Source organism: Aliirhizobium smilacinae (genome assembly GCF_006335145.1).
GTDB lineage: Bacteria > Pseudomonadota > Alphaproteobacteria > Rhizobiales > Rhizobiaceae > Neorhizobium > Neorhizobium smilacinae.
Map to the genome: position 1 here is coordinate 1 of NZ_VDMN01000001.1, position 115,343 is coordinate 115,343.

The 115,343-nt window shown below is 59.7% G+C and carries 96 protein-coding genes, 2 tRNA genes, 1 pseudogene and 1 riboswitch (1 of these 100 running past the window's edge); of the genes and pseudogenes, 41 read left to right on the forward strand and 58 right to left on the reverse strand.

The window, feature by feature from the left end; genetic code table 11:
• Positions 1 to 217 precede the first annotated feature (217 nt).
• The 7 genes from FHP24_RS00005 to FHP24_RS00035 all read right to left on the reverse strand — a co-directional run bounded on the left by FHP24_RS00005 (position 218) and on the right by FHP24_RS00035 (position 7,787).
• Complete coding sequence (locus tag FHP24_RS00005; protein ID WP_139671106.1) at positions 218 to 1,060, reverse strand: MBL fold metallo-hydrolase; 843 nt, start codon at positions 1,058 to 1,060, stop codon at positions 218 to 220.
• A 2-nt stretch (positions 1,061 to 1,062) separates the two neighbouring features.
• Positions 1,063 to 1,845 (reverse strand): TatD family hydrolase, encoded by a 783-nt coding sequence (locus tag FHP24_RS00010; RefSeq protein WP_139671109.1) that lies wholly within the window; start codon positions 1,843 to 1,845, stop codon positions 1,063 to 1,065.
• Between the two features lie 74 nt (positions 1,846 to 1,919).
• Positions 1,920 to 3,479, reverse strand: coding sequence for a methionine--tRNA ligase (gene metG / locus FHP24_RS00015; RefSeq protein WP_139671112.1), 1,560 nt, complete (start codon positions 3,477 to 3,479; stop codon positions 1,920 to 1,922).
• A gap of 116 nt (positions 3,480 to 3,595) precedes the next feature.
• The gene (locus FHP24_RS00020) at positions 3,596 to 4,627 is read right to left on the reverse strand and encodes a DNA polymerase III subunit delta' (protein WP_139671115.1); all 1,032 of its coding nucleotides are present in this window, start codon (positions 4,625 to 4,627) and stop codon (positions 3,596 to 3,598) included.
• Positions 4,624 to 5,289: a dTMP kinase gene (gene tmk, locus FHP24_RS00025; RefSeq protein WP_139671118.1), complete on the reverse strand. Its 666-nt coding sequence runs from the start codon at positions 5,287 to 5,289 to the stop codon at positions 4,624 to 4,626. Before tmk ends, FHP24_RS00020 begins: the two co-directional genes overlap by 4 nt.
• Positions 5,290 to 5,371: 82 nt before the next feature.
• Positions 5,372 to 6,538, reverse strand: a complete 1,167-nt coding sequence (locus FHP24_RS00030; RefSeq protein ID WP_139676043.1) for a D-alanyl-D-alanine carboxypeptidase family protein — start codon at positions 6,536 to 6,538, stop codon at positions 5,372 to 5,374.
• 166 nt (positions 6,539 to 6,704) lie between these two features.
• On the reverse strand, positions 6,705 to 7,787 hold the full coding sequence (locus FHP24_RS00035; RefSeq protein WP_139671121.1) for a septal ring lytic transglycosylase RlpA family protein: 1,083 nt from the start codon (positions 7,785 to 7,787) through the stop codon (positions 6,705 to 6,707).
• Between the two features lie 460 nt (positions 7,788 to 8,247).
• Here FHP24_RS00035 and FHP24_RS00040 point away from each other — a divergent pair.
• The 4 genes and pseudogenes from FHP24_RS00040 to FHP24_RS00055 all read left to right on the forward strand — a co-directional run bounded on the left by FHP24_RS00040 (position 8,248) and on the right by FHP24_RS00055 (position 11,726).
• Positions 8,248 to 8,337 (forward strand) — tRNA-Ser (locus FHP24_RS00040).
• A gap of 230 nt (positions 8,338 to 8,567) precedes the next feature.
• Entirely contained in the window at positions 8,568 to 9,035 is a 468-nt protein-coding gene (locus tag FHP24_RS00045; protein WP_139671124.1) for a CBS domain-containing protein, read from the forward strand.
• A gap of 594 nt (positions 9,036 to 9,629) precedes the next feature.
• A pseudogene (locus FHP24_RS00050) lies at positions 9,630 to 10,460 on the forward strand (acyltransferase family protein); the annotation flags it as partial.
• A 36-nt stretch (positions 10,461 to 10,496) separates the two neighbouring features.
• Positions 10,497 to 11,726, forward strand: coding sequence for an O-antigen ligase family protein (locus FHP24_RS00055; protein WP_139671130.1), 1,230 nt, complete (start codon positions 10,497 to 10,499; stop codon positions 11,724 to 11,726).
• A gap of 201 nt (positions 11,727 to 11,927) precedes the next feature.
• Here FHP24_RS00055 and sufA read toward each other — a convergent pair whose 3' ends face one another.
• The 8 genes from sufA to FHP24_RS00095 all read right to left on the reverse strand — a co-directional run bounded on the left by sufA (position 11,928) and on the right by FHP24_RS00095 (position 19,334).
• Positions 11,928 to 12,317: a Fe-S cluster assembly scaffold SufA gene (gene sufA / locus FHP24_RS00060; RefSeq protein WP_139671133.1), complete on the reverse strand. Its 390-nt coding sequence runs from the start codon at positions 12,315 to 12,317 to the stop codon at positions 11,928 to 11,930.
• Positions 12,318 to 12,411: 94 nt separating this feature from the next.
• Positions 12,412 to 12,786 (reverse strand): SUF system Fe-S cluster assembly protein, encoded by a 375-nt coding sequence (locus FHP24_RS00065; protein ID WP_139671136.1) that lies wholly within the window; start codon positions 12,784 to 12,786, stop codon positions 12,412 to 12,414.
• Between the two features lie 16 nt (positions 12,787 to 12,802).
• The gene (locus tag FHP24_RS00070) at positions 12,803 to 14,047 is read right to left on the reverse strand and encodes a cysteine desulfurase (RefSeq protein WP_139671139.1); all 1,245 of its coding nucleotides are present in this window, start codon (positions 14,045 to 14,047) and stop codon (positions 12,803 to 12,805) included.
• A 189-nt stretch (positions 14,048 to 14,236) separates the two neighbouring features.
• The gene (sufD, locus tag FHP24_RS00075; RefSeq protein WP_139671142.1) at positions 14,237 to 15,520 is read right to left on the reverse strand and encodes a Fe-S cluster assembly protein SufD; all 1,284 of its coding nucleotides are present in this window, start codon (positions 15,518 to 15,520) and stop codon (positions 14,237 to 14,239) included.
• Positions 15,521 to 15,539: 19 nt separating this feature from the next.
• Positions 15,540 to 16,295, reverse strand: a complete 756-nt coding sequence (gene sufC / locus FHP24_RS00080; protein WP_139671145.1) for a Fe-S cluster assembly ATPase SufC — start codon at positions 16,293 to 16,295, stop codon at positions 15,540 to 15,542.
• On the reverse strand, positions 16,288 to 16,545 hold the full coding sequence (locus FHP24_RS00085; RefSeq protein ID WP_139671148.1) for a hypothetical protein: 258 nt from the start codon (positions 16,543 to 16,545) through the stop codon (positions 16,288 to 16,290). The genes sufC and FHP24_RS00085 overlap by 8 nt, the downstream gene beginning before the upstream one ends.
• 3 nt (positions 16,546 to 16,548) lie before the next feature.
• Positions 16,549 to 18,018, reverse strand: coding sequence for a Fe-S cluster assembly protein SufB (sufB, locus tag FHP24_RS00090; RefSeq protein ID WP_139671152.1), 1,470 nt, complete (start codon positions 18,016 to 18,018; stop codon positions 16,549 to 16,551).
• A 149-nt stretch (positions 18,019 to 18,167) separates the two neighbouring features.
• Entirely contained in the window at positions 18,168 to 19,334 is a 1,167-nt protein-coding gene (locus FHP24_RS00095; protein ID WP_139671154.1) for a cysteine desulfurase family protein, read from the reverse strand.
• A 237-nt stretch (positions 19,335 to 19,571) separates the two neighbouring features.
• On the opposite strand from FHP24_RS00095, the gene FHP24_RS00100 reads away from it, so the two are divergent.
• The 4 genes from FHP24_RS00100 to FHP24_RS00115 all read left to right on the forward strand — a co-directional run bounded on the left by FHP24_RS00100 (position 19,572) and on the right by FHP24_RS00115 (position 24,002).
• Positions 19,572 to 20,249 carry an alpha/beta hydrolase gene (locus FHP24_RS00100; RefSeq protein WP_139671157.1) on the forward strand — a complete coding sequence of 226 codons (678 nt, stop codon included), beginning with the start codon at positions 19,572 to 19,574 and terminating at the stop codon, positions 20,247 to 20,249.
• Between the two features lie 214 nt (positions 20,250 to 20,463).
• Positions 20,464 to 20,868 (forward strand): hypothetical protein, encoded by a 405-nt coding sequence (locus FHP24_RS00105; RefSeq protein WP_139671159.1) that lies wholly within the window; start codon positions 20,464 to 20,466, stop codon positions 20,866 to 20,868.
• 79 nt (positions 20,869 to 20,947) lie between these two features.
• Positions 20,948 to 23,476 (forward strand): protein translocase subunit SecD, encoded by a 2,529-nt coding sequence (gene secD / locus FHP24_RS00110; protein ID WP_139671161.1) that lies wholly within the window; start codon positions 20,948 to 20,950, stop codon positions 23,474 to 23,476.
• An 85-nt stretch (positions 23,477 to 23,561) separates the two neighbouring features.
• Positions 23,562 to 24,002, forward strand: a complete 441-nt coding sequence (locus FHP24_RS00115; protein ID WP_139671164.1) for a YqaA family protein — start codon at positions 23,562 to 23,564, stop codon at positions 24,000 to 24,002.
• Here FHP24_RS00115 and FHP24_RS00120 read toward each other — a convergent pair.
• A complete protein-coding gene (locus FHP24_RS00120; RefSeq protein ID WP_139671167.1) occupies positions 23,983 to 24,627 on the reverse strand; it encodes a class I SAM-dependent methyltransferase in 645 nt (214 codons plus the stop codon). The two genes, FHP24_RS00115 and FHP24_RS00120, sit on opposite strands and share 20 nt — an antisense overlap.
• A 197-nt stretch (positions 24,628 to 24,824) precedes the next feature.
• Here FHP24_RS00120 and FHP24_RS00125 point away from each other — a divergent pair, with 197 nt between their 5' ends.
• Entirely contained in the window at positions 24,825 to 26,195 is a 1,371-nt protein-coding gene (locus tag FHP24_RS00125; RefSeq protein ID WP_139671170.1) for an APC family permease, read from the forward strand.
• A gap of 6 nt (positions 26,196 to 26,201) precedes the next feature.
• Here the strand turns inward: FHP24_RS00125 and FHP24_RS00130 are convergent, their stop codons facing one another.
• Complete coding sequence (locus tag FHP24_RS00130; protein ID WP_139676044.1) at positions 26,202 to 26,816, reverse strand: HAD-IA family hydrolase; 615 nt, start codon at positions 26,814 to 26,816, stop codon at positions 26,202 to 26,204.
• Positions 26,817 to 27,008: 192 nt separating this feature from the next.
• Here FHP24_RS00130 and FHP24_RS00135 point away from each other — a divergent pair, with 192 nt between their 5' ends.
• Positions 27,009 to 27,779: an SDR family NAD(P)-dependent oxidoreductase gene (locus FHP24_RS00135; protein ID WP_139671173.1), complete on the forward strand. Its 771-nt coding sequence runs from the start codon at positions 27,009 to 27,011 to the stop codon at positions 27,777 to 27,779.
• Positions 27,780 to 27,827: 48 nt separating this feature from the next.
• Here the strand turns inward: FHP24_RS00135 and FHP24_RS00140 are convergent, their stop codons facing one another.
• The 3 genes from FHP24_RS00140 to FHP24_RS00150 form a co-directional block, all read right to left on the reverse strand.
• Positions 27,828 to 31,010 carry an efflux RND transporter permease subunit gene (locus tag FHP24_RS00140; protein ID WP_139671176.1) on the reverse strand — a complete coding sequence of 1,061 codons (3,183 nt, stop codon included), beginning with the start codon at positions 31,008 to 31,010 and terminating at the stop codon, positions 27,828 to 27,830.
• A 119-nt stretch (positions 31,011 to 31,129) separates the two neighbouring features.
• Positions 31,130 to 32,314 (reverse strand): efflux RND transporter periplasmic adaptor subunit, encoded by a 1,185-nt coding sequence (locus FHP24_RS00145; RefSeq protein ID WP_139671179.1) that lies wholly within the window; start codon positions 32,312 to 32,314, stop codon positions 31,130 to 31,132.
• An 81-nt stretch (positions 32,315 to 32,395) separates the two neighbouring features.
• Positions 32,396 to 33,190 carry an alpha/beta hydrolase fold domain-containing protein gene (locus tag FHP24_RS00150; RefSeq protein ID WP_139671182.1) on the reverse strand — a complete coding sequence of 265 codons (795 nt, stop codon included), beginning with the start codon at positions 33,188 to 33,190 and terminating at the stop codon, positions 32,396 to 32,398.
• Positions 33,191 to 33,329: 139 nt separating this feature from the next.
• Between FHP24_RS00150 and FHP24_RS00155 the strand changes: the two genes are divergently transcribed.
• From FHP24_RS00155 to FHP24_RS00215, 13 genes are all read left to right on the forward strand, one after another.
• On the forward strand, positions 33,330 to 34,265 hold the full coding sequence (locus tag FHP24_RS00155; protein WP_139671185.1) for a LysR family transcriptional regulator: 936 nt from the start codon (positions 33,330 to 33,332) through the stop codon (positions 34,263 to 34,265).
• Positions 34,266 to 34,464: 199 nt separating this feature from the next.
• A complete protein-coding gene (locus FHP24_RS00160; RefSeq protein WP_180355839.1) occupies positions 34,465 to 35,685 on the forward strand; it encodes an alpha/beta hydrolase in 1,221 nt (406 codons plus the stop codon).
• 199 nt (positions 35,686 to 35,884) lie between these two features.
• The gene (locus FHP24_RS00165) at positions 35,885 to 37,525 is read left to right on the forward strand and encodes an arylsulfatase (protein ID WP_139671188.1); all 1,641 of its coding nucleotides are present in this window, start codon (positions 35,885 to 35,887) and stop codon (positions 37,523 to 37,525) included.
• A gap of 67 nt (positions 37,526 to 37,592) precedes the next feature.
• Entirely contained in the window at positions 37,593 to 38,570 is a 978-nt protein-coding gene (locus tag FHP24_RS00170; protein ID WP_139671191.1) for an AAA family ATPase, read from the forward strand.
• Between the two features lie 8 nt (positions 38,571 to 38,578).
• On the forward strand, positions 38,579 to 39,529 hold the full coding sequence (locus FHP24_RS00175; RefSeq protein WP_139671194.1) for a DUF58 domain-containing protein: 951 nt from the start codon (positions 38,579 to 38,581) through the stop codon (positions 39,527 to 39,529).
• Positions 39,529 to 40,047: a DUF4381 domain-containing protein gene (locus FHP24_RS00180; protein WP_139671197.1), complete on the forward strand. Its 519-nt coding sequence runs from the start codon at positions 39,529 to 39,531 to the stop codon at positions 40,045 to 40,047. Before FHP24_RS00175 ends, FHP24_RS00180 begins: the two co-directional genes overlap by 1 nt.
• Positions 40,040 to 41,026: a vWA domain-containing protein gene (locus tag FHP24_RS00185; protein WP_139671200.1), complete on the forward strand. Its 987-nt coding sequence runs from the start codon at positions 40,040 to 40,042 to the stop codon at positions 41,024 to 41,026. Before FHP24_RS00180 ends, FHP24_RS00185 begins: the two co-directional genes overlap by 8 nt.
• A complete protein-coding gene (locus tag FHP24_RS00190; RefSeq protein ID WP_139671203.1) occupies positions 41,023 to 42,498 on the forward strand; it encodes a VWA domain-containing protein in 1,476 nt (491 codons plus the stop codon). Before FHP24_RS00185 ends, FHP24_RS00190 begins: the two co-directional genes overlap by 4 nt.
• A complete protein-coding gene (locus FHP24_RS00195; protein WP_139671206.1) occupies positions 42,495 to 43,754 on the forward strand; it encodes a BatD family protein in 1,260 nt (419 codons plus the stop codon). The genes FHP24_RS00190 and FHP24_RS00195 overlap by 4 nt, the downstream gene beginning before the upstream one ends.
• Before the next feature lie 99 nt (positions 43,755 to 43,853).
• The gene (locus FHP24_RS00200; protein WP_246091547.1) at positions 43,854 to 44,810 is read left to right on the forward strand and encodes a formylglycine-generating enzyme family protein; all 957 of its coding nucleotides are present in this window, start codon (positions 43,854 to 43,856) and stop codon (positions 44,808 to 44,810) included.
• Between the two features lie 57 nt (positions 44,811 to 44,867).
• Positions 44,868 to 45,821: an HAD family hydrolase gene (locus FHP24_RS00205; protein ID WP_394344605.1), complete on the forward strand. Its 954-nt coding sequence runs from the start codon at positions 44,868 to 44,870 to the stop codon at positions 45,819 to 45,821.
• Between the two features lie 25 nt (positions 45,822 to 45,846).
• Positions 45,847 to 47,292, forward strand: coding sequence for a DUF1254 domain-containing protein (locus FHP24_RS00210; RefSeq protein WP_394344579.1), 1,446 nt, complete (start codon positions 45,847 to 45,849; stop codon positions 47,290 to 47,292).
• Positions 47,289 to 48,749 carry a DUF1254 domain-containing protein gene (locus FHP24_RS00215; protein ID WP_139671212.1) on the forward strand — a complete coding sequence of 487 codons (1,461 nt, stop codon included), beginning with the start codon at positions 47,289 to 47,291 and terminating at the stop codon, positions 48,747 to 48,749. Before FHP24_RS00210 ends, FHP24_RS00215 begins: the two co-directional genes overlap by 4 nt.
• A gap of 71 nt (positions 48,750 to 48,820) precedes the next feature.
• Here the strand turns inward: FHP24_RS00215 and FHP24_RS00220 are convergent, their stop codons facing one another.
• From FHP24_RS00220 to FHP24_RS00230, 3 genes are all read right to left on the reverse strand, one after another.
• On the reverse strand, positions 48,821 to 49,810 hold the full coding sequence (locus tag FHP24_RS00220; RefSeq protein WP_139671215.1) for a SphA family protein: 990 nt from the start codon (positions 49,808 to 49,810) through the stop codon (positions 48,821 to 48,823).
• Between the two features lie 113 nt (positions 49,811 to 49,923).
• On the reverse strand, positions 49,924 to 51,600 hold the full coding sequence (locus FHP24_RS00225) for a hypothetical protein (protein WP_246091549.1): 1,677 nt from the start codon (positions 51,598 to 51,600) through the stop codon (positions 49,924 to 49,926).
• A gap of 149 nt (positions 51,601 to 51,749) precedes the next feature.
• Positions 51,750 to 52,265: a hypothetical protein gene (locus FHP24_RS00230; RefSeq protein WP_139671221.1), complete on the reverse strand. Its 516-nt coding sequence runs from the start codon at positions 52,263 to 52,265 to the stop codon at positions 51,750 to 51,752.
• Here FHP24_RS00230 and FHP24_RS00235 point away from each other — a divergent pair.
• From FHP24_RS00235 to FHP24_RS00250, 4 genes are all read left to right on the forward strand, one after another.
• Entirely contained in the window at positions 52,219 to 53,019 is an 801-nt protein-coding gene (locus FHP24_RS00235) for a hypothetical protein (RefSeq protein ID WP_139671224.1), read from the forward strand. The genes FHP24_RS00230 and FHP24_RS00235 overlap by 47 nt on opposite strands.
• Positions 53,016 to 54,932 carry a mechanosensitive ion channel family protein gene (locus tag FHP24_RS00240; protein WP_139671227.1) on the forward strand — a complete coding sequence of 639 codons (1,917 nt, stop codon included), beginning with the start codon at positions 53,016 to 53,018 and terminating at the stop codon, positions 54,930 to 54,932. The genes FHP24_RS00235 and FHP24_RS00240 overlap by 4 nt, the downstream gene beginning before the upstream one ends.
• A gap of 285 nt (positions 54,933 to 55,217) precedes the next feature.
• The gene (locus FHP24_RS00245) at positions 55,218 to 55,985 is read left to right on the forward strand and encodes a DUF2092 domain-containing protein (RefSeq protein WP_246091550.1); all 768 of its coding nucleotides are present in this window, start codon (positions 55,218 to 55,220) and stop codon (positions 55,983 to 55,985) included.
• Positions 55,982 to 56,557, forward strand: coding sequence for a hypothetical protein (locus FHP24_RS00250; RefSeq protein ID WP_139671229.1), 576 nt, complete (start codon positions 55,982 to 55,984; stop codon positions 56,555 to 56,557). The genes FHP24_RS00245 and FHP24_RS00250 overlap by 4 nt, the downstream gene beginning before the upstream one ends.
• A 311-nt stretch (positions 56,558 to 56,868) precedes the next feature.
• Here the strand turns inward: FHP24_RS00250 and FHP24_RS00255 are convergent.
• The 8 genes from FHP24_RS00255 to FHP24_RS00290 form a co-directional block, all read right to left on the reverse strand.
• A tRNA-Lys gene (locus FHP24_RS00255) sits at positions 56,869 to 56,944 on the reverse strand.
• A 167-nt stretch (positions 56,945 to 57,111) separates the two neighbouring features.
• Positions 57,112 to 58,029, reverse strand: a complete 918-nt coding sequence (locus tag FHP24_RS00260) for a PhzF family phenazine biosynthesis protein (RefSeq protein ID WP_139671232.1) — start codon at positions 58,027 to 58,029, stop codon at positions 57,112 to 57,114.
• 66 nt (positions 58,030 to 58,095) lie between these two features.
• Positions 58,096 to 58,842 carry an NUDIX hydrolase gene (locus FHP24_RS00265; RefSeq protein WP_246091551.1) on the reverse strand — a complete coding sequence of 249 codons (747 nt, stop codon included), beginning with the start codon at positions 58,840 to 58,842 and terminating at the stop codon, positions 58,096 to 58,098.
• Positions 58,839 to 59,948 (reverse strand): endonuclease/exonuclease/phosphatase family protein, encoded by a 1,110-nt coding sequence (locus FHP24_RS00270; protein WP_139671237.1) that lies wholly within the window; start codon positions 59,946 to 59,948, stop codon positions 58,839 to 58,841. The genes FHP24_RS00265 and FHP24_RS00270 overlap by 4 nt, the downstream gene beginning before the upstream one ends.
• Before the next feature lie 58 nt (positions 59,949 to 60,006).
• Positions 60,007 to 61,035 (reverse strand): ABC transporter ATP-binding protein, encoded by a 1,029-nt coding sequence (locus FHP24_RS00275; RefSeq protein ID WP_139671240.1) that lies wholly within the window; start codon positions 61,033 to 61,035, stop codon positions 60,007 to 60,009.
• Positions 61,023 to 62,717 (reverse strand): ABC transporter permease, encoded by a 1,695-nt coding sequence (locus FHP24_RS00280; RefSeq protein WP_139671243.1) that lies wholly within the window; start codon positions 62,715 to 62,717, stop codon positions 61,023 to 61,025. Before FHP24_RS00280 ends, FHP24_RS00275 begins: the two co-directional genes overlap by 13 nt.
• Before the next feature lie 11 nt (positions 62,718 to 62,728).
• Entirely contained in the window at positions 62,729 to 63,709 is a 981-nt protein-coding gene (locus FHP24_RS00285) for an ABC transporter substrate-binding protein (RefSeq protein ID WP_139671246.1), read from the reverse strand.
• A 136-nt stretch (positions 63,710 to 63,845) separates the two neighbouring features.
• A complete protein-coding gene (locus FHP24_RS00290) occupies positions 63,846 to 65,090 on the reverse strand; it encodes an aminotransferase-like domain-containing protein (protein ID WP_139671248.1) in 1,245 nt (414 codons plus the stop codon).
• A 185-nt stretch (positions 65,091 to 65,275) separates the two neighbouring features.
• On the opposite strand from FHP24_RS00290, the gene FHP24_RS00295 reads away from it, so the two are divergent.
• On the forward strand, positions 65,276 to 65,728 hold the full coding sequence (locus FHP24_RS00295; RefSeq protein WP_139671251.1) for an RbsD/FucU family protein: 453 nt from the start codon (positions 65,276 to 65,278) through the stop codon (positions 65,726 to 65,728).
• Between the two features lie 84 nt (positions 65,729 to 65,812).
• Here FHP24_RS00295 and ilvC read toward each other — a convergent pair whose 3' ends face one another.
• The 3 genes from ilvC to FHP24_RS00310 all read right to left on the reverse strand — a co-directional run bounded on the left by ilvC (position 65,813) and on the right by FHP24_RS00310 (position 68,550).
• Positions 65,813 to 66,832 (reverse strand): ketol-acid reductoisomerase, encoded by a 1,020-nt coding sequence (gene ilvC / locus FHP24_RS00300; RefSeq protein ID WP_139671254.1) that lies wholly within the window; start codon positions 66,830 to 66,832, stop codon positions 65,813 to 65,815.
• A gap of 40 nt (positions 66,833 to 66,872) precedes the next feature.
• On the reverse strand, positions 66,873 to 67,532 hold the full coding sequence (locus FHP24_RS00305) for a TetR/AcrR family transcriptional regulator C-terminal domain-containing protein (RefSeq protein ID WP_139671259.1): 660 nt from the start codon (positions 67,530 to 67,532) through the stop codon (positions 66,873 to 66,875).
• Positions 67,533 to 67,644: 112 nt separating this feature from the next.
• Complete coding sequence (locus FHP24_RS00310; protein WP_139671263.1) at positions 67,645 to 68,550, reverse strand: AraC family transcriptional regulator; 906 nt, start codon at positions 68,548 to 68,550, stop codon at positions 67,645 to 67,647.
• 191 nt (positions 68,551 to 68,741) lie between these two features.
• Here FHP24_RS00310 and FHP24_RS00315 point away from each other — a divergent pair, with 191 nt between their 5' ends.
• Positions 68,742 to 69,791, forward strand: a complete 1,050-nt coding sequence (locus FHP24_RS00315; RefSeq protein ID WP_139671266.1) for an NAD(P)-dependent alcohol dehydrogenase — start codon at positions 68,742 to 68,744, stop codon at positions 69,789 to 69,791.
• Between the two features lie 51 nt (positions 69,792 to 69,842).
• On the opposite strand, the gene FHP24_RS00320 is transcribed toward FHP24_RS00315, so the two are convergent.
• From FHP24_RS00320 to cckA, 5 genes are all read right to left on the reverse strand, one after another.
• A complete protein-coding gene (locus tag FHP24_RS00320) occupies positions 69,843 to 70,667 on the reverse strand; it encodes an inositol monophosphatase family protein (RefSeq protein WP_139671270.1) in 825 nt (274 codons plus the stop codon).
• Positions 70,668 to 70,692: 25 nt separating this feature from the next.
• Entirely contained in the window at positions 70,693 to 71,559 is an 867-nt protein-coding gene (gene ttcA, locus FHP24_RS00325) for a tRNA 2-thiocytidine(32) synthetase TtcA (RefSeq protein WP_139671272.1), read from the reverse strand.
• A 53-nt stretch (positions 71,560 to 71,612) separates the two neighbouring features.
• Complete coding sequence (gene alaS, locus FHP24_RS00330) at positions 71,613 to 74,267, reverse strand: alanine--tRNA ligase (RefSeq protein ID WP_139671275.1); 2,655 nt, start codon at positions 74,265 to 74,267, stop codon at positions 71,613 to 71,615.
• 190 nt (positions 74,268 to 74,457) lie between these two features.
• Entirely contained in the window at positions 74,458 to 75,546 is a 1,089-nt protein-coding gene (gene recA / locus FHP24_RS00335; RefSeq protein ID WP_139671278.1) for a recombinase RecA, read from the reverse strand.
• A 236-nt stretch (positions 75,547 to 75,782) separates the two neighbouring features.
• A complete protein-coding gene (cckA, locus tag FHP24_RS00340; protein WP_139671281.1) occupies positions 75,783 to 78,392 on the reverse strand; it encodes a cell cycle histidine kinase CckA in 2,610 nt (869 codons plus the stop codon).
• 253 nt (positions 78,393 to 78,645) lie between these two features.
• Between cckA and FHP24_RS00345 the strand changes: the two genes are divergently transcribed.
• Complete coding sequence (locus tag FHP24_RS00345) at positions 78,646 to 79,641, forward strand: flagellar biosynthetic protein FliO (RefSeq protein ID WP_139671284.1); 996 nt, start codon at positions 78,646 to 78,648, stop codon at positions 79,639 to 79,641.
• Positions 79,642 to 79,725: 84 nt separating this feature from the next.
• Here the strand turns inward: FHP24_RS00345 and dksA are convergent, their stop codons facing one another.
• The gene (dksA, locus tag FHP24_RS00350) at positions 79,726 to 80,145 is read right to left on the reverse strand and encodes an RNA polymerase-binding protein DksA (RefSeq protein WP_139671287.1); all 420 of its coding nucleotides are present in this window, start codon (positions 80,143 to 80,145) and stop codon (positions 79,726 to 79,728) included.
• Positions 80,146 to 80,401: 256 nt separating this feature from the next.
• On the opposite strand from dksA, the gene FHP24_RS00355 reads away from it, so the two are divergent.
• The 4 genes from FHP24_RS00355 to FHP24_RS00370 all read left to right on the forward strand — a co-directional run bounded on the left by FHP24_RS00355 (position 80,402) and on the right by FHP24_RS00370 (position 84,179).
• On the forward strand, positions 80,402 to 80,899 hold the full coding sequence (locus FHP24_RS00355) for a SixA phosphatase family protein (protein WP_139671290.1): 498 nt from the start codon (positions 80,402 to 80,404) through the stop codon (positions 80,897 to 80,899).
• Between the two features lie 67 nt (positions 80,900 to 80,966).
• Positions 80,967 to 82,436 carry a YcjX family GTP-binding protein gene (locus FHP24_RS00360; protein WP_139671293.1) on the forward strand — a complete coding sequence of 490 codons (1,470 nt, stop codon included), beginning with the start codon at positions 80,967 to 80,969 and terminating at the stop codon, positions 82,434 to 82,436.
• The gene (locus FHP24_RS00365; RefSeq protein ID WP_139671296.1) at positions 82,433 to 83,506 is read left to right on the forward strand and encodes a YcjF family protein; all 1,074 of its coding nucleotides are present in this window, start codon (positions 82,433 to 82,435) and stop codon (positions 83,504 to 83,506) included. The genes FHP24_RS00360 and FHP24_RS00365 overlap by 4 nt, the downstream gene beginning before the upstream one ends.
• A gap of 115 nt (positions 83,507 to 83,621) precedes the next feature.
• Complete coding sequence (locus tag FHP24_RS00370) at positions 83,622 to 84,179, forward strand: hypothetical protein (protein ID WP_139671299.1); 558 nt, start codon at positions 83,622 to 83,624, stop codon at positions 84,177 to 84,179.
• Positions 84,180 to 84,285: 106 nt separating this feature from the next.
• Here the strand turns inward: FHP24_RS00370 and folK are convergent, their stop codons facing one another.
• Genes folK through folP form a run of 3 tightly spaced genes read right to left on the reverse strand, consistent with a single transcriptional unit; the run spans position 84,286 to position 86,049 of the window.
• On the reverse strand, positions 84,286 to 84,810 hold the full coding sequence (folK, locus tag FHP24_RS00375; protein ID WP_139676050.1) for a 2-amino-4-hydroxy-6-hydroxymethyldihydropteridine diphosphokinase: 525 nt from the start codon (positions 84,808 to 84,810) through the stop codon (positions 84,286 to 84,288).
• A gap of 1 nt (position 84,811) precedes the next feature.
• Positions 84,812 to 85,177 carry a dihydroneopterin aldolase gene (gene folB / locus FHP24_RS00380; protein WP_139671302.1) on the reverse strand — a complete coding sequence of 122 codons (366 nt, stop codon included), beginning with the start codon at positions 85,175 to 85,177 and terminating at the stop codon, positions 84,812 to 84,814.
• Positions 85,177 to 86,049, reverse strand: a complete 873-nt coding sequence (gene folP, locus FHP24_RS00385) for a dihydropteroate synthase (protein WP_246091552.1) — start codon at positions 86,047 to 86,049, stop codon at positions 85,177 to 85,179. Before folP ends, folB begins: the two co-directional genes overlap by 1 nt.
• Positions 86,050 to 86,164: 115 nt before the next feature.
• Here folP and FHP24_RS00390 point away from each other — a divergent pair, with 115 nt between their 5' ends.
• Positions 86,165 to 86,776, forward strand: a complete 612-nt coding sequence (locus tag FHP24_RS00390) for a DUF922 domain-containing Zn-dependent protease (protein ID WP_180355840.1) — start codon at positions 86,165 to 86,167, stop codon at positions 86,774 to 86,776.
• Between the two features lie 370 nt (positions 86,777 to 87,146).
• Here the strand turns inward: FHP24_RS00390 and FHP24_RS00395 are convergent, their stop codons facing one another.
• Together FHP24_RS00395 and FHP24_RS00400 are read right to left on the reverse strand one after the other, a co-directional pair.
• The gene (locus FHP24_RS00395) at positions 87,147 to 87,467 is read right to left on the reverse strand and encodes a 2Fe-2S iron-sulfur cluster-binding protein (protein WP_139671308.1); all 321 of its coding nucleotides are present in this window, start codon (positions 87,465 to 87,467) and stop codon (positions 87,147 to 87,149) included.
• A 139-nt stretch (positions 87,468 to 87,606) separates the two neighbouring features.
• Positions 87,607 to 87,978: an Hpt domain-containing protein gene (locus tag FHP24_RS00400; RefSeq protein WP_394344580.1), complete on the reverse strand. Its 372-nt coding sequence runs from the start codon at positions 87,976 to 87,978 to the stop codon at positions 87,607 to 87,609.
• A 464-nt stretch (positions 87,979 to 88,442) separates the two neighbouring features.
• Between FHP24_RS00400 and FHP24_RS00405 the strand changes: the two genes are divergently transcribed.
• Positions 88,443 to 94,613: an apolipoprotein A-IV repeat region-like domain-containing protein gene (locus FHP24_RS00405; protein ID WP_139671311.1), complete on the forward strand. Its 6,171-nt coding sequence runs from the start codon at positions 88,443 to 88,445 to the stop codon at positions 94,611 to 94,613.
• 82 nt (positions 94,614 to 94,695) lie between these two features.
• On the opposite strand, the gene FHP24_RS00410 is transcribed toward FHP24_RS00405, so the two are convergent.
• From FHP24_RS00410 to FHP24_RS00430, 5 genes are read right to left on the reverse strand one after another with little or no spacing between them, the layout of a single operon-like run.
• Positions 94,696 to 95,226, reverse strand: coding sequence for an AAA family ATPase (locus FHP24_RS00410; protein WP_281287382.1), 531 nt, complete (start codon positions 95,224 to 95,226; stop codon positions 94,696 to 94,698).
• A 58-nt stretch (positions 95,227 to 95,284) separates the two neighbouring features.
• The gene (locus FHP24_RS00415; RefSeq protein ID WP_139671317.1) at positions 95,285 to 95,899 is read right to left on the reverse strand and encodes an ABC-type transport auxiliary lipoprotein family protein; all 615 of its coding nucleotides are present in this window, start codon (positions 95,897 to 95,899) and stop codon (positions 95,285 to 95,287) included.
• 26 nt (positions 95,900 to 95,925) lie between these two features.
• Positions 95,926 to 97,296 carry an MlaD family protein gene (locus FHP24_RS00420; RefSeq protein ID WP_139671320.1) on the reverse strand — a complete coding sequence of 457 codons (1,371 nt, stop codon included), beginning with the start codon at positions 97,294 to 97,296 and terminating at the stop codon, positions 95,926 to 95,928.
• Positions 97,297 to 97,299: 3 nt separating this feature from the next.
• A complete protein-coding gene (locus FHP24_RS00425) occupies positions 97,300 to 98,154 on the reverse strand; it encodes an ABC transporter ATP-binding protein (protein ID WP_246091553.1) in 855 nt (284 codons plus the stop codon).
• 10 nt (positions 98,155 to 98,164) lie between these two features.
• Positions 98,165 to 99,349 (reverse strand): ABC transporter permease, encoded by a 1,185-nt coding sequence (locus tag FHP24_RS00430; protein WP_139671323.1) that lies wholly within the window; start codon positions 99,347 to 99,349, stop codon positions 98,165 to 98,167.
• A 69-nt stretch (positions 99,350 to 99,418) separates the two neighbouring features.
• Between FHP24_RS00430 and dgcA the strand changes: the two genes are divergently transcribed.
• Complete coding sequence (gene dgcA / locus FHP24_RS00435) at positions 99,419 to 100,402, forward strand: N-acetyl-D-Glu racemase DgcA (RefSeq protein ID WP_139671326.1); 984 nt, start codon at positions 99,419 to 99,421, stop codon at positions 100,400 to 100,402.
• Here dgcA and FHP24_RS00440 read toward each other — a convergent pair.
• Together FHP24_RS00440 and FHP24_RS00445 are read right to left on the reverse strand one after the other, a co-directional pair.
• Positions 100,372 to 101,562: an MFS transporter gene (locus FHP24_RS00440; protein WP_139671329.1), complete on the reverse strand. Its 1,191-nt coding sequence runs from the start codon at positions 101,560 to 101,562 to the stop codon at positions 100,372 to 100,374. The two genes, dgcA and FHP24_RS00440, sit on opposite strands and share 31 nt — an antisense overlap.
• A 117-nt stretch (positions 101,563 to 101,679) precedes the next feature.
• Positions 101,680 to 102,495, reverse strand: coding sequence for a UDP-2,3-diacylglucosamine diphosphatase (locus tag FHP24_RS00445; RefSeq protein WP_139671332.1), 816 nt, complete (start codon positions 102,493 to 102,495; stop codon positions 101,680 to 101,682).
• Between the two features lie 211 nt (positions 102,496 to 102,706).
• Here FHP24_RS00445 and FHP24_RS00450 point away from each other — a divergent pair, with 211 nt between their 5' ends.
• Positions 102,707 to 105,034: an NADP-dependent malic enzyme gene (locus tag FHP24_RS00450; RefSeq protein ID WP_139671336.1), complete on the forward strand. Its 2,328-nt coding sequence runs from the start codon at positions 102,707 to 102,709 to the stop codon at positions 105,032 to 105,034.
• An 86-nt stretch (positions 105,035 to 105,120) separates the two neighbouring features.
• On the forward strand, positions 105,121 to 105,840 hold the full coding sequence (locus FHP24_RS00455; RefSeq protein WP_139671340.1) for a hypothetical protein: 720 nt from the start codon (positions 105,121 to 105,123) through the stop codon (positions 105,838 to 105,840).
• Here the strand turns inward: FHP24_RS00455 and bluB are convergent, their stop codons facing one another.
• From bluB to FHP24_RS00470, 3 genes are all read right to left on the reverse strand, one after another.
• A complete protein-coding gene (gene bluB / locus FHP24_RS00460; protein WP_139671344.1) occupies positions 105,841 to 106,527 on the reverse strand; it encodes a 5,6-dimethylbenzimidazole synthase in 687 nt (228 codons plus the stop codon).
• 83 nt (positions 106,528 to 106,610) lie between these two features.
• Positions 106,611 to 106,793: riboswitch (cobalamin riboswitch) on the reverse strand.
• A gap of 28 nt (positions 106,794 to 106,821) precedes the next feature.
• Complete coding sequence (locus FHP24_RS00465) at positions 106,822 to 107,652, reverse strand: TolB family protein (RefSeq protein ID WP_139676054.1); 831 nt, start codon at positions 107,650 to 107,652, stop codon at positions 106,822 to 106,824.
• 17 nt (positions 107,653 to 107,669) lie between these two features.
• Entirely contained in the window at positions 107,670 to 109,343 is a 1,674-nt protein-coding gene (locus FHP24_RS00470; protein ID WP_139671348.1) for an NAD+ synthase, read from the reverse strand.
• A 202-nt stretch (positions 109,344 to 109,545) separates the two neighbouring features.
• Here FHP24_RS00470 and FHP24_RS00475 point away from each other — a divergent pair, with 202 nt between their 5' ends.
• Together FHP24_RS00475 and FHP24_RS00480 are read left to right on the forward strand one after the other, a co-directional pair.
• Positions 109,546 to 109,965 carry a TadE family protein gene (locus tag FHP24_RS00475; protein ID WP_139671351.1) on the forward strand — a complete coding sequence of 140 codons (420 nt, stop codon included), beginning with the start codon at positions 109,546 to 109,548 and terminating at the stop codon, positions 109,963 to 109,965.
• A complete protein-coding gene (locus FHP24_RS00480) occupies positions 109,966 to 111,696 on the forward strand; it encodes a pilus assembly protein TadG-related protein (protein ID WP_139671354.1) in 1,731 nt (576 codons plus the stop codon).
• 105 nt (positions 111,697 to 111,801) lie between these two features.
• Here FHP24_RS00480 and FHP24_RS00485 read toward each other — a convergent pair whose 3' ends face one another.
• The 3 genes from FHP24_RS00485 to FHP24_RS00495 all read right to left on the reverse strand — a co-directional run.
• Positions 111,802 to 113,175 (reverse strand): class II 3-deoxy-7-phosphoheptulonate synthase, encoded by a 1,374-nt coding sequence (locus tag FHP24_RS00485; protein WP_139671357.1) that lies wholly within the window; start codon positions 113,173 to 113,175, stop codon positions 111,802 to 111,804.
• Between the two features lie 175 nt (positions 113,176 to 113,350).
• Complete coding sequence (gor, locus tag FHP24_RS00490) at positions 113,351 to 114,739, reverse strand: glutathione-disulfide reductase (RefSeq protein WP_139671360.1); 1,389 nt, start codon at positions 114,737 to 114,739, stop codon at positions 113,351 to 113,353.
• A gap of 110 nt (positions 114,740 to 114,849) precedes the next feature.
• Positions 114,850 to 115,343, reverse strand: partial view of a DUF2059 domain-containing protein gene (locus FHP24_RS00495; RefSeq protein ID WP_139671363.1) — the 3' portion only. It continues 127 nt past the right edge of the window; 494 of the gene's 621 nt are visible here — the last part of the coding sequence; its start codon lies beyond the right edge, outside the window — the gene reads right to left on this strand; the stop codon is at positions 114,850 to 114,852.

Genomic DNA, 115,343 nt, shown 5'->3' on the forward strand with positions numbered 1-115,343 from the left:
TTCTCATACATGCGCGCGATCACGCGACGTTCGTCAAAACTCAACTGCACAAAGGAGCGGGCCATTCCATCCTCCTGAAACCATGGCCATTATTGTCCTCGTTGCATTTGAAAATGGAATCTGCCCCCGCTACACACAATTATCGCATAAGATAGATTATGGAACAAGCTGATATCCCATAGCCGCCCTGAGCTTGCCGAGATCTGCTAAAGTTCGATTATAACTCAGCATGCGGCACATCAATCTCGAAACTCAATCCGTCATATGCCGGCTCCACATGCTCCGGCGTCTCGTTCAGCACCGTCTGATAGTCCAGCGGAATATGCATATGCGTGAGGATTGCGTGCCTGGCGCCGAGACGGGAGATCCAGTCCAGTGCCTGTTCCAGCGACAGATGGCTCGGGTGCCGCGTATATTGCAAAGCGTCGATGATCAGCACATCCAACCCGGAAAGTCGATCGATGCTAGCAGCCGGGAAATTGCTGACGTCGGTGCAGTAAGCGACATTGCCTATTCTGAACCCGAGCGAATGCGTGTCGCCATGCGACTGCATATGGGCCCGCAAGCGTATCTGTCCGCCGGCGCCATCGACCACGATCTCATCGTCCAGATCGTCGATCAGCATCGACGTCACGATCGGCGGATAATTTCCGCCGGGTGGCGTCTCCAGGCAGTAGCTAAAACCCTGACGGATGCGTTCCATCGTCAGCGGATCGGCGTAGATCGGTATGCGGTGTTTTTGCAGCAGAACATAACCGCGCAGGTCGTCGATGCCATGCAGATGGTCGGCATGAGCATGCGTGTAGAGAACCGCGTCGATACGCGGCACCTTGGCCGAAATCATCTGCTCGCGGAAATCCGGACCGGTATCGACAGCTACCACCGTGCGGCCGCCATCCGGCGCAATCTGCTCGATGAGAAAAGCCGCACGCGTGCGCCGGTTCTTGGGATTTTTCGGATCACAATCACCCCAGTCGCCATTCAGCCGCGGCACACCCGGAGACGACGAGCAGCCGAGGATCGTGAAGCGCCGACGGTATCCGGTTGCGACCTCTGGCACGCCTATAACCTCGGCATCTTGGAGAAGCAGCGGAAGGCATTGTCCGTCGTGATCGCCGCAATTTCGTCGTAGCTGACGCCATGAACGTCTGCCAGAACCTCGGCCGTATTCACCACATAGGATGGCTCGTTGCGTTTTCCGCGCCAGCGCTTTGGCGCCAGATACGGTGCATCAGTTTCGACCAACAGACGATCCATCGGTACGGTTTTGGCGATGTCGCGGATATCTTGCGATTTCGGGAAGGTTAGAATGCCTGAGAACGACACGTAGCCGCCGAGTTCGACGCCGACGCGGGCGAGGTCGGGTCCGGCTGAAAAGCAATGCAGGATGAAGGGGAAGGCCCCCTTCCCGCTTTCCGCAGTCAGGATCCCGATCATGTCCTCGTCGGCGCTACGGCTATGAATGACGAGCGGAAGTTTTGTCTCGCGTGCCGCCTCGATGTGGCGCAACAGCCCGGTTTTCTGGTCGGTCGGCGTCTGTGTGTCGTAGAAATAATCGAGACCGGCTTCGCCGATCGCGACTATCTTCTCATGGGAATTTGCAAGCCGGATCAGGTCTTCCGCCATGATGTCCAGCTCTTCGCCGGCATTGTTCGGATGCGTACCGACCGAGCAGAAAACCGAAGGATATTTCTCTGTGATCGCCAGAAGCGTGCCCAGCTTTCTCACGCGCGTCGAGATCGTCACCATCTGTTTCACGCCGGCCTGATGGGCGCGTTCGATGAGCTGGTCGCGCTCCTCCTCAAACTCGGCAAAATCCAGATGGCAATGGCTATCGATCAGCATGGACACGTTATTCAAACCTTGACTTCAATATGTTGAGCGGCCCGGAAGAAAATACCGGGCCGTCTTTGTCTTTTTCAGGCCGTTGTCTCAGGCGCCACATAGCGCGGGAAAACCGGCTTCGGGGCTTCGAGCGGCGTGCCCGGCTTCAGGCGGCCTGCTTCGCCTAGTGCCGAGAAATCGCGCGCGTCCGCTGAAGCTGCAACGAGGTCGAGCAGCTTTCCCGAGGATTGCGGTACGAAGGGCTGCAGCAGGATAGCGATCTGGCGAACGACTTCGGCCGTGACGTAAAGAACGGTGCCCATCCGTTCCGGATCGGTCTTCTTCAACGCCCAGGGCTCCTGGCCGGCGAAATAACGATCCGTTTCGGAGACGACGGCGATGATCGCGGCCAGCGCCTTGTGGATCATCTGTTTGCCCATTTCGTCGCGGCAGATGGCGATCAGCGCATCGGCCGATGCCAGCATCTCGCGGTCCACCTCGTTGAACTCGCCCGGCGTCGGAATCTGGCCGTCGCAGTTCTTGACTATCATCGACAGCGAGCGGCTGGCGAGGTTGCCGATACCATTGGCAAGATCGGCATTGATACGAATGCCGATTGCTTCCTCGCTGCAGAAACCATCCTGGCCGAAGGAGATTTCGCGCATCAGGTAATAGCGGATCGCGTCCAAGCCGAAATGCTCGATCAGTTCGAACGGATCGAGCACGTTGCCGAGCGATTTCGACATTTTTTCACCGCCCTTGGCGAGCACGAAACCATGGGCATAGACTCGCTTCGGAAGCGGCAGCTTTGCCGACATCAGGAAAGCGGGCCAGTAGACGGTGTGAAAGCGGATGATGTCCTTGCCGATGATATGCGCATCCGCCGGCCAGAATTTCGCACGTGGGCCATTCTCATCGGTGAGAAGGCCAGTGGCGGTGACGTAGTTGGTCAGCGCGTCGACCCAGACATACATGACATGCGCCGGATCGTTCGGCACCTTCACACCCCAATCGAATGTCGTGCGCGAGATCGACAGATCCCTCAGGCCCGATTTGACGAAGGAGATGATTTCATTGCGGCGCTCGGCCGGTCCGATGAAATCCGGGTTTTCCTCGTAGAGCTTCAGAAGTCTGTCCTGATAGGCCGACAGCTTGAAGAAGTAGCTCGACTCCTCCACCCATTCGACCGGCGTGCCCTGTGGGCCATAACGGACGCCGTCCGGACGCACTTCCGTTTCATCCTCGGCGTAATAGGCCTCATCGCGCACGGAATACCAGCCGGCATAGCTGTCCTTGTAGATATCGCCATTGTCGGCCATCCGTGTCCAAATCGCCCGGCTCGCCTCGTGATGCCGCGGCTCGGTGGTGCGGATGAAATCGTCGTTGGAGGCGTTGAGCAGCTTGCCCATTTGGCGAAACTCGCTGGAATTGCGCTCTGCCAGTTCTTCCGGCGAAATGCCTTCCTTGCGTGCCGTCTGCTGCATCTTCTGGCCATGCTCGTCTGTGCCGGTCAGAAAGAACACGTCCTTGCCGTCGAGGCGCTGGAAACGCGCCATCGCATCGGTCGCGATCAGTTCGTAGGCATGGCCGATATGCGGCTTGCCGTTCGGATAGGAAATCGCGGTGGTGATGTAGAAAGGCGTCTTGTCGGACATGGAACACTCGGAAACTTGGTTTTCGCGCGCAACGGCGCGGGTCATGCCGCTCTTAGCGCATGTTTGGCTGATGCGAAACCCAAAGTTCCTGATGGAAGGCCGTTTGGAACCGATGATCAGGCCGCCCGGGCCGCCTCCAGGATCGATAGCAGCGTCTGTTTCTTGTCGAGATTGTAAGCGGTCGAAATCGTGATCTTTTCAACGATCTCGCTGACCAGTTTCGCGCGCCGGTCGGCAATCGCCAATTGCCCCTGCATCGCCGCACTGCGTGCCTGTTCTACAATGTGGTCGCTCACATGCTCGAGAAAGAAGGTGAAGATCACTTCGCTGTCCTTGCCTGAAAGCACGTCTGCCAGGCGGTGCATGGCCTTGCGCGCAGAAGGTCCCTGCCCGGTGACGATCTCGTCGAAAGCCGCGATGATATCCAGTCCGCCGTAGTTCATCAGCTTCAAGGCACGCGAAACGCTACCCTTGGCAAGCTCCCTCACCGCTTCTTCCGTCTTGCCGCCATCAAGCGGCTGTCCAAGCGCAGAAAGCGCCTGTGTCAGCTCGTTGTCGTCAAGTGGTGACAACTTGAGCGTCTGGCAACGGGAACGGATCGTCGGCAGCAGCTTTCCGGGCGCATGCGACAGGACGAGGAACATTGCACCGCGTGGCGGCTCCTCGAGGATTTTCAGGATCGCGTTGGCCGCATTACGGTTCAGGTCGTCTGCCGGATCGATAATGACGATGCGGCGATTGCCGGTACCGGATGTCTGAGAAAAGAAGTGCCCTGCCCGCCTTACCTCATCCACGGTAATCGCGCTTTTCACCTTGCCGGTCTTGTCGTCCACCGGACGGCTGAGATGCAGCAGATTGTGGGAGGCGCCTGACAGGATCTGCCGGCTGACCGGCGTCAAGGGATCGGGGTCCGGGATCGAAACAGGTGCCGCGCCTGGATCCGGATGGGAAAGCACGTAATTGGCGAAGCGAAAGGCAAGCGTCGCCTTGCCGATTCCTTCCGGGCCTTCGATCAGGATAGCGTGGTGCGACTTTCCGGTCCGGTAACTGCGCGCCAGAAAGGCCTGCGCATCGACATGGCCGAACAGTGCAGTATTCGCAGCAGGCGATATTGCGCCGTCGAGAACCTGGGCGTTTGTGTCGCTCAAGAGACCTGCTCCACGGCGACACGATCATCGGTTGCGGCTTCGACCAACGCGATAATCTCATCGGCTATGGCGTCTTCGGAGCGACCGGCATCGATGATCCTGCAGCGCAGCGGCTCTGATTCTGCGATATCCAGATAGGCCTGACGCCGCTTTTCGTGCGTCTCGATCTCTTCCTTTTCGAAACGATCCGGTGCCTCGTCACCGCCGCGTCGGCGGGCGCGGGCAAGACCTGCCTCGGCAGGAAGGTCGAGAATGAAAGTGAGATCCGGCATCACACCATTGGTGGCGATACGCTGCAGTTCTTCGATGAAGCCGGCCTCAAGATTGCCGGTCACGCCCTGATAGATGCGCGACGAATCGACGAACCGGTCGCAGAGCACGACGGCGCCGGTTTCCAGTGCCGGGCGGATGACTTCCTCGACATGATCGTTACGGGCCGCGGCAAACAGGATCGCCTCCATGCGAACACCGAATGCTTCCGCTGCACCGCTCAGGAGAACGTGGCGAACGGCCTCAGCCCCCGGAGAACCACCCGGCTCGCGCGTTACAAGCACGTCATGGCCCGCCCGGCGCAGACGATCGGCCAGCCGGCGAATCTGGGTCGATTTGCCGACCCCCTCGCCGCCTTCGAAGGTGATGAATATGCCCGAACGATCTGCCACGCGTGTCTTCGTACCTATTGTCTTGGTCTTGTTGTCCTGGGACTGGCCATATAGTGCATCGGGCGCGCCGGCGAAACAATCGTCAGAGCCAGAAGAACATTAATTCCAGCAGTGCATCGCTTGCCTGCGCCCGCAGACCGCCGACCTCGACTGGTGCGGCTGCCATAAGCGGTACTTCCCGGATGACACGGTCGCCGGCCGAAATCTTCAGGACAGCGACTTCCGCACCCTGCGCCACCGGTGCACGGAGCGGCCAGCGATAGACGATTCGGCCGGAGAGGCGTTCGGGATTGGTCCGCGGGACATAGACTTCGACGGCTTCGCGGGTGACGAGATCGACATGGCTGTCGGTGCCGCCATAGACGCTGGCCTGCCCGATCACGTCATCGGTCTTGAACAAAACTTTGGTCTGGAAGGAGGACAGTCCCCATTCGAGCAGGCGCTTGGCTTCTTCGGAACGTTCCTTGTCCGTGGCGAGCCCACCCATGGCGAGGAAAAGCCGCGTTCCATCACGCGCGACGGAAGCCGCAAGTGCGTAACCCGTTCCCTCGGCAAAACCGGCGCCCAGCCCGTCGACTCCCATATTCAGCGAGAGCAGCGGGTTCTTGTTGCGCTGAAAGATCTTGTTCCACTGGAAGTCCGGCTGCGCATAAAGAGGATAATAGTCGGGATAACTGCCATGGAGATGCCTCGAAAGCTCCACCAGGTCATGGGCCGTGGTCCAGCTTTCCGCATAGGGCAGACCGGTCGCATTGCCGAATGTGGAGCGCGTCAGGCCGATATCCCTCGCCCGTGCCGTCATGCGTGCCGCGAACTCGCCCTCGGAGCGGGCAATGCCTTCTGCAAGAATGATGCAGGCATCGTTGGCGTTCTGGATGACCACGCCACGCATCAGGTCACCGACCGGAACCTGCGATTTCAATGCGGCAAACATCGTCGTGGTGCCGGACGGCGCGCCGCCTGTGCGCCAGGCATATTCGCTGACAGGATAAAGCGCTTCGGGTGAGATTGCGCCGTTCTTCAAGGCATCGAAAACGACTTCCATCGTCATCAGCTTGGCGAGCGAGGCTGCCGGAAAGGACTGATTCTCGTTGACCGCAAGCAGAACGGTTCCGGTCGCCTCTTCGACGAGATAGGCCTGCTTCGCCTTTGTCGCGAATACGGGCTGGGCTTCCTGCGCGATCGTCTCATCTGCAGGCTGGAATGCGATTGCAGCCAGCACGAAACCCAGAAGCAGAAAACCTCGCATCATTCCCCCGCAGTCCCGTCCGATTCATGCTTACAGCGCCAGACGCCATTTATGCTGGATAAAGAATGCAATGGCACCTGAGAAAAACACATCACCCCAAAAACCTTTCCGGTTTTCGAGGTGATGAAAAGTCAGGATGATGCCGACGGAATGACCACCGACGGTATCAGTATTTCTGGCCGGGCTTCGGAGGCTCGAGCAGCATGTTGCCGAACATCACGCGTGTGGCCTTGCCCTGCTGCGGTTCGGCGGCATAGGCGGTTTCGGTGGTCTGAACCTGTGCCGGCTGCTGGGCGCGCGGCTGGATCTGTTGTGCCTGCTGCACGCGCTGTACGGGTTGAACGCGGGCTTGGGCAGGCTGCGCCTTCGGCTGGCTCGGCGCAGGCGAGTAGACGGAAGCGACGACACGCTCCTGCTGCGCCGGCCGTGCAGCACTGGTGTTCTTGCGTTCGACCGGAACCGGTGCGGCGCGCGGAACGGCAGCAACCTGTGCGATCTGGGATTCGAACTGACGAGCGGCAGGACGCTTGGCGGAGGCGCTTGGCGTGCGACCGGAAAATGCGGTCGATGCGGGCAGCGAAGAACCGTAGCTCTGCAGCTGATCGCCAAGCGGCTGGTTCGAAGCGACCATCACGCCACTTGCGATCTGCCCGCCAGGATTGAACGTCGGCAGACGGTCTCCCTTGCGCACGTAGGATGCCATCAGGAACGGCATGTCCTCACCATCCATGCGCGCACGGCCCATATACTGGACGTTGACGCGGCCGGTACCGGTCTGCTTGATATCGATCATCTCGGCAGTTTTATCCGAAACATCGATGATACGGCCGGGGTGATACGGCCCGCGATCGTTGACACGGACGACAACCGAAGACCCGGTATCGAGATTGGTTACGCGGGCATAGCTCGGCAGCGGAAATGTCGGATGGGCCGCAGACAGGTGCGAGCTGTCATAGACTTCGCCATTGGCCGTAAGGCGACCATGGAATGCGGAGCCGTACCAGGAAGCGAGGCCGGACTTGTTGTAGTTGGCATCTTCCTTGGGCACATAGGTCTTGCCCTTGACCTCGTAAGGCTGGCCGACCATGAAGCGACCGCCGCCCTTCGGAACCGGCTTGCCATCACCCACAACCCGCGGGCTGGCTTTCACGCCATATTCCGACTCGGCAAAATATTCCTTGCCGTGACTTTTCTTCTTCGGAGCCTCAGCCATTTTTGTCGAGGCACAGGATGCCATCGTCGCGCACATTACGCTGATCCCAAGCCATTTAGACCAGAGGGAAAGTTTGCCGCCACTCAAACTCAAAACGCGTCCGTCCCTATCTTGTATTGTGCGAATATGATGCGGAGCTCGCAATCCGTACCATTCACAACCACGTCCCTACCCTCGTGTAGTCACTCAGGCTCAATATTGGACAGGTTTTGCTTTGTTCGTGGCGGAATTGCGAACAAAATCTGTGGAATGGTTAAAATTCAATCGGTTATGGTTAATGAACAGTAAATTCGGTTGGCTTCTTGCTGTTCCTGTGCGGAACATTATGGAATCTATACTGCCGCTTAACCTCTTGTGTTTGTGAAACCACTAACGAATCGATTCCGACAGAAAGAATAGTGACAACAGCGGCCGCATGATCTGCGACTTTTGCCCGCTCCTCCTGTCGCGGCTGCCGTTGACGGAGCGGCCAATGGACGATAAAGCGCAACGGACCGGAAGAGTGGCCGAGTGGTTTAAGGCAACGGTCTTGAAAACCGTCGTGCGGGGAACCGTACCGTGGGTTCGAATCCCACCTCTTCCGCCATTTCAACCTACCTGATTTCCATTTTCTCCAATCGCCCCGCTACCGCCCTCACGGTGCTTTCGTCAGGGCGCGCTGAAAATCGACTTCAGCTGCAGAAAACTCCTTTCACCGAGAGCGTTATTGATGCTGGTCATTGCTGGGCGTGAAAACCGCGGCCTATCCTCCGATTGATTGCTCACGGCGCGCTGTCAGCGCCCGAGCAACCGCATGTATTCAGGAAAGAGGAGGAAATGATGGGTTTTCGGGCCAAGGACATCATGACACAGAATGTAATCACGGCGTCGCCGGATACGACCTTGAAGGAAATCGCCGGCCTCCTCTCCAAGCACGCCATTAGCGCCGTCCCGGTCTGCGATTCCACCGGACAAGTGGTCGGGATCGTCAGCGAGCGGGATTTGCTTCGCCCGTTCGGGAAGACCGTCACACAGCGCCGGGACTGGTGGGTCTCCGCGCTCGCTGAAGGCAGCGATCTGGAGCCCGAATTTGCGGGACTTATCGGAGTAGACCAGCATCGTGCCGCCCTGCTCATGACAGCTCCCGTCCAGACGGTCGGTGTGGATACGGAATTGGCGGAACTTGCCGAAATCATGTCGCAGAAGGATATCAAACGCCTTCCGGTTCTTCGTGATGGCCGTCTTGCGGGTATTGTCAGCCGGGCGGATGTGGTCCGAGCCATTGCTGGCGCCCGCTTGGTCTGAGCCCACCTGCGATCGATGTCGTATTCAAGCGTCCTTCTTGATGGAGATTCCAACTTGAAGCACTCTCATAAAAAAACGACCCTAACTAATTCTCGGGGTGAAATTTGACGTCGAGAGTGACAGGCATACGCTCATGCAGATAACTCTGCCAGAAAGCATCGTGAGGCCCATTGTCCTCACGATGGATTTTGTCTGGCGGGAGAAATAGCTTAACGAGGAGGCATCAGTAACGGCAGAAAAACCGCACCTCTCAGGTGATGCCGAGAGTATCCAAAGTGGTGCGATTAATACTATCGCGCAAAAGAAAATGCGTGAAGTTGACAGGAAGCATCCTGCATACAATAAGCTGATAGGCATTCAGCCATAGGTAGCCCGATGAAGTCCGCGACGCATTCGAACAATATCGGTTTCCTGCGTTTGCTTTTTGCGTCGCTCGTAATTGTAGCTCACGCTCCCGCTATAATCGACGGCAACTCATCTCGGGAATTGCTCTCTAATATTATTGGCAGTCGTACACTTGGAAATCTATCCGTGGATGGATTTTTCCTGATCAGCGGATATCTTATTGTCTAAAGCTACGAGCGGTCATCGAGCGCGGTCTCCTATCTTAAAAAACGGATATTCCGAATCTATCCGGGATTTGTTGCCGCCGTGCTGGTCTGCCTGCTGCTCGCGCCATTTACCGGAGTGGCGCTGCAATTTGATAGTGTCCCTCAAGCAATACGCTTCGTCGTCACCGCGCTGGCCCTGCAGCCTGCACCATTCAATGGATTTTCCGGCCTCCCTTACAACAGCCTGAACGGATCGCTGTGGACGATCAGCTACGAGTTTCGCTGCTATATCTTTGCTTTGGTCGCGGGCTCGATGGGACTGGTTGCCAAGCGCCAATTGTTTGCGGCAATGTCGATCGTTCTGGTCGCACTTACCTCCCTGCCGCTCCCCAATACAATGAACGGCGCGGTGGCATTTTTCACCGGATACCCCTTTGACATGGTCAGGTTTCTTGCCGCCTTCTCGGTCGGGGCATGCTTCTATCTTTATCGCGACAGGATACCTCTGAGAGGTGATATCGCCGCATGTTGCGCCGCTATGCTTTTAGCCTTGACGGCAATAGAGACATTCGAAGTCGCGGCGTTCGTCGTCTTCGGGGGATATCTGATCTTTTGGTTTGCGTTCGCCGTAAAATCCCCCGGCATCTCCCGGATCAATGGCGACGATGACGTATCATACGGGGTTTATCTTTACGGTTGGCCTATATCGAGCAGCCTCGTCTATTTCCTCGGCGTGTCGTCGCCAACTCTCTTGATCGTGTTGAGCCTGCCACTGGCTTACATTGCCGGTTATCTTAGCTGGATTTATATCGAACGACGATTTACAAGCTCGAAACCGCTCCGCAAATCTTCGGTGCCAAATCCTATCGGCTAGGTGAAAATGACGTCAGTTGGCCGGATAAAAGACCCCTTGGAGGAACTTGAATTCGCTCTTCACAGAGTGCTGGTTCACGTACTTCTTGTTGGCGACCTTATATTTGCATCCCGTATCTACCGGGTGATTGGCTTGTTCATGCAGCCCCTGATTTTGGGCAGCTGCGCCGCGATCATTGTGTTCTATTGCATTTATACCGCAATACGGGGTCACATACTCATACCGCTCATGGCCGTGGGTTACGTAGCGCTCGTGATGAACCAGTTATCGGTTTTCGCAGACAAGCTCTGGCTGCCGGTAAACACCAACGCCTTCTTTCAATACATATGGGTTATGTCATTCGTACCATTCGCGGGCATCTGTCTGGCCGGTGGACGAACGTATCTTCTGAAATGCGTGGTCGGTTACGGAACCGGTTATTGCTGCTTTTATACTCTTGCCTCGATCATGCAGTTGGCTGGCGTCCTGCCGGGAAAACTCCTTGCAGAGCTCGTATCCGACCTCGATTTCCGCGGAGCACGAATTTTCCTTTATTCAGGACTGGCCGCGTTCACCTATTTTTATTGGCTGGTACAAATCCGGACGCGTGTAACCTGGACCACTCTGTCCTTCTTTTTGATATGTTCATTGGCGTCCATACTGTCTCTATCGCGTGTATATCTGCTGGTTATCTTCTGTCTCAGCTTAGTGTTTATAATTTCTCCCAGGCCGGGTTTGTTGCGGATGTCGGCGGCCGTCGTTCTGGCGCTCGGAACAGCATTCATTCTGTCGGGGGTTGTAGTTCCGTCGTTCAATCCATTCGACTTGTTTGCCAGCGACGTCTCAGGTGCGTATCGCGCATTGGAATACGAAGTGATGCGCGATCGAATTTTTGCGGATCCTCTGTGGGGATTCGGAATGTCGCCGTCAGCAGATGCTTCCAAGCCATTCCTGGGCCCTTATCTGATCTTCCCTGGGGACGTCGGCAGCGTTGGTGTCTGGTTTGAGTTCGGCCTGATCGGGCTGATCTTATATCTCGTCATCTTATGGCGTTGCTCCACCCCGCAGCGATCGCTGCCGATGAAATACGGCTGGCCGCTTTTCCTGACGGGGACGATGCTGACGGCTTATGGATGGATGACGCCACTGGCGATTGCTCCTGGGGGAGCCACGATGACCGGGCTGATCTTCGGAGTCGGGTTGACGGCTCACGCTCATCAGCGGCAATCCAAAGAACGCTCTCAGGCGTTTCCCACTGCGGTGCAGCGAACGATATCTGCGCGATAAGATCAGGCGAGTGTGCCGACGCCCTGAGTTTTCAAGGGGTGTTGTCGGCTAGGACGTTACACGGATGAGGACCGTGAAATTTCGGGCCTTGCAATCGAAAACTTCAATATCGTGTTACGCCGAAATTCGCCTTAAGCGGAAAGGTATCGACAGCTTTTCGCATGTCGATACTTCAAACCTGTCCGTCCGGAGCTGGATTATTTAAACGCGAGCATCCGCCTCACGCTGCTTGGCCAGTTCGGCAAGCTCCGCGGGTTTCAGTTCGACGGACTCGCCGCAGCCGCAGGCCGATGTCTGGTTCGGGTTCACGAAAATGAAGCCTGACCGCATTTTGGTCGTTTCGAAATCCATCTGCGTGCCAAGAAGATAAAGAACCGCCGACGGCTCGATCCACACTCTTGCGCCATCGCGTTCGATCATGTCGTCCTTGGCGCTTGCCTCGGTGACGAGATCGATCGTGTATTCCATGCCGGCGCAACCGCCCTTCTTGATCCCGACGCGGATACCTTTGGCATCCTGACCGGAATTGGAAACGATCTGGTTGACGCGCGTTGCCGCAGCGTCGGTCATGGTCATTACTGAAAAGCCCATCGGCTTAATTCCTCTTCCACAACCGGGTTCAAGGCCCGGCGTTTCAAGATTCCAATTTAGTACCGGCGGCTTAACCGATCAATACCGGAGACGCCTAATACCAGCCGATGGCGACCTGTGCCTCTTCGGACATGCGCTCGGGCGTCCATGGCGGATCGAATGTCATTTCCACCTCGACGCCCGAAACGCCTTCGACGGCGCCCACAGCATTCTCGACCCAACCGGGCATCTCGCCCGCCACAGGGCAACCCGGCGCGGTCAGCGTCATGGCGATCTTCACCATCCGGTCATCCTCGATATCGATCTTGTAGATAAGACCAAGTTCGAAAATGTCGGCCGGAATTTCCGGGTCGTAGACGGTCTTCAGCGCCGAGACGATATCGTCCGACAGGCGCGTAAGCTCTTCCGCGGGAATGGCGGATTCGATGATGCCTTCGCGGGCATCCCATTTGGGTATGTCTTGATCCATGGCCGTCCAAATATCCTCAGGCGAAGAAATTGCGCGCGTAATCCAAAGCGTCCGCCAGCGCGTCAACTTCGGCACGGGTATTGTACATGCCGAAGGATGCCCGGCATGTGGAGGTGACGCCGAAGCGTTTCAAGAGCGGCATGGCGCAATGGGTGCCGGCTCGCACGGCAACGCCGCGTCGGTCGATCACCATAGATACGTCATGGGCGTGGATACCGGCCAGTTCGAAGGAGAATATCGCTCCCTTCCCCGGCGCATTGCCGATGACCCGAAGCGAATTGATCGCCGACAGCCGCTCGGTCGCATAAGCCGTCAGATCCGCCTCGTGACGGGCGATTGCCGCGCGTCCGACCTTGTCCATGTAATCCAGCGCGTAACCGAGACCTATCGCCTGTACGATCGGCGGCGTACCGGCCTCGAAGCGGTGCGGAGGGTCGTTGTAGGTGACGAAATTCTCGTCCACCTCGACGATCATCTCGCCGCCACCCTGGAACGGACGCATTTCCTTCAGCCGATCCGTCTTGCCATAAAGCACGCCGATGCCGGACGGGCCGTAGAGCTTGTGACCGGTCATCACGAACCAGTCGCAGTCTATATCCTGCACGTCGATCGGCATGTGCACGGCGCTCTGGCTGCCGTCGATGAGGACCGGAATGCCGCGCTCATGGGCGATGCGGCAGATCTCCTTGACGGGCACGACTGTGCCAAGCGCATTCGACATGTGGGTGACGGCGACCATCCTGGTCTTTTCCGTCAGCGACTTTTCGAAATCCTCGATATGAAAGGTACCTTCGTCATCCACCGGCACCCATGTGATCTTGGCGCCCTGCCGTTCGCGAATGAAATGCCATGGCACGATGTTGGAGTGATGCTCCATGATCGTGATGACGATCTCGTCTCCCTCGCCGATATGCGGCATGCCGTAACCATAGGCGACCGTATTGATCGCAGATGTCGAATTGCTGGTGAAAACGATCTCGTCCACCGAGCCGGCATTGAGGAAACGGCGAACCTTTTCGCGCGCGGCCTCATAGGCATCGGTTGCGGCATTCGACAAATAATGAAGGCCGCGATGCACATTGGCATATTCGCTGGAATAGGCATAGCTGATCGCGTCGATCACCTGCTGCGGCTTCTGGGCCGAAGCGCCGTTATCCAGATACACAAGCGGCTTGTTGCCGTGCACCATAGTCGACAGGATCGGGAAATCCCGCCTTATCGCGTCGACGTCATAGGCGGCTAACGGTGTCGTCTGGTCCATCTCAGACCCTTTCGATTGTCGCCTCCGCACGGAAGTCCTGCGGCGGAACCATAGTGGCAGCAATATCTACCGCAATCTCTGCGTCATCCTCGGCCCTGTGCCGAGGATCTACTTACGTTGCAACGAAATCAGCGTTGCAGATGCTCATACTCGGGTTAAGCCCGAGGATGAGCATGACGACGAAGTGCCTCAGGCGTGCTTGTCGAGCCAGACGGAAATGATCTCTTCCAGCGGTTCGACCAGCGCTTCGTCTTCCAGTTCCTCGACGATCTCGGCCACGAAGGCGTTGACCAGCAGGCCGCGTGCCTTGTTCTCCGGAACGCCGCGCGCCATCATATAGAACAGATGGTTGCGGTCGATATCGGCAACTGTCGCACCATGACCACAGATGACGTCGTCGGCGAAGATCTCCAGCTCCGGCTTGACGGAGAAATCGCCGTCGTCGGACATCAGAAGCGTGTTGCAGGCCATCTTGGCATCGGTCTTCTGGGCATCGGGCGCAACCCGGATCATGCCCTGGAATACACCGCTTGCCTTGTCGAACACGACGTTGCGGAAAGTCTCCGTCGAGTTGGTGTGCGGCACATTGTGGCCGAGCACCAGTGTCACGTCCGTATGGGTGTCGCCGCCGAGCAGGTTGACCCCGCGCAGCGTCAGTTCGGCGCCCTCGCCCTGAACTTCGATACGAAGCTCCTGGCGTACCAGCTTGCCGCCGGCATTGACGACATAAAGGCGAAGCTTGGCGTCTGTACCGAGCTTGGCGCGAATCTGCGCCAGATGCGTATCGGCGGCACCCTGTTGCTGCAGAATGATCCAGGTGATCTCGGCGCCATCTTCCAGCGTGATGTCACTGATCGAAGATACGAGTGCAGCGCCATCCGCTGCCGACTGGTGACGCTCGATGATCGTCGCCTTGGAACCCGCACCGAAGGAGACCGGGAACCGGGTGTGGATCTGGCCTTCGCCATGAAGCGCCTGCAGCTCGATCGGCGCATCGATCTCCGCGCCGGCCGCAATAGCGAGTACCAGTCCGTCACGCACGAAACTGCCGTTCAAGCGGCCGATCGCATCGTCCTTGTCGAGAGCCGTAAGGCCGGCCATAGCGGAGCCGTCGGTCAACTGATCGCGGAAAGCCGAAATCGTGACGCCGTTGATCGACGATGTCGCATCGGCCTGGCCCTGCAGGATGGAGAGGACGGTTGCCCCCTTCACCAGCGCTGCGACAGGATCGATAGCGGCACCGGCAACGCGGTCGGGGACGGCGCGCAGCAGGTTCTTCAGGTCGGTATAGTGCCAGGATTCGATCCGGCGTGTCGGAAGACCGGCTTTCTTCAGATCGTCGAGCAATCGGTCGCGAGTGCCGGTGACGGCGCCGTTGCCGGGCAGTTCGCCGATCTGGGCTGCGAAGGCATCGACAAGCGCCGTCTCAGCGGCGGTGAGCCTGCTGGCGGGCTGATTTGTCTGGATGTTCATGCAAAAATCCTTCCCGGGCTCAGGCCGCAGTCCCGATCACGTCGGCATAGCCGTTCGCTTCCAGCTCGTGGGCGAGTTCCTTGTCGCCGGTGCGGATGATCTGGCCCTTGTAGAGGACGTGGACCGTATCCGGTACGATGTAGTCGAGCAGGCGCTGGTAGTGGGTGATGACGATCACGGCGCGATCGGGCGAACGCAGCGCGTTGACGCCATCGGCAACGATCTTGAGAGCATCGATATCGAGGCCTGAATCGGTTTCGTCGAGGATGCAGAGCGTCGGCTCGAGCAGAGCCATCTGCAGGATTTCGGCGCGCTTCTTTTCACCACCGGAGAAACCGACATTGAGCGGACGGCGCAGCATGGCCGGATCGATCTTCAGGCCTTCAGCGGCCTCCTTTACGCGGCGCATGAAGTCCGGCGTCGTCAATTCTGCTTCGCCGCGCGCCTTGCGCTGCTCGTTCATCGCCACCTTGAGGAACTGCATCGTCGCGACGCCCGGAATTTCGACCGGATACTGGAAGGCGAGGAAAATGCCCTTGGAGGCGCGTTCGGCCGGATCGAGTTCGAGAATGCTCTCGCCGTTATAGGTGATGTCACCCTCGGTGACTTCGTAGTCTTCGCGACCCGACAGGATGTAGGAGAGCGTAGACTTGCCGGAGCCGTTCGGCCCCATGATGGCGGCGATCTCGCCCGGCTTCACGGTCAGGTTCAGGCCACGGATGATCTCGGTGCCGTCTTCGGCGATGCGGGCGTGCAGGTTCTTGATCTCAAGCATCTTTTTCATCTCTTGATTTGTTTTTTCTTCCGTAAAGGAAGCGATCCATCAATTTTTCGCCGACAAGCTCGGGCGCAGCCCAAATGATTGTGACGACAACGACAAGTGAAACAGCTCCAATGGATTTGGCCAAAGCCCAATCCGCCATCAGACCTGTCAGTCCGACAAACAGTCCGATGCAGCAGATGAAGATGGTCAAAACCATGACCTTCATACCAACTGTCATATCGGGCCGTTCGTCTTTGTTCATTCGTTACCCCACACTGCCCTCGAGCGAGATACCGATCAGCTTCTGGGCTTCCACCGCAAATTCCATCGGCAACTGCTGGATGACGTCCTTGACGAAGCCGTTGACGATCAGTGCGATCGCCTCTTCTTCCGGAATGCCACGCTGCATTGCGTAGAATTTCTGGTCATCGGAAATCTTCGAGGTGGTCGCCTCGTGCTCGATCTGCGCTGACGCGTTCTTCACCTCGATATAGGGCACGGTATGCGCACCACACTTGTCGCCGATGAGGAGCGAATCGCAGTTGGTGAAGTTGCGGGCATTTTCTGCCCGCCGATTGACCGACACCTGGCCGCGATAGGTATTCTGCGACACGCCTGCGGAAATGCCCTTTGAGATGATGCGGCTCGACGTGTTCTTGCCGAGATGGATCATCTTGGTACCGCTGTCGATCTGCTGGTGACCATTGGACACAGCGATCGAGTAGAACTCACCCTGGCTTTCATCGCCGCGCAGGATGCAGGACGGGTATTTCCAGGTGATTGCCGAACCGGTCTCGACCTGTGTCCAGGAGATCTTGGAGCGATGGCCACGGCAATCGCCACGCTTGGTGACGAAGTTGTAGATGCCGCCCTTGCCTTCCTTGTCGCCCGGATACCAGTTCTGAACCGTCGAATATTTGATTTCGGCGTCATCGAGCGCAACGAGCTCGACAACGGCAGCATGAAGCTGGTTTTCATCGCGCTGCGGCGCGGTGCAGCCTTCGAGATAGGAGACGTAAGCGCCTTCTTCGGCGATGATCAGCGTGCGCTCGAACTGGCCCGTATTCTTCTCGTTGATACGGAAGTAGGTGGACAGTTCCATCGGGCAGCGCACGCCCTTCGGCACGAAGACGAAGGAGCCGTCGGTGAACACGGCGGCGTTCAGCGTCGCGTAATAATTGTCCGTCGTCGGCACCACAGAACCGAGATATTGCTTGATCAGTTCGGGATGTTCGCGGATCGCTTCGGAGATCGACATGAAGATCACGCCGGCCTTCTGGAGTTCCTTTTTGAAGGTGGTGACGACCGAAACCGAATCGAAGACCGCGTCCACGGCAACCTTGGAAGTCTGCACGCCGGCGAGAATTTCCTGCTCACGCAGCGGAATACCGAGCTTTTCATAGGTCCGCAGCAGCTCGGGATCGACCTCGTCCAGAGATACCGGACCGGTCACGTTCTTCGGAGCGGCATAATAGTAGAGATCGTTGAAGTCGATCTTCGGATATTCGACGCGAGCCCATGTCGGCTCTACCATCGTCAGCCAGCGCTTGTAGGCGTCGAGACGCCATTCCAGCATCCATTCCGGCTCCTGCTTCTTGGCCGATATGAAGCGGATGATATCTTCCGAAAGCCCCTTCGGAGCCTTGTCCACTTCGATAATGGTCTCGAAGCCGTATTTGTACTGGTCGATATCGATCCCACGGACCTGATCGATCGTTTCCTGGACAGCAGGCATCTTCAGTCTCCAAATCTTGCCGGTTCAAATTCCGGCAATTCCGTCAGTCTTGCGGGGAAAACAATGCCTCCCCCATGTAAGGGCCAAAAGGCGATTTTCCCACCTTTTGGCAAGCAGAAAATTGCTTTTCCGCCAATTCTGAAAGCCGCTTATGCGGCCTGTCCCGACACCTTGCGGCGACGGGCAATCTTCTCGAAGGCTGCGATCGCCCTCTCCATGTCGATTTCAGTCGTTTCCGGGCCGAGCGAAATACGCAAGCCTCCGACATCCGTATCAAGACCCATCGCCGTCAGGACGTGACTTTGCCCCACCTTGCCGGACGAGCAGGCCGATCCCGCCGAAAGCGCAATGCCTTCGAGATCGAAGGCAATCTGCCCTGTTTCCGCTTTCATCCCCGGCAGGGTGAAGAAGCTGGTATTGGCAACACGAGCCCCGGTCACGCCATGAATGACCATATCAGGAGCCGCCTGGATCATGGCCTGCTCCAGCCTGTCGCGAAACGCGCCGATCAGGGCGTTGCGGCTCTCCAGATCCTCGGACATTACTTGAGCCGCCGCGCCGAAGCCGATGATGGCGTGAAAATTTTCCGTCCCCGACCGGTGACCTTTTTCCTGCCCGCCGCCACGAATGAGCGGTTTCGGCATCAACACCTCTCCGCGGGAGATCAGCGCGCCAACACCTTTCGGGCCACCGATCTTGTGCGAGGAGATGATCAGGAAATCGGCGTCCAGTGTGTTGATATCAAGCGACAAGCGCCCGGCGGCCTGAACCGCATCAACCACCATCAGGCCACGGTATTTGTGAGCAAGCGCTGCGACTTCGGCGACTGGCTGAACGATGCCCGTCTCGTTATTGACGAGCATGACCGCCACCATCGGCAAGCCGGATGCCGGATCGTGTTTTGCCAGAAGCGCCTCGAGAGCCGCAAGGTCCACGATACCGGCCGGTGTCACCGGCACTTCCGTAATCTGCTCTGCGACAAAGCGTCCGCCTTCGCGGATTGCCGGATGTTCGATGGCTGATGCGTAAAGGTGCGAGATCGAGACCGGCGCACGCCCCATCCGGTAGTCCGGTGAAAGAACATGGTTGGAGGCTTCGGTTGCGCCACTGGTGAAGGTCACATGTGCGGGATCTGCACCAACGAGCGTCGCCACCTGACGCCTTGCCTTTTCGACTGCGGCGCGGGCTGCCCTGCCCTCGGCATGAACGGAGGATGCATTTCCGGGCAAAGAGAAGGCCTCGACCATCGCAAGACGTGCGGCTTCCGACAACGGAGCCGTCGCATTCCAGTCGAGATATGTTCGCTGCAACGCCATCGTTTGCCTGCGCTTCCCTGTTCTTTGCCAGTTTTAACTTCACGCAGGGCGTGAAATCCTCATTTTAGTTGAAATCTCAACTGCGCTTGCCTTATGAGACTTCGCAACGGGCATTGCTGTCGCAGGCCCAAGTTTCGAATGGTTCTAAACTGAGTTCTAGAAAAGCTGAGCGCGTTCGTCAAGTCAAACTCGACCGGATGTGTAAGTTCGAACCAAACACGATTGACCGGAGTACCAATGCCCGAAGTGATTTTCAACGGCCCTGCCGGCCGCCTGGAAGGACGTTACCAGCCCTCCAAGGAAAAGAGTGCGCCGATCGCGATCATCCTGCATCCGCACCCCCAGTTCGGTGGCACGATGAACAATCAGATCGTCTACCAGCTCTTCTACATGTTTCAGAAGCGCGGTTTTACGACGCTGCGCTTCAATTTCCGCTCGATCGGCCGCAGCCAGGGCGAATTCGACCATGGCGCCGGCGAATTGTCGGATGCCGCTTCGGCACTCGACTGGGTGCAGAGTCTGCATCCTGATTCGAAAAGCTGTTGGGTCGCCGGCTATTCCTTCGGTGCCTGGATCGGCATGCAGCTTCTGATGCGCCGCCCGGAAATCGAAGGTTTCATGTCGATCGCGCCGCAGCCGAACATTTACGACTTCTCGTTCCTCGCGCCCTGCCCGTCGTCCGGCCTCATCATCAATGGTGATTCTGACAAGGTTGCGCCGGAAAAGGACGTCAACGTCCTCGTCGAGAAGCTGAAGACCCAGAAGGGTATCCTGATCACCCACAAGATCCTTGAGGGAGCCAATCACTTCTTCAACGGTCAGGTCGATACGCTGATGGGCGAGTGCGAGGATTATCTCGACCGTCGCCTGAACGGCGAACTGGTGCCGGAACCGGCAGCCAAGCGTATCCGCTAGCGGCATCGGGCCTCCATGGAAGCCCGATTTGTTGACCGCAAAGGAGTCGTCCTTTAGAAGGCGGCCTCCTTCGGAGAAAATTCCGAATCTCTAAAGCATGCTGCGAAAAACTGTGAAGCAGCTTTTTCGATGACGACATGCTAAAACGAAGATTAGAGCGCAACGAGCGGATTCGAAGGATCGCGTTACGCTTTATTACCCGGAGCAGGTGCGGATGGCGGTTTTTCCGCTGCGAAATCGGAAGAATGGTCAATGCGCCAGGAGTGATCTTGCGCGCCTGCCTGTACTCGCCGCCGCGTTCCTGATTGCCCTCTTCGGTGTTCTCGCCGGCTCTCCGCGCAACACCGACGTCGCGGCATCGGCACGACCGATCGATGATCGCTCGGACCGCTCCCCGGCACTGACCAAACGCGATCCGCTGCGCGCTGTCTCGGTTGTCGATCGCAAGGATAGTACGGGCAGTCATGTCTCTACCGACGATGGCCTTCCTGCGCCGCAGTTTTTCGCTCTGCCTGCAAATGTCTACACTGCCGCTCACGCACAGGGTCATAAGAACGCTCTGTTTGTCGGCAAGGACTGGCCGGGTGCCCTGCCCCGCGCGCCACCGGTCGCGGCCTGATCAAGGTATTCGCCTCACGGCTTTAAAATTGACGGCCATGCCGACCGCTGATCGGTCCGGGCCAAACAGGATCTGAACAATGAGAAATTCTCCGTGGTTGGTGGGAAGTTATATCTTCATCATCATCATCGGCATTCTGGTGGCGCTGCCGAATGTCATCCCGCAGTCCACACTGGACCGTATGCCCTCTTGGCTTCCCCATAGCCGCGTCGCGCTTGGTCTCGACCTTCGTGGCGGATCGCATCTTGTGCTCGAAGTCGATCGCGCCGATCTGATCAACGAGCGCATCCAGAGCCTGACGCTGGATACACGTCGCGTTCTGCGCGACAAGAACATCAACACCTCGGCCATCCGCCGCGCCGGTGATGCGATCCTCGTCACGCTGCGCGATCCCGCCCAGCGCGATCAGGCGGTCACCGAACTGCAGACGTTGTCGAACCCTGTCGGTCTCGGTTCGGTCGGCAGCTCGGATCTTTCGATCACCACCCCGAGCGAGAACTCGATTTCGATCGCCCAGACGGAAGCCGGGATCAACTCCCACATCACCGCGGCCGTCGAGCAGAGCCTTGAAATCATCCGTCAGCGCGTCGACCAGGTTGGCGTTGCCGAACCGACGATCCAGCGCGTCGGCTCCGATCGTGTTCTCGTTCAGCTTCCGGGCGAGCAGGATCCGTCGCGCCTGCGCCAGCTTCTCGGCTCGACCGCCAAGATGAGCTTCCACCTTCTCGGCAACCCGGGCGAACCGGGCGTCACCATGATTGCCGACGAGCGTGGCCAGCAATATCCGGTTCTCGACCGCGTCGAGCTTTCCGGCGATCGCCTGACCGATGCACGCGCCGCCTTCGAGCAGCAGACGCAGCAGCCGATCGTGTCCTTCCGTTTCGACAGCGCCGGTGCGACCCGTTTCGCGCAGATCACCACCGCCAATGTCGGTCGTCCGTTTGCCATCGTACTCGATAACAAGGTTCTGAGTGCACCGGTCATCCAGACGCCGATCACCGGCGGTTCCGGCCAGATTTCCGGCAGTTTCACGCCTCAGGAAACGACGACTCTCGCAGCCCTGCTGCGCGCAGGCTCGCTCCCTGCCAAGCTTACCGTTATCGAAGAACGTACCGTCGGCGCCGATCTTGGTTCCGATGCCATCGAAATGGGCATTTTCACCGGCTTTCTCGGCTTCGTGCTCGTCGTCGGCTTTATGTTCTTCCTCTATGGCTTCTGGGGCATTCTCGCCAACACCGCGCTGCTCATCAACGTCATCCTGACCTTCGCTGGGCTGACGCTAATCGGATCGACGCTGACACTGCCCGGCATCGCCGGTGTCGTGCTCGGTATCGGCCTCGCGGTTGACGCCAACGTTCTGATCAACGAGCGCATCAAGGAAGAAACCCGCAAGGGCAAGAGCGCCTTTGCAGCGATCGATGCGGGCTTTGCCCGCGCCTATTCGACCATCGTCGACTCCAACGTCACCGCCCTTATCGCCACCGTGCTTCTGTTCTGGTTCGGCTCCGGTCCGGTGCGTGGCTTTGCCGTCACCATGGGCCTCGGCATCATGATCTCGATGTTCACCGCCGTTTCGGTCGTGCGCGTCGCCATGATCGCCATCACCGCCCGCCGCAAGCTGAAGAAGATCGAAATCAAGCCGCTTCTGCCGATCAATCTGGTTCCGGACGGAACGAAGATTCGCTTCATGCGTGGCCGCTTCGTCGGCATTGGCGTTTCTGTCGTTCTTTCGATTGCCTCGATCTTCCTGTTCTTCAAGCCTGGCCTGAACTACGGCGTCGATTTCCGTGGCGGCATCCAGATGGAAGTCGTGACCCAGAACGAAGCCGATCTTGCTGCCTTCCGTTCCGGTCTCAGCGAACTTGGATTCGGCGAAGTTGGCTTGCAGGAATTCGGTGCGCATAACCGCGTCCTCGTTCGTGTCGAGCGTCAAGAAGGTGGTGAACAAGCACAGACCGTCGCCGTCGAAAAACTGAAGGCAGAAGTCTCCAAGATCGATCCGACCGCCAAGGTGGAACGGACCGAAGTCGTCGGGCCGAAGGTTTCGGGCGAGCTTGCCGTTGCAGGCTTCCTGTCGCTCTTCCTCGCCTCGATCGCGATGATGATCTACATCTGGGTGCGCTTCGAATGGCCGTTCGCGGTTGGCGCGATCGTCACCCTGGTCCTCGACATCACAAAGACCGTCGGCTTTTTCGCGATTACCGGGCTTGACTTCAACCTCACAGCCATCGCCGCCGTGCTGACGCTTGTCGGTTACTCGGTGAACGACAAGGTCGTGGTCTACGACCGCATGCGCGAAAACATGCGTATCTACAAGAAGATGCCGCTGCGCGAACTGATCGACCTGTCGATCAACGAGACGCTTGCTCGAAGCCTCTACACGTCTGCGACCGCGTTCCTGTGCATGTTGCCGATGGCGATCTGGGGCGGCAGCGCCGTGTCGAGCTTCGCCATCCCGATGGTCTTCGGTATTGCCGTAGCGGCACTTTCGTCGGTCTTCATCGCAGCCCCGATCCTGCTCTTCCTCGGCGACTGGCGCACCCGTCACCGGGCGCAGAAGCCGGCTGAAGAGGTTACGGAAGACACCAAGGGCATCAGCAAGGCCTGATCCGGGCGCATGCAGAATTACCAAGGGGCGGATCGAAATCCGCCCCTTTTTCTTTTTTACTTTCGCTGCAAGGGTGCCTGACTTCATGGCTTTCGACCTGGCCGCCTATGCGGGGCTTTTCTCCGCTGCCCTTATTGCCGCGACGATCCTCCCGCTGCAGTCGGAAGCGATCCTCGTGGGCCTCATCCTGACCGGCGACTATTCCATCGTGGCGCTGCTGCTGACGGCGTCCGTCGGCAATACTCTGGGCGGCGCAGTGAATTGGATTCTGGGTCGTGGCGTGGAGCGGTTCAAGGACCGGCGCTGGTTTCCGGTCAAACCCGCACAGCTTGAAAAGGCGCAGCGCTGGTACAGGCGATACGGAAAATGGTCGCTTCTGTTCAGCTGGCTGCCGATCGGCGGCGATGCGCTGACGGTTGTAGCAGGTGTCTTGCGCGAACCGCTACCCACCTTCCTTGTTCTGGTCTTCATCGGCAAGGCGGCACGTTATTGTGTGCTGGCCTGGGTTACTCTGCACCTGAGCTGAAGTCGAAAGGCCGACGCCTGGAAATTCGATAAACCGCTGCCGGCGGAATATTGCGCACCGTGCCGCCGACACGCACCGCCTTCAGCCCCAACCTGTCGAGAATCCGACGTGGTACGGGGCAGCGCGGGCCATAGGTGAACTGATAAAGCGATGCGCCGGGTCGCAGGTAGGTGAACACGCCCGCCAGGATCGCCGTCTGTTTTCGGGGCGACATCGAAAGCAACGGCAGGCCGCTGACCGCCGCACCGGCGGAAGGCTCATCGAAAAGTCGCGCCTTGCGAAGTCTTGCTGCATCCATCTGCAGCACACGGGCAGTCGGAAAACGTCGCTTCAGCCTAGGCAGAAATTCGTCGCCATATTCGATGAGTGTCAGGTCATTTTCCGCAACACCGCGGGCCAGTAGCGAACGGGTGAAAACACCGGTACCTGGTCCAAGCTCGATGACCGGCCCGGCAGAGGCATCGATTTCCTGCGTCATCAAACGGGCAAGTGTTTCTCCCGATGCGGCTACCGCTCCGACACGCAAGGGATTGCTTATCCAGGAGCGCAGAAAGTGCCAGATATCGGAAAGCTGCGCGTCCGCAAATCCGGCGTCGGCCACGATGACATCCGAACCTTCGGCCATTGTGGCGCTTCGGCAGTGAGAACGTAACCAGCGCATCGACAACATCTCCGTCCAGGGGCTCGCGCGTCACAAGTGGTGAGTCCAGCTTGTGAGCGCAATGACCGTCGCAAATTGTTGCGAAATGATGGCCGATGGAACAATGCGCGGGCTGCAGCCATTAAAGCGTTCGAAATTGACACATGCGGAGGAAGCCGACGATGCAAAGCAAGGTCGAACCGGTTGGCGCGGGAGAAGAACGCGAAGGCGAGCTGAAGCGGGTCATGGGACCCGGCTTGCTGCTTCTCTTCATCGTCGGCGATATTCTGGGTACCGGCATCTATGCGCTGACCGGACAGGTGGCTGCCGAAGTCGGAGGCGTCGTCTGGCTACCGTTTCTCGTTGCCTTCATCGTCGCTCTGCTGACGGCCTGCAGCTATCTCGAACTGGTCACGAAATATCCGAGAGCAGCCGGCGCCGCACTCTACACCCACAAGGCTTTCGGCATCCACTTCGTGACGTTTCTGGTCGCCTTCGCAGTCATGTCCTCGGGCATCACCTCAGCGGCGACAGCGTCACGCGCCTTTGCCGCCAATTTCTCGACCTCTCTCGGGCTGGATCTCGGCGCTTTTGGCGTACCGCTGATCGCCGTCGGCTTTATCGCCCTCGTTGCTGCGATCAATTTCCGGGGCGTCGGCGAGAGCGTCAAGATGAACGTTGTTCTGACCGTCGTCGAACTGACCGGCCTGTTGATGATCATCGGCATTGGTCTTTGGGCGATCGCCGGTGGGCAGGGTGACGTGTCGCGCGCATGGACGTTCTCGGCCCCTGAAGGCGGCGGTTCGTTCTGGCCGGTGGTTGCCGCAACCACCCTCGCCTTTTTCGCCATGGTCGGCTTCGAAGACTCCGTCAACATGGCTGAGGAATGCAAGAAACCGAGCAAGATATTTCCCAAGGTTTTGCTCGGCGGACTTGCGATCACCGGCGTGATCTACATCCTCGTCGCGATCTCCGCCATCACACTGGTCCCGGCCGCTGAACTCGGTGAAGGCGATACGCCGCTCCTGAAGGTCATTCAGGCCGGCGCTCCCGGTTTCCCGATCGGCATTTTCGCTGTCATCACCATGTTCGCAGTAGCAAACTCTGCTCTCATCAACATGATGATGGCAAGCCGCCTGCTCTACGGCATGAGCCGCGAAGGCGTGCTGCCCCTGGCTCTGGGCAAGGTTCACGCCTCACGCCGCACCCCATACGTGGCGATCATCTTCACCTCGCTGCTGGCGGTGGCGCTGATCCTGTTCGCCGGCGGCGTGAAGGAACTCGGCGGCACAACGGCGCTGCTGCTGCTCTGCGTCTTCGCTATCGTCAACGTGGCGGTGCTGGTCCTGCGGAAAGACAAGGTTGACCACAAGCACTTCCGTGCCCCGACAATCCTGCCGATGCTGGGCGCAATCACCTGCGCCTTTCTGGCCGGCCCATGGACCGGACGCGATCCCGTGCAATACGTGATCGCCGGTTGCCTGCTGGTACTGGGCGCGGTGCTTTGGCTTGCCACGGTGCAGTTCATGCGCACCGCCAACCAGTCGGCGTGAGCAGGGTTATCTAAGCTTGATCGAAAGACGGCCGTCGTCCGCAACATGCGGGGCGACGGCTCTGTAATCGGCGATACGATATTGTCCGCCTTCGACCGGGTGGCTGTGGGTGGCAGTGATGACCATGACCTCCGCCCCGGCCGACTCGCCTGCCTGAATGCCCGCCGGTACGTCTTCAAACACCAGGACGTCATTCGGGCTGAAACCGAGGCGTTCGGCACCGAGACGGTAGCCCTGCGGGTTTGGTTTGCCGATGGTGACGTCTTCCGCCGATACGAGATATTTCGGCACCGGAATACCGGCTGCGGCAAGCCTCGCCTTGGCAAGTTCCAGCGGCGACGATGTAACGATCGCCCAGCGCTCGACAGGCAGTTTCTTCAGGAATTCCGCTGCGCCGCCAAGTGGGACGACCCCTTCCACATCATCGATCTCGCCCCGCAGGATTTTTTCCGCTTCGACTGTCGGATCGACACCGGGCAGGTTGAGATCGGTAATGGTATCGATGCCGCGACGGCCATGCATCGTCGGCAGGAATTTCTCCACATCGAGCCCCATTCCTTCCGCCCATTTGCCCCAGACACGCTCTGCGGCGGCTGTCGAGCTCAGGATCGTGCCATCCATATCGAACAGGAAAGCGGCATAGTCACGCGATGGCAGGACGGGATTTTCAGAAGACAATGGAATTCCTATCGAATTGATTGGCGAGCGGTGAGTAAGTCATGACTATCCCGCGGGGATGACAGGCGCAAACCTTCAGGTGATTTTTTCTGCCGGCACGATACATTTGCCGCGGGATCGAAACAGGAGGAAAATTTGACACATCCATCCGTAAGACATCCGGACCTCGAAGGCCGTGGCATCCTTGTCACCGGCGGCGGATCCGGAATCGGTGCAGCACTCGTCGAAGGGTTCGTGAAACAAGGTGCGAAGGTCGCCTTCATCGATATCGCCGAAGAGTCGAGTCGCGCGCTTGTCGCGCAGTTGGCAAAGGGTGCCGTCCACGAGCCTCTATTCATCCGGGCGGATCTCTCCAGCGTTGACAAAACCCAGGCGGCTGTCCGCCAGGCTGCGGAGCAGCTCGGCTCGTTATCCGTACTGGTCAACAATGCCGGATGGGATGACAGGCATGGACTTGAGGATGTAACGGAAGCCTACTGGGACAAAAGCCAGGCAATCAACCTGAAGCAGATGTTCTTCGTTTCCCAGGCAGCCGTTCCCTATCTGAAGCAGGCGGGTGGAGGGTCGATCGTCAATTTCTCGTCGATCTCATATCTGCTCAATATGGGGGATTATCCGAGTTACACCACAGCAAAAGCCGGCATCATCGGCCTGACGAAGGGACTGGCCGGAAAGCTTGGTCCTGACGGCATCCGGGTGAACGCGATCCTGCCGGGAATGATCATCACCGAAAGACAGAAACGCCTGTGGCTGACGGATGAAAGCATCGCCGCGATGATCGGTCGGCAGTGCCTGAAACGCACTCTTTACACCACCGACCTCGTCGGCCCCTGCCTCTTCCTGGCTTCGGATGCGTCCGCTGCGATGACGGCTCAGACGCTGGTCATCGATGGCGGAGCGCTCTGAAATAAAATGCCGCGCGGACGGAGAGAGATGTCCGCGCGGCCGTGCACCTTACTCTGCCGGGGAGACAGCAGGTGCAACCTCGGTATCGTGATGGCGCAGCGGACGGTTACCCGTCAGAAGCCGAGCCAGCACGTAGAAGACGGGCGTCATGAAGATGCCGAAGAAGGTGACGCCGATCATGCCGGAGAAGACGGCAATACCCATGGCGGCGCGCATTTCGGCACCCGCACCGGTGGAGATCACCAGCGGCACGACACCCATGATGAACGCCATCGACGTCATCAGGATCGGACGCAGGCGCAATCGGCTAGCCTCCACGGCCGCTGCGAGCGGCTTGCGTCCGGCAAGTTCGAGTTCACGGGCGAACTCGACGATCAGGATGGCATTTTTCGCCGATAGCCCCACCAACACCACCAGCCCTATCTGGGTGAAGATGTTGTTGTCGCCTCCCGTCAGCCAGACGCCGGTCATTGCCGCCAACACGCCCATAGGTACGATCAGGACGATCGCGATCGGCAGTGTCAGGCTTTCATACTGGGCAGCAAGCACGAGGTAGACGAGCAGCAGCGCCAGCGGGAAGACGATGATGCTTGAATTGCCCGCAAGGATCTGCTGGTAGGTCAGGTCCGTCCACTCGAAGTCGATACCCGAAGGCAGCGTCTCGGCCAGGATCTTGGTGATCGCGGCCTCCGCCTGTCCCGACGAATAGCCCGGTGCCGGAGCGCCGTTGATATCCGCCGAAAGGAAGCCGTTGTAACGGGTCGTCCGTTCAGGTCCTGCCGATGCATCGACCTTCAGGAGCGCCGAAAGAGGGATCATCTCGCCAGACTGCGAACGAACCTTCAGCTGGCCGATATCCTCGGCCTTGGCGCGATATTGCGCATCCGCCTGGACACGGACGCTGTAGGTGCGGCCGAAGGCGTTGAAGTCGTTCACATAGAGCGAACCGAGATAGATCTGCAGCGTCTCGAACACGTCGGTGACCGAAACCCCAAGCTGTTCCGCACGTGCGCGGTCCAGATCGGCATAAAGCTGCGGCACGTTGATCTGGAAGCTGGAGAATACGCCCGTCAGTTCCGGAGCCTGGGCCGCCTTGGCCATTACGGCCTTGGTTGCTTCGTCGAGGGCCTCGTAGCCGTAGCCGGCCCGATCCTCGATCTGCAATTTGAAGCCACCCGTCGTGCCGAGACCGTTGACCGGTGGCGGCGGGAACATGGCGATGAACGCATCCTGGATACCGGCGAACTTCTGGTTCAGCGCCATGGCTATGGCACCGCCCGAAAGTTCCGGCGTCGTACGCTTGTCGAAGTCGTCAAGCACGGCAAACACGATGCCCGAGTTCGAGCCGATGGTGAAACCATTGATCGACAGGCCCGGGAAGGCGATCGCATGTTCGACGCCCGGCTGTTCCATGGCGATGTCGCTCATCCGCTTGATCACGTCTTCCGTCCGGTCGAGTGTCGCGCCGTCGGGAAGCTGTGCAAAGCCGATCAGATACTGCTTGTCCTGCGCCGGGACGAAACCGCCCGGCACCGCATTGAACATGCCGTAGGTGGCGCCGACCAGTGCCAGATAGATTACCATGACGATGCTCTTGCGGGACAGGAGCCCACCGACGCTGCGACCGTAGCCGTTTGCGGCGGCACCAAAGCCACGGTTGAAGCCACGGAAGAACCAGCCGAACGCCTTGTCCATTCCCCGCGTCAGCCAATCCTTCGGCGCATGATGATCCTTCAAGAGAAGGGCCGCCAGAGCCGGCGACAGCGTCAGCGAGTTGATCGCCGAGATAACCGTCGAGATGGCGATGGTCAGTGCGAACTGGCGATAGAACTGGCCGGACAGGCCGGTAATGAAGGCCAGCGGTACGAAGACCGCGACGAGCACGAGCGCAATCGCCACGATAGGACCGGAGACTTCGCGCATCGCCTTGTAGGTGGCATCACGCGGAGAAAGCCCGTTCTCGATGTTTCGCTCGACATTCTCCACCACCACGATCGCATCGTCGACCACGATACCGATCGCCAGCACGAGGCCGAACAAGGTCAGCGCGTTGATCGAGAAGCCGAAGGCGTACATGACCGCAAACGTGCCGATGACCGAGACCGGAACCGCGATCAGCGGAATGATCGAGGCACGCCAGGTCTGCAGGAAGATGATGACGACGAGAACGACCAGCGCAATGGCTTCGAGAAGCGTATCGAGCACCTTCTCGATCGACGAGCGCACGAACTTGGTCGTGTCATAGACGATCTCGTATTTGACGCCTTCCGGCATCGCCTTCTGCAGCTCGTCCATGGTGGAGCGAACCTGGTCGGCAATCTCGATCGCATTCGAACCGGGAGCCTGCAGCACCGGGATCGCCACGGCCGGCTGGCCGTCGAGAAGCGAACGCAGCGTATAGTCGGCAGCGCCGAGTTCGATACGGGCAACGTCGCGCAGGCGGGTGATTTCACCGTTGGCGCCTGTCTTGACGATGATATTGCCGAACTCTTCAGGTGTCGTCAGGCGGCCTTGCGCGTTGACGTTCAATTGCAGGTCGACGCCCTTGAGCGATGGCGATGCGCCGATGATGCCGGCTGCCGCCTGCACGTTCTGGCCGCGGATCGCATCGGTGATATCGCTGGCGGCCAGCGACAGGGCTGCCGCCTTCTGCGGATCGATCCAGATGCGCATCGAATAATCGCCGGCGCCAAAAATCTGCACCTGGCCGACGCCTTCGATACGGGCCAGACGGTCCTTGATGTTGAGCGTCGCATAGTTGCGCAGATAGGTCAGATCATAACGGTCGCTGTCAGAGACAAGATTGACCACCATGATGAAGTCGGGCGAGCTTTTCACCGTCGTGATGCCGAGTGCGCGCACTTCCGTCGGCAGGCGGGGTTCCGCCTGGCTGACACGGTTCTGCACCAGTTGTTGCGCCTTGTCGGGGTCGGTGCCGAGCTTGAACGTCACTGTCAGCGTCATAACGCCGTCGGACGTCGCCTGACTGGACATGTAGAGCATGTCCTCGACGCCGTTGATCTGCTCTTCAAGCGGCGTTGCAACGGTTTCGGCGATGACCTTGGGGTTGGCGCCGGGATAGGTCGCCTTCACCACCACGGATGGCGGCACAACGTTCGGATATTCCGAGATCGGCAGCGCACGCAGCCCCAGCAGGCCGGCAACGACGATGAGGACGGACAGGACCCCGGCAAACACCGGTCGGTCGATAAAGAAGCGGGAAATGTTCATGTGTAGAGCCCTCTCTCCTGGGCGATGTCCAGGGCATAAGCTGCCCCTGCGCCCGCAGCGCAGTGCCGCGGGCGATCGTTTGGTTCAGTATGGGAAAGGCCGAAACTCCGGCCCGGTTGTTACTTCGCGGCGATCTTCGCTTCGTCCTGCGGATCGACCGTTGCGCCGGGGCGCACGCGCTGCAATCCGTTGACGATGATGCGATCGCCGGCGTTGAGGCCCTTTTCGACAATCCTCATGCCGCCGATGGCGTCACCCAGTTCGACCGGGCGGTAGGCGACGGTATTCTTGCCATCGACCACCAGCACGAACTTCTTGTCCTGGTCGTTGCCGAGCGCCCGTTCGCTGACCACAAGGCGATCCACAGGTTCAGGTTCGCCCATGCGGACCCGGACGAACTGGCCGGGGATCAGCCTGCCGCCGGGATTACCGAATACCGCCCTCACCCGGATCGTGCCGGTGCCGGCATTCACCTGGTTGTCGATCAGCTGCAGATGGCCCTTGATCGGCTCGGAACCTGGAGCAAGCGTGGCGATCTCGACAGGCACCTGATTGATGGCAGGCTGACCGTCCGCGAGCGGCAGTTCAGCCAAGGTCCGTGTTACCAGCTGTTCGTCGGCATCGAAGCTTGCGTAGATCGGATCGGCCGAGACCAGGGTTGTCAGCGGAGTCGACAATGACCCGCCGGCGACCAGATTGCCCACCGTAACCTCGATCTTGCCCACACGTCCGGCAATCGGAGCGCGGATCTCCGTGTAACCGAGATTGATTTCCGCGACCCTCAGCGCGGCCTTGGCCGACTGAAGATTGGCCTTGGCTTCGCGTTGGGTGCTCTGCCTCTGGGCAAGATCGCTCTGCGAGATCGTATTGCGCGACAAAAGGGTATTGCCCCGCTCAAGCTCGGTTTCGGCGAAAGAAAGCTTCGCTTCGGCCGAGGCGACCAGACCTTCCGATTCGGCAACGGCCGCCATGAAAGGTTCCGGATCGATCGTCACCAGAAGGTCACCGGCCTTGACCAGGCCGCCTTCACGGAAATGCACCGATTGTACGGCACCGGCGACGCGCGGACGGACATCGACGCGATCGACGGCTTCGAGACGGCCGGAGAACTCCTGCCATGTGCCGATGCGGCGTGGCTGGATGGTTGCCACGGTCACCGGTATGGCCGGCGGAGCCGCAGATTCCGCCGGGGACGCCGCATTGGCGCCCTGAGGCATGTCGAGATAGAATGCTGCGCCTGCGATAAGCACAGATGTAGTGAGGCCGGCGCCCAGCAGGGCCCAGCGGGTCGATTTCGCTGTCATTGTGAACTCCATCAGCCTTGGGGAGGGCTGTTATCGTTTCTCGGAACTTTCGATAAATGCGGGCAGAAATTGCAGGCCTTGCTACGTCACCTGACGAACGAAGGCCGAAAACTCTGTGCAGAGCCCGGCTAACCAGGCTCCACCAACACCGTGATACAGGCCCGTCCAGCCGCTGCCGGCGGGCAAGATGCGTTTGGTGACGCTGACCCCTGCCCCGGAAAGCTTGTCGGCATAACCGAGCGCTTCGTCGCGGAGAGGATCGTCATCAGATGTCATCACCAGAGCCGGTGCGACACCCGATAATCTCGAACACAGACACGGAGCCGCGTAAGGATGCTGCATCGAACAGGCTGAGCCGAGATAATGGCTCCATCCGTCCGACCAGCGCTCACGCATGCCGATTTCGTCGGCGCCACGGATCGAGGCCGATGTCATCATCGGATCGATCATCGGCGAAAGCAGGACCTGGCCGGAAAGCCGGCCCGGCATCTGGTCTCTTGCCTTCAGCGCCGCACCAGCCGCGACATTGCCGCCAGCCTCGTCGCCGGCGATCAACAGGGGTGACTTGCCCTTACCGAAGTCGTTCAGCTTCTTGCTGAGGCCGTAAAGCGCCAGAAAGGCGCATTCCATCGCCTTCGGGAACACATTCCCCGACACGCTGCCGTAATCAGCCTCCACGACGACCGCACCTGCGTCTTCGAGTGCGCGGATCACCGGCCGCTCGCCATTGTCATCGGCGGGCGTCTGAAATGCATCGCCCTTGAGATAAAGAACGATCGGCGGCTTGCCGCCCTGGATATTGCCCTTGTGAATGCGCACGGGAATAGAAGCCTTCCAAGGCCCATCGATTTCCAATGTTTCCCAACGCTGTGACATGGCAATTTCCAGAGTTTCAGCCACGGGTCTTGCGGCGAATTCGTATTCAGATATTATTGTTCGGGATCGCAAGCGCAATACGCTCCGATCGGCAACACTTTTCCAAATTCATGGATAATCGCATTACAAGGAGAATGCCATGGATCAGCTGTCGGCAATGCGCGTCTTCGTCAGGGTCGTCGAGACCGGGAATTTCACCCGCGCAGCCACGACGCTCGACATCCCGAAGACCACCGTGACCAACATGGTGCAGGCGCTCGAAGCGCATCTGCAGACCACATTGCTCAACCGCACGACGCGGCGCGTCATGGTGACGACTGACGGCGCTCTCTATTACGAGCGGGCGACCCAGATATTGGCGGACGTGGCAGAACTGGATGGTAGCCTGTCGAATTCCCAGACCCAGCCCAGCGGCCGGGTCCGTCTGGAAATGGCGGGCGCTTTTGCCGATCTGCTCATCATCCCGCATCTCTGCGAATTCAACGAACGCTATCCGCTGATCAAGCTCGATATCGGTGTCGGCGACAGGCTTGTCGATTACATCGCCGAGAACGTCGATTGCGCGCTGCGCGGCGGCACGCCGACGGACCAGTCGCTGATCGTCCGGAAAGTCGGAGAGATCGGCATGCATGCCTATGCCTCGCCGCTTTATCTGGAGCGAATGGGGAAACCGGAGCACCCGAACGACCTGAATGACGGCCACCGTTGCGTCGGTTACCTGCAGGCACCGTCAGGCCGGATCATGCAGATGAAATTCTGCAGAGGTGACGAAGAGATCGAGATCGATCCGAACTACATCGTTTCGGTCAACGATGCCCGTTCCTATCTCGATGCCGCCATCGCAGGCGCCGGGCTGGCGCAGGTGCCGCGCTTCATGGCCCAAAAGCCCGTGCAGGAGGGCAAGCTCGTACCGATCCTGACGGATTGGACCTGCGAGAGTTTTCCGCTCTACATCGTCTACCCGCAGACCCGCCACCTCAGCAACAAGGTACGCGTCGTGGTGGACTGGCTGGCCAAACGCGTACAGACACTGAAGGTAGAGGAAAACCGGCAGCTGATGCGGGAAGCGAGCTAAGCCCGCGAGGTCTTGACCGTATGGCGACAGGCAAGCTTTGTGCGGTCCACTGTCGAATGGCTGGTCGCTGTTCGCGAATGGCGGGCCGTTCCACGGGAGAATATGTATCCAATTGGGCGAAACGTAAATCAACCGTTGCGTGACTTCCGGTCGTAAGGCCGCATCGTAAGGTGATCACATCGTTCACCTGGAAAACACGATGCGGCACACGTCTACACTTATCTCTACGATGCTCCTCGCGCCGCTCCTATCCGCCTGTGGTCACCCCGTTGGCGTCATGGAACCCGTCTCGATTTCGCCCACCTCGACCCGGCCGACGCAGATTGAGATGCTTGTCGCCACGACACGCCAGCCGTCAGGTGATCCAAAAACACTGTTCAATGGCGAGCGAAGCCCGAAGCCATTTTTGACGGAGGTAGCCGTCTCCATTCCCGCGAAGCGCGACAGCGGAACCGTACAGTGGCCCAAAAAGCTGCCGCCTGATCCGGTGACGGATTTCGCCGTCACGAAAGTCAAACAGGTCGCCACTCTTCAGGAGGGGCGGTCATGGTTCCGCCAGCATCTCGAAGGAGGCCACGCGCTCGTTTTCGTTCACGGCTTCAACAACCGCTATGAGGATAGTGTTTTTCGGCTGGCCCAAATCGTTCATGACTCCGACATGAAAGCGACGCCGATCCTTTTCACATGGCCGTCGCGGGCTAGCCTGTTCGGCTACGAGTACGACAAGGAAAGCACCAACTATTCACGGACGGCCCTGGAACAGTCATTGCGGCTGCTCGCACAGGATTCGAACGTGAAGGACATCACGCTGCTGGCGCACTCCATGGGCACCTGGCTTGCGATGGAATCGCTTCGTCAGATGGGTATCCGCGACGGTCGTGTGGCTTCCAAGATCAAGGACGTAATCCTTGCTTCTCCCGATATAGACATCCAAGTCTTTGCCAAGCAGTACGCTGAAATGGGGCAACCAAAGCCGAAATTCACAATCTTTGTTTCGCAGGACGATCGGGCACTGGCGGCGTCAAGCCTGATTACGGGAAGGGTCGCAAGATTGGGCGGCATCGATCCAACGAAGGAGCCCTACAGATCGCGGCTGGAGGCAGCGGGGATAACCGCAATCGATCTTACGAAGGTGAAGACCGGAGACAGGCTTAATCACGGCAAATTCGCCGAAAGCCCGGAGATCGTGCAACTTATCGGGCAGAGATTGATGACCGGTCAGCCGCTCACGGACTCCAACGTCACGCTTGGCGAAGGTCTGACCGCTGTCGTCGGCGGCACCGTGGAGACGATTGGCACCGTTGCGGCGACCGCTGCTGCCGCGCCTGTGACAATTCTGGAAAACAAACCGAAACCGGAGCCCGGCGATCTCAAGCAGACGCTAGACAGTGGCAGGGACCCGCAGCCCCTCACCCAGTAAACGTGCCGTTCAGGCGCGATGTTACACACGATGTAACCGTTGCGTACTTCTATTTACCCGTCGTCTTCGGAAAAGCTTGCCGTCGGCTTCCGGCAGTCCGCCGAGTGCTTTCACGAACCTGGGAGTTTCCAACTCGGGTATTCCTGCGAAACAAGGAGAACGCGATGACGTACGACCACGACAAGAGCAGGAGGCGTTAATGACCAGCCTTCCGGAAAGAATTCTCAGAAGTGCCGCAGCCGTCGGAATCGCGTTCGCAAGCACCGCATTGGTTCCGCTGCAGGTCCAAGCGCAGACTGCCGCAACAACGGCGGCTCCGGCCGCGGACACAGCTTCCAAACCGAATATTCTGGTGATCTTCGGTGACGACATAGGACAGACCAATATCAGTGCCTATTCATTCGGCGTGGTTGGCTACAAGACCCCGAACATCGACAGCATCGCAAAGGCGGGCCTGATGTTCACCGACTACTATGCCGAGAATTCCTGTACGGCAGGCCGCTCGACATTCATCACTGGTCAGACTTGCCTTCGGACGGGTCTCTGCAAAGTGGGCGCTCCCGGCGCTCCGGTCGGGCTGCAGCCGGGCGACATCACCATCGCTCAGGCACTGAAGCCGCTGGGCTATGCAACCGGACAGTTCGGCAAGAACCATCTGGGCGACCGCGACGAATATCTTCCAACCAACCACGGCTTCGACGAGTTCTTCGGCAACCTCTATCACCTGAATGCGGAGGAAGAACCGGAAGCTCCTTATTGGCCGAAGGACGATCGGGAATTCTTGAAGGCATACAACCCGCGCGGCGTCGTAAAGGCTTCTGCAGACGGCAAGATCGAGGATACAGGCCCGCTGACCAAAAAGCGGATGGAAACGATCGATGATGAGACAACGGCCGCAGCTATCGACTTCATCGGTCGGCAGGCCAAGGCAAAAAAGCCTTTCTTCACCTGGATGAACACGACGCGTATGCATCTGTTCACGCACGTAAGGGAATCGATGCGCGGCCAGAGCGGCATGATTGGAAACGAGTATGCCGACGGCATGATCGAGCATGACGGCGATGTCGGGAAACTGCTGAAAGCACTCGATGACCTCGGCATCGCAGACAACACGATCGTGGTCTACACGACCGACAACGGCCCGAACCAGTTCTCCTGGCCGGACGCGGCAACAACGCCGTTCCGATCCGAGAAGGACACCAATTGGGAGGGCGCCTTCCGCGTGCCCGCGATGGTCAAGTGGCCGGGACATATAGCACCCGGACAAATTTCCAATCAGATGGTCTCAGGTCTCGACTGGTTCCCGACATTGCTTGCGGCGGCTGGAGACACGGACGTCAAGACAAGACTTCTGAACGGATGGCAGCCTTCCGGAAGCGGCACGACGTTCAAGAATCACCTCGATGGCTACAACCAGCTCGATTACATCACCGGTAAGACCGACAAGAGCGCCCGGCCTGATTTTTACTACTTTGACGATGACGGAGATCTCGTCGCAACCCGTTACGACGATTGGAAGGTCGTGTTCAAGGAGCAGCCTGCGCCCGGCGGTTTCGCAGTGTGGCGGACGCCGCTCGTGACCTGGCGCATTCCGAAGCTCTTCAATCTGCGCATGGACCCTTATGAAAGGGCGGATATCGTTTCCGATCAGTACAACGATTTCCTGACCCGCAACGACTACCTTTTGGTCAAGGGGCAGTTGCAAGGCGCGGCGTTCCTCGAGTCGTTCGTCAAGTTCCCCCCCAGTCAGCGGGTCGCCAGCTTCAATATCGAAGGCGTGCGCGCCCAGGTGGACAAGGCGGTCGACCAGTCCTTCAGGGACCGCGGGATCGAGAAGTAGCATGCCTGGAAGGATGCGCACCGTTAAGGCAGCGGTGCGCATCGGCTGCTGATCATATGAGGCATCCATGAAAGCTCGCGACGACATTCTCGATCTCGGCAGGCGCATCGGCCAGTCGATCATCGGCCAGGACACCATGGTCGAGCGACTTCTGCTGGGACTTTTGTCGAACGGCCATCTGCTTGTCGAGGGCCTGCCGGGGCTTGCCAAGACGCGAGCCATCAAGAGCCTGGCGAAGAACCTCGATTCCGAATTGTCACGCGTCCAGTTCACACCCGACCTGCTGCCCGCCGATATTACCGGCTCGGAAATCTACTTTTCCGAGGGCGGAAAGGGCGAGTTCAAGTTTCAGCAGGGACCGATCTTCGCCAACCTGATCCTCGCGGACGAGATCAACCGCGCTCCCGCCAAGGTGCAGTCAGCGCTGCTGGAAGCGATGGAAGAGCGGCAAGTTACAGTCGGCGGCAAGAGCTATCCGCTTCCACCGCTGTTCATGGTCATGGCGACACAGAACCCCATAGAGCAGGAAGGCACCTATCCGCTTCCGGAAGCGCAGCTTGACCGTTTCATGATGCATATCGAGGTCGGCTATCCGGATGAAAAATCCGAAGCGGCGATCATGCGGCTCAACCGGGATGAGGAGAAGGCATCGCATGGCAGTTCCCAATCACCCGACGTTGCAAGGCTTAACCCGCAAGCGGTGTTCGATGCCCGCGAGGGAATCGGCGCTGTCACCGTGTCCGATCCGGTCGAGAAATACATGGTGGCCCTGGTATTCGCTACGCGCTACCCCGACCGTTATGACAAGGACCTGGCCAAGCTGCTGCAGGTCGGCGTCAGTCCGCGCGGGGTGATTGGCCTCGATAAGGTTTCGCGTTCCTATGCGTGGCTCAAGGGTCGCGACTATGTCACGCCGGGCGATGTGAAGGCGATCGTCAACGACGTCTTCCGTCACAGGTTGATCCTTTCCTACGAGGCGCACGCTTCGAACACGCCCCCCGATCAGGTGATCGATCGGATTACCGAACTCGTCGCCGTGTCTTGAGAGGCAATATGTCTGCAACGGAAACAACGGATGGCGTCCATATCTCGACGGAACAGCTCGTTGCTCTGCAGGCATACGCCCGCGATCTTCGTTTCGTCCAGAAGGACCGCAGTCATCAACAGCTTGCCGGGCGCATGAACTCGGCGATGCGCGGGCGCGGACTGACATTCGAGGAACTCCGTAGTTATCTGCCGGGGGACGATATCTGCTCGATCGACTGGCGGGTCACCGCGCGCACGACCAGACCGGTCGTGCGCGTTTATTCCGAAGAAAAGGAGCGTCCGGCGCTGATTGTCGTCGATCAGCGCATCAACATGTTCTTTGGCAGCCGACGGTTCATGAAATCGGTGACGGCAGCGGAGACAGCGATGCTGTGCGCCTGGCGGATACTGGGCTCAGGCGACCGGGTTGGTGGATTCGTCTTCGGTGACGAAGGTTTCTCGGAGGTGAAACCAAACCGGAGCCGGAATGCCGTCATCGCACTGGCGGAGAGAATATCGGAGAGAAACGGCGTTCTGGCGGCCTCGTTTGCGGGGGCGCCATCGAGGAAGGCTCTGGACGACGCTTTGCGGCGCGTTGCTGCGATAGCGCACCATGATCACCTCGTTATCGTCGTCAGCGATTTCGACGGGCACGGCCCAGAAACCAAAGACCTTCTTCTTCGGTTGTCATCTCGCAACGATGTGATCTGCCTGCTGGTATACGATCCCTTCTTGCTCGATCTCCCGACGTCGGGTGACCTCGTCATCAGCGGCGGCGGGCTCCAGGCCGAGATTTCCTTTCGCCAGAGTGGGGTGCGCTCTTCCATCGACGCCTTCGCTCGAAACCGAGGGCGAGAACTGCGTGCATGGCAGCGCGAGCTAGGCCTGCCGATGCTGCCGATCTCCGCGGCAGAGGAGACCGCGCCCCAACTTAGACGGCTTCTCGATCAATCGGCATGGCGGCAAAGGAGACGGTGATGGACGAGACAGCGCCCGCCCTCGACCCAATGGCCCAGACTGCGCTCCGATCGATGAAGGACATCGTCCTGCCGCAGCCGATATCGATGATGCCGCAGACTTGGGGGTGGTTGCTGTTGGCCGGTCTGGTTGTCGTCGCTCTGCTCGCCTGGGTCATCGTTACGCTCCGCCGATATTATCGAAACGCCTATCGGCGCGAGGCTCTGAAGTGCCTTGCAGCTATAGAGCCACGACTTCGCGCGGAGGCCTCCCGGCAGGCTGCCGTTTACGACATCGCCCTTGTCCTCAAGCAAGTTGCAATCGCAGCCTGGGGCCGTCCGGACGTGGGAAAGCTGTCGGGAGAAGACTGGTCATCCTTTCTCGCCACCCACGTTGGCACCCGCGACAGGAGCCATCTGGGCAAGTTGGTCGATGACTTCGAGTACCGCGATGCCGGCGCACTGAGACGGCTACCAGGGAAGCTCGCTGACGAGCTAATCGAAGACGCCCGGCGATGGATCGAGAACCATCATGTATGAGCTCGCCCAACCCTGGCTGCTGCTCGCGCTTGCTGCGCCGCTGCTGGTCTGGAGACTGCTTCCGCCGCACCGGGAGACTTCATCATCCATCAGGATCCCCTTCTTCGATCAGGTCGCGGGCGCTGCCGGGCTCACTCCGACAGCTGGTTCTGTCGTTCCGGGACGCCCCTGGCTGCAGACCACTGTCGAATTGCTTGCGTGGTCTCTGGTCGTTCTGGCACTCGCTCGACCACAATTTGTCGAGCCGCCAATCGAGAAATCTGAGCCCCAGCGCGACATATTGCTGGCACTCGATCTCTCGCAGTCGATGGAAACGCGGGATTTCAAGGCGGCCGATGGCGCTCTTGAGGCCCGCGTCGATGCAGTTCGCAACGTGGTATCGGATTTCGTGGCGCACCGTTCAGGCGACCGCATCGGACTGGTGGCATTCGGCGACGCGCCCTACCCGCTTGCGCCCTTCACCATGGACCATACCCTCGTCCGAACGATGATCGACGGCCTGCTGCCCGGAATGGCCGGGCCACGGACTTCCATGGGCGACACACTCGGCTTGGCGATCAGGATGTTCGACAAGACCACTGTGCCAGAAAAAGTGCTCGTTATCTTGACCGATGGAAACGATACGGCCAGCCGGATGCCGCCACTCAAGGCGGCAGACATCGCGAAGCAGAAGGGCGTGGTCGTCCATACGGTCGGTATCGGCGACCCGCAGGCGTCGGGCGAGGACAAGCTGGATACCTCGACGCTTCAGGCTATCGCCTCGAAGACGGGCGGGCGCTATTTCTTCGGGGGAGACGCCGCGCAGCTCGCAGAGATCTACCGGACCCTCGACGCGATCACACCGGAAGATCAGAAGACCACCTCCTGGCGGCCAAGGATCGAACTCTTTCACTGGCCACTGGCCGCCGCCGTCATTCTTCTGGCATCATGGTACATTGTGGCGGGCGCAGTCTCCGGCTTGCGGCGGAGGTTCGCATGATGGCCGATTTTCATTTCCTCAGGCCGTGGTGGCTCCTTGTCCTCGTGTTGCCCCCGTTGATCGTCTGGATGGCCTCAAGATCGGATGATCTGCGAAGCCGATGGAAGTGCATGATCGCGCCGCATCTTCTCGAAAACCTGCTTGTCGAACCCGACGCCCGCAGGCATGCCTTCCCGTCCTGGCTTGCCGCTGCGGTTCTCGCCATCGCAACCCTGGGAGTCGCCGGTCCGACATGGAAGCGCGAGCCTCCACCTTTCGTCTCGGACACGGCATCGCTTGTGATTGCAGTGGACCTGTCACAATCGATGGACAACAGGGATGTCAGCCCGAGCCGCATCGAACGTGCTAAGCTGAAAATTCGCGACGTCCTGTCAAGTCGCGCAGGCGGACGAACCGGAGTCATTGCCTATGCCGGCACGGCCCATCTGGTCGTTCCGCTGACCGACGACGTCGAACTGATCGCGTCCTATACAGACGCTTTGGCCACCCGCATCATGCCGACGCAGGGCCAGGATACGAAGGCCGCCCTGAAGCTCGCCAACGACCTCCTTCGGGCGGACGGCACGCCGGGGACGGTCCTGTTGCTCACCGATGGCATAGAATCCGATGCCGCCGAAGCTTTGGACCGCGGCGTCGTCATCCTGGGGATCGGCACAGCAGGCGGTGGGCTCGATATCGAGGCGCTTCGTCATGTCGCCGGGCAAGCGGACGCGCCTGTGGCGACGATCACGAATGACGACGCAGACGTGCGCTGGATTGTGCGACAAGTCAGGACAAACTTCGCGGCGGCGGCAGCTGGCGGCGATCGCTGGCACGATGCCGGATGGTACCTCGTCTTCCCGCTAACTCTCCTGTTTGCGCTGTCCTTCAGGCGAGGCTGGGTCGTCAAGGTGGCTTGCTTTTTATTGGCCACACAATTGTTTTCGCCAGAGCCCGTAAAGGCAGCCGGTTTTCTGGACATGTGGCTGACTGCGGACCAGCAAGGACGGTTGGCGTTCGATCGCGGCGATTATGCTACGGCCTCGACGTTGTTTCGCGACCGGATGTGGAAGGGCATCGCGCTTTACCGGGCGGGCAATTTCAAGGCGGCGTCGGAATCCTTCGGAGCGGTAGAGGCGCCTGAAGCTCGCTTCGACCAAGGAAACGCTCTCCTGCGGCTTGGAGATTTCGAGAACGCAGTCGCGGCCTATCGAGTTGCTACCAGTCAGAGGACGGACTGGCCCGAGGCACAAGCCAACCTTGCGATAGCGGAACGGCTTTTGAAGATGCAGCAGGACGATGAAGACCAGCCACAGGAGCCGAACGAAAAACCGGACGAGGTCAAGATCGACGACAAGGGCAAGAAGGGAAAGGCCGGAAAGGTGGAGGTCGCGGATCAGACCACGGAACTCTGGATGAAGAATATCGTCGTCAGTCCGACCGATCTGATGGCCCGAAAATTCGCCATCGAGGAGCAAGGGGATCACCGATGAGATGGCTGGCGCTTTTGTTCCTGCTTGCCGCGGCACCTGCAATGGCGGCACAGCCTTTTGCGCGGGCAAGCGTCGATGCCACTGGCGGCATCGTTCCCGGTCAGAAGGTCAGCGTCTTCGTGGACGTCTTCGCACCTTATTTCTTCACGTTGCCACCCGACTTTCCGCTCTTCGATATCCCCGACGCGCTCGTGACGCTGTCGACCGACCGGGCGCAGAACATGGTCCAGACGATCGACGGCCAGCAATATTCCGGCATCAGGAAGATCTATTCTATCGTGCCTGACAATCCCGGAACGTTTGCCGTGCCTGCGATCGAGATACCGATTGGTTGGTCCGAGAACGGCAAATCCATAACTGGGAAAGTAGCTACCTCGCCTTTCACATTCGATGTCACGAAGGGCACCGACGTCTTCTTCGCTGCAAAGGGTCTCAATATCCAGCAGTCCTTCGACAGGGACCCGTCGTCACTGAAGGTTGGAGACGTGTTGGTTCGAACGATCACGATAACGGCGTTCGAAACCCAAGGGTTGACGATGCCAGCAATCGACTTCGAGGGCGCCGACGGGCTGAAAAAATACACCAAGCCGGCGAAGATCGAAGACGGTGTCCGCGTCGGCAGGGACATGGTATCCCGGAGAACGGAGACGGTCGTCTACACGGCGGAAAAGGAAGGCGACTTCACCGTTCCGGAGATATCTTATCCATGGTTCGACACCGACGTCCACCGTGACGATGCGGCGACCCTTCCGGCGATAACGGTTAAAGTGGCGGTCGCTCCGGCGATACCGGGCATCGCACCACAGCAACAAGCGGAGGGAACGGTCGCATCAAACAAGGCCCGGCGCACAATCATGTTCGGTTGCCTGGCTCTCCTCGGATCGGTCGCCGCCGCTTGGGCGGGGCGGCGTCTTCCGGCCAGATTGCTCGTGATTTTAAGATCGATTGGCCGCGACATCAAACACTCGCGGTGGTACCGACTTCGGCAACTTCGTCGGACAATCCGTACCGCATCAGCCGCGAACGTTTATGCGGCGCTTCACGAATGTAGCCGCACGGAAGGGTATCGAACGCTGGCAGACTGGGTTGCCGTTACTTCGCCGGCTGCCGCCCATGAGATCGAGACGCTCGAAGGCCAACTGTTCGGTAGAGGCGAACGAGAGATCGACAGGGCGATCCTGTCCTCCTCCGTCAGCATGGCACCGGCTCGCCTGAGCCATCAGAGGTCGGCTCTTCCCCCCTTGAACCCCGCATGAAGTCGTTCATCAAAGCGATGTTACACCGTCTGTAACCGTTGCGTACTTCCACCTCCCCTGTCCCTGGGTCAACGTCGCACCCAAAGGCAGGAGATGGCCGTGACCCTTGCATTCGAAGACGCGAACACGAAGGCTGAGATACCCGATCTCGTTTGGATCGAGGGTGGAACCTTTGCGATGGGGTCCAACGACCACTACCCGGAGGAGGCTCCCGCGCATCCGGTCAAGGTCGACGGTTTCTGGATCGAGCGGACTCCTGTGACGAACAGGAAGTTCATGGAGTTCGTCAAAGCAACGGGGCATGTGACCGTTGCGGAAAAGATGCCTGATGCCGCCGACTACCCAGGCGCGAAGACAGAAATGCTGAGGGCGGGCTCTCTTGTCTTCACGATGCCGAAGACTGTCACCGGCACCGACATATCGCAGTGGTGGACCTTCAAGTTCGGCGCAACCTGGCGCCGTCCGCTGGGAGGCCTCAGCGACCTGCGGGGCAAGCTCGACCATCCGGTGGTGCATGTGGCCTTCTCCGACGCCAAGGCATATGCCGCATGGGCGGAACTGGAACTGCCCACCGAAGCAGAGTGGGAGTTTGCAGCCCGGGGTGGCGTCGATGCCGAATATGCCTGGGGCGACGACTTCATGCTGGGCGGCAGGCCAATGGCAAACACCTGGCAGGGCGTCTTCCCGACGACGAGCACGAAACCGAAAGGGCATGAGCGGACGAGCGCTGTCGGAGCCTTTCCGGCCAACGGTTACGGGCTTCACGACATGATCGGTAACGTCTGGGAATGGACCGAGGACTATTGGTCGACGCGGCATCCCGAACCTGCAGCACACTCTTGCTGTATTCCGAGCAATCCCCGCGGCGGTCACGTCGATGCAAGCTACGACGCGCGGCAGCCACTGATCAGGATTCCCCGTCGGGTGCTCAAGGGAGGCTCGCATCTGTGCGCGCCGAATTACTGCAGGCGCTATCGCCCGGCAGCACGTCACGCCGAGCCGGAAGACACATCGACGAGCCATGTCGGATTTCGTTGCATCAAAAGGAGAACATAGATGAACAGTCCTATGATCGCATTTCGGTCGTTGGCTCCGCCACTGCTTGGGATCGCAATGCTGATCGCCGGAGTGCTTCCGGCAACGGCACAGCAAGTCCTCCCGTCCTGGAACGACACGGCTTCGAAGCAGCGCATCGTTGACTTCGTCAAGGCGACAACCACGGAGGGCGGAGAAGGTTTCGTCGCCCCGGAGGCGCGAATAGCCGTCTTCGACAATGACGGCACCCTTTGGTCCGAGCAGCCTTATTACTTTCAACTTGCCTTCATCATCGACCGGGTGAAAGCCCTTGCTCCACAGCATCCGGAGTGGAAGAGCAAGGAACCCTTCAAGAGCATCCTTGCTGGCGATCTCAAGGGCATTGCCAGGGGTGGAGAAAAGGGCCTGGTCGATCTGGGCATGTCGACGCATGCGGGGATGACAACCGATCAGTTCGAGAAAATCGTCACGGATTGGTTCACGGGCGCGAAACACCCCAAGACCGGGAAGCCGTTCGACGAAATGACTTTTCTGCCGATGCGGGAACTTTTGGACTATCTGCGCGAAAATGGCTTCAAGACCTACATCGTTTCCGGCGGCGGCGTGGAGTTCATGCGCCCGATCACCGAAAAGGCCTATGGCATCCCTCCCGAGCAGGTCGTCGGCAGCACCATCACCACACAGTATGCGATCGTCGGCGATATTCCCGTACTGAGGCGGCTTCCGAAGATCGACTTCATCGACGACGGTCCCGGAAAGCCCGCTGGCATCAACAAGTTCATAGGCCGCAAGCCCATATTCGTCGCGGGTAACTCCGATGGCGATTACGAAATGCTGCGGTGGGTCACGGCCGCAAAGGGGCCGGGCTTTGCTATGATCGTGCACCATACCGACGCCGAGCGGGAATATGCCTACGACCGCGAGTCCGCGTTCGGCAAGCTCGACAAGACGCTGAATGAAGCCGAACGCAGAAACTGGCTGGTGGTCGATATGAAGAACGACTGGAGGAAAATCTACGCCTTCGAAAACTAGAACTCGCCCCGAGGAGGACCACGTCGTGAACATCAGCGCCTGGAAATTAAGCCTCTCGATATCAGTCTTGCTGGCATTGCCACCAGCCTTGCCGGCCAAGGATTTCTCATCATCGGAACTCGCCAGCAGAGCCATCGAGCGGCGTGCGGTGGAAGCTGTCATCTGGGGCATTCCGGCTGTCAACTATGACCTAATGCTCCAGGAAATGCTGTCAAAAACGGATGGCAAGGTGAACCAGATCGTATACTGGTCGCGCCCGCTCGACTGGCATAACCAAACGCTCACGCCCAACCCTGATGCGATCTATCTGATGGTCTTCACCAATACGAAGGACGTCGGCCCGATCGTCATTGAGGTGCCTCCCGCGGACGGAGGCTCGATCAACGGCAATATCGTCGATACGTGGCAGGTGCCGCTCGAGGACGTCGGTCCGGCGGGTGCCGATCAGGGCAAGGGCGGCAAATACGTGGTTCTGCCTCCCGGATACGACGGAACGATCCCCAATGGCTTCATTCCCCTGAAGTCAAACACTTTCGGTGGATACGCGCTGCTGCGATCCAACCTTTCAAGCCATAGCGACGCCGATGTCGCGAAGTCGGTGGACTATGCGAAGAAGATCAGGGTTTATCCGCTGTCGCAGGCTGCAGCGCCGCCGGAAACAATCTTTACCGATGCGGAGTCGGTCCTGTTCGATTCCACGATTAGGTACGACCCGAGCTTCTTCACCTCGCTGGACCGCATTATTCAACATGAACCGTGGCTGACCCGCGACAAGGCGATGGTGGATCAGCTCGCGACGCTCGGGATCGTCAAAGGCAAGCCGTTCTCGCCCTCGGCTGGAACACGCCGGCAGCTCAAAGCGGGAATAGACGAGGCCAGGCAATGGCTTCAATGGAAGTACGACCATGAGCTCGTTCCCTTTTATGATAAGGGAAGCTGGAACTATCCGGCAAACCCGGTTTTAGTGAAAGCGGCCGCTGCGTCATTCGACGAGCCAGCCGCCTACCCGGTCGACATTCGGGGCCTCACTTACAGTTACGGTTACATCGGCATCAAGCGCCTGGGTACCGGGCAGTTCTACCTGATCTCGATAAACGACGACGATGGCAGGCCGTTCGAAGGGGCAAGCACCTACAAACTCACAGTGCCTGCCAACGTCCCAATCGAACAGTATTGGTCGCTGACAGCCTATGACAGAAAGACCCACGCGCTCATCAAGAACATGCCGCGGGCAAGCCGCTCGTCGCAGATCCCCGAGCTTGTGAAGAACGTCGATGGGTCGGTCGATCTCTACCTTGGCCCGAAAGCGCCGAAGGGGAAAGACGCGAACTGGATACCCACCGATCCCAACCGCGGCTTCGAGCTGATGTTCAGGCTCTACGCACCCACCAAGGCATTGTTCGACAAGACATGGGTTCTTTCCGATGTCGAACGAGTGCGCGATGTCGTTAGAAAGAGAGGCACGAAATGATCAAAACCATCGTTTTTTCGGCTGGACTGGCGACCGCGCTGACGGCCACGACGGGTTTAGCCAAAGACGTCCTTCAAGGCCGCATCGAAACACATATCGGCAAGATCGAATTGCAGGGTGGCTACCCGAGCAGCAGCTCTGTCAAAAATCTCTATGACGAACTCGATTTCCAGCGCGCCACCCAGGCCTACATATGGGCGACGCCGATCGTCTCGATGGAAGCAATCCGTGCCGCCAACAAACGCGACTGGGGTGTCGACTACAATGCAGTCAGTCTGGTCGACGGGTACACCACACCGGTTGCCGTCGCTCTCACGGGCAACAACACCACGATCTACGCGGCCGTCTTCTCGGATCTCGCTCGCGACGGACCTGTCGTGATCGATTCGCCAGAAGGGGTCTACGGTGTCATCGATGACTTCTGGCAACGACCTGTCGTCGAAGTTGGTCCATTTGGCCCCGATAAGGGAAAGGGCGGCAAGTTTCTCCTTCTCCCTCCCGGCTATGATGGCCCCATTCCGGACGGATATCTCGTCGCACGCTCAAAGACCAACCAGACGATGTTCATCGGTCGGGCATTCGTGAAGGATGGCGACATCAAATCCGCCGTCGAAACTCTGGCGGAAATCAAGGCCTATCCATTGTCGAAGGCGGAAAATCCTCCCGAGACGCGCGTGGTCCACGCAGGAAATCGCGCGCTGAATTCGATACCCCCCAAGGGCTACGAATACTGGGCGCTGCTCGCGGGGGTGCTGGAGCGGGAAACGGTAGAAGAACGCGACCGCTTCTTCCATGCCATGTTGAAGCCTCTTGGCATCGAGAAGGGAAAGACCTTCAATCCCGATGTCCGCCAGAAGAAGATACTCACCGAAGCCGCGCAGGTCGGGTTCCTGATGGCGCAGACACTGAGCATGGCTCCACGCCTCGACAATGCCTCATCCTATCCGGGCACGCATTGGGAATGGGTGCTTACGCTCGATCCCACACAAGAATCCAAGAACTACACCCAGCTCGATGAACGGACCGATTATACTTTCGAGGCGATAACGACCGCCGAGGGGATGGTGAAGAAGATTCCAGGTGCCGGATCTCAATACATGAGCGCTGCCAAGGACAAAAGCGGAGCATGGCTCAACGGCAGCGATGATTACACCCTCCACATCCCGGCGAATGTTCCGGCCAAGGAGTTCTGGGCCGCGACGGTTTACGATGTAATGACACGGTCGATGATCAAGACCGACACGATGAAGGCTGGCGTTTCGAGCCATGACAAGCTTACGCTGAACGCCGATGGATCGATCGACATCCAATTCGGTCCGAAACCTCCGAAGGATGACGTGAACTGGGTCAAGACTATCCCCGGCCGTGGTTGGTTCGCCTACTTTCGTTGGTACGGCCCGACCGAATCATTCTTCGACAAGAGCTGGCGCCTCCCCGACATCGAACGCCGCAGTTGACGATATCCACCCGCAGGCGGAGTGATGGTAAGAATGGTGGGCGTAGCAGAAGTGAACCTCGCCCGCCGTGGTTACTGCGCGGCGATATTCATGGGCTTGGTAATCGACAACGGGATCGACACCGTCAGGAAAACGGAGTCACCCTCCGCACGGTTCCTGGTGCCGAACTCATGGAAATACTTGATGCGCGTCGAGACAGGCATCTCGCCGACCTTGAAGTTCCAGCCAACCGTTGCGCCGATCGCAAAGGCCCTTCCCTTGAAGTCGCCAAGCGTCGCGCCGTCGCCGCTGTCACCGGTCACCTGCTGGTAGGCGTAACCGACTAAGCCCGCGTCGAATTGTTCGTTGAAATGCTGCACCGCCGCCCATTCGAAGTGGAACTCGTTGCCCGTCCGGTAGTCCGTCGCCGGATTCTCCGCGTTAAAGGTCATGCCGACGACACCGGAAAGATCGAGGCCAACCGTTGGGTCGAGCCACGTCGCTCCGGCATAGACGTCTGCACCCCAGTGATGAAAGGCGATGTTGGAGATTTCTCCCTTCTGGTAATCGCCGATGGGCACGTTGATGATCGTGCCGAGCTGCCAGTGGAAATTTCCGGCCTCCCATCCCAGCACGCCGCCGACCAGCGGATCGCCGATCGTGAATACCGTATCCGTCACGTTACCCCCGAGGACGCCGCCACCAGGTCCAGTGAGCGTGAGGTCGGCCGAGGTCTTCATCCAGCCGAAAGGTATGGTCGCCGACAAGCCCACGCTGCCACCGAACAATTCTTCGGGCAGGACCCAAAGGAAAGTCGGCGCTTCGAGAACCGCATCGCCGTCGACGCCTACGGCGACTTGGCCACCACGGGGCAGCGCGCGACCTCCTCCAAGATTACCGGAATAGATCCATATGTCGTTCTGGAAATAGACGCCCGGCGGCGGCGTGATTGCCGCTGCCGGCCCCTTGCTTCCCAGCAGATAAAAGCCGGCGCCGTTTTCGGCGGCTAGCGCCAAGCCAGGCATCGACACGGCCGCCCCGGCAACAAGCGCGGCATGGCGGAAAAGTCTGGTAATACTCATTTTGCTCCCCGTCGCTGCATGGTTCTGCGAAACGCCCTGCGCCTCTTGGAAAAGATGACAGACAAGGTGTCCTGGACAAGTACGCAACGGTTACAACCGCTGTAACATCGACCTCAGTCTCTTGAGGACATGACCCTTTCGCCCGCCCTCCCCGCCTTCGCCAGTCCCCCTTCAAGTTCGGCGATCACCCCGGGCGGATACCGATGGTGCTCCATCGAAGTCCGTACGGAAGTTAGGTAGGCAGGCGTCGCTTCCGTCAGATCGGCAAGGCTTCGGCCCGCTTCCGGAGAATTCATCTCAGCGAGCGCTGCGACCCGAATGGCGCGCACAACAAGGTCGCTACAGTTTATTTGCTCTGCCAGCAGGGATGCATTCTGCCAGTCCCCGCGGCCGTAAGCATCGAGCGCAAGTACGATGGCGGCGTCGCATGGCATCGCGTCGATGTTTTTGGAGGCGTCCTCGGCAAGGGAAACCGCCGCTTGCTCGAAGCCCGCGCTGTAGAGGACACCAGCAAGCTTTGCTAGCACATCCGGATTGTTAGGGTTGATTGCAAGGGCCCTGTTGCCTGCTGCGATGGCAAGTTCGGTCTTGCCTGCATAAAACTGGACCATCATCAGAGCGACGTATGCACGATCCGATCCGGAGTCCACGGAGACGGCCCGGTTGGCAAGCGTTGCCGCGTAAGTAAAGTCCGTGGAGGCCAGATCCCCACCGGTGCTGGCGACCAGGGTACGAGAAAGGATTGCCATGGCGTCGGCATTGTTAGGCTGCCGGACAAGGGTGCGCTCGAGACACGGCTGAGCCGCCGCGATGCCTTTTCGTCCCCCTTCAGCGAGCGCTATTTCCCCTCGAAGGACACAGGCGTTCCCGAGAGATCGACCGCTCGCGTCGCCGTGAGCCTCAAGATTGCTGATGACGCCTCGTGAGGCCGCAAAACGCTTGGCAAGAGCGGAAACCAGCTCATCCCTGACCGAGATGTCACTGCGCCCGTTGGTCTGCACCTGCTCAAGCCCGGATTTCAGAATGTCACTATTTCTCCGGTCAACCACCTGCCACCAAACCGTGCGATTGTCGTCGTCGGCGTAGTATTTCATTTCGATTTCATAGGCGGGATGGGCTGCTCTCGCCGACGCGAATGTGCTTGCGCTGAGGTCCAGAGTGCGGAACTGCGATAAGGCCGCGGAAAGATAACGGCGGGTCTCATCTGCCTCGGTGAGGTGCTGGTCGTCCGCTGAACTCATGGAAAGCGATACCGAAGGGCGGTCAGTAAGGTCCGGTGACCGCACCACATATACCCAGGCAGACCCCATCAACAGCAGTGCCGTAGCCGCCACCCCGTATGGAAGCCAAATTTGCCATGTCCGGTGAACTGGAACAGTGGACGGCTTCGTCTCAAGCTGTAAAGGCTCGCCTGTGACTTCAGTCACACTGTGTTTTCCCTGCGCAGAAACCGCGATGGAACGGGTAAAAACGGCAAGGTATCGCCCGACAGGCAGGCTGACGATCAAGGCCAGTTCGCTGCCGTAGGCCTCATAATAATTGGCAAGCGCATTGCGAAGACGGCTGACTTCAATGCGGACGATAGGATCGGAATTGGTGTCGAAGCGCTCCGGGCGGTTGAGAACGTCAAGCGCGATCGCGTAAGCCTTCACTCCGACGGTCTCTCCCTCGAAGCACTTTTCGGCGACGTAGCGGAAAATGCGTTTGGCACGGTCGGTCGCGTGAAACCGGGGGTCGGCCAGCAGCCTTTCCAATTCCGTTTCAGCTTCCGAAAGGCTGACATCGCCCAATTCAGTCTCTTGTCGGCCGTTACTCATCGCCGCCCCACCGCAATGGATTGTAAAGCTAAAGTAGACCAAAGGCATATATCGCTCGAATGACAAGAAGTTGCAACAGCGATCACTAATAAATCCGAAACAATGTCGGTTTCTGGCACGCGCTATTTAAGGTGGCTGTGCTTGAGGCATTCCGTCATGACGTCGTTTTCGATCTCAGCGCATATTGTTCGGTATTCGAGGATCATGGCTTCGTCGCGTTCCCGTCCGCGCTCCAGGCGGTCCAGCATTGCCGTCGCCTCACCATAGGCTGACAGCAGTTCACTGAATGTCGAACGCTGTCGAACGATCGTTTGAAGTTGTTCGCGAACGCTGGGCAGCTTCATCATGAGCTTCAGAAGTCCCTTCTGTGCCGCGCCTTTAAGGATTGAGCCTCCTTCCTGTGCGTCGCTCATCGCTTCATCCGGCCCTCCGTGTCTAATTTTGATCAACAACCATAAGTTTTCCTCGGGAATGCGGGAAGTACGCAACGGTAACAGAGCTCGGCGGGCCTTTCGTCCGGGCTCTGTTACCGTTGCGTACTCACTCGACCGTGGAATCTGTGCTTGCTTCGGCATGCTGATGGAGATGTTGATGAAACCTTTGACCGCAATCACCGCACTGCTTGCCACGACCGTCATGGCGAGCGCCGCCGCATCGCAGGAACACGAGGATGTAAACGCCGCCAACAATCCCCTCACACCCAAGATCACCATCAACCTGCAGGACTATTTCATTCCGAGCTTCAAGGACACGCCCGGCGATCCGAGTGCCAACCAGTTCCTGATCCGCGGTCTCGTTCCGTCCGACATGTTCGGACTTCCCCAACTCCTGCGCTTCACGCTCCCGATCGCCACTTCGCCTGATGTTCCGAGTGGCTATGTCACAGGCCTCGGCGATCTGACGTTGATGGACATCTTCATTCTGCCGAAGCAGGGAGACATCACGTTGGGAGCCGGTCCGCTCGTGGTGCTTCCGACCGCCACGGACCAGTTCCTGGGCGCAGGTAAATGGCAGGCGGGCGCTGCAGGCATTGTGGTCGCGCCGCAAAGCTGGGGCCTGCTTGCAGGCCTTGCCACATACCAGGCATCCTTCGCGGGGCAGAGCGACCGCGAGGATGTCAGCCTTCTGACGTTTGAGCCGATTGCCAACATCAACTTGAGCAGCGGGTGGTATCTACGCTCGTCGGCGACCTGGAACTTCGACCTCGAGAGTGGCGACGGCTATATCCCGGTCGGATTTGGCGTGGGCAAGGTGTTCCAGCTCGACAAGGGCGTGACGTTGAATGCCTTCGTTGAGCCGCAATACACGGTCTGGAACGAGGGCAGCGCGCCGCGTTGGCAGATATTCGCCGGCATGAACTTCCAGTTTCCGATCCGGAAGCCCTCGCAATGAAATGGTTATCGCTTCTGCTCATCATGCTGGCGTCGCCAGTTCTTGCCCAAAGCGCTTCGCCAGGCGTCGGCCAGCCGAAGGTCGACCAGCTTCTGGAACTGTTGCGCGACCCGGAAATCCAGACCTGGTTGTCTCAACGTCCGAACACGACGACTTTGAGCAAAGATCAGGCGTCGAGCGTTGCGATCTGGGAGACGGCGACACGAGGAAGGATCGATGCCGCGATATCCGCGATCCCTCGTATTCCCGTCGAGGTCGCCGCTTCCTCGCAACGCGTCAGGCAAGATGCCCTTTCGCGCGGCTACGCCCCCGTGCTCCCGATGATGTTCGCCGTCATGCTGGTCGGCATTGCTGCCGAAACCTGGTTTAAAAGGCGACGGACGAATGACGGGCTGTTGGACCAATTCCTGCCAGTCGGAGTCTTTTCAGCGGCGATGGCCATCGTGTTCTTCACGTTCCCATGGCCTCCCCTAGGCCGCGTCGTTATGGCAGCCTATCTGGCAGCGTTCGTCGTCTATCGCATTGCATCGACGGCGGCCGACCTTGTTGGTATGGACAGGCAGCTGCGAGTGCGCGTGCGGCTCTTCGTGGCGGTCGCCACGTTTGCGGTCGCGTCTGCTGCTGCAGGAAAGGGGCTGGGTGTCGATCTGGCCGTTCGCGACGCGATCTCCTACCTGTTTTCGGTCTTTCTACTGGCAATGGCGGTCGAATGCGCCGGGAGGCTTGCAAATAAGCGTCCGGCAGTGCGTGCCGCTATTTGCCTCGCCATCGTAGCGATCTGGCTGCTGTGGTGCGTCGACCTCCCTGGTCTATTCTGGCTGGGCGTCTACGCATTCATTCTTCCCGCCATTTTGCGCTCCGTGGGGGCCGCAACCAACGCAGCGGGACTGGGGGAGGACAGCCCCCTTCGCAAGGTGCTGCTCGTCCGAGGTGCACGCGCTGTTGTCGCATTGATTGCGGTCGGATGGCTGGCCTTCGTCTGGCATGTCGACACGAACTCACTCGCGCACCAGAACCCGGAAGTGGCGGCCTTTTTGTCCGGAGCGCTGAAGAGCGTCGTGGTGCTGCTGCTTGCCGACCTCGTCTGGCATCTGGCGGGGACGGCAATCGAGCAGAGGATCAAGGCTCCCCAAGCTGCAGGCGAGGACGCGCCCGCCCATGCCGCGGCGGCCACACGGCTGCACACTTTGCTGCCAATTTTTCGCAATGTCATCGCAGTCGTCGTGTTTGTCGTCGCCGCGCTGACGGTGCTTGCCGAGCTGGGCGTCGAGATCGGCCCGTTGATCGCCGGAGCCGGAATCTTCGGAGTCGCTCTCGGTTTCGGATCACAGACCTTGGTCAAGGACGTGATCAGCGGCGTCTTCTACATGCTCGACGATGCCTTCCGGGTTGGCGAATACATCCAGGCCAAAAGCTACAAGGGGACAGTAGAGGGATTTAGCCTGCGCTCGGTCCGCCTGCGGCATCATCGGGGACCAGTGTTCACCGTGCCGTTCGGAGAGCTAGGCGCCGTCGAAAACATGAGCAGGGATTGGTCCGTAGACAAATTCAGGATCTCGGTCGCCTACAGCACTGACATCGAGAAGGCGCGCAAGCTGACCAAAAAAATCGGTGCCATCCTGCAGGCCGATCCCGAATTCGGGCCACTGTTCATCGAACCCTTGAAGATGAAAGGTGTCGAGGAGTTCGGAGATTACGGGATAGTACTTTCTTTCGGGATGACGCTAAGGCCGGGACAGACGACCACCATCCGGCGTAAGGCCTACGCACTGATCCGCGAAGCATTCACGGAAAACGACATAGAATTCGCAACGCCGAGTGTGCAGGTCGGCGGAGACGAGAGGCAGGCGGCTGCGGCTGTATCGACTGTCACCCGGCTCCAGCAAGCCAAGGCCGCTGCGACGGAGACTTGAGGGAGAACCCCCAGTCATTACAAGCGGATGCGAATGGATGGGTAGTGGCCCGTTCCCGAAGCTGATGGGCATCTCAGCCTGTGTGACCATGCGCACAGAGCGACCGTTTCCGCGTGCGCTTTCTTCAATCGATGGTTTGCACGACCGAGCGAAGCCGTAACTCGCCAGAGAACTTCCACGACGCCACTAATATTTACATCCGCTTTTACCGTTGCGTACTCACAGCGGCACCCTCGCCCCGCCTAGCGTCGCCTTGCCTGCATTCAGGATGAAAGGGAGACTATCATGCTGTCATCGAGATCGAAGTGCCTCGCCGTGTCCGCAGCAGCAGTGCTGTTGCTGGCTGGTGGCGTTCTGGCGAAGGATCGGCCACCGCCTGAGCCGCGCATCGAACCAGGATCAATCGAGGCATTGAAGACGATGGGTGAACACCTGCAGTCTTTGCAGACCTTCTCGCTGAAAGCGACGACGACAACCGAGGTCGTATTGGACGACGATCAGAAGCTGGAGATCGGCGGCACCGCGACATACGAAGTGAAACGTCCCGACCATTTGAGGATCGACCTCGCCACCGACTCCGTGCACGGCGAGCTGGTCTACGACGGCAAAACCGTCGTCTATGCGTCTCCTGACCAGAACGTCTACGCCCAAGCGCACGCCCCCGTGACCATCAAGGCGATGCTGGAAGAAGCCGCCCAAAAATACGATTTGACGTTCCCGCTGGCCGACCTGTTCTCGTGGGGCACGTCTGATGCCCCGATCGACATCATCAAAGAAGGCTTCTTCGTCGGACACGCCTATGTCGATGGCAAGGAGACCGACCATTGGGCCTATCGCGGGTCGGACCAGGACGCGGAAATCTGGATCGCCACCGAGGGCAGCCCGCTTCCACTGAAGATATCGCTGGTCGATCGGGATGATCTCACCCGTCCAAGAATCACTTCAGTGCTCGACTGGACGGAAACAGCGACGATCGATGACAACGTGTTTCAGTTCAAGCCAGCCGACGGGGCAACGAAAATCCGCTTCCTGGGCGAGGAGGACAAAAAATGACGAGACGCCCAAACCTCTTCCTTTACACGCTTATCGCCGCCGCGATTGTGGCTCCGCAATACGCCGATGCTCGCGGCGGGTTTGGCGGCCGCATGCCGCGCATGAACTTCGGCGGGGGCGGGATGCATGGCGGATCTTTCCACGGCTACAATGCGCCGACACATTTCGCTCCCCGCGCCCATCCTGCGGTCGCCCCACATCCGCCGTATCCAAGGCCTGGCCCTCATCCAACGCCGACGCCTCGGCCAGATCCGGCGGGACATCATCCGCACCCGCCCGGTCCCGGACCAGGCCCAGGCCCGCATCCGCCGGGGCCGCCACCTGGCCCATACCCACCAGGCCCGCCGCATCCACCGCCACCAGGCCCCTACTGGCCGGGCTACTGGGGACCTGCCGCCGTATGGGGCGCGGCGGCTGCGGTTACCGTCGGCACGATCATTGCCACGCTACCTCCGGAATGCACCACGGTCGTGGTTGGTGGGATTTCGTACAGGGACTGCAGCGGAAACTGGTTCGAGCCGCGCTACGATGGCCATGTCGTGGTCTATGTTGCGGTAGCGAATCCGCACTGAATCGACGGCTACCGAACGGCGACAATGTCGTCGTTCGGTGCGCTTCGAATGGTCATCGACAGCAAGATCTTCGCGGAACAGTAATCACCTTTGCCTAATCCAGCCTAGATCGGCCGTACAATGAGAAGATAAAGCTTATTTCGGAGATTTCTGGCCATACTCAAAATGAGGCCGAATCGATAATCCGCAAACAGTGTCTAGCCGGCCAGAAAGTCGTCGACGGGACTGCTCAAGGAACGGACACTGAAAGAACTTTAAAAGCCCGGCAGATCCGCAAAGTGACCTTTAAATTTTAAGCTAAGCAATTGAAATGGTGGGTGATGTAGGGCTCGAACCTACGACCCGCTGATTAAGAGTCAGCTGCTCTACCAACTGAGCTAATCACCCGAAACCGGTTTGGTAAGTGGCCTGCGCCGCCGGTGTGAAGGGGCGTATAAAGAGGTTCTTTTGGCTTGTCTAGCGGTCAGAATGATTTTCTTTGTGCAACTGCTCAAAAAAATCAGCAACTTCGGCAAAAGCCCCTGTTTTCCGGGGTTTAGCAAATTTGCACTCGACTAGATTTCCAAAATGCCTTCCGCCACCTTCACCGCCTGCCCGCCGATGCGCGCCTTAGCGATCTCGCCACCCTTTGAATCGATATGGAGATGAATGAAGGATGTGCGGCCGATTTCGAGCCCCTGCTCGACGACGATCGGATGATGGCCGTCCGGCAAGGCGTCGAATTGCTGGATCGCTCCCGCCAGCGCGGCAACTGCAGCGCCGGTGGCCGGATCTTCCCATATCCGCATATCCGGTGAGAACATCCGCGCATGGAATTTCGCCTGATGGTGTACGCCGCCCCGGCAATAGACATAGGCCGATGCCAGCGCGCCATCGACGAATGGTGCCACGCGTTCCCAAAGCGTCGATTCGAACTCCAGGTTCTGCACCGTCGAAAGATTGCGCAACGGCACAAGCAGAAACGGAACACCGGCTGTCCAGATCGACAGCGTGTGGTTTTCGAATGCCATATCGGTGGTTTTGACGGTGATCGAGTCGGCGATGCCTTCCCGATCGAGCGGGATGTCGATCCTGATCGGGCGTTTTGGAAGTTCGAACTCGGCAAACGTCGCCTCGCCCCTGCGCATCTTTATCGCGCAACGCACTGGCCCGACCTGCTCTTCGAGCACCGACATCACATCGAGCTCGGTCACACCCGGTTGGTGATCTCGCTCGGCAAGCGCAATCGCCGCGCCGACCGTCGGATGTCCGGCAAAAGGCAGCTCTTTCCCCGGAGTGAAAATGCGGATTTTCGCCGAATGGCCATTCGATTCCGCCGGCCAGATAAAGACGGTTTCCGACAGATTCATTTCCCGCGCGATCGCCTGCATGCCCTCATCCGAAAGCCCTTCGGTGTCGAAGATCACCGCGAGTGGATTGCCGGAAAGTCTCCGATCGGTGAAAACGTCGTAGATGGCATAACGTCTTGCCACGTCTCTCCTCCCCTTCAAGAGCATGTCGCACCCTGCCCGACCAAACGCGCGTGCGCAAGGCGGCAGCTAATTGCGTACGGTGTCGAAAAACCAGTCCAGGATCGGCAGCATCAAGGGATTGTAGTTATGAGCTGTGGGGTCTGGGGACCGGATGATGACGACGCCGTCGATCTCCTGCTCCACGTCATGCAGCATATGCGTCTCGATACGAGCCTTGAGGTCCGGCGCGGTCACCGGGAAGTGATAAAGCCTGAAAGCGACGATCCGGTTATCCTTGTGGCTGGCATAAAAATGCGGATCGGCCTTTGCCTCGCCAAGGTCCAGCCCGATTTCCTCGCGCACTTCCCGAGACATATTGCCGGCAAGATCCAGCTTTCCCTCGACGATGTCATTCAGATCGAGCGAACCGGCCGCGCAATAGACCTGCCCCGGATTGGCGGTACGGGTGCTCATCCGAATGGCAATTATGGCTCCGTCTGACGAAACCAGCACAGGGAAGCCAAAAAGGTGCAGCGCCCCTTGAGGATCCGGCTGCTTGCGCCACCAAAGAAGCGTCGAATAGGGAATGACGTGAGCCATGCCGCGAATGACGCCATCGTCGTATGCAAGATGCCGCTGCAGCACCATCTGGCCATTGAACAGATGCGGGTTGGCTTTCGCTTCCGCGACCCAGTTCGCCTCGATTTCCCGTTCATGCGCCGCATGAAGCGGATGGGGGCCATCCACGACGGAAAGGTCGAAGCCATCGATGCGAACGGGATCCGTCGGTGGCGGCCAGATGCCATCGGGCTTGCCAGCAGATGTCGTCGTCATGAAAGATCGAACTCCAGAACTACGGGGCAATGATCGGATGCCTTGGGCCTGTCCCAGCCGATGCGTGGAAAACGTTCGATCTCCTGGCCCGGCGGAAAGATGGTCCGGAACGGCTGGCCGTTGCGGACGATATCGGGCACGGCGGACGGATTGGCCTCTGCCAGCGCTGGCGACAGCCAGATATAGTCGAGCTGGCAGAGATGCTGTTCCTGCGGCCCACGGGCATGATAGAGCGTCCAGCGATCCATCACGTCGCGCCGCGTCATCACGTTCTGCGCAAAACCGTCGTGGCTGAAGACGTCGAGTGCGCTGGCCTCTTCCGTCACGGGTTCGAACTGATAGCCGGTGCGGCGGTTGCCGATCACCTTCACCCGCTCCTGGTAATCGTTCATGTCGCCGCATATGGCGAAATTCATCTGGCCTACGCGATCCGCGCCGAATCGCTTTTCGATAATGTGCCGAACGGCCTTCGCCTCGGCAGTGCGGATGGCCATTGTGCCGACGCGTCCGTCCTTGTTATCGCGCGCATTGCCCATCGATTTGAAATGCACGACATAGAGCGAAAACGGTCTGCCGCCGATCCTCAGGTCCAGTTCGAGGCAATCGCGTTTGAAGATCTTGTCGGCGGGACGGTTGGTGAGCGCCAGTTCGTCGTTGAACAGACCAAGATCCTGATAGGTCAGCATGGCGTGGCTGCGCACGTCGAGCACCTCGATTTTCTGGCCGCTCCGTGTCTCCTCACGCATCAGCAGCGCGACATCGATGCCGCGACCGTCATTGCCCTCGACCAGGAATTTTTGCAGGTATCCGTTGCCGACCATGCGGTAGAGATAACCGTATTCGAAGGCCTGCAGTGCCGGCATGTTGTCGACTTCCTGCAGGCAGAGAATATCGGCATCCGCATCGGCGATGGCGAGCGCCGAAAGCTGGCGGGTGTCGTCCGTCTCGGCGATCAGCCGCGCCTGTTCAAGCTGCTCGTATTCCTGTTTGCTGCCGACTTCGAACAGCTGCAGGACGCGGTCCTGCCGCAGGCGGTTACGCCAGCCGGAGAAATCGAAGCGTGTCATCAGGTTTTCGATATTGAAGGTGCCGAGGCGCAGAGACATGCATCATTTCCCTATTACGTCCGGCACCTTAACCAGCACAAATGTGGCTGGCTACCTGTCAAAGCCTCCAGGCCGAACGGATAACGATCGAAACCGCATCCCCCACCTTGACCGGTAAACGACTGAAGGCGCGCAAGGTCTGCTCGTCGCCAAGCGCGAGTTTCAGCGCATAACGCTCGCCCTCGAACAGCACCGAGGTCACCGTGGCCGGCATGCCGTCCGCAGAAATCTCGATATCCTGCGGTCGCACAAGTATATCCGCGTAGTCGGCAGCATGGGCGTTGTTCAGCAGCTGTTGCAGCGCCTCCCAGTCGAGCAATCGGTCGTCCACGGACGCTGCAGGCCAGCGGAGGATCGCTCCCTGCCCCACCAGTCCGCCGACCAGCCTTCCCTCCGGCCGTGCATAGATTTCCTGCGGGCTTGCCACCTGCAGCAACCGGCCTTCCGACATCACCGCCACATCAGTTGCCAACGCCATGGCTTCCGCCTGATCGTGGGTAACGTAGATCATCGTTGCACCCGAGCGCGTATGAAACTCGCGAAAAGTCTCTTCCATCTCCTGGCGCAGATGCCGGTCGAGATTGGCGAGCGGCTCGTCGAGCAGCACGACATCGGGTTCGGTCACGAGGCAGCGAGCAAGCGCCACCCGCTGGCGTTGACCGCCAGAAAGATCGGCCGGGCGGCGATCCGCATAGGCTTCGAGACGCACGGAGGCGAGTGCCTCCTGAATCTTCTTCCGGCGTCTCTCACCGATGACACCGCGCACTTTCAGCGGATAGCCGACATTGTCGGCAACGCTCATATGCGGCCACAGCGCATAGGACTGGAAGACCATCGCCATGTTGCGGTGCTCCGGCGCCACCATCTCGCCCGCATCGGCAAGCACCCGGTCGCCGAGCAGAATCGAGCCGTCGGTCGGCTGCTCGAAACCGGCAATCATGCGCAGGACGGTGGTCTTGCCGCAGCCGGACGGTCCGAGCAGTGCCAGGAACCCACCGTCGCGCACGGTCAGCGATACGTCGTTGACGGCCGGACGGCCGCCGGTTTCGAATGCCTTGGACAGGCGGTTGAGGATCAGCTTCGCCACGGTACCACACCTTTCGGCAGTCTTTTCGCCATCAGTTCCAGCACCAGCATCATCGCGATCACCATGATGACGACGAGGACGGAAAGTGCTGCAGCAAGGTTGAAGCTGCCGCTGTCATCGAGATTGTAGATCGCCACGCCGAGTGTCTGAGTGCCGGCCGACCATAAAATGGCCGAGACGGTGAGCTCGTTGCAGGCAATGAGGAAAACGAGAATGACGGAAGCGCCCGCCGCCGGCGCCACGAGCGGCACGACGATATCGATCAGGCGTCGTCCGAAGCCGGCACCGGAAAGCCGTGCCGCCTCTTCCAGCGAGGGGTCGAGCTGCCGGAAGGCACTCACCACCGGTTTCAGGCTGACCGCGAAGAAGCTGGAGAAATAGGCAATCAGGATGATCCAGATCGTGCCGTAGATGGAAACGCCGATGATCGGGATCGGTGCGGCAAACACGAGGATCAGCGCGACCGCGAGCACGATGCCCGGCAGCGCATAGGGAATTTCCGCCAGCGCCGATAGCACCGGTGCCAGCCGGCTTTTCGAGCGCACCAGATAATAGCCTGTCAGCACGGTCACCACGAGGAGACCAATAGCAGTCGCCAGCGACAGCGTGACCGAATTGAAGAAGGCCGTGCGGGTGATCGCCTGTTTGAACAGGACCTCGCGATAGGCATCCAGCGTGACCGTCGCAGATGTCAGCGGAACGCCATAGGCCGGCGCCAGCGAGCTTGCGATCAATGCCGTCAGCGGCATGACGAGAGTGATAACGATAGCCAGCCACAGGATCAGCTCGCCGACCAGCCGCCAGTTTCCGAGCCGGAACATCGCCACCTGGCCGGAAAGCCCGATGACGCGATAATCGCGGCCGCGCAGTACGCGCTCCTCGACGGTCAGCCCGATCACGGACAGGATAGCGATGAGACCCGAAAGCAGCGAGACATCGGCGAAGGTGCCGGGGCCGAAGGCTGCGAATTTCGTGTAGATCAGCGTCGGCAGCGTATAGATCGAGGCCGGTATGCCGAGGATCGCAGGAATGCCGAAATTGCCGACGCAGGAGACGAAGGCGATCGCCGCGCCTGCGACGAAACCCGGCAGTGACAAGGGCAGAATGATATCCTTCAGCACCTGCCAGGACGACGCACCCGAAAGCCGTGCCGCCTCGACGCCGTCACGCGGCAGCGCCAGAAGACCGGCGCGCAGCGACAGGAAGACGAGCGGCGCATTCTGCACGCCGTAAAGCAGAGCGATGCCGCCGATCGAATACAGCGGCTGCGGCGAACCCAGTGGCGGCGCCATGCCGATTGCCTTCAGGAGTGCGCTCGAAGGGCCGGTCATGCCGATCCAGGCAAGCGCCGTCACCTGCGGCGGGATCATCGTCGGCAGCATGAAGAGGAAACCGAGGGCCGTCTTGCCGCGTACGTCGAACAGGGTCAGCAACAGCGCGAAACCGCCGCCGAGGATGACCGCTGCGACCATGCCGAGAAGGGACGTGGTAAGTGTGTCATAGACCGCCTGCCAGACGGCCGGATCGGACAGCAATTCACGGGCACCGCCCTGAAAGGCAGATGAAATGCCGGTCATGGCAAGCCTTCCGAGCGGAAGAACGCTCAGGAAGAAGATCACCACGACGACAAAGGAAAACAGCCAGCGTGGCTGGCTGTTTCCTCGATTCTGAGATCGGAACATGAGGCCTTATATCAGCCCTTGGTGCCAAAAATATCGGAGAACGTCTTCACGTCCTTTTCCGAGTTCTTCAGCGCATCGGCAGCGTTGAGCGGCAGAACCTTGATCTCGCTGCGTGCCGGATAGCCGGCCGGCAGGTCGATGCCGTTACGGGCCGGGATATAGCCGAGACCAGCGGCGATCTTCTGGCCGTTTTCCGACAGAAGATAGTCGATGAACTTCTTGGCATTGTCCTGATGCTTGGTCGACGACAGGATTGCGGCCGGTTCGGTGACAGCGGAGACGCCTTCCTTCGGGAAAACGAACTCGACCGGAGCGCCCTTGGCCTTCTCGCGGATAGGCATGTAATCGACGACGACGCCGTAAGCCTTTTCGCCCGAGGCAACCGCCTTCAGCACGCCGCCGTTACCGCCGGCAGCAATCGCGCCATTGTCCTTCAGCTGCTTGTAGTAATCCCAGCCAAGGCCGTCGACAGCGGCAAGCGTCTGCGCATGGATGAGAGCTGCACCCGAAGCAACCGGGCTCGGCATGGTGACGAGGCCCTTGGCTTCCGGCTTGGCAAGATCCGCCCAGCTCGTTGGCTTCATCGCGGCCTGCGTATTGTACATGATGCCGGTGGTGATGAGCTTGGTCGAATAGTAATAACCGTCGGCATCATAAAGAGCGGCATCAAAATTCTTGGCTTCCGGCGACTTGTAGGCGAGCAGCTGGCCGGCCTGCTTCATGCGCTCGAGCGTGACGGTGTCGGCGATCAGCAGAACGTCGGCAACCGGATTACCGGCAGCGATTTCGGCGTTGAGCTTCGCCATGATCTGCGGCGTTCCATCGCGAACCCACTCGACGTCGACGCCCGGATTGGCAACCTTGAACCCGTCGATCGTCGCCTGTGCATCCGCATTCGGCTGGCTGGTATAGATCACGAGATCAGCCGCGTTCACGACGCCAGAGAAACCGAGCGCAACAAGCGCCGTAAAGGTGGACAGAAGCTTTTTCATGAGGGTTATCCTGTTTGAGCTGACGCGCTTAAACACACATTCAACGACACTCATGTGACAAGCTGTGACGTCCACGGAAGTTCCCACGAAAAAAGGGCGGACACAGTGTGTATCCGCCCTTTTTTGTGACTATCGATCAGATGATCGGAAGGCTTTCATGCTCGTTGGCCGAGGCATTCGTGATCAACCGGCCGAGCCGCTTGATACCCTCGTCGATCATCTGGTCGTTGGCGCAGGAGAAGCTGACACGCAGTGTGTTGGCATTACTGCCATCGGCGTAGAATGCCTTGCCCGGCACGAAGGCAACCTTCTCGGTCGCCAGAGACTTGGCAAGCAGTTCGGCACCATCCAGATGCTCGGGGAGCGTGATCCAGACGAACATACCGCCCTCTGGCTTGGTCCAGGTCGTGCCCTTTGGCATATATTTGGCGAGTGCCGCCAGCATCGCATCGCGGCGGCCGCTATAGACGCGCTTGATCTTGGCGACCTGTTCGGCAAATCCGCGCGATGCGACATGCTCGACGGCGATCTGGTTGATCGTCGAGGAATGCAGGTCGGCAGCCTGCTTCATCAGCACGAGCTTGCGGATGACGGGCATGGCGGTGATGACGAAACCGACGCGCAGGCCGGGTGCCAGCGTCTTCGAAAAACTGCCGCTGTAGATGGTCCGCGTATTCTCGATGCCGCCCTTGCGCGCGATGTCGAGTGAGAGGATCGGCGCAACGGGCTCGCCGTCGAAGCGCAGGTTCTGGTAGGCCGCGTCTTCGAGGATGGCGATATCCATCTCGTCGGCAAGTTCCAGAAGCTTTTCGCGACCGGCAAGGTCGATCGTCTCGCCCGTCGGGTTGGAGAAGTCGGCCGAGAGATAGGCGAACTTGACCGAACCACCCAGCCTGGACGCGGTATCGCGATAGGCTTCCGGCGTGCGGTTGCCGTTCAACGACAGCTGGTCGTAGTTCGGCTCATAGGCGTTGAAGGCCGACAGTGCGCCGAGATAGGTCGGCCAGGTGACCAGCGCCGTATCCTTCGGTGACAGGAAAAGCTTGCCGAGGTAATCGAGCGCCTGCTGCGAACCGGACGTGATGAACACGTTGTCGGCGGTACAGTCGATACCGATCTTGGCGACGTCCTCGACGATCCAGTCGCGTAGCGGCTTGTAGCCTTCGCTGACGGAATATTGCAGCGCCGAATTCACCTGCGCGCTGGAGAAGATGTCGGCATAAGCCGTCTTGAACTCTTCCGCCGGAAACAAAGCCGGGTCTGGAATACCGCCGGCAAACGAGATGATGTCCGGCTGTTCAAGCAGTTTCAGCAACTCGCGGATTTCCGAAGCCTTCATGCGGCTGGAGCGCGTGGCGAAGATATGTTCCCAATCAAGCATGGGTATGTTTCCTCTTATTTCAATTTTGTTGCGATCCGTTTACATAAATTTCGACAGGTCAGCAATGCTGACCTATCGACTAAAACGAGTTTTTTGTCTCCATGACATTTCCCAAACGCAGTTGCTTGCACCTATGCTAACGATCGTAGCGGGGGCATATTTGCCCGCCATGGAGGAGGAACTGAATGCTGAAGAACCTGGATCCGGCTCTCAACGCCGATGTCCTTTATGCCTTAAGATCGATGGGCCACGGCGATACGCTGGTGATCGCCGACGGGAATTTTCCGGCCGATTCGACTGCCCGCCAGACAACACTCGGCAGACTGCTGAGAATGGATAACGTTTCGGCGCCCCGCGCCATGCAGGCCATCCTTTCGGTTTTCCCGCTCGACACTCCGTTGCAGCCATCTGTCGGGCGCATGGAGGTCATCGGCGAACCGGATACGATCCCGGCGATCCAGAAGGAAATACAGGCCGAAATCGATGCTGCCGAAGGCCAGTCCGCGCCCATGTACGGGATCGAGCGCTTTGCCTTTTATGAAAAGGCGAAACAGGCCTATTGCGTCATCGCGACAGGCGAACTCCGCTTTTACGGCTGCTTCATTCTGACCAATGGCGTCATTCCGCCCAAGGCCTGATTCGCTATACACCGCGCAAATTCGAATTTGCGCGGTGTATTTTCCAATCGGAAACCGATCAGTTCTGGTTGACGGCCATGCCGATCAGTTGACGGCCTTGTCGACCAGCTTGTTCTTGCCGATCCAGGGCATCATGGCGCGCAGCTTGTTGCCGACTTCCTCGATCTGGTGGCTGTCGTTGTTGCGACGAATGCCCTTGAAGCGGGCGCCGCCGGCGCGGTATTCCTGCATCCAATCCGAGGTGAACTTGCCGGTCTGGATGTCGGTCAGGACGCGCTTCATTTCAGCCTTGGTCTCGGCCGTGATGATGCGCGGACCGGTGACGTATTCGCCCCACTCGGCCGTGTTGGAGATCGAGTAGTTCATGTTGGCGATGCCGCCTTCATAGATCAGGTCGACGATCAGCTTCACTTCGTGCAGGCACTCGAAATAGGCCATTTCCGGCGCATAACCGCCTTCGACCAGCGTTTCGAAACCGGCGCGGATGAGTTCGACCAGACCGCCGCAAAGAACGACCTGTTCGCCGAAGAGGTCGGTTTCGCACTCTTCCTTGAAGGTGGTTTCGATGATGCCCGAACGACCGCCGCCGACGCCACAGGCGTAGGAGAGCGCGAGTTCAAGTGCATTGCCCGAAGCGTTCTGGTGAATTGCCACGAGGCAGGGAACGCCGCCGCCCTTCTGGTATTCGCCGCGAACCGTGTGGCCTGGGCCCTTCGGTGCGATCATGACGACGTCGATCGAAGCCTTCGGCTCGATCAGGCCGAAATGAACGTTGAGGCCGTGTGCAAATGCGATGGTGGCACCGTCACGGATGTTGCCGGCGATTTCGTCGCGGTAGATGTCGGCCTGCAGTTCGTCAGGCGTTGCCATCATCATCAGGTCGGCCCATGCGGCAGCTTCGGCAACCGTCATGACCTTGAAGCCGTCGGCTTCAGCCTTCTTGGCGGTCGCAGAACCTGCCTTGAGAGCGATGGCCATGTTCTGCGCACCGGAATCCTTCAGGTTCAGCGCGTGTGCGCGGCCTTGGCTACCGTAGCCGATGATGGCGACCTTCTTCGACTTGATGAGGTTGAGATCGGCATCACGATCGTAATAAACGCGCATCTTAAATTCCTTCCCTATGCGATTGTTTGTTTCGGTTGTTTCATCGTCCTGCGGAAACGCGAAGGGCGTCCGCGGTTTTCTGCTCTACGCCATGAAGCGCAAGGAAGGCTTCGACCGCCCTCTCCGCCTGGCGCGAGTTGTCCTTCAGCCCCGGCTCGCCGAGCAGCATACGAATATGCAGATCCGAAACGACCAGGCCGTAGAATGTGTGGTAAGCGGCGTCTGCATTCTCGAAGCGCAGCAGGCTTGCGCGCTTACCGGCTTCCATCAACGCCATGGCGCGACGATCGATCTGCCTTCGGCCGTGTTCCACCAGAAGCTTTCCGAGCTTGGAGCCATCGCGGCTCGTCTGGCCGATTGCCAGCCGGTTGAGAGCCAGAGACACGTCACCGGCGAGAACCTCCAGAAGATCACGCCCGAACTGCTCGAGATTCTGCTTCAGAATCTGATCCGTCAGCTTCTCGCCTGCCCGGTCCGCGGTGCGGACCTTGCTCGCCTGATAGGCGATCATCGCGGCCAGAACACCATCGCGGTCGCCGAACCATTTGTAGAGACTTTCCTTGGAGCAGCTCGCGGCACGGGCAAGTCCCGATGTCGTCAGCGCCTTATCGCCACCTTCGACGAGAAGACGAAGCGCCTGCTCCAGAACCTCGTTCTGGCGTGGCGAAAATTGCGGCGTATCGGCGGTGTCGGGTCTCACTTGCGGCTGCTCCTCTCAGGTACCGTACGGTACGGTTCCGTCGTATAAAGCAATTCTGATTTCCGTCAAGCCTCGACTTCGGCGCCATCGAGGAATTTGAAAAAGAGAAAACTCAGCCTGTCGCCGGAACCCTGACCGCATCCATGTCGCGAACCGGTGACAGGCCGTAGAGGCGGCTATACTCGCGACTGAACTGCGATGGGCTCTGATAACCGACCCGATGGCCGGCATTGCCGACATCCAGCCCTTCCACCAGCATCAATCGCCTGGCTTCATGCAGCCTCAGATGCTTCTGGTACTGGACCGGCGTCATCGCCGTGATCGATTTGAAATGGTGATGGAAGGACGACACGCTCATGCCGACATGTTCGGCCAGTTCCTCGATCCGGAGCGAACCGGCAAAGTTATCCTTGAGCCAGGCGATTGCGCGCGCGATCCGGTTGCCGTGGCTGTCGGCAATGGCAAGGTTGATCAACTGCGCGCCGGCCGGACCGGTCAGGATACGGTAGAGGATCTCCTGCTCGATCAACGGTGCAAGAGAGGCGATATCGGCTGGACGATCGAGCAGGCGCAGAAGGCGCACTGCCGCATCCAGAAGTTCGGGTGTGGCACCATTCACGACAATGCCGCGCTGGGCCTTTACCGGTCCGGCCGGCTTGGCAAGACCGCTCTTGCCCATCAGATCGAGAACCTTGTCGCTGCTGATGGCAACCGTGATGCAGAAATGCGGAACCTCCGGACTGGCCTCCACCACCCGCCATGCGACAGGAAGATCGAGCGATGTCAGAAGATAATCGCCGGCCCCGTAATTGATGGTATCACTGCCCAGTTGCACGCTTTTCGCGCCCTGTATGACCATGGCGAAGCAAGGCCTGTAACTGCCATGACAGGGATCACTCGGCGAAGTTCGGCAACTGATTCCAAGCCCCTCGATGGCGGTGGCGCCATCACCTTCGACATTGGCATAACGCGCCGCGATGGAGGCAATCTCCTGATAGGGATTGAAAGGTAGCGTCATTGGGCCATTTCTCCGAAGCAGGCACTGAACCGTGCCCATTCTATAATGTGTCGCAATCTGTGCAACGAGCGTCAGATCGCAATCTTGCAGGATCGTGCAAGAAGCTTGGAGGATCGATCTAACACCCGCCCGGCCTGATGACACATAGTCCGGCCGTTGATTTTCACACCCATGAATGAATGGAGTTCTCCATGCCCATCGCTAGAGGCTATGCTGCGACCGACGCGTCCAGCCCGTTGACACCCTTCACCTTCGAGCGCCGCGAACCGAATGATGACGACGTCGTCATCGACATCAAGTTCGCCGGTATCTGCCACTCGGACATCCATACCGTTCGCAACGAATGGAAAAACGCGGTCTACCCGATCGTGCCGGGCCACGAGATCGCCGGCATCGTTAAAGCCGTCGGCTCCAAGGTCAGCAAGTTCAAGGTCGGCGACCGCGTCGGCGTCGGCTGCTTCGTCGATTCTTGCGTCGGCTGCGCCACCCGCGATCTCGATAACGAACATTACCTGCCCGGTCTGGTCCAGACCTATAACGACGTCGATACGCTGAACGGCAACGCCCCGACCCATGGCGGTTACTCCGACTCGATCGTCGTCAAGGAAGGTTACGTCCTGTCGATCCCGGACAACCTGCCGCTCGACGCAGCAGCGCCGCTGCTCTGCGCCGGCATCACGCTCTACTCGCCGCTGCACCGCTGGCAGGCAGGTCCCGGCAAGAAGGTCGCGATCGTTGGCATGGGTGGCCTCGGCCATATGGGCGTCAAGATCGGCGCCGCCATGGGTGCGGATGTCACGGTTCTCTCCCAGACCCTGTCGAAAAAAGAAGACGGCCTGAAGCTCGGCGCCAAGGACTATTACGCCACCAGCGACGAAGAAACCTTCAAGAAGCTGGCCGGCTATTTCGATCTGATCATCTGCACGGCAGGTGTCGCGATCGACTGGAACGCCTATCTCGGCCTCATCAAGCCGAAGGGCGCCATGGTCGTCGTCGGTGCCCCGGAACACCCGATCCCGGTCCACGCCTTCTCGCTGATCTTCGGCGCCAAGGAACTGTCGGGCTCGATGATCGGCTCGATCAAGGAAACCCAGGAAATGCTGGATTTCTGCGGTGAGCACAACATCGTTTCGGAAATAGAGAAGATCAACATCCAGCAGGTCAACGAAGCTTACGAACGCGTACTCAAGAGCGACGTCCGCTACCGATTCGTCATCGACATCGCTTCGCTGGACGCCTGATCGATCAACGTCCATGGAAATGAAAAGGGCGGCCCCGTGCCGCCCTTTTTCTTATTCGCCGATGATTTCGCGGCGCAGGGTCTGCCAGCTGTCCTCGTCGGTGGCAGCCAGCAGGCCGCCTTCGACATGGTGCGGCAGATAGGCGGAGCCATCCAGCCGGCGGATGTAGCCACCAGCCTCGGTCCCGATCAACGTGCCTGCAAGGTGATCCCATGGCATCAGCTTGTTGTAGAGCGCAAACTGCACGTGGCCGCTGGCGAAGGTGCGATATTCGTGCGCGGCGCAACGGTAGCTGGCGAAGAGCCGGACCTTGGCCAGATTGGCGAGAATGTGCTCGCGCGTATGGCCGAAGAAATAACCGGCTGAGGCCATGCCCACCATGTCGCCCAGCGGCTGCGGTGCTGCGACCGAAAGCCGAACGGCTTCCCCATCCGGACGGCGCAGGAAGGCGCCGGCCCCCTTTTCAGCCATCACCCAGTCATCGCCCATCGGATCGTAGATGATGCCGGCAATCGTTTCGCCCTTGTAGACGACGGCGGCCATGACGCCGAAAGCAGGGATTCCGGAGGCGAAATTGAAGGTTCCATCGATAGGATCGACGATGACAGCGAAATCCGCATCTGCCAGCTTTCCGAGCAGCGCCGGATCGGCTGCAACGGATTCCTCTCCGATGAACAGCGCTCCGGGGATCGCCGCCTCGATCTCACGACGAATCAGACGTTCCGCCGCTTCATCGGCTTCGGTGACCAGATCCGACGGCTCGCTTTTCGCTCGCACGTCGCCGCTGCCGAGCCTGCGAAAGCGCGGCAGGATTTCCGTCTTGGCGGCAAGGCGCAGAATATCGGCAAGCTTCGAAACATCGAGCGGCAAAGTCATTGGTCATCCAATCTGGGTTTGAAGGTCAGTTGGCGGGATTGGCCATAAGGCCGGCAAAATCAAAAAGTTTCGGATCGAGAAGATGGGACGGATTTACATGGGCGAGCGCACGCAACATCGTGTCCTTGCGACCCGGCATGCGGGTTTCGATATCCGACAGCATCTGCTTCATCGCGTTCCGCTGCAGGCCGTCCTGCGAGCCGCAGAGATCGCAGGGAATGATCGGAAACTCCATTGCCGCGGAAAATTTTGCCAGATCGTCCTCTGCGCAATAGGCGAGAGGCCGCAGGAGCATCAGGTCGCCCTCGTCGTTGAGAAGCTTCGCCGGCATGCCGGCAAGGCGGCCGCCGTGAAAGAAATTCATGAAGAAGGTTTCAAGAATGTCCTCACGGTGATGACCGAGCACAAGAGCCTGACAGCCCTCCTCCCGCGCCACACGATAGAGATTGCCGCGACGCAGCCTTGAACAGAGCGAGCAATAGGTGCCACCCGCCGGTACCTTCTCCTTCACGATCGAATAGGTATCGCGATACTCGATGCGGTGTTTCACGCCGATCGAGGTCAGATAGTCCGGTAGAATGTGTTTCGGGAAATTCGGCTGACCCTGATCGAGATTGCAGGCGATCAGTTCGACCGGCAGCAGACCACGCCATTGCAGATCGAGCAGCACGGCGAGCAGCGAATAGCTGTCCTTGCCGCCCGACAGGCCGACGAGCCAGCGCTGCTGGCCCTTCAACATGCCGAAATCCTCGAATGCCTGACGCACCTGGCGCAACAGCCGCTTGCGCAGCTTGTTGAACGAGACCGAATTCGGGGCATCGCGGAACAATGCGGGCGAGAGGCCTGTGACGGCCTCGTCCATCTCATCCTCGATTACAGCGTTCAATCCCATACCAGACCTCATGCAAAACGGGCGACCAGTGGCCGCCCGATCATTGTTGTCACTCAGGCGCCGAGTGCGGCTGCGACCGCTTCGATCGCTTCATCAGCCTTGGCGCCATCCGGACCACCGGCCTGGGCCATGTCCGGGCGACCACCGCCGCCCTTGCCGCCAAGTGCCGCGGCCGCGATGCGAACCAGATCGACGGCGCTGAAACGCTCCACGAGATCCGGCGTCACGGCAACAACGGCGCTTGCCTTGCCATCCTCGGACACACCGATCAGCGTGACCACGCCCGAGACGAGCGATGCCTTGCTGTCATCGGCAAGTCCCTTCAGGTCCTTGGCGTCGATGCCCGGCAGCGCGCGACCCATGAACTTCACACCGGCAATTTCTCGAACTTCGGTCGCTGTGCCACCCTGACCGCCGCCCATGGCGAGGCGACGCTTGGCATCCGCCAGTTCTTTTTCGAGCTTGCGGCGTTCCTCGACCAATGCCTCGACGCGAGACACGACTTCGGATGGCTGAACTTTCAGCGCGCCGGCCAGAGTCTTCACCCGATCGTCCTGTTCCGAAAGATAGGCGCGGGCCGCATCACCGGTGACCGCTTCGACGCGGCGAACGCCGGCGCCGACGGCGCTTTCCGACAGCACGCGTACGAGGCCGATATCACCGGTCGCATTGACATGCGTGCCGCCGCAGAGCTCGATTGAATAGGGCTTGCCGGCTTTCGGGCCATCGATCGCCGTGCCCATCGAGACAACGCGGACCTCGTCGCCATATTTCTCGCCGAACAGCGCCATTGCGCCTTCGGCGATCGCGTCATCGACGCTCATCAGGCGTGTGGTGACCCGCACGTTCTGGATGATGATCGCATTCGCCATATCCTCGACGACCTGCAGTTCCTCGGCAGACATCGGCTTCGGATGGGAAACGTCGAAGCGCAGCCGCTCAGGCGCGACCAGCGATCCCTTCTGTGCCACGTGGGTGCCGAGCACCTCGCGCAGCGCCTCGTGAAGAAGGTGGGTCGCCGAATGGTTCGAGCGGAGCTGCGAGCGGCGCTTGTGATCGACGGCAAGAGCCACCGCATCACCGACCTTCAGCGTGCCATCCGTCACCTTGGCGACATGCACGAACAGGCCCTCGCCTCTCTTCTGGGTATCGGAAACAGAAACCTTGGCATTGTCGGTCGAAATGATGCCGGTATCGCCCATCTGGCCGCCGGATTCACCGTAGAACGGGGTCTGGCTGACAATGATCTGGACCTCGTCACCGGCAGCAGCGCTGTCGATCGCCTTGCCGTCGCGAACGATCGCCTGGACCACGCCCTCGGCATTTTCGGTGTCGTAGCCGAGAAATTCGGTGGCGCCGAACTTTTCCTTCAGCTCGAACCAGATCGTCTCGGTCGCCTTGTCGCCGGAACCGGCCCAATGCGAGCGGGCTTCCGCCTTCTGGCGTTCCATCGCATCGGTAAAGCCAGCAATATCGACGCCGATTTCGCGGGCGCGCAGTGCATCCTGAGTCAGGTCGAGTGGGAAACCGTAGGTGTCGTAAAGTTTGAACGCGGTCTCGCCGTCGAGCATGTCGCCCTTGTCGAGATCGGTCGTTGCGTCGGAAAGAAGCGACAGGCCGCGTTCCAGCGTCTTGCGGAAACGGGTTTCTTCCAGTTTCAGCGTTTCGGACGTCAGCGCTTCGGCGCGTACCAGTTCCGGATAGGCGCGGCCCATTTCCTGCACCAGCGTCGGCAGCAGCTTGTACATGACCGGTTCCTTGGCACCAAGGAGTTCGGCATGGCGCATGGCGCGGCGCATGATGCGGCGCAGGACATAACCGCGGCCTTCATTCGACGGCAGAACGCCGTCGGCAATCAGGAATGCAGATGAGCGCAGATGGTCGGCGATAACGCGGTGGCTGGCGCTGCCTTCCGCCTTGACGCCCATGACGTCCTCGATCGTGCCGATCAGGGTGCGGAACAGGTCGGTATCGAAGACGCTCTGTTTGCCCTGCAACACGCAGGCCATGCGCTCAAGACCCATGCCGGTATCGATCGACGGACGCGGCAAGAGCGAACGCTCGCCTGGAGCCGTCTGCTCGAACTGCATGAAAACGAGGTTCCAGAATTCAAGAAAGCGGTCACCATCCTCTTCCGGCGAGCCCGGAGGGCCGCCCCAGACATTTTCGCCCTGGTCGATGAAGATTTCCGAGCAGGGGCCGCAAGGACCGGTATCGCCCATCTGCCAGAAATTGTCGGAGGTCGGGATGCGGATGATCTTGTCATCTGAAAAACCGGCGATCTTCTTCCAAAGCGTAGCGGCTTCCTCGTCCTCGGAATAGACGGTTACCAGCAGCCGGTCTTTTGGCAGATCGAAACCTTCTGTGACGAGTTTCCAGGCAAATTCGATCGCCTGTTCCTTGAAATAATCGCCGAACGAGAAGTTGCCGAGCATTTCGAAGAAGGTGAGATGGCGGGCAGTATAACCGACATTGTCGAGGTCATTATGCTTGCCGCCGGCACGCACGCATTTCTGCGACGTCGTAGCAGTGGAATAAGGCCGCTTTTCAAGACCGGTAAAGACGTTCTTGAACTGCACCATGCCGGCATTGGTGAACATCAGCGTCGGATCGTTGCGCGGAACGAGCGGGCTCGAATCCACAACCTCGTGGCCATTCTTCTTGAAATAGTCGAGGAAGGTCGACCGGATGTCATTCACGCCGCTCATGCTACGCCCTTTTCAACCGCCGATGCGGTATCGTTATTTGAAGTCCAGAGGCTTTTATCGCCCGTATCAAAGACTGTCCAGCCGAACAAAAAACCGGCCGCACATCTTTCGATGACGGCCGGGAATGATAGGCGGCAGGGAAGCCCCGAAAGGTTCCCAAGTGCGGCGAAACCGCCTAATTCATGTCAGATCAGCCCTCTGCAGCGTCGTCGCCATCATTCGGGTCCGGGCCACCGTTCTGCAGGAAGCGGTCAGCAATCAGACCGGCATTCTGGCGCAGAGATGTCTCGATCTCACGGGCGAGTTCCGGATTTTCCCGCAGGAACGTCTTGGCGTTTTCACGTCCCTGACCGAGACGCTGGCTGTTGTAGGAGAACCAGGCGCCCGATTTTTCAACGATGCCGGCCTTGACGCCGAGATCGACGAGTTCGCCGGTCTTGGAAACACCTTCGCCATACATGATGTCGAATTCGACCTGCTTGAAGGGAGGGGCCATCTTGTTCTTGACGACCTTGACGCGGGTCTGGTTGCCCACGACTTCCTCGCGCTCCTTCACCTGACCGATACGACGGATGTCGAGACGAACGGATGCGTAGAACTTCAGCGCGTTACCGCCGGTCGTCGTTTCCGGCGAACCGAACATCACGCCGATCTTCATGCGGATCTGGTTGATGAAGATCACCATCGTATTCGACTTGGAGATCGACGCAGTCAGCTTGCGCAGCGCCTGACTCATCAGACGGGCCTGAAGGCCGGGAAGGCTGTCGCCCATCTCGCCTTCGATTTCGGCACGCGGCGTCAAGGCTGCGACCGAGTCGATAACCAGAACATCGACCGCACCGGAGCGCACCAGCGTGTCTGTGATTTCCAGCGCCTGTTCGCCGGTATCGGGCTGCGAGATCAGGAGATTCTGCAGATCGACGCCGAGCTTGCGAGCATAAACCGGGTCAAGCGCGTGTTCGGCATCAACGAAAGCGCAGATGCCGCCCTTCTTCTGGGCTTCGGCAATCGTCTGAAGCGCCAGCGTCGTCTTGCCCGAGCTTTCGGGACCATAAATTTCGATGATGCGGCCCTTGGGCAGGCCGCCAATGCCGAGCGCAATATCGAGGCTGAGAGAGCCGGTCGAAACCGTCTCGATCTCGACGATACTGTCGTTCGAACCAAGCTTCATGATCGAGCCTTTGCCGAAGGATCGTTCAATCTGCGAGAGTGCTGCTTCGAGCGCCTTACTCTTGTCCACGCCTTTTTCCTCTACCAGCCGCAATGTGTTCTGTGCCATGAGATCCCACCTTTAGGTTATTGCCGCCGCGCAAGCAATGAAGCAGCCGATGGGATATTCGTACTCATTTTGTTCTCATTGTGCAAGAGCCATTTAAACCCTTGCGAAGAAATAGATATTTTCAATCCGTTCGACAAATGTTCACGCCGGATGTAAGCTGTGGAAATACCTTCGCATTTGCTGCTTTTTGCCGGCCGTCAACGCAGGCATCGCAAAAGTCCGGCGATGTTTGCAGACTATTCCGAATCGAGCATTTCGCGCACGGCAACCGCCAGCTGCTTAAGCGAGAACGGTTTCGGCAGGAAGCCGAATTTCGCATCGGCCGGCAGATTGCGGGCAAACGCATCTTCGGCATAACCCGAGACGAAGATGAACTTCATGTCGGGATAGGATTTGCGCAATTCGGTCAGCAGGGTCGGCCCGTCCATTTCCGGCATGACGACGTCGGAAACGACGATATCGACCTTGCCCTCGAGCTCTTCCATGATGTCGAGCGCCTCGGTACCGGAGCCTGCCTCATGGACGGTATAACCGCGCGTCTCAAGCATGCGCTTGCCGCCGCGGCGCACCGCCTCCTCGTCTTCGACCAGGAGAACGACTGCGGATTTCCCGGTGAGGTCGATCGGCTCGGCCCGCGGCGTTGCAGAAGCCGTCTCCAGCTTGGCTAAGCCATTGGTCGATCCGTCGATCGTGAGGTTTGCGGAAACCGGCTGGACTTCGGGAATATGGCGCGGCAGGAAAACGCGGAAGCTCGTGCCTCTGCCTATTTCCGATTCCGGATAGATGTAACCGCCGGACTGCTTGACGATGCCGTAGACCATCGAGAGGCCGAGACCGGTTCCCTTGCCGACTTCCTTGGTGGTGAAGAAAGGCTCGAAGATCTTGTCCATGATTTCGGGCGGGATGCCTGTGCCCCCGTCGGAAACCTCGACCATGACGAAATCTTCAGACGGCAGGTCGGCCTGCTGAAAACTGCCGGCATCATCGGCGGTGACGTTGCGGGTCTTGATCAGGATCGTGCCGCCGCTCGGCATGGCATCGCGTGCGTTGACGCAGAGGTTGATCAGCACCTGCTCGAATTGCGACAGGTCGGTGCGGACCGGCCAGAGATCCCGGCCGTAATCGACTTCAAGCTTGACGTTGGTACCGGAAATCAACCGGTCGACCAGCATGCGCAGATCGCCCACCACGTCCGTCAGGTTGAGCACGGCCGGACGCATCGTCTGCTTGCGCGAGAATGCCAGAAGCTGGCGCACTAGGACGGCTGCCCGGTTGGCATTGCGCTTGATCTCCATCAGATCGGCGAAACTTGCGTCGGAAGGGCGAGCCTGGAGCAGAAGGTGATCGGAAGACAGCAGGATTGCCGTAAGCACGTTGTTGAAATCGTGGGCGATGCCGCCGGCCAGCGTGCCGACAGCATTGAGCTTCTGCGTCTGCGCCATCTGCGTCTCGAGCGCCTTCTGCTCGGTCGTCTCGACTGCGTAGACGATCGCCACTTCCTCGGGCGCTTCGTCGCTCTCGTCGATCACCGCATGGACGTAGAAACGAACATAGCGGTTTTCGTCTCCCGGATGACGGGATTCGATCGGCGCGATGTCGCCCTGCCTGTCCTTGGCGGCAGCAAGCGCTTCCATCAGGGATACGCGGGTGCTGTCATGGACGATGCGGTCCAGTTCGGCGCCACCGGCTTCGACATCGTCACGCGACACGACACCGGCGAAGAGACGCAGGAACGGTGCGTTGATGCGTAAAATCTTGCCGTTTCCGTCCACCGAGGCGATCGCCATCGGGGTGTTGTTGAAGAAACGGGTGAAACGCATGGCGGAGGCCGACTGGTCGGTCTCGGCGCCCTTGGCGCGCATCAGCACGACGGTGCGGCTTTCTCCCGGCGCTCCGTCGCGCATGGCGCTGACATTATGGACCAGCTTTGCCGGAAGGCTCTGGCCGTTTGCGCGGCGAAGATCGAGTTCGAGCGTTTCGGTTCGCTTCAGGCCTGGAGCGGCCTGTACGGACTGGATAAGGGCCATGCCCTCGCCTGCCACCAGATCCGAAATCATCATCGACTGCGGCGTGAATTTCGTCAGGTCGAGACCGAGCCATTCGGCAAGCGTCGCATTGAGATAGAAGATCTCGCCCTTCTTGCCGGCGGAGAAGAAGCCTACCGGTGCGTGATCGAGATAATCGATCGCGTTCTGCAATTCGCGGAAGAAGCGTTCCTGATCGTCCCGTTCCGACGTGATGTCGGTAATTTCCCAGATATCGAGCGCATTGCGTCCGCCGGTGCCCAGCAGGCGGGCCTTCAGACGATACCAGTGCGCATCCGAGCCATTGCCGGTCAGCCGGCCGAGCGGCTGCAGCAGGCGGAATTCCTCATGGCCTTCCCGTCCTTCCCGCAGTGCCGCCGTCAGGCGATAGAGAGCTTCGGTCGATTCGCGCGTCTTGGAGAGCAGCGTTTCCAGGGACTGGACGTTGCGACCGTTGGAAGCGCCCGTCATCCGCCCATAGGCGGCATTGGCATAGGCAATCCGGCCCTTGGCATCGGTGACGACGATACCGTCGGGATGGCTCGCCAGAAAACTGCGGGCAAGTTCGTCGGAGCGCGATTGCGGCATGACCTCGACGAGGCCGATCAGCGACGACACGATGAAGAATATCCCGACCATCGCAAGGATTCCGAGAAGGCCAAGCACGACCTCGTTATCCAGTGCCTGCTGGAAGACGATGAAAGCAATGGCGACGCCAAGCAGCACCATCGCCAGAAGGACGATCCGGACGACCGTGCCGCCACGGCTGCCGCGGTCGACCAATGGCGCTTCGTCATTGCCGGCTTTCGGCGAGCTCGTCATCGATACCTCTTGTTCCGGTGCACGCACCGACGTCGCAAAGCGCACCCTGTGGCGCTCGCGATTCTCTCTTAGCAATTTGAAGATGAAGCAAAAAGCTCTTGAAAGCCACAAAAGGCGGGACAGTGCAGCACCCTGCCCTATGTGAGATGCGGAAGACACACATTTTAGCGTTGACGGACAGTGCGAAGTCTTGCCTCACAGGCCAAAAAATCGTCAGTGTCTGAAGAATAGATCGCATGAGGAGTTACAAAACATGATCCCGGAGCTGATGAGCGAATATGGCAGCAAGCTCATTGTGGCGGTCGTCGGCGTCGGCATGGCCCTTGTCTGCCTCGTCGGAATTCTGTGGATAGTGCGCGGGCGGCGCGGTCCGTCGCCGTTCGTGCGCGGCGGTCGCAACCGCCAGCCGCGCTTGCAGGTGCTCGATGCCGCAGCCGTTGATGCACGCCGCCGTCTGGTTCTCGTCAGGCGCGACGATGTCGAGCATCTGATCATGATCGGTGGGCCGACCGACGTCGTCATAGAAAGCCGGATTGCCACCTCTTTACGGAGCGCCGAACTGCCGACCCAGGAAGCCTATCCGGCACAGCCGGCAGCCGCCCAGATTACCGCTGCTCCGTCCCCTGCAAAACAGCCAGCCAGCGAGGCCATAAGGCCTCAGGTGCAAGCCCCGGCACCCCGCATAGAGGCAATCAGGGAGCCAACAGCGGAGGTTTTTGCCCGCGAAACACGCAACCAGCCTGCAGTGCAGTCGGCAACCACTGTCGCCGCCAGCCCGGTCCCGACCGCACGCATCGAGCCGGCCGTCGTTCCTGCCGCAAGCCCAGCCCGCATCGACCCTGTGCAATCCCAGCCCCGTGCCGAAACTCCGGCGGCCAGACAGCCCGCGCTCGAAGATGCCGCGCGTCTTCTCGACAGCCAGCGTGACCGCGTATTTGCCGAGCGAAGCGCGCCCGCGCCCGTTCCCACACCGGCTGCGCGTCCAGCACCAATGCCGACTCCTGTCCCAGCAGACAGGCCTACCGGTCTCGGAAGCGATTTCGAAAAAATCCTCGAAGAGGAAATGGCGAGCAACATGGCTGCCCGCGACGCCTCACTCGCAAACCGCACCATCCGACCGCTGCCACAGGCAGGCCCGACCGTTGCCATGCCGGCAGCAACCGTTGCCGGCGCCACACGGGACGACCCTTCGCTGCAAAGCGAGGTCGCCCGGATATTCGGAGAAATGTCGGCCAGCCGCGACAAGTAATCACCGGCTCAAGACGTATCGATGCAAACAAAAAAGGCACGTCGCGACGTGCCTTTTTTGATTTTGTCGTAGGTTTTCCGAGGATTATTCGTCGCGATAGACTTTTTCACGCCGCTCGTGACGTTCCTGCGCTTCGATCGACAGCGTCGCGATCGGACGGGCGTCCAGTCGCTTGAGGCTGATCGGCTCGCCGGTTTCCTCGCAATAACCGTAGGTTCCATCGTCGATACGCTGCATGGCGGCGTCGATCTTGGATATCAGTTTGCGCTGGCGGTCGCGGGCGCGCAATTCGATTGCACGGTCCGTTTCCGATGATGCGCGGTCTGCTAGGTCAGGATGGTTTGCACTTTCCTCAGCCAGGTGCCCGAGGGTCTCCCGCGCCTCCCTGAGGATGTCATTCTTCCATGCAATCAGCTTGGCTCTGAAGTAAGCCTTCTGATTTGCATTCATGAATTCGTCGTTTTCCGACAGCACATAGTTACTAAGATCGATCTTCTCACTCAACGCGATTCTCCTGAAGAACATCTCATGCGGCCCCTATACTCCATTAACCAGTGCTCATTCAAGCCTGTCGCCCACATTTGCAGCAGTTTTAAAAATGTCACAAAAATCGGCTAAGTGACTATTTTTTATGCTTTTCCCGTAAACGCATGGGTAGCCGGCTCTCAAATACCTCAACCGGAGACACATGAGCCGGTTGACCGATCGGCCTAAGCAACGCTACGCGTTTTACTCAGCGTTTCTTTTTGGCGAGCGGAAGATGATCGAGCCCGAACCATTCCGTATTTATCTGATGCGCCATGCGCAGGCGGCCTCGGCTACGCCGGGTGGACGCGATTTCGATCGCGTGCTCGACGATCGCGGTTATGCACAGGCGGAGATGGTTGCCGACCGCGCCGCAGACCTTGGATACGTTCCGGATTGCCTCGTCAGTTCGACGGCGACGCGCTGTCGGCAGACCGCCGAAATCGTGCGCAGGGCGGTTGGCGAAACACTCGATATCCAGTTCGTCGACGAAATCTACAGCGGAACGCCGGATCTTTACGCCACGATCATTTCTGGACAGCGGCCGGCGCATTCGGTCATGCTGATCGGGCACAATCCGAGCATAGACCAGTTGCTGGAGGGGCTGATCGGTAAGGAGCAGAGGCGGACGGCGATGCCGGGAGGATACCCGACGGCGGGGCTTGCCGTCCTCGACTACACCGCTGGCACAGATGCCGGCAGCTGGACGCTGACCAACCTGCTCAGTGTGTAAGCCGTCGGACGTTGCGGCCCCGCGCTACGCTCCTATATAGGGGAAAACACTTTTTCGGGATTTCGCCTTGGCGCCTTCGCTGACCAGCTTTACCGACGACGCTCGCATTGCACTCGACAATATCGCCGACCGCGCATCGGGACTCGTGAACCCGACGATACGGCTCGGTGTTACCGGCCTTTCTCGTGCCGGCAAGACGGTGCTGATTTCCTCGATCGTTCAGAACCTGCTGAATGGCGGCCGGCTTCCACTGTTCGAAGCGGTCCGGTCCGGCCGGGTCTCCGGTATCCGGCTCGAGGAGCAGCCGGACGACGCCATCCCGCGGTTTCAGTACGAGGATCACATCCAGGCGCTGGTTCGTGACCGCATATGGCCAGATTCGACACGCGCGATCTCCGAACTGCGACTGACCATCGACTACCAGAGCGCCAGTGGCTGGAACCGCTTCTTTTCGCCCGGCCGGCTTTCCCTGGATATCGTCGATTATCCTGGCGAATGGCTGCTCGATCTGCCGCTCCTCACCCAGGATTACCGGCAGTTCAGCAATACCACTGTGGAGCTGGCAGCGACGGGCATTCGCAAGGAACTTGCCAGCGACTGGCTGCAACTTGCGACCACGATCGATATGGATGCGCCAGCCGACGAAATGACGGCGCGCCGCCTTTTCGAAGTGTTTTCCGCTTATCTCAAGGCATGCAAATCCGACGAGCGGTCGCTCTCGACGCTTCCGCCGGGTCGTTTCCTGATGCCGGGTGACCTGGAAGGCTCGCCGGCTCTGACCTTTGCACCCCTGCCCGGCATCGCCGAGACGCCAGCAGTCAAGGGATCGTTGCGGGCGATGATGGAACGCCGCTTCGAAGCCTACAAGAATGTGGTGGTGAAACCTTTCTTCCGGCATCATTTTGCAAGGCTCGACCGTCAGATCGTGCTCGTCGATGCGCTGCAGGCGATCAATCGCGGCCCGGAAGCGCTACAGGATCTCGAACGGGCGCTTGGCGACGTGCTCGGCTGTTTCCGGCCGGGGCATAACAGTTTCTTCTCGTCCTTCGTCACCCGCCGTATCGACAAGGTGCTGATTGCGGCAACCAAGGCCGACCATCTGCACCACGAGAGCCATGACCGGCTCGAGCGGCTGACCGGTCGCCTTGTCGACCGGGCCATCCAGCGTATCGGGTTGTCGGGTGCTGGTTTCGAGGTGATGGCGATCGCTTCGGTGCGCGCCACCCGTGAAGCCAGTGTCAAGGAAGGCAATCATATGCTTCCGGTGATCGTCGGCACGCCGATCGCAGGCGAAACGATCAATGGCGAGCGATTCGACGGCACCAAAACGACGGCGATATTCCCCGGCGATCTGCCGGCCGACCCGACCCACATGTTCAATACGCTGGATAGCGACACGCCCGACCTGCCCGACATCAACTTCGTCCGCTTCCGTCCACCGACGCTGGAGGGACGATCAGGCAGCCTCAATCTGGCAGTCCCGCATATCCGGCTCGACCGTGCCCTGCAGTTTCTGCTCGGAGATCGCCTCGCATGAGACCGCCCTATACCAACGATCCCTCCGGGCGTCGCCCGGCCGCATTCCAGGTCGAAGGCGAGAACGATCAGGACAAGGCCACGCCTCAACCTGTGCGCCGACCAAAAAGCTTCGACCAGCCCGTGACGGTCATAGCGGACGAGGACGATCCGTTTGCCGGTGCCGACCTCGATTCGGCTGCCCTGCCCGTCGCGGAGCCGAGATCGCGGAAGCGTTTCTCATTTATCGGGCTGGCGACGGCGGCGCTCGGCACCTTCCTGTCGCTTGCCTTCGGGCTTTGGGCGGACCAGGTGGTGCGCGATCTTTTCGCCCGCGCCGACTGGCTCGGTTATGCCGCCATCACGGCACTGTCGCTGGCACTGTTCGGCCTGCTGGTCATCGTCGGGCGGGAAATCATGGGGATAGCCCGGCTTGCCGCCGTACAGAGCCTCAAGACCGAGGCAGAAGAGGCGGCGGCCTCCGTCCAGTCCCATCAAGCGCGCAAGGTGGTCGAGCGTCTGGTATCGCTCCTCAGTCACCGGGCGGAGACCGTCAAGGGTCGAACGGCTCTCGACGGCACCAGGGACGATATTATCGACGGACCGCATCTTCTCGATCTGGCCGAGCGCGAACTGCTGACACCGCTCGACCGCAAGGCACGCGGCCTCATTCTCAACGCCTCGAAACGGGTCGCGGTCGTAACCGCCATCAGCCCCCGCGCGATCGTCGATCTTTCCTATGTGCTGTTCGAGGTCACCCGTCTCGTGCGTGCCATGGCCGAGCTTTATGGTGCCCGGCCTGGCAAACTCGGCCTGCTGCGGCTGATCCGGGATGTCATCGCGCATCTGGCGGTGACAGGTTCGATTGCCGTCGGTGACGGGCTTGCGCAACAGGTTCTCGGTCATGGACTTGCCTCGCGGCTGTCGCGCCGGCTCGGCGAAGGCGTCATCAACGGGCTGTTGACGGCACGAATCGGGATAGCCGCCATGGACCTTTGCCGACCGCTGCCGTTCCGTGCCCTGCCCCGACCGGGGATCGGCGATTTCATGTCCGATATCGTCGCTGCCGGACGCACGGACGAGAAGGATTAGCCCCTTCCTGGACACTTGGCGGGCGCCGAAAGATACGAAGCATTAACCATTCTCGCTTAATTTCGGCCCCACTAAACATTGCCGCGCCAGCGGAACGTCCCAAGGGGAAAGCCTCATGTATTCGCGCTTCTTTTCGCTTTTCGGCGGGCTTGCCGCTTTGACTTTGGTCACCTCGGCTCCGGCATTCGCTCCGCAGGCGGAAGCAGCATCCCGCGACCAGGTCTTCTTCCAGTCCGTCGCCGGCGTGTGGAAGGGGCCGGGCGAAATCGTCGCCGGCAAATACAAGGGTACGAAATTCAGCTGCAACCTGACCGGCTCGTCGTCTCCCGACGGTGACACGGGCATCAAGCTCGACGGCACCTGCCGGGTCGGCGTCTTCCAGCAGCCCATGTCTGCGGTCATCACTCAGAGCGGCCGCGGTTACACCGGGAAATTCCTCGATGGCGCCGAAGGCAAGGGGCTCGACATCGTGTCCGGTTCCGTCAGCGGCGACAAGGTCGTGATGGGCATCAACCGTGCCAAGCTCAATGGCGCCATGGTCGCCAGCCTGCGTGGCGAGAACAAGATGAACATCACCATCTCGGTGAAGGTGGAAGACCAAATGGTGCCGGTCATCGGCCTGTCGCTCGACCGTGACCTCGACTCGATCGCCGTTGGTGCGATCAAGGAATAATTCGGTCCTCAGGCGCAGACAATCATGCGACCGAGTTGATTATCCACTTTAAGATTTCTATCCATCTCACTCTTTGAAAACGGAATCCTGTTTTCAAAGAGTGCTATCAGCTGGCCGTGGCAATCTGCCGCCACCATAATCCGTCCGGCTTTGCGATACTGATTCCGGTCGAATTCAGACTGCCCGCCCAGCTTTGCGCCTGACGCTCGTTGATCATCATCTGCGGCACAAGATCGGCAAGTGGCAGCATGACGAAAGCACGTTCGGTCATGCGCGGATGGGGAAGTTCCAGTGTCGGTGTCTTCTGTACCCGATCACCATAGGTCAGCAGATCGATATCCAGTGTTCTCGGCCCCCAGCGCTCCGTACGAACACGCTTCATTTCACGTTCCAGCGCAAGACAGAGATCAAGCAGTTCCTCCGGCTCCAGCTCCGTTTCGATCAGCGCGCAGCAGTTGAAGAAATCGGCCTGGTCGGTCTTGCCCCATGGCGGCGTCAGATAAAGCCGGGAAACGGTGGCCACGCGACAATCCTGTCGCGTGTCGATCGCCTGCAGCGCATGCGCCATCGCCGATGCCGGATCGCCGATATTGCCGCCCAGCCCGAGAGCCGCGGCTTCCCATTTGTGCATATCAGACCGGGTGTTCAACACGCACCTCCACGTAATCGAGAATGCCGGCGATCGGTACGCTCGGCTTGCGGATTGCCACCTCGACTCGGCGGATCAGCGGCGACCAGGCCGTGAGCCCGAGAGCCACGTCATTGGCAAGAGCCTCGATTAGATTACGACGGCTGCCGGTCACGATTTTTTCGACCAGTGCATAGGCCAGCCCGTAATGAACGGTCTGCTCGACCTCGTCGGAAACGAGCGCATCCCCCGCTTCGACGTCCAGAACGACATCGACGAGGAAGCGCTGGCCAAGGGCCGCTTCCTGCTCGAAAACCCCGTGGCGCGCGTAAAAGGCGCAATTCTTCAAGGTGATCTGATAAATGGCCATCAGTTTTCTCCTGCCTGTTCGACCGCACGGCCTGCATCAATCACTGCATCAGCCATTCGCATGGCGTCGAGATTGCCGGCCACGTTGTGGACCCTGAATATGGACGCACCGGCCAGCCGCAGCATCGCAGTCGTGGCAGCCGTCGCAAAATCCCGCTCTGTCGCCACGTCACGCGCGGCAATCGCACCGACAAACCGTTTTCTCGACGTGCCGATGAGAAGCGGAAAGCCCAGGGAGTGAAGCTCGCCGCAACGCGCCATCAGTTCGCTTTCCTGCTCCCGCCTCTGGACGAAGCCGAATCCGGGGTCCAGCACGACCGCATCGTCCTTGATGCCGGCGGCTTTCGCCATATCCAGCGACTGGCCGAAAAACATCAACTCGTCCTCGATAATATCCGCACGATGGTCGTCACGGCCGCGGGCGGTGTACATGATGCAAATGCCGGCGCCGCTCTCAGAAACGACATGCGCCATCTCCGCATCGTGCCGCAGGCCGTAAACGTCGTTGATCAGATGGGCACCGGCCGCGATGGCAAGCCTCGCAGTTTCGGCGCGATAGGTGTCGACGGAAATCAGGGCGTCGGTGTCGCGCGCCAGTTTTTCGATGACCGGCAGGACGCGGTCCTGCTCCTGCGCTGCCGTCACCGGTTCAGCACCCGGCCGTGTCGACTCGCCGCCGATATCTAGAATGGATGCGCCGTCGCGTATGCAGGCAAAGCCATGATCGACGGCCTCGCCGACGTCGATGAAACGGCCGCCATCGGAAAAGCTGTCGGGCGTGACGTTGACGATCGCCATGATGTGGCCGCTTGCACCGAGCGTCAGACTGCGGCCGTGCGCAAGGCGCCAGACGCTGTTGCGCGACGATGCCACCGGCCATCCATCTTTTTGAAAGTAACGCAAATTTTCATGCCTTCGTGTTGCACTTGCGCAGGCTATGCCCCAAGCTCGTTTCAACTTCAACGTACCAGGCCAGAGAATGTTTTTGATGCGCAGAGTACACCGCGTTTTCGGTGCAGCCTTTCTACTCTGCGTGATCTCCGTTCCGGCGCAGGCAGAGCCTCTCATCACCAAGACCTATTCCTATTTCCGCATCGGCGGCCGCAAGGCCGAAGACCTCGACAAGGAACTGGAACGCCACGGCCCGGTCACCAAGACCAGCGGACACAGGCATCCTGGCGCCACGGAAATCAAGTTCGGTGGAGAGGTGACCTATGTGGAGCGCAGCGGACGATGTTCCGTCGGCGGCGCCAAGGTGACGTTGCGTACCCACATCATCCTGCCGCGCTGGAGCAATGGCGGCAAGGCGGCAAAAGATCTGCGCTTCATCTGGGGCACGCTGTCATCCGATATCAAACGGCATGAGGAGCGACATGCCGAGATCGCCCGCAACTATGCCCGCGTGCTGGAGAGGGATCTGCTTGATTTACCTGACCGCAAGACCTGCGACGACGTCGAAGCTGCCGTGACCGAAACGACCCGGCTCGTTCTCGCCGAACACGACAAGCAGCAAGCCCGCTTCGATCAGGTCGAGGCGAAAAACTTCGATGCCCGCATGGCGCGGCTGCTGCAATATCGCATCGACCAACGGTCGCAATAAGCGGCGTCAGGGCGCTGTTGCGATCGAAGCTTGCGCGAGGCTTGCGCCGACACCTGTGAATAAGGGGTGATTTGTTGCGATGGTGCAGGGATTGCCAATCATCTATATATTAGTCAAGAGTTACATACATAAGATTAAGTGGGCTGTCGGCTTTATCCGCTGCACCATAGCTTCCATCGGCTGATGCCGGCCTCGACCTGTCCGGTCTGTATTCCGCGAATGGCGTTTTTATCTGCCGCGTTCCCTTCGTTCCCCTGGCGCGTAACTCAGCCGCAGGTGTCACCTCCCTCGCCTGCCGGCCGTGCGCCTACCTCGCCTCGCTCACTCATATTGAGCGAGGCTATTTTTTGACCGGGAAATGGGTCTCGAATCAGGCCTGGCGCTCAGGGATGTTGACGATGAGGCCATCAAAATCGGCCTTCATCTTGATCTGACAGGAAAGGCGCGACGTCGGTCGTACTTCGAAAGCGAAGTCGAGCATATCCTCTTCCATCGGTGCCGGCGGACCGACCTTCTCTGTCCATTCGTCATCGACATAGACATGACAGGTGGCACAGGCACAGGCGCCGCCACATTCCGCATCGATGCCGGGAACCGAATTGCGTACGGCATTCTCCATCACCGTCGAACCGTTATCCACGTCGAGTTCGAAGCGTGTGCCGTCGAAGGCTACGATGGTCAATTTCGTCATATTGGGAAGATCCGGGTTGGGGGCATGACCCCTTGGAAGCCTTGGGTAAACTTCGTCTCTGCCACCAAACTGCCGGGTCAGTCAATCGCGCGGGCGACGCCGGCTTTGCTGCCGGCGTCGGAGCGGCAAAAGGATAGCGTCAGCGGCAAAGGCCGGTGATAAAATTTTCGGCCTCTATGACGGCAGAATGAAGCGTGGCCATCGACGCCGCGTCGCCGGGTTCGGCTTCGAGACGTCCGGCTGCGGTGGAAACCTTGAAGGCGCCGACGGCATTGGCCGACCCCTTCAGCCGGTGGGCAAGGGCTGTCACAGTCGCGGCTTCGGCAATCGCGATCTCCTGCACGAGGCCGCGCGCCTGGCGGGCGAACATCTGCAGAATCTCGGCTTCCAGCGCCTTGTCACCCATTGTCTGGTTTGCCAGATGCACAAGGTCGATCGGCCGGTCCCTCGACGGGGACGCAGTCCTGTGATTGTCGGGAGATTCAAAAGCGATACGGGCTGCCATTGCCATCTGATTGTTTCCTTGCTTTATAGTCATCTCAACTCCGAATTGTCCGTCGGAGCCATGGCTATCCCGTTAAATTTCGGCACAAACGCGGCGCAAATCTTCGCAAATGGTTAATTTGCGTTAAAGTGCCGTGATCGCAGGGGTTTCACCCTGAAGCATGGTTTAAATCCTGTTAACAAGACCAGTCGGCCGGTACCACGATGACGCGTTTCGTTTGTGCGAAAAGCCTGACTGTGCCACTACAATACGGTTCAATGGGTCACTGGAACATTGTGGTGACCGATGTGGGACGGCCGGTAAGCTTTCATTATCATCCATTTGAAAGAACGACCGTCGAATGAAATTGTAATAGGCGATCCAAAGCCCTAGGGCTGACGATCTCCGGCATGAGTATTCCACTCAAACGATCTGCAGGCGGCAGCAAGTCGAGTGGAATGCCGGGCGAGTATGTAACGAGGCGTAACCGCATGGCGAAGAACACCACCAATGAATCTATCGATGAAACGGCATTTCAGGCATTGGAAGATGCGCTGAAGATCGATTTCAACGATGAACCGCCCCGCGACAAGTCCCCGTCGTCCGCCTCGGAGGCCAGAGTGTCTGACACGCTACGATCCCGCCCTGCCCCCTCTCAACCCGCATCACCGCGTCGCGAAGCGGCTGCGGACGCGCCACGCCAGTCCTCAGCGGACACGGCGGCGCGTCAACCGGCCTTCGAGCCGGCCAATGATGCAGGCCGTCGCAACACTGCGTCGATCATGCGCGCGCTCGACGGTGGGTCGATGCGCGGCGCGATCCGCAATGCGCTGATCATCTCCGTTCTCTGGGCGGTCGCAGGCGTCGGCCTCGGTCAACTGCTCTATGGCGGAGCACTTTTCGAAATCACATCGGTTGCAGGCGTTCTCGCCGCTCCGGGCCTCGTGGCGCTTGCCGTCGGCATCTTTGTGCCGATCCTGCTTTTCTTCGCCTTCGCCATCATGATGGCCCGCGCGCAGGACCTGCGAAATGCCGCCCGCTCCATGGCCGAAGTCGCCCTGCGACTTTCGGAACCGGAAACCATCGCCTCCGAGCGCATCATGAGCGTCGGTCAGGCGGTGCGCCGCGAAGTCTCGGCAATGAACGAGGGTATCGAGCGCACCATAGCCCGCGCCTCGGAACTGGAAGTACTCGTTCACTCTGAAGTCAACGCACTCGAGCGCAGCTATAGTGACAACGAGATGCGCGTGCGCGGCCTCGTTCAGGAGCTAGGCTCCGAGCGCGAAGCGATCGTCAATCACGCCGAGCGCATCCGCTCGTCGATGGTCGGCGCGCATGACCAGCTCAAGGAAGAACTGGCGCTCGCAACCGAGGAAATCTCGATCCGTCTCGCCACATCTGGCGAAGCCTTCGCCTCGATGATCGATACCCGCGCTGCAGCTTTGATGGAAAAGTCGGACGCTGCCGGCGAAGCTTTGGCTTCGCTGCTTGCGACCAAGACGGAAAACCTGATCGACACGCTGACGACATCGGGCATGGCGCTGTCGACCGAGTTCGACATCCGCCTGGAAATGCTCGGCTCGACCCTGTCCGACAAGGGCGATGCGATCCTGTCCTCTTTCGAGACTCGTGCATCCACTCTCGACGCCAATACCGAAAAGCTAAATGCGGCACTTGCCGACCGCACGCGTCAGCTGAACGAAACGCTGATTGCCCGCACACGGGAAATCACCGAAGGTCTGTCGAACAGCGAAAAGACGATCACTGGCTCGCTCGACGGCGTGATCACCGCTCTCAACCGTTCGCTCGACGACAAGAGCAGCTCCTTCCGTCAGAGCCTGCAGTCTGCAGCCGACGATGCGGTCATGGATCTCGATCTACGCACCGGCTTCTTCGAAGAGCGCCTGCACACGACGATCGGTCATCTCAGCACGTCGTTCGACGAAGGCCTGTCGCAGTTCACCTCTGCCTTCGACCAGCGCGCCGGCAGCCTTGACAGCAAGCTGATGGACAGCCTCGCGCGGATCAACGAGACCGTCGCCGGCGGTCACGAAGCGATCGACGGTATCCTCTCGACCAGCATCGAACGGATCGGCAATGCGCTGACCGACCAGCAGTTCGCCCTCGCCACAACGCTTGGAACGGGCCAGGAAGTGCTCGATTCGATGCTGGAGAGCCGCTCGAAGGAATTCTCCGACGCGCTTGCCGCGCGCAGCAGCGAAATCAGCGGCGCATTCGGCGACGCGCACAACAAGATCGACACGATCATGGCAGCGCGCAGCGGCGAAATTTCCGCCAGCCTCGCCGACAGCCAGAAGCGTTTCGAAGACAGCATTTCCGACCGCACCTCGGCGATCATCACCTCCGTTACGGAAAGCCATGAGCGCTTTGCCGGCGCGGTCGACGAAAAGGCCGGAGCCTTGCAGTCGCTGATGGCGGAGACGCCGGATCGCCTCGCCTCGATCCTCGACCAGAAGAGCGAAGCGATCACCCGCGCCCTGTCCGAAAGCGAACTGCGCCTGACCGACGAGATGGACAAGCGCGCCACCGCGCTCGATACCACGCTCGCCTCCAACCGTGATCGCCTGTCGGAAATCCTCGACGACAAGTCGATGGAAATCGCCACCTCGCTGTCGCTGCACGAAGATCGCCTCACCACGACGCTGACCGACCACGCATCGAGCGTCGTCACCACGGTCGCCGACGCGGATACGCGTCTGGAAGAAGCTTTTGCAAAACGCGCCGAGGCTATCCGCGAGGCCTTTGCCGACAACCAGCTCAACCTCGACATTTCGCTCGAAAGCCGCACGGCTGAGCTCGCCACCCTGCTCCAGAGCGGCAGCGATCGCCTCGAACAGACCGTCGGCGGTGCTGCCGGCCGGATCGAGACGGCACTGACCGAAGGTACCGAGCGCTTCGATGCGACGATGGGCAATGGCCTGCAGCGCATGGATACCTCGCTTGCTTCGGCCAATGAGAAACTGAGCACCGCCCATGAGCAGATGGTGTCGTCGCTCAGCGAAAAGCATGGTCAGATCGCCACTTCGCTCACCGCAGCGCATGAGCAGATCACCTCGTCTCTCGGGACGGCTCACGATCAGATGGCATCATCGCTCGATGCTGGCCATGACCGGATTTCCGGAACGCTTGGCACGGCCGCTCGGCAGATCAGCGAAACGCTTTCGACCAGCGGCGAGCAGCTTGCAGATTCAGTCGGTTCTGCTCATCTGCGCATGGCCGACGTTCTTGGACAAGCGAGCCGCGAGATGTCGGAAACGCTCGACGCCGGCCACGACCGCCTGCGCACGACGCTGGACCAGCGTAGCGCCCATATATCGAGCACGCTGACTGACGCCCGCGACCAGATCGACACCCTGATGATGGATCAGGCCACCACGATCGGCACGACGATTGCCACCAGCGCCGGCATGCTGGAAATGTCGCTCGAAAGCCAGCAGGAAGCCCTGCGCGCAACGATCGACGCTGCAGGCGAAACGCTCGACACCCGCCTGCGTGACAATGTCGGCACGATCGCCGGCCAGATCAGCGATGCGGCTCGCGAAATCAGCAAGTCCACGGATGCCTTCACCTCGCGCGTCGAAGAGACGGTCGGCGGCGTATCGACGGCACTCGACAGCGCCGGAAGCCGGATCGAAGTCACGTTCGGCGGACTTGAAGACCGGATCCGCAACGAGGTTCTCAGCGTCAGCGCAATCGTCGACGGTGCCGGCAGCAGCCTGGCGGATGCACTCGGTGCCCGCACGGCCGAACTGGAGCGCATTTCCAACGCTGCCGCGGATCGGGTCTCCGATGCCGTCAACAGCCGCGGCATCGAAATCGAACGCGCCACCGGCGAAGCTGCCGAACGCATTACCCGCACCATCGACGAGCGCACGAACGCACTCGAACAGACAAGCGCTGACGCCGCTGCCCGGATCGCGGAAACGCTCGATGGCCGCACGGCCCATATCGAAGAACGTTTCGGCACGATGGATCGGGCACTGTCCTTCGGTCTCGAAAACGTCGCCAAGACGATCGAAGGCAAGGCTGTCGGTTTCGCCTCGTCGCTTCGCGAAGCCGTCGTCGAAGCCGGTCAGGGCATGAACACCGAAGCAAGCCGCTCGGCTGAAACGCTGTCGCGTGCCGGCTCGGAGTTCACCCAGGAACTCACCAACCGCAACGAGGAGTTCACCCGGTCGATCGAGGGTCGCTCCAACGAGATCGTCGGACGCATCTCCGAAACGCAGAGCCGCCTCGCCGGCCAGGCTGCGACCGTGGCTCAGGCCTTCTCCGAAGCCGGCAGCGCGATCGTCAACAAGGTGGCGGAAGCCGACAAGCTGGTGAAGCAGCAGGTCGAGGCGATTTCGGTTGCGCTCGGCAATGCCGAACAGGCGCTCGACAGCCGCGGCCAGTCGATCCGTTCGACCCTGTCGGATGCAGCAGGCGAACTCGATGTGGCGCTGGATGCCGTCGATCGTGCGCTGGCCGCCCGTGGCGATGCCATCCGCACTGCGCTGGACACCCGCTCCCGCGATCTCAACTCGATGCTTTCGAGCCGTTCCGAGGAGCTGTCCCGCCTGCTCGACGAGAAGGCCAAGCCGATGGTCGAGGCCTATATCGAAACCGGCCGCACTGCCGCCGAACTCATGGAAGCTGCCGCCCAGCAGGGTGCCGAGCGTCTGGCATCCGCCTCGCAGCAGAGTGCGGAGCGCATGACCGCCGCCACGCAGCAGACGGCCGAGTGGCTGACGTCTTCTTCGCAGCAGAGTGCGGAACGTCTCGCATCCGCCGCCAAGGAAACCAGCGCCCGCATCCGCGAGGAAAATGCCGCTCTGGTCGATGCCATCGCAGCCCGTACCAACGAGACGCTTGCCGCGCTCAACCAGCGCACGGAGGCTGCGGCCCATATGGTCCGCGGCGCCGAGCAGAGCCTGCTCGCCAATGTCGAGGGTATCATCGAGCGGCTTTCGAGCAGCAACGTCAACATCGCCTCGCTTGTCGAGACTGCCGCCGAGCAGCTGGCGGCCACCGACCAGAAACTCGACCAGACCGCGTCGCGCTTCGCCCATTCGGCAGGTTCCGCCGCGGATCTTGTCGCCGGCTCCACACGTCTTCTGGAAAACAATATCGACAGGCTGGTCAACATTTCCGGCCAGACGCTCAGCCAGGTCGGCGGTATCGTGGGTCGGTTCGAGGATCATTCCAAGGTGCTCACCCAGGCATCCGAACTTCTCAACGCTGCCCAGTCCAACCTCGTCAGCACGCTCGACGAACGCCAGGATGCATTGCGCAGCCTGTCGGTCGGCCTGGTCAAGCGTTCCGATGAGATCGAGGCAACGCTGCGGAACCTCACCGCGCTGGTGGATGGCGCCTTCGAGCGCGCCGAAGAGCGTACCGCCCATGTCGGCGACAAGCTGCGTGAAGGCCTGCATTCCTCCTTCGTCGACATCGGTCGCCGCCTGGGTGAAACCCAGCAACGCGCCGAGCAGACCGCGCAGGTCATGCGCGCCGCCCTGCTCGATGCCGGCGAGGAAGCCAACCGCACCATCGAGACGACCCTTTCGGACGCAGAAAAGCGTGCCCGCGAAGTGGCCGAGCAGATGCGCGGCAACATTTCCGGCTCTCTCACGGATGTCGAACGCCTGATGGGCGAAGCATCGCAGCGGTCCGACACGGCCGCCAAACATCTGCGCGAAACGCTGCGCCAGTCCGTCGAGGAAGCGGTCGGTCGCTTCTCCGGCGCCACCGACGAGATCCGCCGCTCGGCACAGGATATCCGCCAGGAACTCGACGCGACGCGTACCGAGTTGAAGCGCGGTGCCTTCGACCTTCCGGAAGAAGCCAAGGAAAGCGCTGCCGCCATGCGCCGCGCCGTTTCCGAGCAGATCAAGGCGCTGCAGGAAATCTCCCAGCTCGTCGGCCGTTCGTCGCAGCAGCTCGAAGTCGCAGAAGCCAGCCAGGCAAAGACATCAGTCGCACCGACCACGCCGATCCGTCCGCAGCAGCAGATCGCTCAGCAGCCTGCGCCCGCGCCTGCTCCGGCCGCATCTCCGGTGCCGCCGCGTAACGATCCCTATGCAGCCGGCATGCTGCGTGGCAGCCTCCCGGCAGACAAGCCCGTTCCCGCCCCGGCTCCTGCAACACGCGCCGTCGAGCCGACCGCTCCGGCAGGTCAGGGTGGCTGGATCAGCGATCTCCTGCGTGGCGCATCCCGCGACGAGACCGCCGCTCAGGCTCCTGCCCGCGCACCGGCCGCCCGCCCGGCAGAACCTGCACAGGCACCACGCACCACCAACGGCGACAACCGCAATCCGCGCCACATGGTGGAATCGCTGAACTCGCTTTCGGTCGATATCGCCCGCGCCATCGACCATGACGCTTCGGTTGATCTGTGGCGCCGTTACCAGCGCGGCGAGCGCGATGTGTTCACCCGCAGGCTCTACACGCTGAAGGGCCAGCAGACGTTCGACGATATCAAGCGCAAATACGACCGCGAGCCGGAATTCCGCACCGCAGTCGATCGCTACATCTCGGATTTCGAAAAGCTGCTGGCGGACGTCGCCCGCACAGACCGTGACCGCACCGTGACCCAGAGCTACCTGACCTCGGATACCGGCAAGGTCTATACCATGCTCGCCCATGCAGCCGGCCGCTTCGGCTGAGCCAGGACGAAACAGACGATAAAAATGAAAAGGCCGCCTTTCGGGGCGGCCTTTTCATTTGAGGATGTAAGAAGGAAGCGAATTATTGGTCTTCTGGAGAAGCGACATAGTCCTCCTCGATCTGTAACTCTGAAATCAGATCGATAACGATCTCCTCGGGCGAGCGGCCGGCGGTATCGACGACCAGCGGCTTGGTGTCCCACTCCTCGAAGATCCGGGCCTGCGTTTGGGCCCAGTCGGGTTTTACCAGTCCCGGAACATCGGTCACCCGCGTCTCGGCACGCCGGCGATGCTCGGCCTTGTCGGAACAAGTCACGTGAATTTCAGACGCCGGCACGCCCTGCCGTTCCGCTACCGCCCGCCATGCCCTTCGGGTAATCGTCAGGCTGTTTACCGAGTCGGCCACAACGATATGCCCCAGCGCGAGATTGTCCTCGGCCACGCCATAAGCGGCCATATATCCCGCAGGCCCAGGCTCGAGACCGGCGTTACGGATATTCTGTTCGATTGTATCGACACGCACATGAACAGCGCCGAGGCGGCGCGCCAGCGCTTTGGCAAGCGTCGTCTTTCCGGAACCGGGCAAGCCAGCAAGAATGATCAGCATAGGCACCTTCCCTGACTGTCTCGAACGATTCGGACGAGGGAAGCTTAACCTGCCTGCTGAAAAATCACATAGACTTCAAAGCCCAATCGACGATCTCGCCGCCGACCTTGGCATAGGCGCGGTCTAGCGCTTCGACAAAGTCGCTGTTCTTGGTTCCACGAACCGGAGAGGTCCCCTTGAAGACGGATTGGGCGCGAACGCTGCCATTGCGATCGTTGAGGATTTTTGCTGAAATCTCGACATTGGCGACGCGGCTGCCGCCGGTCGTGACTTCGAAGGCGCGGATGTCTGTCACGACCTGATAGTCGATCGCCAGACCCTGCCCCGGCTTGCCGACGCCGCCGACCCTGCCGGAATTCTCGAACGCTTCCACGAGCTTCGACTGCACCAGACGCGGGAGGCGGTCACCCCAGCGCGAGTTGGCGAGATACTGGACCTCCGAGGGAGAGACGCGGACTACGACCTGTTCGCTGTCCAGCATCTTCACAGCCGTCGGCTCGGGCACGAGGATCTGCCGGTTGCGGGCAGTCGGACCAGCGGTTGCGGGCGTCAGCGACAAGTCGAACGTGTCGTTGTTCGCCTTGGTGCCGCAGCCGGTAACCAGCGCCGCAAGCACGGGCAAGGTCAACAGCAATGAACGACGGCCGGCCTGCAGTTGCGGAAACTTGGATACGCTCATGAACTTCCTACCCTTGGCCCTTGGCCTTAACGTCTCGTCCTGCCGTCATATTCCTTGACGGTCTCGCCGCCGAAGAGCAAGCGCTGCGGATTCTGGTCGAAATTGGTGATGGTCTGGTTCAGCGAATTCACCGTGCGCCTCGTGTCGTCCACGAGTGCCTTGACGTCGCCAAGGCCACTGGAAGAGAAGCGCTGCAGGTTATCGGCAATCGGCCCGACGCGCGCGTTGATATTGTCGGCAACGGTGCGGAAGGATTCGAGCGTCTTGCGCGCTTCGGCAAACAGACCTTGCGAATCGTCGCTGGAGACAAGGCCGTCGACCTTGGCAAGAATGCCATCGACGCGGCTCGAGGCATTGTTGAGCTTCGTCGCCAGTTCGGTGAAGTCGGTGATCGCCTTGTTGATGTCGTCGGAGCGGTGCGACACGTCGTCGACGACGCTGCGTGCCGAGGCCAGCGTCTGGCGGGCATCTTCGGACGCCGCCGAAATATTGCGGATTGCCGTGCCGATCTGGCCCGGATCGACGGCCGCGAGAAGGCCGTCGGCGCGTTTCAACACGCCCTGCGCATCGACGCCAGCCTGTGCGAAGCTCGATGCGGTTTCCCGGACGCTATCGACGAGAGGACCAAAATTGTCCGATGCAACGGCAACATTGCGTGTCACCCGCTCGGCATTGGCGACGATCTGGTTGATCCTCTGGGCATCGATTGCACGAACCAGCTGATCCGCCGCTTCCAGCGTCGAATTCAGCGTGCCGGACACCCGGTCTACCGTCGCCGAAAGGCTCGAGAGGCTGTGCAGGAATTCATCGATGCTGCCTGAATTGTTGCTCAGCGCTGCGGTAAATGTCTCGACGTTGCGGATCGTCTGGGTCAGCGGCCCACGCGCATCGCCGACAAAGCCCTGGATATCGCCAATCGCCTGGTCGGCCCGTTCCAAAATCTTGTCGGCCGTCGCCAGAAGGTTGGTGACGCTCGACTGATCGGCGATCAACACAGCGGGCCGGCCAGCGTCCATCGCTTTCTGGAGGATATTCTCTTCACCCTTGGCACCGCCGGAAAGCTCGATATAGGCGGCGCCGGTGAGGCCCTGAACTTCGAGAACAGCCTTGGTTGTCTGGTATACGGGCGCGTCCGCGCGCACTTCGGTAAACGCGATCGAATAGCGCGGATCATCCGGATCGATCGACAGACCGCGCACGGAACCGACGGCAATACCGTTGAAGCGGACCGGAGAGCCGACCGAGAGGCCATTGGCGGAGCCGGGAATGCGAATCGCAAGCTCTGCCATCGGCCCGCCGCGGCCCGACTGCGCCATCCAGTAGACGAAACCGAAGGCGGCGGCGATCACCAGCAGCGTGAAGAAACCGACCAGGGCGTAATTTGCTTTGGTTTCCATGGATTAGGTCTTCCCTGCGTCTGTCGGGCCTGCCTTTGCCGGCGGCTGGTTTTCATTGGTCACGACGGAGCGCGCGCGCTTCCCGCGGAAATAGGACTGGACCCACGGATCATCAAAGTCGAACATATCCTGCAGCGTACCTTCAACCAATACCCGTTTCTCTCCGAGCACGGCAATACGGTCACAGACCGAAAATAGGCTGTCGAGGTCGTGGGTCACCATATACACGGTCAGTCCCAGCGTATCACGCAGCTTGGCGATCAGCGCATCGAAGTCGGCGGCACCGATCGGATCGAGACCCGATGTCGGTTCGTCGAGGAATACGAGATCCGGGTCGAGCGCCAGAGCTCGGGCAAGTGCCGCGCGCTTGATCATGCCGCCGGAGAGTTCAGACGGATATTTGTCGGCTGCATCGGGCGGCAGGCCGACCATTTCGAGCTTTACGTAAGCAAGCTCGTCCATCAGCGACTGCGGCAGATCGAGATATTCCCGCATCGGAAGCTGGATGTTTTCCTTCACGGTCAGTGCCGAAAACAATGCGCCATGCTGAAACAGCACGCCGAGACGGGTATCGAGCGCGATACGCTCCTCGTCCGAGGCAGTCTCGTAATTGGCGCCCAGGATTTCGATCGTGCCGGAACGGTGTGGGAGCAGGCGCAGCACGGTGCGCATCAGCACCGATTTGCCGGTACCGGAGGCACCGACGAAACCGAGAATTTCGCCGCGATAGATATCCAGATTGAGCTTGTCGAGAACGATCTTGTCGCCGAAACCCACGGTCAGATCGCGCACAGAAAGCACGACCTGCCGGTCGTCCTGTACTTTTCTTTCCATGGTCTGCTGTTCTTCTTCTGCCATGTCCATCGCCCTAGAAGTCGATCGCGGAGTAGAAGATGGCGAAAAGCGCATCGATGAGAATGACGGCGAAGATCGCTTTGACCACAGCTGCCGTAACGTGCTGGCCGAGCGATTCCGCACTGCCACCGACCTTCATGCCCTCGACGGCCGCGACGATGCCGATCGCCAGCGCCATAAACGGCGCCTTGATCATACCGGACGCGATCGAGGTATGGTCGATCGCCTCATGCAGCCGCGACAGGTAGGTGTCGAACGTGATCCCGGAATAAAGCAGCGCGACCACGGCTGCCCCGTAGAGGGCGGCAAAGTTTGCGATGATCGTCAGCAGCGGCAGTGCGATGGTCAGCGCCACCAGCCTTGGAAAAATCAGCACGCCGATGGGATTGAGGCCGATGACGGTCAGGGCATCGATCTCCTCACGCATCTTCATCGAGCCGATCTCGGCGGTGATCGCGCTGCCCGAGCGGCCGGCGATCATGATGGCGGTCAACAGCACGCCGATCTCGCGAAGCTGCAGGATGCCGACAAGGTCGACCACGAAGATTTCAGCGCCGAAATAACGAAGCTGGAAAGCTCCCTGCTGGGCGATGATCGCGCCGATCAGGAAGGACATGAGCACGATGATCGGAACCGCGCGAACGCCCATGCGGTCGATATGGGTGACCACGGATGCAGGCGAAACGCCGGCGCCGCGGCCGAACTTCAACTGGGCACCGCGGACTGCGGAACCGAGGATGTTCATTGCCGCGTAAAAATCCCTGCCGACATCAACGACAAGCTTTCCGGGCGGCGTGAATATGCGCTCGAACCGGCCACGCTTGTCGGGGCCTGCGGACGGCGGTGCGGGCGTTGTCTCCGGCAGAGCCCCGATCAGTTCCTCGATCGTGCCATTGCCACCGGAAAGCTTGGCTTCACGCCCCTCGCCGCCTTTGGCGGTCATCAAGCGGCGAATCAGCCAGGCGCCGGCAGTATCTATTCCGGAGATGCCAGAGAGGTCGATTTCGACCGCCTTCTGGCTGCCGGTCTTGCCGAGATGATCGAGATCCTTGAGGACGCCGGCGACGGAGTGATTACGCCAATCCCCCGTCAGAACATAACGTTCCCCGCCATCCGGCAATTCTTCTGCTTCGATTTTTGCCAGGCTGGAACTCACGGGGTACGGGTGCTCGCTTACTATGTCGTTGACGCAATGCATTGATTGCGTTCCGGGAAAACGCAATATAGCGGTATCGACCGGATTTGCCACAACAGGACGCTGAAAACGATGGCCCGTCACCTTGAAGCAACAATCGAGGCATTTCCCATCGCCGGCAGCTTCACCATCTCGCGAGGTTCCAAGACACAGGCGGACGTCATCGTCTGCACCATTTCCGAGGATGGATTGTCGGGCCGCGGCGAATGCGTTCCCTATCGTCGTTATGGCGAAACGATGGACAGTGTCATGGCCGAGATAATGGCCGCAACAAAGGCGATCGAGCCCGGTTTGATGCGGGATGGGCTGCAATCTGCGATGAAGCCCGGAGCTGCCCGCAACGCTGTCGATTGCGCGCTCTGGGACCTTGAGGCCAAGCGGTCGCAACGCCCCGTCGCAACAGTCATCGGCGCAAGCGGCCGCGAACCTATCGTCACGGCATTCACTTTGTCGCTAGCGGAGCCGGAAGCCATGGGTGCGGATGCGCTTAAAAATCACGAACGGCCGCTTTTGAAGATCAAGCTCGGAACGGAAGACGACGAATCGCGCATGCGCGCTGTACGCGATTCGGCACCCGACGCCCGGATCATCGTCGATGCCAACGAAGGCTGGACGAGCGAAAATATCGAGCGGCATCTGGCAATCGCCCACGAACTGAAGATTTCGCTGATCGAGCAGCCGCTTCCCGTTGGCATGGATGCGATCCTGTCGCGCATCGAAAGGCTCGTTCCGATCTGTGCCGACGAGAGCGTCCATTCGACCGCCGATCTCGTTTCCCTGCGCGACCGCTACGATGCCGTCAACATCAAGCTCGACAAGACCGGAGGGCTGACGGAAGCGCTGCTGATGAAGGCCGAAGCCGAACGGCTCGGCTTCCAGATCATGGTCGGCTGCATGGTGGGAACGTCACTCGCCATGGCGCCCGCCGTTCTGCTGGCAAAAGATACAGACTATGCCGACCTCGATGGCCCGTTACTTCTTGCCCAGGATCGACCGGGCGGGCTTCGCTACGAAGGTTCGCTCGTCTATCCGCCGACACCCGACCTGTGGGGTTGAGACCGCGCCGCAAAGGCGAGCACGGCTAGCCCAAGCAATGCCAGAAGCGCCATGGCAAAATATCCATAAATCTCCAGCTGACGGTAGATGATGCCCGCAAGCAATGTCGATATCGCCAGGAACGCGCCGTTATAGGCGACGTAGACGCCCTGCGCAGAGGCCTGTTGGTCCTCGCCGACCATCTCCGAAAGACGGTATTGAAGTCCGAGGTGAACGCAGGCGAAGCTGAAGGCGTGAAAGATCTGTAGGAGTCCGTAATACCAGACGTCGGATCCGAGCGGAAAAAACGTCCAGCGCAGGATCGCCATCAAACAACCGAAATACAGGAGACCGAGTGGAGTAAGGCGCCTTGCCAGGCTGCCAGAAACGAAAAAGATGCCGATTTCCGCAATGACGCCGATGCACCACAAGGCCGAGATCGCGCCATTGGAAAAGCCCATTGTCTGCCACTGGATCGTGCTGAATCCGTAAAACATGCCGTGGCTCGACTGGATGAGCGAGGCCCCGATCAGGAGGAGATGAACGGGCGCGCCAAGCGGGCGACTCGATGCTCTGAGCGGCCGCGCAGCTCGACGCGACCCAGGTTCCGGGTCTAGCCGAGGCGCGATGAAGGCGACGAAAAAGGAGGTCAGCAGTACTCCGGCCAGCATCAGCGGGATGGCAATATTGCCGATTGCCGTCGAAAGGCTTCCGGCAATCAGGGTGGTCGCCACGAAGCCGACCGACCCCCATACCCGCAATTTCCCGTAGTGAAATCCCCATCGTTTGACGCCGGAGATCGAAATCGACTCGACCATCGGCGTGTAGGGCGCAAACAAAGCCGCCTGCACGGCCACCGCTGCAAACACGACCCAGAAGTCGCCACTCACGATCAGCCCAAGAATGGACAGCAGCGAGGTGCCTGCCGACCAGACGAGAATATGGCGGGGATCGGACGCTCGTGCGGAAAGAAACCCCGTCCCCATTGCCACGAAAACACGAAACACCACCTGAGCCGCAAGGATTGCGCCGATCTGCATCGGCGTGAAATTCAGGCCATGCAGCCATAGCGGAAGATACGGCACCAAAATGCCGTTGAGCGACATGGGAGCGGCATAGGCCAACGAGCAACGAAGCTGGAACTGCGGCGGCGCGGCAGACGGTTTTTCGGCAATGTTCACGGAATCACAAATGGCGGTGAAAGTCGTCGAAGACTATCACCGCCATTTGTAATGGGAACCGGCCTACACGTTTAATGCGAGAACAAAATGTATCGCTCGTGAGCGATTTCGTGTCGATCACGCGGCCTGCATATCCTTGCTTTTCACCGGTGCCGGCAGAGCGTGGAGTTCGGCGGTTACCTTGATCTCACGCCATGTGATCAGCTCCAGCGAACCATCATGGTTTTCGGCAATCGCGGTGCAGCTTTCCACCCAGTCGCCGGTATTGACGTAATGGATGCCCTCGATGTCGGTCATGACCGCGTGGTGGATATGCCCGCAGATGACGCCGTCGACCTTGTTGCGGCGGGCTTCGTCGGCCACGACCTTCTGGAACTCGCCGATGAAATTGACCGCATGCTTGACCTGCAGCTTGGCCCAGGCCGAAAAAGACCAGTAGGGCATGCCGAGACGACGGCGCACCGCGGCCAGCACGACGTTGATGGCGATCGCGGCGTCATAGGCCCAGTCGCCGAGATAGGCGAGAAGGCGCGCATTGCGGACGACCACGTCGAATTCGTCGCCATGCAGGACCAGATATTTCTTGCCGTCCGCCATTTCGTGGATCGCGCGATCGGCGACCTCGATACCGCCGAAATGGGTACCCGGGAAATCCCGCAGAAATTCGTCGTGGTTGCCGGGAATATAAACGATGCGGGTTCCCTTGCGCGCCTTGCGCAAAAGCTTCTGGACCACGTCGTTGCAGCCCTGAGGCCAGAACCAGCTGCGCTTCAGCCGCCAGCCGTCGACGATGTCTCCCACGAGGAAGACCGTCTCCGCTTCATGATATTTCAAGAAATCGAGCAGGAGCTCTGTCCGCGCCGCCTTCGAACCAAGATGTACGTCGGAGATGAACAAGGTCCTGAAATTCCTGATCTCACCTGCTCCTGCCACGGAAGTCGTCCTTTCATATCCCGCCCTGCCGCCTGAAAATCAGACTCTTGTTTCAGGATGATGACAGGAGGCCGATCCGACACCTGCGGTTGCTTGTCCGATTTCCTCTCTTTGATCAAATTAGCTGCTGTTACAGGTCGCCGTTTGATGTAATGAGAGGCCGCATTCTCCCCGACATAGACAGACTTGATAGGGTAAAGCAGGAGTGAGTATGGACGCGCAGGACAATTCGAAATCGGGCCCGCTGAGCAGTGCGGATCTTGATGAACAGGCACTGTTTTTCCACCGGTATCCGCGTCCCGGCAAGCTGGAGATCCAGGCCACCAAGCCGCTTGGAAACCAGCGTGACCTGGCGCTCGCCTATTCTCCGGGTGTTGCTGCGCCCTGCCTTGCGATCCGCGACAATCCGGATGCCGCTGCCGATTATACGGCGCGCGCCAACCTTGTCGCCGTCATTTCCAATGGCACGGCCGTGCTCGGGCTCGGCAATATCGGGCCGCTGGCATCCAAGCCGGTGATGGAAGGCAAGGCCGTTCTGTTCAAGAAATTCGCCGGCATCGACGTCTTCGACATCGAGATCGATGCCCCCGGCATTGACGAGATGGTCTCGACCGTCTCCGCACTGGAACCGACCTTCGGCGGTATCAACCTTGAAGACATCAAGGCGCCAGAATGTTTCGAAGTCGAGCGCCAGCTGCGCGAGAAGATGAACATCCCGGTCTTCCATGACGACCAGCATGGTACCGCGATCATCGTTGCAGCGGCGATCCTGAACGGTCTGGAACTTGCCGGCAAGTCGATCACCAACGTCAAGATCGTTACTTCGGGTGCCGGTGCCGCAGCACTCGCCTGCCTTAACCTCCTCGTTTCGCTCGGTGCGAAAAAAGAAAATATCTGGGTGCATGACATCGAAGGCCTCGTCTACGAAGGCCGTATCGAGCTGATGGACGAATGGAAGTCGGTCTATGTGCAGAAGAGCGACAACCGCGTTCTCGCCGACAGCATCGACGGCGCCGACGTCTTCCTCGGCCTCTCCGCTCCCGGCGTATTGAAGCCGGAACTTCTCGTGCGCATGGCGGAAAAGCCGCTGATCATGGCTCTTGCCAATCCGACGCCGGAAATCATGCCGGAACTCGCCCGTCAGGCGCGCCCGGATGCGATGATCTGCACCGGCCGCTCCGACTTCGCCAACCAGGTGAACAACGTTCTCTGTTTCCCGTATATCTTCCGCGGCGCGCTCGATTGCGGCGCGAGCACGATCAACGAGGAAATGAAGATGGCCGCGGTCAAGGCCATCGCGGCACTTGCGCGCGAAGAGGTTTCGGATGTCGCGGCAAGGGCCTATTCCGGTGAAACGCCGATCTTCGGCCCGGACTACCTGATCCCCTCGCCGTTCGATCCGCGCCTCATCCTGCGCATCGCACCGGCTGTTGCCCGCGCGGCCGCTGAAAGCGGCGTCGCTGCACGCCCGATCCAGGATTTCGAAGCCTATCTCGACCAGCTGAACCGTTTCGTCTGGCGTTCCGGCTTTGTCATGAAGCCGATCTTCGCGGCCGCCAAGTCCGCCGAAAAGAAGCGCGTGATCTTTGCCGAAGGCGAGGACGAACGCGTGCTGCGTGCTGCCCAGGTGCTGCTTGAGGAGGAGATCGCCCGTCCAGTCCTGATCGGCCGTCCTTCCGTCATCGAAGCCCGATTGCAGCGTTTCGGCATCCGCATCCGCCCGAATGTCGATTTCAGCGTCGTCAACCCGGAAGACGATCCGCGTTACCGCGACTATGTCGAGGATTATTTCGCGTTGGTCGGCCGCAATGGCGTCAATCCGGAAACGGCCAGGACCGTCGTGCGCACCAACAACACCGTGATCGGTGCCCTGTCGGTGAAGCGCGGCGAAGCCGATGCGCTGATCTGCGGTCTCGAAGGCCGCTACGACCGTCATCTGCGCGATGTCAACCAGATCATCGGCAAGCGTGAAGGCGCCTGCACCAATGCCGGTCTCAGCCTGCTGATTTCGCAGCAGGGCGCAATCTTCTTCACCGACACTTTCGTCAACTATAATCCGACTGCCGAAGAACTTGCTGAGATCACTATCCTGGCTGCGCAGGAAGTCCGCCGTTTCGGCATCGAACCGAAAGCCGCGCTGATCTGCCACTCCAATTTCGGTTCCCGCGATTCGGAAAGCGCCCGCAAGATGCGCGCAGCATTGGAGATCATCCGCAAGGATGCACCCGAACTCGAGGTCGATGGCGAAATGCAGGGCGGTTCGGCGCTCAACGAGGCGCTGCGCAAGCGCGCCATGCCGAATAGTTCGCTTACGGGCGAGGCCAATCTCCTGGTTTTCCCGAACCTCGATGCGGCCAATATCTCGCTCGGTCTCGTGCGGATGATGATGGACGCGCTGCATGTCGGTCCGATCCTGCTCGGCACCAGCAAGCCGGCGCATATCCTGGCGCCTTCCGTCACGTCGCGCGGCGTCGTCAACATGGCGGCACTCGCGGTGGTCGAGGCGTCCCAGCCGGAACCGGTTTCGCTGGCGAAATAACCGGCTGCGGGAAGCTTCGAGGCAAGTTTCCCGCATGCTCGCCATGCCAGGTTGATCCGCCGCATAACCCATGCGACAGGTGAGACATGAGATATCCGAAGGCGCATACTCTGACATCGCTGGTGGTTGCCTCGCTGCTTCTGCCGCAGCCGACATTTGCACGCGATGTCGAGGTCTGTGCCAATCTCTACCGGCGTCTCAACAGCACGCCGCAAGTTATCGGCACGAGCAGCAGCGTGCGCCGTTACGCGCAGGATCTCAGCGCGCTCAATGCGGATATCCGCCAGTTGCGGATTGATATGCGGAGACAGGGTTGTGGCAGCGGCAGCATCGTGACACTCGGTTCAGATGTCGATGGCGACGAATGTCGCTATATGCAGGATACGTTGCAGCGGCTCGAAGACGAACGTTCGGGGCTGACCGAACAACGCAACAGCACCCGCTCGCTGCTGCAGCCGTCGGAAGAACGGGTCGCCATCCTGTCGGCAATTCGCGCCAACAATTGCACGCCGAGCGATCTCTACATCCAGACGGATCTCGACGAAAAGGAACGTATGCGCATCCGGGGCCTTGCCCTTCCCAAGCCGGATGAGCCCAATCCGGACGATCCGAATTCCAGCATTACCCATCTGGGCAGCACCTCGCCGGCTCCGGCTCCGACCAAGGAGGAGCCGATCCAGTTTCCCCCCGATCGCCCTTATGATCCGGGAAAAAGGGTCCGGGCCGTCGGGCCGCAATTTTTCCCGCAGGAAGATATCGATCTCGCCAACCCGAAATCAAACGGCCAGCAACCGTTGCAGCAGTGACTACTTGCGGCCCCAGCCATCCTGGAAAACGAGATCCTCCAGTGCCAGCCGCTGACGCCAGCCCTTGATTGCCAGTTCCGGTTCACCGTAAAGCGCATCGACATAACCGAGACACAGCCAGGCAACGATCTCGACGCGTTCGGGGATGCCGAGAAGCGCGCGGATATCCGCATCGTGAAATATGCTGACCCAGCCGACGCCGATACCTTCCGCCCGCGCAGCAAGCCAGAGGTTCTGGATGGCGCAGACGGTCGAGTAACTGTCCATGCGGCTGTTGTGGGTCCGTCCCAGCACCACCGGCCCGGCGCGGTCGGGATCGCTGGTGACGCAGATCGACAACGGCGCTTTTCGTATTCCCTCCAGTTTGAGGGTTTTATAGGTGCTGCGCTTTTCCTCGGGAAACATCGCCTCAGCCTCGATATTGGCGCGGGAAAAGGCATCCCATGCCGACTGCCGAACGGCCACGTCACGGATCAGGATGAAGTTCCACGGCTGCATGAAGCCCACAGATGGTGCGGCATGCGCCGCATCCAGCAGCCGCCGCAAGACGTTATCCGGGATCGGATCAGGCAGGAACTGGTCGCGCACGTCTCGTCGCGTTTCGATGGCGCGATAAACCGCGGCACGTTCGTCGTCGGAAAACGCTTCGGCCGCCACGAGGCCGCCATTCAAATCATCAGGTCGCATCGTCTTTCCCCAACAACGCATGTGGATTGCGGCGGCCGTCACGACAGCCCGCAAACCACGCAACCTGTCCGCCGTCCGCGCGGATCGGTCCATCTCGTCAGGCCGGTCTTCTGACTTGGCATCATCCGGTCATCGCCGCCTTCCCGGAAAGATCCAGTGGCATCAAGACGACGACCGTCCACCTCACAGCGTTGGGCACGTGCCGGAATTTCACCGGCTTCCCGATTCTCCCATCGAGGATGGGCACCTGACGGGTGTCGTTATGCTGATTGAATAGGGCCGGCGCAAGGCCGTTCACGCCGCAGGGAAATAGCGGACATAAGCAAATTCATCACCATCCGGTGACCAGTTGGGAGAGTTCATCGTGCCTTGCCCGCCAAACAGTTCGAACAGGGTTTCGACATTGCCTCCATCCATATCCATTAGCCGGACGCGGACATTCTGATCGCGCGGATGGTCGAAGACGTCGGCGTCGTAAGAGACGAAAACGATCTTGTTACCCTTCGGCGACGGATGCGGAAACCAGTCGCCGAAATCGCTGCGGGTGATGCGCTCCGCGTCGCCACCGGTTGCCGGAACCCGCCAGATCTGCATCAGCTCCGTGCGGCTGGAATTGAAGTAGATCCAGCAGCCATCCGGCGAATAATCCGGCCCGTCATTGCGACCCTCGCCGAATGTCAGCCTCGTCTCGTTTTTGCCATCGATGCCGATCGTATAGATGTCGAAGACCTGATCGCGGATGCCGCAATAAGCGAATGTCTTTCCGTCCGGCGACCAGCCATGCCAGTAAGAGGGCAGGTTTTCCGTAATCAGCTTCGGTGTTCCGCCCTCAGCCTCCAGCACGTAGATCGCCGATTTGCCGAACGCGACCTTGTCCGATACCGCAATCAGAGATCCGTCCGGCGAAATGCCGTGGTCGTTGTTGCAGAGCGTCGCAAAGCCCGTATCGACCCGCTTCGGGCCGTCGTCACCGGTTGGAGACAGACGATAGATCAGACCATCGGCATTGAGCATCAGATAGTCACCATCCGGCGACCAGTTCGGTGCTTCGAACAATCGCTCCGTTTGCCAGACAATCCGGCTTTGACGGGTGCGGATATTGTAGATTTCGACGGAACTGCGCAGCGCCACGATCGCCTCCCTTACCTGTCGCGGAAGCGGTTGGTGATCGGGTAACGACGGTCGCGGCCAAAGTTCTTCTTGGTGATCTTCACACCCGGTGCCGACTGCCGCCGTTTGTATTCGGCAAGATAGAGCAGATGCTCGATCCGGTGAACGGTCGCCACATCATGACCGCGGGCGACAATGTCGTCCGTGCCCATCTCCAGCTCCACCAGGCATTCAAGAATGTCGTCCAGCGCCGGATAGGGCGGCAGCGAATCCTGGTCGGTCTGGTCCGGCCGCAATTCGGCTGATGGCGCCTTCGAAATGATGTTCTGCGGGATCACCTCGCCGGACGGACCGAGCGCGCCTGCAGGTACATTGTGGTTGCGCCATTCTGCCAGCGCGTAGACCTGCATCTTGTAGAGGTCCTTGATCGGGTTGAACCCGCCGTTCATGTCGCCGTAGAGCGTCGCATAACCGACCGACATTTCCGACTTGTTGCCGGTCGTCACCACCATGGAGCCAAACTTGTTGGAGATCGCCATCAGGATCGTGCCGCGCGTGCGGCTCTGCAGGTTCTCTTCGGTAATACCTTCGTCCGTGCCCTCGAACATATCCGAAAGCGACGCGAGAAATCCTTCGACGGGATCTGCAATCGGCACGATATCGTAGCGGCAGCCGAGCGCTCTGGCGCAGTCGGCGGCATCCTTGAACGAATCTTCCGACGTGTAACGATAGGGCAGCATGATAGTGCGCACCCTCTCCTCGCCCAGCGCATCGACGGCGATCGCCGCGCAGACCGCCGAATCGATACCGCCGGACAAGCCCAGCACCACCGACTTGAAACCGTTCTTGTTCACATAGTCGCGGAAGCCGAGCATGCAGGCGTGGTAGTCGGCCTCTTCCTTTTCGGGGATACGCACCATCGGGCCGGGCTGGCAGCGCCATCCGCCCTCTTCGCGTCTCCAGTCGGTGACGACGATGGCCGGCTCGAATTGCGAAAGCTGGAAGGCCAAAGACTTGTCGGCGTTAAAGGCGAAGCTCGCACCGTCGAAGACCAGTTCGTCCTGGCCGCCGAGCTGGTTTGCAAAGACCAGCGGCAGACCGCTTTCGATCACCTGCCGCAGGGCCACCTGATACCGGACATCGAGTTTGCCGCGATAATAAGGGGAGCCGTTCGGCACCAGCAGGATCTCCGCACCACTCTCAGCCAGCGTCTCGCAGACGCCCATTTCGTTCCAGATCTCCTCGCAGATCGGAACACCGATGCGAATCCCCCTGAAATTGTAGGGGCCGGAAATTGATCCCTCGGTAAAGACGCGCTTTTCGTCGAACTCTCCGTAATTCGGCAAATCGATCTTGTCGCGAATCGCGACGATATTGCCGGCATCGAGCAGTGCCACGGCATTGTGGCGCCCTGTCTCGCCCTGGCGTGGGAAACCGATGAGAACGCCCGGTCCGCCATCCGCGGTGTCGGCAGCGAGCGCCTCGACAGCCTTGAGGCAGGCCGTCAGGAACGATGGCTTGAGCACGAGATCTTCCGGCGGATAACCCGAAATGAAAAGCTCGGTGAGCATCAGGAGATCGGCACCCTCGCGGGCGGCATCCCGACGGGCCTCGCGGGCCAGAGCAAGATTGCCGGCGACATCGCCGACCGTGGGATTGAGCTGGGCAATCGCGATACGCAAAGTCTTGGGATCATTCTGGGTCATGACCGAGATTTAATGCCACGACGCATTTGTCGCAACGGTCTTGGCAGGTGAATTTTCGGCGACAGTCGTCGGCGATCGATCTCCCGTCCGATCCGCCGCCTTCGCCGCTCCAGATCACTTCTTTATATTCGTCTCATCTATTTTAGTGATGCCTTAATTGATGATGCGGATAATCCGTTCAAAAAGAGATCGGAGGAGACGGATGCGTATCCGGCGGTACATGACCAATACATCTGGGGCGGCGGCGGTCGAGTTTGCCATCGTCTCCCCACTCTTCTTTCTCGCCCTGCTCAGCATGATCGCCTACGGTATCTATCTGTCGGCCGCCCATTCCGTGCAGCAGCTGGCGGCAGACGCCGCACGCACTGCCGTTGCCGGCATGAGCGACACCGAGCGCAAGAGCCTCGTGGCGGATTTCGTTTCCCGTTCGACGATCGACAGTGCATTCCTCGACAAATCGAAGCTGACGATGACCGCCCAGGCCGATCCGACCAATCCGAACCAGTTCACCGTGGCGCTCACCTACGACGCCAGCAACCTGCCGATCTTCAGTCTCTTCACCTACGCCATGCCGAGCAGTCAGATCAAACGGTTCGCAACCGTTCGCGTCGGAGGCATCTGAATGTCATCCACCGGGAGAAAATGGTTCGCCAGCGAAGCCGGGAATGTTGCGATCACCGCGGCGCTTTGCCTGCCGCTGATGATCAGCGCGCTCGCGCTGGGAGTCGATTACGGATACCTGACCCTGCAGCAGCGCGAATTACAGACGACCGCCGACCTAGCGGCAATTTCCGCTGCCTCCAACCCGAGCAGTCCCGAGACCGGCGTCGCGGACTATATGAACCTCAACAACAAGAACATCGCCGTCCTGAAAAACGGACAACTTCTGAACAAGGGGGCACCCGTTGCCTTCACCCTGGAGACAGTGTTCGATAAGTTCGAGGCTTATGCCGAAGTGATCAGCGGGCGGTACCAGGCCGATTCTTCGGTCGCCGTCGGCACCCGCTTCCAGTCCGGCGTCGCCCCCTATGATGCCGTTAAAGTCAACGTTTACCAGAAGGGCGGGCTTTTCTTCGGCGGTTCTCTGACAAAGGCGCCGATGCTGAATGCCAGCGGCACGGCCGCGATCGACAAGATGGCGTCATTCTCTGTCGGCTCCCGTCTTGCCAGCCTTAACGGCGGGGTCGTCAACGCGCTGCTCGGCAACCTTCTCGGAACCACCGTCAACCTGTCGGTGATGGATTACCAATCGCTGGCCAATGCCAATATCGACCTGCTCAAGGTCTTTGACCAACTGGCGATCAAGCTCAACCTGACAGCCGGCACCTATACCGACCTGCTCAACACCGATATTTCCTACGGCACGCTCCTGAACGCCATCGGCCAGACGACCGGCGTCACACCTGCCGTGGCGGCGATCGTCAAGTCGCTGGAAAAGACGCTCGGTAACACCAAGCTTACCGTCAAGCTGAAGGACATCATGGATATCGGACCGCTCGGCTCGCGGCTGATCGGCAAGAGCGACGGCCTGACCGTGCAGACGGATATATTCAACCTGATCAGCGCCACGGCGAATGCCGCAAATGGCGGCACCAACCAGATAGACCTCGATCTCGGCGCAACCATACCCGGTCTCGGCGGGTTGACCCTGTCGGTGGCGGTCGGCGAGCCTCCTGTCGGTTCGAAAGCACTTGGTATCGGCAGAACCGGCTCGATCGTGCGGACCGCCCAGACGCGTGTCGCCCTGACAACGACAGTCGACGGCCTTACCGGCCTGCTCGGCATCAAGATCAAGGTGCCGCTCTATCTCGAAGTCGCCAATGCGGAAGGCCGCATGTCGTCGATCACCTGCCCCAGCGGCGCGACCGGAGCGACGGTGAATGTCGAGGCCGTTCCGGGCGTGCTGGAACTGTCGCTCGGCGATGTCGACAAGTCAGCCTTTGCCAATTTCGGCAAGGACCCGCGCGTGACCAAGACCAAGATGGTCGCGACACCTGCACTTAATCTGACAGCGCTCGCCTATGCCAATGCGACCAATGTGAACACCACGCAGCTTTCCTTCTCCCCCTCGGACATATCGAGCCAGAAGGTGAAACAGGCCTCGACGAAAAACACCGTCTCGACGCTGGTGGATTCGCTGCTCAAGAACCTGCAGCTCGAAGTCGAAATTCTGGGCCTGAGGGTCGAAGTGCCTTCCGCACTGCTTGGCGGGCTCGCCGACACGTTGAGACTGCTGACCACGCCACTCGACCAGGTTCTCTACAGTGTCCTGTCCATCATCGGCGTCAAGGTCGGAGAGGTCGACGTGCGGGTCGGCGGCGCATCATGCCGCAATCCGGTCCTCGTTCAGTAAGCTCAGTACTCGTCCGGCAATTTTGTTCAGCACCCGGGCGAGAAAAGAACAGGGCCGGCGATTGCCGGCCCTGTTTGATTCCTGATGCGTGAAACGCGATTTGGGTCAGCCGTTGACGACCATCCGCTTTTCGTCACGGCCGGTCTTCATCCGCTCGGCCAGAAGGAAGGCCAGTTCCAGTGCCTGATCCGCATTGAGGCGCGGGTCGCAATGGGTGTGGTAACGATCCTGCAGATCTGCGCCGGTCACGGCGCGGGCGCCACCGGTGCATTCAGTCACGTCCTTGCCGGTCATTTCGACATGGATACCACCCGGATGCGTGCCTTCGGCGCGGTGGATCTGGAAGAAGCTTTCCACTTCCGACAGGATCCGGTCGAACGGCCGGGTCTTGTAGTTGTTGAGCGTGATCGTGTTGCCATGCATCGGATCGCAGGACCAAACCACTTTCTTGCCCTCGCGCTCGACGGCGCGGATCAGCTTCGGTAGATGTTCCGCAACCTTGTCATGGCCGAAACGGCAGATCAACGTCAGACGGCCGGCCTCGTTGGCAGGGTTCAGCGCATCGATCAGCTCGATCAGGTTGTCCGGCTGCAACGACGGGCCGCATTTCAGACCGATCGGGTTCTTGATGCCGCGGAAATACTCCACATGCGCATGGTCGAGCTGCCGGGTACGGTCACCGATCCACAACATATGGCCGGAAGTCGCGTACCAGTCACCGGAGGTCGAATCGACGCGCGTGAACGCTTCCTCGTAGCCGAGAAGCAGTGCTTCGTGGCTGGTGAAGAAATCCGTTTCGCGCAGGCTCGGCTGGTTGTCGGCCGTGATCCCGATCGCACGCATGAAGTCCATCGTCTCGCTGATGCGATCCGCCAGCTTCTTGTAACGCTCGCCCTGCGGACTATCCTTGACGAAACCGAGCATCCACTTGTGGACGTTTTCCAGGTTGGCATAACCACCCATGGCGAACGCGCGCAAAAGGTTCAGCGTTGCAGCCGACTGACGATAGGCGTCGAGCTGGCGCTCCGGGTTCGGAATACGCGAAGCTTCCGTGAAGTCGATGCCGTTGATGATGTCGCCGCGGTAGGACGGCAGCTCGATCTCACCCTGCTTCTCGAAATTCGAGGAGCGCGGCTTGGCAAACTGACCGGCAATACGGCCGACCTTCACGACCGGCAGCTGCGCGCCATAGGTCAGGACGACGGCCATCTGCAGGAACGAGCGGAAAAAGTCGCGGATATTGTCCGCGCCATGCTCATAGAAGCTCTCGGCGCAATCGCCGCCCTGCAGCAGGAAGGCATCGCCTTCGGCAACCTTGGCAAGCTGTGCCTTGAGGCGACGCGCCTCACCGGCAAAGACGAGCGGGGGAAACTTCGCCAGCTGGGCTTCTGTCGCCGCCAGAGCGGCCTGATCGGGATATGCCGGAACCTGCTGGATCGGCTTGTTGCGCCAGCTGTTCGGGGTCCAATTCTGTGCCATTTGTCTCACCTGTGGGACCGGACCACCGGGTCCGGCCATTCCTCTTCACAATAGAGGCGGCTTATAGACCGTGATGCCGCCTTTGCCTAGCCGGTTTGGACCGGCCGTTTCAGTGAACGATCCGTTGCCGGAGAAACCCTTGAAAGCGTCTCCGGCATCCGAAATCCGGCGGGTCTCAGACCCGCTCGCCGTTCTTCACCCGGTAGCTCGGGTTGTACATCGTCACCAGTTCTTCGGCCGCCGACGGATGCAGCGCCATCGTCCGGTCGAAGTCGTCCTTGGTTGCGCTCGCCTTCAGGCAGATACCGAGAAGCTGCGCCATCTCGCCTGCCTCGTGGCCGAGGATATGGGCGCCGACGACCTTGCGGCTGGCCGCATCGACGATCAGCTTCATGATCATCCGCTCCGAGCGGCCCGACAGCGTTGCCTTCATCGGGCGGAATTCGGCGCGGTAGACTTCAAGCTCGTCATAACGCTTGGCGGCTTCCTCTTCCGAAAGCCCGACCGTGCCGATTTCAGGCTGCGAGAAAACGGCTGTCGGGATCAGGTCGTAATCCGGCGAAGTCGGATTGTTGCGATAGACCGTCTCGATGAAACACATGGCTTCGTGGATCGCGACCGGCGTCAGCTGTACCCGGTCGGTGACGTCGCCGAGCGCATAGATATTTTCCACGTTGGTGCGGGAATATTCGTCGACGACGATTGCGCCGCGCTCGTCGGTCTTCACACCGGCCGCCTCAAGTCCGAGACCCTTGGTATACGGATCGCGGCCGAGGGCCAGCATGACCGTATCGACGGAGAGCGTCTCGCCGCACTTGGTACGAGCGGTGAGGCCGCCCTCAGACGCCTTGGTGACGTCCTCGATGACGTCGGTGAGGATGATCTTGATGCCCTTTTCCGCCATCGCCTTGTGCAGGCCCTGACGCATGTCATGGTCGAAGCGGGAGAGGATTTCCTTGCCGCGATAGATCAGCGTTGTGTCGACGCCGAGACCGTGAAAGATGTTGGCGAATTCAACCGCAATATAACCGCCGCCGGCGATCAGGATCGACTTCGGCAGGGTTTCGAGATGGAACGCCTCGTTGGAGGTTATGCAAAGCTCGTGACCGGGAAGCGCGCTATGCGGGTTGGCAACGCCGCCTGTGGCAATCACGATCCGTTCGGCCGTCACCGTCTCGCCGGTCTTGATGAGCCGCACCGTGTGGGCATCGACCAGTTCTGCACGGCTATCGAAAATCCCGGCCTTGTTGTTTTCAAGCCCACGACGATAAAGCCCTTCCAGACGGGCGATTTCCTTGTCCTTGGCTTCGATTAGCTTCTTCCAGTCGAACGTGCTTTTTCCGACCTCCCAGCCGAAACCGGCGGCGTCCTCGAAATGCTCGTGAAATTGCGATGCGTAGACGAAAAGCTTCTTCGGCACGCAGCCGCGGATGACGCAGGTGCCGCCGAAACGATATTCCTCGGCGATGCCGACCTTCTTGCCGAGGCTGGCCGCGACACGCCCTGCCCTTACACCACCGGAGCCTCCGCCAATTACAAACAGATCGTAGTCATAGGCGGCCATTCTAGTCTCCTTCGGCATATGGGGTGATGCCGCATATAGGCATGTTCCTGAACAAGAAAAAGCCCGGATCGCTCCAGGCTTTTGATAAACGTCCTGCTTTCCTCAGCCGATTATGGCTTCGGCAGGTTGAGCGTCGGTGCCGGCGCGCGCGCAGGGGCCGGAGCGGCTGCGGCAGGCGCCGGAGCTGCGGGGGCCGGAGCGGCTTCTGCCGTCGGCATCTGCACCGGGTTGGCATCAATCACGCCACGCAGCTTTGCCGTGCTCTGGGCCGTCAGGTCACGCGAAATGCCGTTGCTCCAGATCTCGGCTGCACGGCCGAGTTCACGGGCCACGAGCGGCGTGCTGGTCATCAGCTTCTTGCCGGCTTCCGTATTGAAGAAGGTTGCGATGGCCTTCAGTTCGTCGGCCGAGAAGCTCTTTGCGTAGATGGTCGCTGCTTCCTTTTCGAGGTCTGCACGACGCGGAGCGAGAGCCAGGGCCTGCTCGTTGACGATGGCGGAAATCTGGTCCTGGAAATTCGGCGACGACTGGATGAACTGCGCCTTCAGGTTTTCGGCAACAGCCGGCAGGATGTTGTCGTAACGATCCGTGACGTTGAGCGCCT

Excerpts from the sequence above, each read along its gene's own strand:
- FHP24_RS00205 (WP_394344605.1), top strand. The coding sequence starts at position 44,868 with ATGCTGATCGCCGGAGTGCTTCCGGCAACGGCACAGCAAGTCCTCCCG.
- FHP24_RS00290 (WP_139671248.1), bottom strand. The coding sequence starts at position 65,090 with ATGCTTGATTGGGAACATATCTTCGCCACGCGCTCCAGCCGCATGAAG.
- gor (WP_139671360.1), bottom strand. The coding sequence starts at position 114,739 with ATGGCCGCCTATGACTACGATCTGTTTGTAATTGGCGGAGGCTCCGGT.
- FHP24_RS00415 (WP_139671317.1), bottom strand. The coding sequence starts at position 95,899 with ATGAGCGTATCCAAGTTTCCGCAACTGCAGGCCGGCCGTCGTTCATTG.
- FHP24_RS00285 (WP_139671246.1), bottom strand. The coding sequence starts at position 63,709 with ATGAAAAAGCTTCTGTCCACCTTTACGGCGCTTGTTGCGCTCGGTTTC.
- FHP24_RS00185 (WP_139671200.1), top strand. The coding sequence starts at position 40,040 with ATGTATGAGCTCGCCCAACCCTGGCTGCTGCTCGCGCTTGCTGCGCCG.
- FHP24_RS00235 (WP_139671224.1), top strand. The coding sequence starts at position 52,219 with ATGAAACCTTTGACCGCAATCACCGCACTGCTTGCCACGACCGTCATG.
- folK (WP_139676050.1), bottom strand. The coding sequence starts at position 84,810 with ATGCACAAATGGGAAGCCGCGGCTCTCGGGCTGGGCGGCAATATCGGC.
- FHP24_RS00450 (WP_139671336.1), top strand. The coding sequence starts at position 102,707 with ATGGACGCGCAGGACAATTCGAAATCGGGCCCGCTGAGCAGTGCGGAT.
- sufD (WP_139671142.1), bottom strand. The coding sequence starts at position 15,520 with ATGAACATCCAGACAAATCAGCCCGCCAGCAGGCTCACCGCCGCTGAG.
- FHP24_RS00250 (WP_139671229.1), top strand. The coding sequence starts at position 55,982 with ATGACGAGACGCCCAAACCTCTTCCTTTACACGCTTATCGCCGCCGCG.
- FHP24_RS00455 (WP_139671340.1), top strand. The coding sequence starts at position 105,121 with ATGAGATATCCGAAGGCGCATACTCTGACATCGCTGGTGGTTGCCTCG.
- sufA (WP_139671133.1), bottom strand. The coding sequence starts at position 12,317 with ATGGGCTTTTCAGTAATGACCATGACCGACGCTGCGGCAACGCGCGTC.
- FHP24_RS00425 (WP_246091553.1), bottom strand. The coding sequence starts at position 98,154 with ATGGCAGAAGAAGAACAGCAGACCATGGAAAGAAAAGTACAGGACGAC.
- ilvC (WP_139671254.1), bottom strand. The coding sequence starts at position 66,832 with ATGCGCGTTTATTACGATCGTGATGCCGATCTCAACCTCATCAAGTCG.
- FHP24_RS00240 (WP_139671227.1), top strand. The coding sequence starts at position 53,016 with ATGAAATGGTTATCGCTTCTGCTCATCATGCTGGCGTCGCCAGTTCTT.
- metG (WP_139671112.1), bottom strand. The coding sequence starts at position 3,479 with ATGTCCGACAAGACGCCTTTCTACATCACCACCGCGATTTCCTATCCG.
- FHP24_RS00365 (WP_139671296.1), top strand. The coding sequence starts at position 82,433 with ATGAGACCGCCCTATACCAACGATCCCTCCGGGCGTCGCCCGGCCGCA.
- FHP24_RS00220 (WP_139671215.1), bottom strand. The coding sequence starts at position 49,810 with ATGAGTATTACCAGACTTTTCCGCCATGCCGCGCTTGTTGCCGGGGCG.
- FHP24_RS00120 (WP_139671167.1), bottom strand. The coding sequence starts at position 24,627 with ATGGCCGAAGGTTCGGATGTCATCGTGGCCGACGCCGGATTTGCGGAC.
- FHP24_RS00395 (WP_139671308.1), bottom strand. The coding sequence starts at position 87,467 with ATGACGAAATTGACCATCGTAGCCTTCGACGGCACACGCTTCGAACTC.
- FHP24_RS00405 (WP_139671311.1), top strand. The coding sequence starts at position 88,443 with ATGGCGAAGAACACCACCAATGAATCTATCGATGAAACGGCATTTCAG.
- FHP24_RS00070 (WP_139671139.1), bottom strand. The coding sequence starts at position 14,047 with ATGGACCAGACGACACCGTTAGCCGCCTATGACGTCGACGCGATAAGG.
- FHP24_RS00095 (WP_139671154.1), bottom strand. The coding sequence starts at position 19,334 with ATGGCGTTGCAGCGAACATATCTCGACTGGAATGCGACGGCTCCGTTG.
- FHP24_RS00100 (WP_139671157.1), top strand. The coding sequence starts at position 19,572 with ATGCCCGAAGTGATTTTCAACGGCCCTGCCGGCCGCCTGGAAGGACGT.
- secD (WP_139671161.1), top strand. The coding sequence starts at position 20,948 with ATGAGAAATTCTCCGTGGTTGGTGGGAAGTTATATCTTCATCATCATC.
- FHP24_RS00065 (WP_139671136.1), bottom strand. The coding sequence starts at position 12,786 with ATGGATCAAGACATACCCAAATGGGATGCCCGCGAAGGCATCATCGAA.
- recA (WP_139671278.1), bottom strand. The coding sequence starts at position 75,546 with ATGGCACAGAACACATTGCGGCTGGTAGAGGAAAAAGGCGTGGACAAG.
- FHP24_RS00265 (WP_246091551.1), bottom strand. The coding sequence starts at position 58,842 with ATGACGACGACATCTGCTGGCAAGCCCGATGGCATCTGGCCGCCACCG.
- FHP24_RS00125 (WP_139671170.1), top strand. The coding sequence starts at position 24,825 with ATGCAAAGCAAGGTCGAACCGGTTGGCGCGGGAGAAGAACGCGAAGGC.
- FHP24_RS00430 (WP_139671323.1), bottom strand. The coding sequence starts at position 99,349 with ATGCATTGCGTCAACGACATAGTAAGCGAGCACCCGTACCCCGTGAGT.
- FHP24_RS00485 (WP_139671357.1), bottom strand. The coding sequence starts at position 113,175 with ATGGCACAGAATTGGACCCCGAACAGCTGGCGCAACAAGCCGATCCAG.
- FHP24_RS00270 (WP_139671237.1), bottom strand. The coding sequence starts at position 59,948 with ATGTCTCTGCGCCTCGGCACCTTCAATATCGAAAACCTGATGACACGC.
- FHP24_RS00105 (WP_139671159.1), top strand. The coding sequence starts at position 20,464 with ATGGCGGTTTTTCCGCTGCGAAATCGGAAGAATGGTCAATGCGCCAGG.
- FHP24_RS00480 (WP_139671354.1), top strand. The coding sequence starts at position 109,966 with ATGTCATCCACCGGGAGAAAATGGTTCGCCAGCGAAGCCGGGAATGTT.
- alaS (WP_139671275.1), bottom strand. The coding sequence starts at position 74,267 with ATGAGCGGCGTGAATGACATCCGGTCGACCTTCCTCGACTATTTCAAG.
- FHP24_RS00280 (WP_139671243.1), bottom strand. The coding sequence starts at position 62,717 with ATGTTCCGATCTCAGAATCGAGGAAACAGCCAGCCACGCTGGCTGTTT.
- FHP24_RS00140 (WP_139671176.1), bottom strand. The coding sequence starts at position 31,010 with ATGAACATTTCCCGCTTCTTTATCGACCGACCGGTGTTTGCCGGGGTC.
- FHP24_RS00315 (WP_139671266.1), top strand. The coding sequence starts at position 68,742 with ATGCCCATCGCTAGAGGCTATGCTGCGACCGACGCGTCCAGCCCGTTG.
- FHP24_RS00155 (WP_139671185.1), top strand. The coding sequence starts at position 33,330 with ATGGATCAGCTGTCGGCAATGCGCGTCTTCGTCAGGGTCGTCGAGACC.
- FHP24_RS00470 (WP_139671348.1), bottom strand. The coding sequence starts at position 109,343 with ATGACCCAGAATGATCCCAAGACTTTGCGTATCGCGATTGCCCAGCTC.
- FHP24_RS00175 (WP_139671194.1), top strand. The coding sequence starts at position 38,579 with ATGTCTGCAACGGAAACAACGGATGGCGTCCATATCTCGACGGAACAG.
- FHP24_RS00165 (WP_139671188.1), top strand. The coding sequence starts at position 35,885 with ATGACCAGCCTTCCGGAAAGAATTCTCAGAAGTGCCGCAGCCGTCGGA.
- cckA (WP_139671281.1), bottom strand. The coding sequence starts at position 78,392 with ATGACGAGCTCGCCGAAAGCCGGCAATGACGAAGCGCCATTGGTCGAC.
- FHP24_RS00390 (WP_180355840.1), top strand. The coding sequence starts at position 86,165 with ATGCGCAGAGTACACCGCGTTTTCGGTGCAGCCTTTCTACTCTGCGTG.
- dgcA (WP_139671326.1), top strand. The coding sequence starts at position 99,419 with ATGGCCCGTCACCTTGAAGCAACAATCGAGGCATTTCCCATCGCCGGC.
- FHP24_RS00195 (WP_139671206.1), top strand. The coding sequence starts at position 42,495 with ATGAGATGGCTGGCGCTTTTGTTCCTGCTTGCCGCGGCACCTGCAATG.
- FHP24_RS00420 (WP_139671320.1), bottom strand. The coding sequence starts at position 97,296 with ATGGAAACCAAAGCAAATTACGCCCTGGTCGGTTTCTTCACGCTGCTG.
- FHP24_RS00035 (WP_139671121.1), bottom strand. The coding sequence starts at position 7,787 with ATGTGCGCGACGATGGCATCCTGTGCCTCGACAAAAATGGCTGAGGCT.
- FHP24_RS00145 (WP_139671179.1), bottom strand. The coding sequence starts at position 32,314 with ATGACAGCGAAATCGACCCGCTGGGCCCTGCTGGGCGCCGGCCTCACT.
- FHP24_RS00475 (WP_139671351.1), top strand. The coding sequence starts at position 109,546 with ATGCGTATCCGGCGGTACATGACCAATACATCTGGGGCGGCGGCGGTC.
- sufB (WP_139671152.1), bottom strand. The coding sequence starts at position 18,018 with ATGCCTGCTGTCCAGGAAACGATCGATCAGGTCCGTGGGATCGATATC.
- FHP24_RS00030 (WP_139676043.1), bottom strand. The coding sequence starts at position 6,538 with ATGCGAGGTTTTCTGCTTCTGGGTTTCGTGCTGGCTGCAATCGCATTC.
- FHP24_RS00345 (WP_139671284.1), top strand. The coding sequence starts at position 78,646 with ATGATCCCGGAGCTGATGAGCGAATATGGCAGCAAGCTCATTGTGGCG.
- FHP24_RS00400 (WP_394344580.1), bottom strand. The coding sequence starts at position 87,978 with ATGGCAATGGCAGCCCGTATCGCTTTTGAATCTCCCGACAATCACAGG.
- FHP24_RS00180 (WP_139671197.1), top strand. The coding sequence starts at position 39,529 with ATGGACGAGACAGCGCCCGCCCTCGACCCAATGGCCCAGACTGCGCTC.
- FHP24_RS00150 (WP_139671182.1), bottom strand. The coding sequence starts at position 33,190 with ATGTCACAGCGTTGGGAAACATTGGAAATCGATGGGCCTTGGAAGGCT.
- FHP24_RS00010 (WP_139671109.1), bottom strand. The coding sequence starts at position 1,845 with ATGCTGATCGATAGCCATTGCCATCTGGATTTTGCCGAGTTTGAGGAG.
- FHP24_RS00320 (WP_139671270.1), bottom strand. The coding sequence starts at position 70,667 with ATGACTTTGCCGCTCGATGTTTCGAAGCTTGCCGATATTCTGCGCCTT.
- ttcA (WP_139671272.1), bottom strand. The coding sequence starts at position 71,559 with ATGGGATTGAACGCTGTAATCGAGGATGAGATGGACGAGGCCGTCACA.
- FHP24_RS00045 (WP_139671124.1), top strand. The coding sequence starts at position 8,568 with ATGATGGGTTTTCGGGCCAAGGACATCATGACACAGAATGTAATCACG.
- FHP24_RS00170 (WP_139671191.1), top strand. The coding sequence starts at position 37,593 with ATGAAAGCTCGCGACGACATTCTCGATCTCGGCAGGCGCATCGGCCAG.
- FHP24_RS00115 (WP_139671164.1), top strand. The coding sequence starts at position 23,562 with ATGGCTTTCGACCTGGCCGCCTATGCGGGGCTTTTCTCCGCTGCCCTT.
- bluB (WP_139671344.1), bottom strand. The coding sequence starts at position 106,527 with ATGCGACCTGATGATTTGAATGGCGGCCTCGTGGCGGCCGAAGCGTTT.
- FHP24_RS00295 (WP_139671251.1), top strand. The coding sequence starts at position 65,276 with ATGCTGAAGAACCTGGATCCGGCTCTCAACGCCGATGTCCTTTATGCC.
- sufC (WP_139671145.1), bottom strand. The coding sequence starts at position 16,295 with ATGCTTGAGATCAAGAACCTGCACGCCCGCATCGCCGAAGACGGCACC.
- FHP24_RS00215 (WP_139671212.1), top strand. The coding sequence starts at position 47,289 with ATGATCAAAACCATCGTTTTTTCGGCTGGACTGGCGACCGCGCTGACG.
- FHP24_RS00245 (WP_246091550.1), top strand. The coding sequence starts at position 55,218 with ATGCTGTCATCGAGATCGAAGTGCCTCGCCGTGTCCGCAGCAGCAGTG.
- FHP24_RS00190 (WP_139671203.1), top strand. The coding sequence starts at position 41,023 with ATGATGGCCGATTTTCATTTCCTCAGGCCGTGGTGGCTCCTTGTCCTC.
- FHP24_RS00160 (WP_180355839.1), top strand. The coding sequence starts at position 34,465 with ATGCGGCACACGTCTACACTTATCTCTACGATGCTCCTCGCGCCGCTC.
- FHP24_RS00130 (WP_139676044.1), bottom strand. The coding sequence starts at position 26,816 with ATGGATGGCACGATCCTGAGCTCGACAGCCGCCGCAGAGCGTGTCTGG.
- FHP24_RS00310 (WP_139671263.1), bottom strand. The coding sequence starts at position 68,550 with ATGACGCTACCTTTCAATCCCTATCAGGAGATTGCCTCCATCGCGGCG.
- FHP24_RS00355 (WP_139671290.1), top strand. The coding sequence starts at position 80,402 with ATGATCGAGCCCGAACCATTCCGTATTTATCTGATGCGCCATGCGCAG.
- FHP24_RS00370 (WP_139671299.1), top strand. The coding sequence starts at position 83,622 with ATGTATTCGCGCTTCTTTTCGCTTTTCGGCGGGCTTGCCGCTTTGACT.
- FHP24_RS00230 (WP_139671221.1), bottom strand. The coding sequence starts at position 52,265 with ATGACGGTCGTGGCAAGCAGTGCGGTGATTGCGGTCAAAGGTTTCATC.
- FHP24_RS00085 (WP_139671148.1), bottom strand. The coding sequence starts at position 16,545 with ATGAACAAAGACGAACGGCCCGATATGACAGTTGGTATGAAGGTCATG.
- folB (WP_139671302.1), bottom strand. The coding sequence starts at position 85,177 with ATGGCCATTTATCAGATCACCTTGAAGAATTGCGCCTTTTACGCGCGC.